This window comes from Streptococcus sp. 2018037, assembly GCF_019754195.1.
In the GTDB taxonomy this organism is placed as follows: Bacteria; Bacillota; Bacilli; order Lactobacillales; family Streptococcaceae; genus Streptococcus; species Streptococcus hashimotonensis.
In genome coordinates this window covers 1-104,270 of the sequence record NZ_JAIJZQ010000006.1, presented here as the reverse complement: position 1 = coordinate 104,270, position 104,270 = coordinate 1, and the positions used below count along the sequence as shown (strand labels likewise).

The window sequence follows — 104,270 nt, the reverse complement described above, 5'->3', positions numbered from 1 at the left end:
TAGCCTTGGCCACCTAGCCTAACAGCTTCAAACCTGTTATCAAATGAAATCATCAACTTACTCAAACATAGTGAAACATCTAATTCTTGACTAAGGTAAGGTGGCTAACTTCATTATAGAACTTTCAATATGAACTATATATTGTGTAAAAAAAAGAAAATCAACTTTTTGTATACTAGATATTGATTTTTATTTTGTGAAGTGCTACACTAATAGAAGTGAAGAATTTTGGAGGTTTGTCAGATGAATGTGCAAGAAAATGTCTTACCGAGTATAGAATTATTGGTTTTGAAACGTGATGGACGGACAGTATCCTTTGACCAGGATAAGATTTTTTCTGCTCTTCAGCGGGCGAACCAAGAATTAGAACATCCTGTTTCAGAGGCAGGGTTAAAAATTGTATTAGAAGCTGTTTTGGCTGAAATTGGTCGCCGATTTGAGAAAGATGTTCAAATTTACGAAATTCAAACGGTCGTTGAACAGGAATTGTTAAAGGCTCATTTATATGATTTGGCGGAGCTTTATATTCAATACCGAACACGCCGTGATTTTCGCCGTCATCAGGCTACCGATATTAATTTTGAGATTCATAAGCTGTTGAGCAAGGACCAGTCTGTGGTCAATGAAAATGCCAATAAGGACGCGGATGTGTTCAACACTCAACGGGACCTGACAGCAGGTATTGTCGGCAAGTCTATCGGTCTCAAATTATTGCCAGCTCATGTGGCCAATGCCCATCAAAAGGGGGACATCCATTATCACGACTTGGATTACAGCCCTTATACACCAATGACTAACTGTTGTTTGATTGATTTTAAAGGGATGTTGGCACAGGGCTTCAAGATAGGAAATGCGGATGTAGAAAGTCCAAAATCAATTCAAACAGCTACGGCTCAGATTTCACAAATCATTGCCAATGTGGCTTCTAGTCAATATGGTGGTTGCTCAGCTGACCGTATCGATGAAGTTTTGGCGCCCTATGCGGAACTCAATTACCAAAAGCATTTGAAAGATGCCAAGGATTGGGTGTTAGCAGACAAGCAAGAAGAATATGCGCGTGCTAAAACGCAAAAAGACATCTATGACGCTATGCAGTCTTTGGAGTATGAAATCAATACCCTTTTTACTTCCAATGGACAAACACCCTTTACCTCACTCGGTTTTGGGTTAGGGACATCGTGGTTTGAGAGAGAAATTCAAAAAGCGATTTTGAACATTCGTATCAAGGGTCTGGGGCGCGAAGGTCGGACAGCTATCTTTCCTAAGTTGATTTTCACAGTTAAGCGTGGATTGAACTTGGAGCCAGATTCTCCAAACTATGACATCAAGCAATTGGCGATTGAATGTGCAACCAAGCGTATGTATCCAGATATGCTTTCTTATGACAAGATTGTTGAGTTGACAGGTTCCTTCAAGGTGCCAATGGGCTGCCGCTCTTTCCTTCAAGGTTGGAAGGATGAAAATGGGCAGGATGTGACATCTGGTCGTATGAACCTAGGTGTCGTGACCGTCAATTTGCCACGGATTGCCATGGAGTCTGCAGGAGATATGGATAAGTTCTGGGAAATTTTTGCAGAACGCATGGCCATTGCCAAGGATGCTCTGGTCTACCGAGTGGAACGAGTGAAGGAAGCAATTCCAGCCAATGCTCCAATTCTCTATCAATACGGGGCATTCGGCAAACGCTTGGCTAAGACAGACGCAGTAGATGAAGTCTTTAAAAATCGTCGAGCAACCGTATCTTTGGGCTACATTGGTTTGTATGAAGTTGCGACAGTATTTTACGGTGGCGAATGGGAGACCAACCCAGAGGCAAAAGATTTCACGGTGGATATTATCAAGAAAATGAAAACCTTGGTTGAAGATTGGTCGGATGAATATGGTTATCATTTCTCAGTTTATTCGACACCATCTGAAAGCCTGACAGACCGCTTCTGCCGTATGGATATAGAGAAATTTGGCATTGTAAAGGACATTACGGATAAAGAATATTACACTAACAGTTTCCATTATGATGTACGTAAAAATCCAACACCATTTGAAAAACTGGATTTTGAGAAAATTTATCCTGCTGTAGGTGCCAGCGGTGGCTTTATCCACTACTGTGAATACCCTGTGCTGCAACAAAATCCAAAGGCCTTGGAAGCAGTTTGGGACTATGCCTATGACCGTGTAGGTTACTTGGGGACCAATACTCCGATTGACCATTGTTACGCTTGCGATTTTGAAGGTGATTTTGAGCCTACGGAGCGTGGTTTCAAGTGTCCAAGTTGCGGAAATAGTGATCCTAAATTGGTAGATGTTGTTAAACGAACTTGTGGGTATCTAGGCAATCCACAGGCACGTCCGATGGTAAAAGGTCGTCACAAGGAAATTTCGGCGCGTGTGAAACACATGAATGGGTCGAGCTTATAAGTAATAAACAGACTATGTAGAGCTTCCACAGTTCCAGTTAGCTGTGGAAGTTTATTATAAACGAACAAGAGATAAAAAGGAGGAGAAAACAATGGGAAAATATCAACTAGACGATAAGGGGAAGGCCCTGGTGACACGCTATCATGAGAAGAATTCTAATGTGAAGCAGGATAAAAAAGCGCGTGTGCAGGAATTGCTCAAACAAGCAAAAAACAAGAAAAAATAGTATGGACTATACAGATATTAGTATTCTCCATACCAATGATATGCATTCCTACATGGAGAATTTTCCAAAGAAGGCACAGCTGATTGCGAACATTCGGGATGGTAATGAGAAAAAGGGGATTCTGACCTACAGACCGGTCTCCACCCTCAGATGTGGGGCATTGTTCCAGGCGGTGAGGGTTTTATGGTCAATGGCAGAGCAGTCGAGCTAGACAAGGTCTATCAGATTGTGACCAACTCTTTTGTTTGGAGCGGCAAGGACAACTATGATGATTTCCACAAGGCAGAAATTGTGCAGGACTTGGGACTGGATATTGACATTATCAGCGAATTTTTCAAGAGACAATACGGAGGCTAGAATGGAACTAAGAAGACCAACTGTGGCGGATAAGGAAACGATTTTGGATATGTTGGCCGAGTTTGAAGCGGCAGACTCTGCTATGGACGGAGGTTTTATCTCTAGGGATGTCGACTTTGAAGACTGGATTTTGAGAAACCAAGATTATGAGGCAGGTCTCAATCTACCAGACGGTTTTGTTCCTTCCATTCAATATGTATCATTTGACCAAACAGGTCGAGCCCTTGGTTTTCTCAGTCTACGCCTACGGCTCAACGATTTCCTGCTCAATAAAGGCGGTCACATCGGATATTCCGTTCGCCCGACCGAGCGAGGAAAGGGCTATGCCAAGGAACAACTTCGACTTGGTTTGCAGAAGGCGGCTAGTAAAAATATCGCCAAGGTCCTCGTGACCTGCTCGGCAGACAATCAAGCCAGTCGCCGCACGATTGTGGCTTGTGGTGGGGTTTTGGAAGATGTTCGAGACGGGGTAGAAAGATACTGGATTGAGGATTAATGGGAGTGACAAACTACTGAATCAAAACAGGAAAGGAATTGAGATTGGTTCTGCACTAGGCTTGCTGGGATCAATCCGAGCTAAAGCATTGGAAGTACCATTTATGGATAAAAACAGTCTGTGTACTGGTAAAACGGAATTCATCCAAACGATCAGATTTCATTTGCTTATGCTCAGGTATTTGAAATGAATAATCCTAAACCACAAGAATGGAAGAGCGAGGAACTTAGTCAAGGGCGAATAATGGACTACAAAGCCTTTAACTTTGTGGATGGAGAAGGAGTCCGTTGCTCTCTATATGTTAGTGGCTGTCTGTTTCACTGTGAGGGCTGCTACAATGTTGCAACCTGGTCTTTTAAAGCTGGGATTCCCTATACCAAGGAGCTTGAAGACCGCATTTTAGCAGACTTGGGTCAGCCCTATGTGCAGGGCCTAACCCTCTTGGGTGGCGAGCCTTTTCTGAACACAGGCACGGTCCTCCCACTCGTAAAGCGAATTCGGAAAGAACTGCCAGAAAAGGATATTTGGTCTTGGACAGGCTACACATGGGAAGAAATGATGTTAGAAACTCCGGATAAGTTAGAGTTACTATCCTATTTAGATATTCTAGTTGACGGCCGCTATGACCGTACCAAGCGCAATCTCATGTTGCAATTTCGAGGCTCATCGAATCAACGCATCATCGATGTACAGAAATCATTACAGGAAAAACGAGTTGTCCTGTGGGATAAGTTAAAAAAATAGAGGTTAGCATAGACTTAAATTTCACCTCAAATATTGAGATAATCTGTATTATAAAACGCATAAAATCATATTGCTAAAAACATTGATTTTATGCGTCTTTCTATTTTTTGAGCTTTTATCTAGCCTCTATTTTTGAATAAATTTTGATTCTATAGCTTGTGTAGTGGGTAATCTCACAACAGAGATTATGGAGCTTTTTAGTGAATCAAAAAGTTTGTGAGTAGTCCTGCCATGGTTCCAGCAATAATATCTTTTATCATGCTGTTGTTTAGAAGACTCTGGTTTTTAGAAACAGTATCTTGAAATTTATCATTATTTTTTTCCTTGCTTGCCTCTAACAATTGAGTGAAAACGGAAAGAATTCCTTCAGACAGGATGTATTGATTTTCAGATATGATATTTTGTAAGCTTAAACTAATATCATCCCATGGAATATCATTGATATTTGTGTCTACATTTTTTGAGTTATTTATGATGTTTGAATTTGATATTGCATCTCCGTTATGGGCTGTTGTATTATTATTTCCTAAGACATTATTATCCCCTGAAACATTTGTTTGTGTACTTCCTGATTTAAAGACAGTTTGATTTTCGATTTTTTCATTTTTAATATCAATTAAAAAATTGTTCTGCAGTGAGCTATCAAATGATTTTGTAACAGCATTGAAAACCTGATTGCGAAACTGGCTATTTTTAAAAAAGAGGTAGTAGTTTTTACTGGAACCCAAGTTAAAAATAATGTAATATTTGTCTTTTAAATGCTTTTTATATTTGGAATAGACTATGAAACCGTACAACGTTAATAACAATACACCAATGAATGGTGGGATTAGGCTGATAAAGAATAGTACTATTAAGATAATGTAATCCATCAACGTAACTGGGGATTGCAATTCACTTTTGTAGAGCATGGAAATATTATTAATTTGTATGCAATTGTTTCTCGTTAAAATTGTGTTGTTTTTTATTGACAATTCATCGGTTTCGATTGTGTAGTTTTTATCGGAGTTTAGGCTTTTTAATTTTTCTAATAGTTCATTCATAATTATTCTCCTTCATATAAACTTATTATGTTAAATTAGACTAAATGTTGTGCTCGTTTGTTTTGCTTATTCATATTGATATTACATGCTTATCCAAGTCTGGTGCATCAGATAGCTTGCGCTAGATTAGTTTAGCGAATACCTACATAAAAAGAAAAACACATTTATTATACCTGTAAATGTTCAAAAAGTCAAACCGCAATAAACAAACGCGCAACGTTATTGTTAGGTAAAATGTAACAAATTCATCGCTATTCTAGAGTTTATGGCTTAAGCAGTCGGTACAATCCTTATACATATGACTGATGGCTTTGTCCTGATTATTCGTTATGAAGGAAATAGAAGTTGAGAATCATGATGAAATTCGTAGATTGGTGACTTTTAATGAAGAAAAGTTTAAAAAATGAAGCGTAGAACAAATCCACTCCAAAAATGAGAAAAAGCCTTGATAAATCAAGACTTTCCTCATATCAACCAATCCTCCCTGTAGGGATCGAACCTACGACCCACGGATTAAGAGTCCGCTGCTCTGCCAGCTGAGCTAAGGAAGGTAAAAAATAAAAATGCTGTATTGGTACCGGTTATCCATGGATTGTATTGATCCCGCACGCTAAAAGCAGGTGGGTGACGCGTTTCTAACTTAGTTGCTTCTGGGTGTGCCAGCTTGCATACTGTCAGAGGATCTTTGTCTCCCTAGTAATACAAAAATAGTCGGTCAACACATAGGTATGAATTCGTATACCACAGCAGTTCTTATTTATGATTTAATAATACCACTTTTTTTTGAAAAATCAAGAGAAAAATGGCAAAAATGTAAGCGGTGTCAAAGGATATGTGCCAAAAAACCAGTTCTATCAAGGATTTTGGCGTCTATTTTTTTTCAAATTTTTTATCTTTTCTTGGGTCATACCCAAGGCACGCTCGTATTTTCCGGTGTCGTTGGCGGTGAAGTAGTCCGCATTCAGTAACTTATCGGGCAGGTATTGCTGGTCCACCCATTTTTCAGGATAGGCATGCGGATACTGGTAGCCAATGGCATTTCCCAGCTCTTTACTACCAGCATAATGCCCGTCCCGCAGGTGATTTGGGATAGGTAGATGACCGTTTTTCCGCAAATCAGCCAGAGCTGCATCCATAGCCAGATAGGCAGAATTGGACTTGGGAGAAAGAGCCAAATCGACTACCACATTGGCAATCAAAATCCGTGCTTCTGGAAAGCCGATTTTCTGGGCAGCTTCAAGGGCCGTCACCGTATGAATCTGAGCCTCTGGATTGGCCAAGCCGATGTCTTCGTAGGCGATGACCGTCAAGCGACGAGCCAGGCTAGGCAGGTCTTCCGCCTCAATCAAACGAGCGGCGTAGTGGAGGCTGGCATTGACATCGCTACCCCGAATGGATTTTTGCAGAGCCGAGAGGATGTCGTAGTGGGCATCGCCGTTCTTGTCCATGCTGATGTAGGACTTTTGCAGGCTATTTTCCACGGCGTCCAGATCAATGTGGCGGCTACCGTCATCACTTTCCTTGGTCGAAAGCACAGCTAATTCTAGCGAATTGTAAGCAGCACGTAGGTCACCGTTGGTGGCGTTGGCTAGGAAATCCAGAGCCTCAGGCTCAATGGTAATGGGGAAGTCAAAACCACGTTCACTGTCTGTCAGAGCCAGTTCCAAGGCCTGTCGGATGTGGCTGGTTTGCAAAGGTTGTAATTCAAAAATCTGCACTCGACTGCGAATGGCAGGCAGAATTGAGAAGAAGGGATTTTCCGTCGTTGCCCCAATCATGATGATATTGCCATTTTCCAAGAGAGGAAGCAGAAAGTCCTGTTTGGTCTTGTTGAGGCGGTGGATTTCATCGAGCATGAGGACCAGGCCGCCAGAAAATTTAGCTTCTTCAGCGATTTCCTGCAGGCGTTTTTGGTTGTCCGTCGTGGCATTAAAGGTTCGAAAGGCATACTTGGTCGTACCAGCAATGGCGGATGCAATCGAGGTCTTGCCAATCCCTGGCGGACCGTAGAGAATCATGGACGACAGCATATTGGCATCAATCATGCGACGGATAATCTTTCCAGGACCGACCAGGTGTTCCTGACCGATGACTTCATCAATGGATTTTGGCCGCATACGAAGGGCGAGATTGGCTGGCATAGGCTTCCTTTCAGTGCATTTATGGTATAATCATTATACTACAATTTTAGGATTTGGAGAGAAACGAAGATGGCGGAGTTGACGGTGGGTGTTTTGGAAGAATACTTGCGTGACCACTATGGGACGACAGTTCCAGAGCAAAGTCTCTTTATGAAATTAGTGGAAGAAATTGGTGAAGTGGCAGAGCTACTGAATCAGCGTTCAGGCCGCAAGATGATGGATTGCGAAGACGACAACTCTGCTCGTCTGGCAGAAGAATTAGCTGATGTTATTCACTATGCTGTAGCCTTGGCAGCGGTGAATCAACTAGATTTAACCAAGTCCATTTTGAAGAAAGACAAGCAGGCTTCCGTCAAATACGGTCGAGAAATAAATTTATTGGAATTTATAGAAAAGAGGAAATAGAATGGCAAAACATGGCTTTTTAGATGTGCTGGAAGCGGCACTGGATAAACATTTTACCTACGATTATGAACTCAACTGGGACAAGAAAAACCACGCGGTTGAGTTGGCCTTCATCTTAGAAGCACAAAATGCGGATGGGATTGAAACGGTGGACGACGAAGGCAATGCCTCTGCAGAGGATATTTTCCTAGAGGAGTATGTCCTTTTCTACAACCAGGACAAGTCTCGCTTTGACGAGGAAGACTACCTGGTCGCTCTGCCATTTGATGCCAAGAAGGGCTTTTCAGCAGAGTTTCTGACCTACTTCGCAGATTTCCTCAAGGATACCGCCGACCAAGGTTTAGACGACCTCATGGACTTTTTGGCGGACCCAGAAGCCCAAGAATTCGCGATTGCTTGGGATAGCGAGGCCTTTGAAAAAGGCAGAGCAGACTTGGTGGAGGGGGAATTTTACCCATATCCGAGGTATTGAGATGGTTCATGAAATGTTACTGGCTCCAAAGCCTTTTGAAATGATGAAGTCTGGTCAGAAGACCATTGAGCTACGACTTTACGATGAGAAGCGCAAGCATATACAAATTGGAGATCGCATCCGTTTTTATTGTACAGAGAATCAGACGCAAACGATCGAGGTGCAAGTATTAGATCTTCACATATTTGATAATTTTGCTCAGTTATACAAAGAACTGGATTTATTGTCTTGTGGGTATACGCAAAGCAGCATCAGAGGGGCGAAACCAGAAGATATGGAAGTTTACTATTCGCGAGAACAGTTAGAACAATATGGTGCAGTAGGTATAGAATTGAGGGTAATAGATTCTATTTGACATTCCGTTTTCTCTCTTGCTTGACTGCAGGTGAAACTTTTGCTATTATAAAAATAGAAAAGGCGCTGAGTTCCAGCTCAACGCCCAGTAGGACCGCTAAACGGTGGTTCAGTTCGTTAGATTAAATAACCGTCAGAACTGTGTCAAAGTTTGCTGACGGTTATTTTTTATCTCGAATAGCTAAAATGATGACGATTATCAAGCTCAGCATTTCAACAAGTAGACTTGCGAATGTGAGCATGACAATCAGTCCATCAGCTACGGACAAAAGCATTCCTCCTTTCTAGCAGATTTGCTGTCCACTTTCATGGGCATCACCTCCGTTCAGAAACTTGGAACCACCGTCTCAAACTTTCCTACACATGTTTATTCGCAGTGCGATTAGAAAATTTCCGAAAAAGTATTATTAGGGCTCCATCGCGTAACATTAACTTGTAAAATAGGCTAGAAATCGGTACAATAATACAGTGATTGACGCATAGAAAAGAAAAGGAACAAGAAACATGAACTCATGGCAAGAATTAACGATTCACGTTCATCGTGATGCAGAAGAAGCAGTTTCAAATCTCATGATTGAAACGGGCAGTCAGGGGGTGGCCATTAGCGACTCGGCTGACTATGTGGGACAGGAGGACCGTTTCGGTGAACTTTATCCCGAGGTGGAGCAGTCAGATATGATTGCGATTACGGCTTATTATCCTGATACTGTAGATATTGAGGAAGTTAAGGCAGACTTAGCAACTCGCTTGGCGGATTTGACAGGCTTTGGCTTGGAAACGGGTCAGGTCAGCCTAGAAAGTCAGGAACTGACAGAGGAAGACTGGGCGGACAACTGGAAGAAATACTATGAGCCAGCCCGCATTACCCACGATTTGACCATTGTGCCATCTTGGACCGACTATGAGGCGACTGCTGGTGAGAAGATTATCCGTCTGGATCCAGGCATGGCTTTCGGTACGGGTACTCATCCAACCACCAAGATGAGCCTCTTTGCTCTTTCTCAGGTCTTGCGTGGTGGCGAAACGGTTATCGATGTTGGTACAGGCTCAGGCGTTCTCTCTATTGCTAGCTCTCTTCTTGGGGCTAAGGAAATCTTTGCTTACGATTTAGATGAAGTGGCGGTGCGTGTGGCTCAGGAAAACATTGACCTCAATGCCAATACTAGCAATATTCATGTCGCAGCAGGCGACCTGCTTCGTGGCGTTGATATTAAAGCGGAAGTTATCGTTGCCAACATCTTGGCGGATATTCTCATCCATCTGACCGAGGATGCCTACCGTCTGGTCAAGGACGAGGGCTACCTGATTATGAGCGGCATCATCGCGGACAAGTGGGACATGGTGCGAGCATCTGCGGAGGCGGCAGGCTTCTTCCTCGAAACCCACATGATTCAGGGCGAGTGGAATTGCTGTATCTTCAAGAAAACAGCTGACCGCTCAGGTGTGATTGGAGGCTAGGATGCAGCAGTATTTTGTCAATGGCAGAGCACCGCAGGGCCTTTTCCAGATTAAGGATAAGGACACTGCCAAGCATATGTTTTCTGTCATGCGCTTGCAGGCAGACGACCAGATTGTCCTGGTATTTGATGACGGGATCAAACGCTTGGCGCGTGTAGTGGACAGTCAGAGCCAATCTGTTGAGATTATCGAAGAACTGGCAGATAATGTTGAATTACCCGTTTCCGTGACCATTGCCATGGGCTTTCCAAAGGGAGATAAGCTCGAATTTGTCGCCCAAAAGGCAACGGAGTTAGGCATGGCAGCCCTCTGGGCCTTTCCAGCTGACTGGTCCGTGGTCAAATGGGACGGTAAAAAACTGGCAAAAAAAGCAGAAAAGTTGGAAAAAATTGCCCAAGGCGCAGCCGAGCAAAGCAAACGCAATCGCGTTCCAGCTGTTCGCTTGTTTGAGAAAAAATCGGATTTTCTAGCTCAACTAGCAGGATTTGACCAGATTATCCTAGCCTACGAAGAGGCTGCCAAAGAAGGTGAACAAGCTAATCTAGTAAAAATCTTGTCTGGCTTAGAACTCGGCCAATCAGTCCTTGTCATTGTCGGTCCAGAAGGTGGCGTGTCGCCTGAGGAAGTAGCCGCATTTGAAGGAGCAGGAGCGGTCAAGACAGGTCTGGGTCCTCGTATCTTACGAGCGGAGACGGCTCCACTCTACGCCCTTTCTGCCATTAGCTACGCGACGGAATTGATGAGGTAGTCCATGTTTGCTTTAGGTACGATTATCAATACGGTGGTCATTGCCCTGGCAGGTTTGCTAGAGTCTTGGTTTGGACATTTACTGAAAGAACGGCATCAGTCGGGGTTGACGATGGGGAATGTTTGAGTCTTTCTTGAACCTGTTAGAATCCTTTGATTATTGGGGTATAGATAGTTAAATGGTAATTGGTTTCAATAATGAAATTGATTCTGATAAAAAACCAGGCAAGTGGGAAAGACGACTATTCCTAGTAGAGTCCGTCTTCTTATCCTTGCCTAACTTCAGTTATGCCTGTGGCTCATTGCCTCATACTAAAAGTAAATTAAAAGACTATAAAATACGAATTGCTGTGATTTTCTTTACAAATCCTATATCCAACTTTTTTACCTCACTTTTGATTTCTAGGGTCAGGCTGAAACAGTTTCTTGGGCTGTCTCAGCACAAACTTTGTTTGTTCAATTTCTAACCTCAAGCAATTCTCTCAGATTGCTAGAGCAATCAACTACTGCACTGAGATATTGATACTAACTTAAAGAAGTGGCGTTGTACTTTTTACCTAGCTGGGCTATTATTTGTGCTAGATTACCTGTGAGTAATTTTTTATTCATGCATGTTAGGCTAAAAGGTGAAAAGTCCTTTTTAGGTAGTTCGGGAATTCTTTATCAAGAATTCAGGGAAGACTCATATATATTAGCTCGGAAATATGAGTTTTTTACAACTAAAATAGCGTCGCCGAAATATTTAAGCTACATCTTTTATTCAATCGAATCCGAAATTAGTCTCTTAATGATTTTGAGAAAAAGTATAATTTTATATATAAAAACGAACAAAATTAGTTTTAGGGTATCTAGAAACTAGTATTGTTCGTTTTTTGTTTTGTTTATCAATCTGCAGAATGACCAGATGAGGTATTTCAAAAAAACAACTCTTTTTGTCCTAGACTCATTAGAGAGTCAGTGTTTGAAATGTAATATGGTGTGATGCATATTTTTTGAAATATGGTTATTTTTATATTAAGGTGACTCTTGTCATTTCCAGATGTTCTTTTTCTATTTTTTCTGTGTTTCTCGCTAAATGTCGCTTGATTTTAGAGGGAAATCAAGTAAGATTGTATATGGAAAAAATCTGTATAAGTGTTATTGTAAAAAGTGAAAACTAGAGGAAGATTGCAGGGAACTTACGGCGATTTGCTATTTATATTATAGTAAATTGAAATAATGGTATTTGAACTATCAATTTCATGTAAGCTTAATAAGTATTAAAGTTGATTTTGTTTATATTTAGAACCGAAAAAGATAATGTCCCTGTATCTCAACTTTAGCAGATTTAGACACAAACCAAGGAGTACGAGATGATAGAATTTAGAAAGAAAGCAGTTCAATTAGCTAGTTTAATGTCAGTTTTTTTTCTATGCACGTATAGTTTTACAGATGCGATGTGTATCATGGCAGAAAGTTTGTCGACCGATGGTGCTTCAAGAATAAGACGCACCTATATCGAAGACAAAAAGGAGGACAAAGATAGATTAAATATTGAGTTAGTAGAATCGTTGTCTAGTCCAAAGACTATAGGTCAAAAAATTACAATAGATAAGCAGAGTTTAGCTACACAGAATTTTAACGAAAAAGGTATAGTAGTTATCACTCAAAAAGGGCTAGAGTTAAAGAAAGATGATTTAGAAAAAGGTTGGAAACTAGATGAGTCATATAACGAGAAGGACCTAGCTATAACAAAGAGTGAGACAGAAAAACGCTCTCTTTCAAATGAATTAGATGTATTGTCAAAAACTGTAGAAGAACTTCCAGTGTATGGAGAAAACTACCATTCCTATAGACTGCTGCCAACAACAGAATTGGATTATTCGGCAGATAATGTAAGTCTGACTTTAAGTTTTACCAAGGTTAGTGAGGTTATTAAGGGGGAGTTAGTAGCGGTAGTAGCTGCGGATCATATCGCATATTTTAAAGCTGAACCGAGTGTCTTTAAGGAGTATTCTCAAGTTAATGAAAAGCCTTCATCTACTGAGGATGTCAATGTAGTAAGTCCTTCTCAAGACCCACCCGTCTCTGAAACAAAAGAAAATGTACCTGACAATCCAGAATCACAAGGAAGTTCAACAGTTCCAGAGTCAGAGCAATCTGTGGATGCTTTGGTCGAACAACGAGGAGTTATCTGTATCAAATTAACAAAATCTAGTTCTGAACAAGAAGAGGGCATTGAGGATGCTGAAAATGAAGCCATCGAAGGTGCTACATTTGAGGTGCGTAATGTAGAAAGTGAAAATCTTGTTTATACTGGTCAGACAGATAAAGATGGTCTCCTAACGATTTCAAATCTTCCGTTGGGAAACTATGCGGTAATTCAAAAATCTACCATAGATGGTTATGAGATTTCTGCCACAAAAGAAGTAGTGGAGTTAACAGTAGCTCAATCAAGACAAAACGTCTCAATTAGCAACTTCCCTAAAAATCCTTTAGAAGGACTTATGCTGAACTCAATATTGGATTCATCTTTGATGCCGCGTTCAGCGAGAGTAGCACGTTCGCTACTTGATGTTTCATTATTTGATAATCCTACTGTGACAGGAAATGCAAATGCCACTACAACGACCACCGTATTCGGGAATAAAACAACAACCATCACGCGTGAAGAGTCAAATATAAAATACATTTTTAAACCTATTACAATTTCAATTCCAGGTATTTATCAAAGCTATTCACAAGATGGTGTCTTGAAGAAAAAAGAGGTAGTGGTTGACCCCACTACCAATACAACAAAAATCATTTGGGAATACACTACTACGGTAGGCGGTGCCAATAGCAATATCACCTCCATTAGAAATGCTTTCTCAACAACAACTGACTCTGGTTTGGGTGAACCTAAAATTATTTCTATTACGAAAAATGGCACTCCGATAACAACTAATACGACATACTTCGGTAGTTCAGATAATTTTAAGTCGGCTACTGATAATTTACCAGTTGGAAACGGGACGTATGTCTATACGATTGAGACTCCTGTGGTGATTCCAAGTGATAACTATAGTTTGGATTATCGGTCGGAAGTAACTGTTAATGCTCCAAAGGGTAGCAAGCTTACCTATAATGGCACATCGGTTACCCTAACTCAGACGGAAACACGTACCTTATCAACAGCAGACACCATTACGCTTCCAGCTAAAAATGATGGTGGTCCTCTAGGGGACTTAAAAGTAGATACGGTCAATACTTCCAATACCAATCGTACAATTGGTAAGTATCGTGATAATGACGATAAGGTCATCGAATGGACTAGTTCACAACTAAATGATACGTCGACACCCCAAAGTTTTACATTTGATGTTGCTCTAGATAGCTCACAAGCTGTCCATGAATATAAGGTTTATATATATGAACCAAGTAATGGAACCTATACTGAAACTAAAGCTGAAAAGGTCATTACGTCTGGGAACCAGATTACGGTTGACAATGTTCCGGCAGGTGCGGTCGCTTTGGTTAAGACAGTGACAAATGTGAAAGATGAAAAAGTTAACCACACCATTTCAGGAGCACAACTGGAGGCGCTGAAGGGTGATATAAAAATCCAGAAGAATTGGGTGAACGAAGCTACACCAGTGACTACTACCTTTAAAATAACTGGTGGGACAATCGATCAAACCCAAACACTGTCTGCAGATCAGTCAGCTATTACGGTAAATGATGTTCCTAAATTTTCAGGGACAGGTTCGACAGCGACGAAGAAGCGGATTCCCTACGAAGTAAATGAGGTTGTACCAGATGGTTACATCTTAACATCTGCTATATTTGATCTCGAAAGCCTGACTTATCTTTTTAATAACAAGAAAGACGAGTCTTCAACTATCCAGCCAGATTCCTCGGGGCTTCCTACCAATTATGGGATTACCTCTGTTGAGCCAATTGACATTAACTACATTAAGTACCAAAGTGGTAGTACTGTTTGGGGGGGATTTAGTGGATCGTTGAAACTTGGGTTTAAACTCCCACCGCATGCTCAGGAGGGGGATAGCTTTACCGTTCAGCTCCCAGAAGAACTGAAATTGGCACACCCAGCCAATCCAAATCAGGAGTGGACTCCAGTCTATGATAATAGCGGTCGAGAGATTGCAAAGGTCTATCATACGAAGGAAAGAGAACTTAAGTTTGTCTTGACGAAGAATGCTTACTCTGTTTCAGAATATAGCGGTTGGTATACCATTGGAGGCGAAACAGGTAATATCATTCAAAAGAACAATGATACTTCTTTCCGAGGTCCGTATCTTACAGGTGTTGACCCAGTTTTGCCAAAGTGGTATGAGGGTGAAAATGCCCGGTCAACACTCTTAACGAAAAAACTAATCTTTAAAGGGAGTTACTCGGGAGGAGCCTTCTCTTATAGTGATAAGACAGTCACGACGGCTGGTACTCTTAATGCTACAAATAATGGCTCTCGTCAAGGGGATCTTCATCAGTTTGATGGAGTGAACAAATACGAGTATGAGCAAGGGAAAGACTACATCACGTGGGACTTGATGTTTAATACTGGTGGAGGAAATGCTGATGCTGGTATTTTAGCAAGTAGACATAAATTCTGGGATTATATCCATGAAGGAATGGCACTCTATTCAGACGGTAATGTTGCATCGAGTATTCCGAAAGATATAGAGTTCTTTATCGCGGATGGAACTGCAGCAGCTTCTTATGTGAATCCAGTAAAGATGACTTTAAAAGGAACTTCTACTATCAGAGGAACTACCCAGTATCACTACCAAGTTCAGGGAACTGATATTGGTGTGGCTGTTTATATTAAGCCAGAGAGACACTCAAATTCAGCCTTTGATAATTTCACCTCTACTCATACGCTTGAGTTTTACTACGAAAACATTGGGAATAAGACAATCGTCGCTCGTATCAAAATGCGCAAAGTAAGAATAACAAATACTTACTACTATTACAATGGTGCGATAAGGGCCTACAATACTGGTGTGAAAGGTGCAACTTATATTTACCGCCGTGCGGCAGAAACTACGGCACGTGGTGGCGCCTATCCGACAGACTGGTACAGTTTAAAGCTGAAAAAAGTTGCGTATGAAAATGGTCAAAAGAAAGCCCTTGAAGGTGCAGTTTTCACCATATACGATGCTAATAAGAGACCTTACCAAACAGTTCGAAGTAGTGCCAATGGTGAGTTCACCTTCTCAGAACTCTTAGCTGGTACCTACACCTTTAAAGAAACTAGTGCACCACCTGGCTATATCTTAGATCCGACAGAGCACACTATTGTTGTAACCGATAATCAAAATATTACCATTGATGGGAAAAAATACGATGTCAATAAGCCAACAGAAGTTGTTAATACTAAATCAACTACACTTCAAATCAATAAATTTGAATTTGGTGAAAGTAAGCCATTGAAAGGAGCTGTCTTTAGACTGCAGAGTAAAAATGGTGGAAATTATGATGTCACAATAGGAGAAGTTCTTCCTGCAAGTCAGTTTATTTTCTCTAACCTCGCAAAAGGTATGTATACTTTGACGGAGACAAAAGCTCCTGCGGGTTATAAAACGATTCCTCCTCTTGATATTGAGGTTTATGAGGAAAACGGAGAGCTAAAAGTACGTAAATTAACAGACACTTCCAATACACAGACGGGAGCGGTAGAAGTTGTCAACGGAAACTTTAGTATAAATGTTGTTGACGAGGACTTTAGTACTGAGTTCACCAAGGTAAATGAGCAAGGTCAGCCACTCGCAGATGCAGTGTTTGAGCTTCGTCAGATAACCCAAACAGGCTACAAACGAGTTCTAACAGGCTTAACTTCAAATAGTCAAGGCAAGCTCCGTGTGGACCACTTGCAAGGTGGTACAACCTATGAACTTTGGGAAACTAGTGCGCCAGCAGGTTATAGTAAGTTAACAACAGCTGCGGCACGATTTACGGTATCTGAGACTGGAATTATCAGTTTTGAATCTGGTACTAGTGAGCGTATTATTAACCGCCCTCCAACTTATAAAGTTAAAGTTCAGAAAATTGATGCACTGACTGGACAGAAAGTAACTGTGCAGACACGTATTGGTATTACGGATAGCCAAGGAAATGCAATTGATGGGCAAATTTCAAGCTTTGACAATGGAGAGTTCAGCTTTTCTAAAAACTTTGCCCCAGGAACTTACTATATCAAAGAAGAAAAAATTCCATCGGGTTATATCGGCTTATCAGGTTTGGTACCATTCACTATTCGGGCAGATGGTATAGTAGAAGTGAATAGTGATTATCTTGAAGGTATTGATGTGACGACGAGCTCGCCAGATACGATTACGATAAAAGTCAAGAACTATCCACTCGGAAAATTCAAAGTTAGCAAGCGTGTTAAAGGGATTAGTGATTTGACCAACCTTATCACTGGACAAATGACTTTTACTTTGACAAAGAATGACGATCCGACCGTCACCATTGTCAAACAGCAAGCTGCAAACCAAGACTTTGTTTTTGAAAACCTCCAGCCTGGGGTCTATACTCTGACAGAAACACAAGCCCCATCTGGCTATATCAAATCGACAGAAAACTACACGATTTATGTTAATAGGGATGGCAGTGTCCGTTTCTACTCTGACTCGGATACAAGTAGTCACATAGCACGTGGTTTGCATGTGATAAAATCTGCAGAGATTGCTATGGCCTCTACCTATGGCTCTAGTACAGAAGATAAGGCGCTGGACGGTGATTTGACAACCGGTGCCTTGTACCAACTCTCAAGTTCGACTTTGAATGAGGGACAATGGTGGGGAGTGAACTTAGGTTCGCCTCAGCGCGTAACGCAAATTCGCTTTGCTCAAGGTAAAAATACCACAAACGGTAGTGACCATGACAAAATGGATAGCTATGCCCTTGAGTATTCACCGGATGGTATCACCTATCAATCAATTGGTAATTTCACCGAGACCGACCTTACTCAGACTGTAGATATCTATGCTCAATACATTCGTGTACGGAATCTACAGACGGGAACAAATAGATGGTTGGGAATCCGAGAATTGCAGGTAAGTGTTCGAGATGCTACCCAAACGATTGAAGCAGGTGGAAGTGATGTTGCCGCTAATGTTATTAAAATCGGTAACATCGAAAATCCAGAGTTCAAAATTGAGAAAGTAGATGCGAATAACAAGCAAATATCAAAACCTGTTACCTTTAAGCTCTATAAAGTTGACGATAGTACAACAGAGGCAACTGTATCAAGCGCCTCTCTTGACGATACCAATCTCGTACAAACCTTGACATTTACAGGTCAAAGCAGTTTGACACGATTAACTGCGACAGCGCTTGGCAAATATGTTCTTGTAGAGACACAAGCACCAGAAGGTTATGACGGTTTGAGTGCACCGGTATTGTTGGAGTTATACGAAACAACGCAAGCTTATGCGGTAACGCAACAGAAAGCTGTGACACGTTTTAGGGTTTTAAATCAAACTAATTCGGTTAGTGTAACAGATTTACCTGGTGTTAGTGGTACTCTTGCAAATGCGATCAGCATTAAAGTGAAAAATAACGAGCGTAGGTACAATCTTAAAATCAAAAAACGTGATTATCACCATCCGACTCTTGGTTTAAATGCGCACTTTGAACTTGTTACAGAGGCTGGTCATCCAGTTGTAATTGATGGTGTTAATATGAAGGGAAATACAGATAATGCTGACAACAGTATCACCTTCTCGAACTTGCCAGTTGGCGTCTATATTTTGAAAGAGACAGTTGTTCCTACGGGAGGCTATCGCCCTGTTAATCAATTACAAGATACCAAATTTGAAATCCGACCAGATGGTAGTTTACAAATTTTAGAGTCAGATCCGAATATGGTGACAGTTGATACGTCACAAGGTGCTACCCTTGAGATCACCATCAAGAACTTCAAGCAATTTAAGTTCAGACTCCAAAAAACAGATAATCGTGACGAGAATCACCTTCTAAATGGTGCAACATTTAAAATTTACAGTGATCCAAACAATGATGGTGTTGAGGATACCGAAGTTGTTAGTGGTGTGACGAAAAATGGTCTCTTTGAAACATCTTTGAGTTTTGGTTACTACATTTTGGAAGAAACTGTTGCGCCAACGGGATATCAATTAAATCCTAAGAAATACCGTTTCCAGATAAACCATGATGGAACGACCAGACTTCATAATGGAGATAATCAGGTTACCTTAGCTGAAAGGGTAGATGGCGATAATGTTATTCTCTTTAACATGAAGAATACAAAACAAACAACCCACATCAAACTTGCTAAACGGTCTTATAGCGATCCTACGCAACGTCTTGTAGCAACGTTTGAACTAAGAGAAAGTGACAATCCTCAAGCGACAGCAGTTGTAAAAACAACGACTACAACAGGGGATGAAGTCCTCTTTGACAATTTAGCAGTAGGGAAAACCTATATCTTGAAAGAGATAGTAGCCCCTGACGGCTATCAAAAGATTGAGAAAGAATTCCACATTAATATTGGCGCAGATGGGGCTATCTCTATCCAAGATGGAGAGGACCTCGTCGGTCTAGACAATATGGATAATCACCTGATTATCGTGAAAAACCTCCGCAAAGGAGAATATCCGAAAACAGGTGGTATGGGTATCATTCCATATATTGCATTAGGGGGGGTGATGATGTTCATTGCTTTTGCCGTTGAGCAACGTCGGAAATATACTAGATAGTTCCTAATGTAAACAAAATAAGAAATAAAAAATAGGAGTATACAATGAAAAAATTGACGAAATTATTTTCGGTGTTTACTGTGTTCCTAACGGTGCTCGGTTCACTGATAAATATTAAACACTTAGTCCATGCCGAAGATACGGCTAGCACAACCGTTATTGTTCACAAAATCGTAATGAATAATGACGATTTCAATAAATTTACTTATGAAGAAAATTTATCCAAATATAATGGTAATTCAATTACTAACTTGCAGGGCTATTTCGGTAACTCGGCGAAAGAAGTTGAGGGAGTAAACTTCAAAGTATGGCAAAAAGTCGAGACAAAAGCCGAAGGTACTAAGACAGGTGTTGAACTTGGTATTGCTGGTGATAATGATAACTACAAACTTGACCTAAACTATCCAAATGGTGTGCTTACAAAAATTAATGGTGCAACATTCACTTTAGCTAATGGGATTTATATCTTCACTGAAGATAAAGAAAAGTCACCATACTACAACCAAAATGGTAGTGAATTGACTGGTATGAAAGCTGTACCATTCAAGCTTGAATTGCCACAGGCTAAAACAGATGGTTCTGGATACTTTGATACCCAAACTCCTCTTCATGTGTATCCAAAGAACACTGAAAACAAACCTGAAATCACAAAAACTTTTGGTGACGGTTCTAAGGATACAAAAGGTGTGAATATTGGAGACGATATTGACTATAAAATCACGACAACTGTTCCAAAAGATGCAGCCTACAAGACATTTGCTTGGGAAGATACCATGCTTAAAGGTCTTGACTTCAAGCTAAACTCACTACAAATCGCAGATGATAAAGGTCTTAACCTTGTAGCAAATACAGATTACACATTGATACAAACTGTACGTGGATTCATGGTGAAATTGAATGATAACGGTCTTGCGAGATTGGAAACTGCTGCTAAGAATGGAGAAGTGAAATTCACTTTGACTTATAAGGCTACTTTAAATGACTCAGCGAAAGTAGAGACTGAGATCCCTAACCAAGTAAAATTGATTTACGGTAACCGTCCAAGTGAATTTTCTGAGCCAAAATCAACAACTCCACCAAATGGTGAAATTATTGTTAACAAAACATGGGATACTGGTGTAAACCAAACAGAAGTTGTATTCGGTGTATATGAAAAAGGAACTGGTGTACGTGTAGGTGAAATTAAACTTGCAGCAGGTGTTAATACTGGAAAATTAACTGGTCTTGATGGTGCTAAAGAATACATTGTAATCGAAGAAACTCGCGTTCCAGGGGCGCTTCCTAGCTACTCAAATGGTGATGCAGGTACAATCAAAGTAAAAAACAATAAGAACCCTAACCCAGGTCCGCTTGTACCAGAAGAACCAAAAGTTGTTACATACGGTAAACGATTTGTGAAGACAGATGATAAGGATTTGGACAGTAGCGAAAAACTTCTAGGTGCTGAATTCATCGTTCGTAAAGATGGTGAAGAGTCATATCTTGCTTTGAAAGATACAGTAACACAAGCAAAAGAAATCGCAGATTATAAAGCAGCGGAAGCTGATTATTTAGCTACTGTTAAATCAGCCACAACAGACAATCCTAAAACTGATGAAATTAAGCAGAAGAAAAATGCTCGCGACACTGCTTACGAAAAGATGAACATGCAATGGATTTGGGTAGGTACTAAGGAAGGTGCGTTTACATTTGTATCATCAACAGATGGTAAGTTTGAAGTGAAAGGTCTTAAAGAAGGTAAGTATGAACTTATTGAAACCAAGGCTCCAGAAGGATTCGCTCTCCCTACTTCGCCTGTGAAATTTACTGTAGGAGTAGGTTCGTGGGGTACAATAGATGCATTGACAGCAGATAACTTCCAACAAATCAAAAACAAAAAAGTAACCATTCCACAAACGGGTGGTATCGGTACACTTGTCTTCACAATTGTAGGTTTGAGTACTATGGTATTTGCCTTTATCGCGATGAAAAAGCGTCAATCTGAAGAAGCTTAATTATTACTAGAAAGGAGGGGCAGATGAAAACAGTAAGACAAATAATATGTTGCCTTGTCGCTATAATGTGTGTATTATCATTGCCCTCGCTTTCACTCCAAGCGCAAGATTCTTTTGATGTTCAGGTTCATATTCCTCTCCCTAATGGAATAGATGCCAGTCAAGTTTCGACGGGTTTGGAGGCTTGGTACATCGCTTCAGAAGAACCCGTTTCTTCTGAACAGTTGGCAGATTCTTTATATCAAAAAAGTCGGTCTGAGTTGACCAGTCTCTATGGTGAGCCAATTTCTTCTCAAGCTCTTTCTCCAGAAGGTCAAGCCACTTTTCGAGGATTGACTAAGGGATGGTATTATGTTCGGCAAGTAGGAAAGCCTACGAGTCTAGAAGTTATCCCATTCTTGATGAATGTAGGTAGAGGTGTTACAAAGATTGAGGCTAAGGTCAGGAGACCTAGCGAAGAAAAGGGTAGTAAGCCGTTTTTAAAGGTATCAACCAGCACCGCCCCTTTATCTGGGGCAGAGTTTGCGGTTCTTGAGGAAGTAGGCGGAGAATTGAAGGAAGTGATAGTCGACGGCAATTCTTATCACGTCACTTCAAGTTCGAATGGTCAGTTTGTGGTAGGTCCTCTTCCTTATGGTACTTACTACTTAAAAGAGGTCAAGGCCCCTACTGGCTACATTTTATCTCAAGATACGATTCCTTTTGAAATAACCTCGGATTCACATGTGTCCGAGATCATTAAGATTAAGAATAAACCTGTTACACCTCCTGGAATTGAAATTCCATATACAGGAAATGTGGTGGTAATTGCAGTTTTATCTACCGGTATTTTGCTCTTCTTGCTAGGTTATCGCTTGGTAACTTATACTAAGCGATAACGTTTGACAGACTAGAATAGAGGGAAAATCCCATTGTCAGGTTGAATCTGGGGCAATGGGATTTTTCGTTTTAAAGTTGGATTATGGTATAATAAAAGTAGAATGTAGGGGATTTTATACTCTTCAAAAATCAAAATTATCCGTTGTCAACTAGCCTTGATGAACTCCAGTTCTGTCTTCGGCTTTGTTTCCCAGGCTACTTTTGGTTTTCATTGAGTATTAGCTTTGCAATGCAGTAGAAAGACAATGGAAGAATAATAAAGTTCGGATTATGATACAGAAAAAATCGGGAAAAACTACAAAGAGAAAAAAGAAAAGCAATATCCCCTTTTACTTGGTATTTTTGATTGGATTTGGGATTTTACTTTATCCTCATGTTTCTAATTTTTATTATCGATATGAGTCGGATCAGCTGACTAATTCTTTCGACCAAGAAAAAAAGACCTTAGCTTCTGAGGAGGTTAAGGAACGAATGGATTTGGCTCAAGCTTTTAATGAGAGTCTGAATAATGTGGTTTCGGAGGATCCGTATACCAAATCACGACATGAAGCTGGACGGGTAGAGTATGCACGGATGCTGGAATTGCATGAAAAGATAGGTTATGTTGAAATTCCAAAAATTGAGGTCAAGCTTCCTGTTTATGCAGGAACTTCTGAGACCGTTCTTCAAAAAGGTGTAGGGCATTTGGAAGGAACATCCTTACCGATTGGCGGGAGCGATACCCATACTGTCTTAACGGCTCATACAGGCTTACCCAAAGCTCGGTTATTCACAGACTTAACGAAGGTAAAAATCGGTGATACTTTCTACATTCACAATATCGTAGAAACATTAGCGTATGAAGTAGATCAAATAGTGGTTGCTGAACCAACTCAATTTGAGGAATTGCTGGTCAAGCCTGGGCAGGACTATGCAACCTTGCTAACCTGTACGCCTTACATGGTGAATACGCACCGTTTATTGGTACGCGGCCATCGTATTCCTTATGTTGCAGAAGAGCATCTTAAAGCGTCTGAAAATGCAGAGAAGCGTATTCTTATTCGTTATCTTCTTTATGCGCTCGGAATGTTTGTCGGTATTTTACTGATTTTCTTATTAACAAAAAGGCGGAAAAATAAAAAGAAAGTGACGAGTAATGATGAAACGTTCACAACTTAGAAAGGGAATGTCTAAACAGTCCATACTCTTGAAGCTTTTATTTCTCTTTGGTTTAGTAGTGACGCTGTATCCGTGGATTTCTCAATATTATTATCGTTATGACTCTGATTATAAAATCCAATCATTTTATGAACAAGCACAACAGTTACCGAGTGAAGAAGTTCTGAAAAGGTTGGAGCATGCTAGGGCCTACAACCAGACCTTGGAACCTCACAAATTGCAAGATCCTTACACAGAAGAAGAGAAGGCTGGGGTAGTGGAATACGCTCGTATGCTTGAGGTGAAGGAGAAAATTGGTTTTGTAGAAATTCCGAAAATCAACGAGCGAATTCCTATATATGCTGGTACAACTGAGGAAGTATTACAAAAAGGAGCGGGGCATTTGGAAGGTTCCTCCTTGCCAGTTGGTGGAGAAAGTACTCATACTGTGATTACGGCGCATCGTGGTCTTCCTAATGCTTCGCTATTTACCAATCTCGATCATTTAAAAGTTGGGGATCAATTCTACATTCATAATATAGCTGAGGTCTTGGCTTATGAGGTGGACCAGATTTTAGTTGTTGAACCGAATAATTTTGATCCTGTTATAGTTCAAAACGGAAAAGACTATGCAACCTTGCTAACCTGTACTCCTTATATGATTAACAGTCATCGTTTGTTGGTACGTGGACATCGCGTTCCTTATGAGCCGAAAGTTGCCATCAAGCAAAAACCGGCATTCTTTTTGGATATGCTAACGCTATCCTACTTGGTAGCCCTATTAATCATAGTAGTGATTGTTATTATCCTCCATCTTCTCCGTAGGAAGAAGTGTCAAAAGGGGGAAATGAAATGATGAAAAGAATAGGATATATTTTCATGTTGGTTGGTTTGTTGCTTCCTTTAGTGTTACTGACAAATATGTCAGTGCAGGAGTTTCAAGTTTTCCAACAGTATCAGTCTTATCGTAGGAATTCTAAATTCTTTTCGACAGAGCAACTCGAAGAAATTAAGGCTTATGGGGAACAGGTTAGTGGTGGTGACTTACCCACAGTTGATCCCTTTGCAGAGAAAAATGATTCAAATAGTACCGATGTGTTATCTTCTGAATTAATGGAAGGGGCAATTGGTTATTTGAGTATTCCAAAAATTGAAATTCGACAACCTATTTATGTTGGGGCAACCAGTGAACATTTAAATGATGGAGTTGCTTCTGTTATAGGAACAGCTTTACCTATAGGTGGAATAGGTCGACGAAGTGTCATTGCCGGTCACCGTAGTTGGTACAATGATCTCAGATTTTTCCGACTGTCAGAGTTGAGAGAAGGTGATAAGATTTTTATTGAGGTTGGCGGGAGGACGCTGACGTATTTGGTAAAAAATACAGAAGTGATAAAAGCAACAGATTGGCAAAAGTTATTACCTGTTGAGAGTCAGGATATGGTAACCTTGTTGACATGTGATCCACTAATTCCTCCTTTTGATTATCGCTTGTTAGTCAATGCTTATCGCGAATCAGATGTAATAGAGGAAGCTGATGAAGTGAGCCAGACCAGTCAACGTGAAATAAAGCAGTTTCAGCAATATTCATTCAGTCTTGTATTTTACCTGACGATGTTTGGTTGGGTCTTGTTGCTTTATATCCTTTACCGTTTTATTAGAATCTGTATTTGGTAGGATGAAGGGCGTTTTTGGTCAAAAGAGGGTTGAAACAAAGATAGGCTTCCTCCTAGTGAGTATGAATTTATACTCTTCGAAAATCAAAAGCAGACGTTGTTAACTTGATTTGATGAACTTCAGTTCTATCTGCATCTGCGTCGCCTAGTCTGATTTTGATTTTCATTGAGTATTAACGAAAATTGGTTAAGAAATTAGTCCAAAATAATGGGAATAAAAGAAAAACACAGACAGCTTAGCTGGATTTCATCAAAATCAGCTTGAGTCTATCTGTGTTTTTTTATTGAGTGCAAAAGGGTATTGGTATAGTGACAAGTCGTACGAACGCCTCTTTATACTCTTCGAAAACCAAAATTATCCGTTGTCAAGAGCCTTGATGAGTGAAAAGCTCCAGTGGAGGTTTTCAGCCTGTTACCTTGAAATAGGATAGTAACAGAGTTCTATCTTCGACTTCGTTTCCTAGGCTGCTTTTGATTTTCATTGGGTATTAAGAGGTTCGTGACGAGTCAAAAGCAATGAGGCTTGAACAAGGGCTAGTTTTTGCTCAGTCTCGTCTATTTTAATGTTCTTTTTTCTTAGTCCATGCGCCGACAAAACCAATCAAAGTGAGGCCAAGCAGACTAAGCATAGAAGTAGCTTCTCCTGTTGCAGGGAGTGTCTTGGTGCTCGCTTGTGAATGTGGACTTGCCAATTTATGTTGTGGAGCAGGAGCAGGTGGATTTACCGCTGGAAGAGTAATTCGTTGACCAGATTCGAGTACAATATCTTGACCTGTGTTACCTTGATCTGACTGCTGTTCATCTGGAGTCACTACTTTAGGTTCAGTATAGACGAATTTGAATTCGCCGAACCCTTCGCTGGAAGTTGAAGCCTGTAGGTAGACAATACCTTCTTGGTCAGCAACTAGAGCTTTCGCACGATCTGCTGTCAAGAAGCGGAGGTCGAGTCCCTTGATACTATCTGTAAAGGTCCAGTTATTGTCTGCTGTAGGATTGATAACTTTCTCAGCGATAATATAATTGATGATGGCTTGGCGGTTTTCCAGGTTCAATAAGCGGTTGATAGAAGCTTCGCGAACCCCAGGGAAAGTACCGTTTGCACGGTAGTTGTTGGTCACAACGATGAATTCTTGATCAGCTGTCACATCTCGTCCATTATATTGCAAGTTCCGAACTCTGCTGGCAGTTTCGTTGACTACCTTACCATCACGATCGTATTTATTTGGTTGCGTAATATCGTACTGATAGGTTACTCCATCAATAACGTCAAAATTGTAAGTGCGGAAATCTGTGTTGACTAGATTTTGTGGCTCTGTTGAGCTTGGATCAACTTGGTTGAATTGCCCTGCGGACATTTCCAACCATTCTTTGAGTTGGGCACCGTTGACTTTCAAGATGGCTACAACGTTGTCGTAGAGGTAAAGGTCTGCTACGTTCTTGATGGCGATTGGGCCAGCAGGAATGTCTGTATAGGCTGAAGCGTCGCCTCGAGTACCAGCCTTAAATGGTGCAGCCGCAGATAGGATTGGTAGATTAGCTTCTGGAGTCCCCACCAACTGTTGTTTTGCATACCAAATCTGTGCATTGTTAACAATCTGTACAGAAGGATCATCTTGAACAAGGGCAAAGAAGCTGTTGATTGGAGCAGTTGTTTCACCGACTTGTTGGCGCACATAGTTGATGGTTTCGTTATGGGCTTCTTTAGCAAGGTCGATGATGCGACCATCTGCTACAGATGATTTTGTATCGATTTTACGAATAGCCGCTTTGCTAGAAGTAGCTGTCCATTTGCCATCTTTAAAGACTAGATTAAGGTCAATCACACCGAGGTGATCACCGTATTTTCCAGCCATGGTGACAGGAGTACCGTTGATTTTACCATTTGTATCATCCACGCCAGAATATTTAGCGTAGAAGCTTGGTTTTTCGGCAGTTCCTGGGAATTCTGCGTGGGAGTGACCTGTGATAACCGCATCAACTCCTTTTAGGCTGGCGATTTGGTAACCGACATTTTCCTCGCCGACTTCATATTGGTCATCGCCGATACCTGAGTGGGAAAGGACCAGAACGATGTCTGCGCCATTTTCTCGCATGGTTGGGATCATATCGCGAACGGCTTCAACTGCATCACGGACAATCACTTTTCCTTCTAGATAAGCTTTGTCCCAGTTGAGAATTTGAGGGGGAACAATTCCTGTAACACCGACATTTAGTGTAACCTTTTTACCCTCGGTGTCTGTGAATGTCTTTTTCACAATGGTATAAGGGGTGTAGAGAAAGTCTTTCGTAGTCGGATCGAGGACATTGGCATTGACTAGAGGCATGTTGGCTGTACGAATTACTTTTTCGAGGTAGGCAAGGCCGTAGTTAAATTCGTGGTTGCCAAGTGTACCGACGTCAAATCCCAGCGTCTCTAAGGCAGCGTACATAGGATGTTGTTCGCCTTCTTCAATAGGATCAACGATAGACTTGTAATTTCCAAGAGGAGTACCTTGAATGGTGTCTCCATTATCTACCAATACAACATTTGGATTTTCTTTTTTTGCCTCTTCGATAAGAATAGCTGTTTTTGCTAGACCAAGCGTTTCCACTGGTTTATCTTGGTAATAGTCATAGTTGACCAAGTTCGTATGGAGGTCAGTTGTTGCGAGAATGCGAACATCAACAGTTTGTCCTTCAACAGGCTGGCTAGTTTCAGTTGCAGCAGGAGTGACCGTGCGTGCTTCTGAAGCAGTTGTGTCAGTTGTCTCGCTCGTAGGATCACTAGTTTCAGCTGTCTCGGAAGAGCTTGGATTTTCAGCTTCGGTAGTGGCTGGAGCAGGAGATTCTGTACTATCAGCTTTCTCTGTGGTGTCAGTTTCAACTGGCACAGCCTGACTTGCTTCTGTTGAAGAAGCTGGAGTTGTGTTGAGAATCTCTTCGGCTTGAGCTAATTTTGGATTGCTTGCAGCCAAGAGAGCTAGTGTGAGTGCTACAGCACACTTACTGAAACGAAAATTCATAAGAATCCTCCATTTTCTTTTTGTAATAATCTTCTACAATCATTATACAGCTAAGAAATGCAAAATTCAAGACTAATTCTGAACGTTCGTTTGAAAAATGAGTGAAAACAACAAGAAAACGAAAGAAAACAAGAACGTTCGCTGAATCTGAACTTGGTTTAGATTATTTGTAATTAGTAGTCTTATGTTAGATTCCTTTTTCTTTTTTCGTGAAAATGGTAGAATAGTAGGAAATATAAGAGGAAGAGTAAAGATATGAAAGAAATTAACTACACTGGGGAGGAAGTGGTTGCCTTGACAGCCACCTATTTACCGGAAGAAGATGTTATATTTGTCAAGAAAGCTTTAGATTTTGCGACAGAGGCACACAAGTCCCAATTTCGTAAATCGGGCGAGCCCTATATTGTACACCCGATCCAGGTAGCAGGTATTTTAGCAGGACTCAAGCTGGATGCTGTGACGGTTGCCTGTGGTTTCTTACATGATGTGGTTGAAGATACGGATGTAACCTTGGATGATATGGAGGCTGAATTTGGTCCAGAGGTTCGCCATATTGTCGGTGGTGTGACCAAGCTGGGTAAGGTTGAGTATAAGTCTCATGAGGAGCAGTTGGCTGAAAACCACCGAAATATGCTGATTGCTATGTCTCAAGATATGCGGGTAATTCTGGTTAAATTAGCCGACCGTTTGCACAACATGCGGACTCTTAAGCACTTGCGCAAGGACAAGCAGGAACGCATTTCACGTGAAACAATGGAAATCTATGCACCGCTTGCCCACCGTCTAGGTATTTCTTCTATCAAGTGGGAATTGGAAGACATGTCTTTCCGCTATCTCAATGAGATTGAATTCTACAAGATTACTCGAATGATGAGCGAGAAGCGTCGTGAACGGGAAGAGTTGGTCAATGAAGTTGTTGATAAGCTAAGAGACTATACAGAAGAGCGCCATCTACATGGTCAGATTTACGGTAGACCCAAGCATATTTACTCTATCTATCGCAAAATGCACGATAAGAAAAAGCGGTTTGATCAACTCTATGACTTGATTGCCATTCGTTGTATCATGGATACTCCGAGCGATGTCTATGCTATGTTAGGGTATATTCATGAATTGTGGAAACCTATGCCAGGTCGCTTCAAGGACTACATTGCCAACCAAAAAGCTAACGGCTACCAGTCTATTCATACCACGGTTTACGGACCGAGAGGTCCAATCGAGTTCCAAATTCGGACCATGGAAATGCATCAGGTGGCGGAATACGGGGTGGCAGCTCACTGGGCTTACAAGCGTGGTGGCAAGGCAACTGCTAGTGAAAAAGAGTTGCGCTGGATTAACAACCTGATTGAACTCCAAGAAGGGGCTGGGGATGCGCAAACCTTTGTAAATTCTGTCAAGGACGATATTTTTACAGAACGTATTTACGTTTTCACGCCAGATGGTGCGGTGCGTGAATTGCCTAAGGACTCCGTACCGATTGACTTCGCCTATGAAATTCATACCAAGGTCGGCGAGCGGGCGACAGGTGCCAAGGTCAACGGTCGTATGGTGCCTCTGACGACCAAGCTTAAGACAGGCGATCAGGTGGAAATCATCACCTCAGCCAACTCTTTCGGTCCAAGTCGTGACTGGGTCAACCTGGTTAAAACCCACAAGGCTCGCAATAAAATCAAGCAGTTCTTCAAGAATCAGGACAAGGAATTGTCTGTTTCAAAAGGGCGTGAGATGCTTCAGAACCTACTCCAAGAAAATGGTTATGTTCCCAACCAATACCTGGACCGTCGCCACATGGATGAGGTCCTGCAAAAGACCAGCTATAAGACCGACGAATCCCTTTTTGCGGCAGTTGGTTTTGGAGAAGTTTCTGCCATATCAATCTTTAACCGTCTGACAGAAAAAGAGCGTCGCGAAGCTGAGCGGGCTAAGGCCAAAGCTGTCGCGGATGAATTGGTCAACGGTGGCGAAGTCAAACACGACAACAAAGATAGTCTGAAAATCCGTCACGAAGGTGGCGTGGTCATTGAGGGGGCATCAGGTTTGCTGATACGGATTGCCAAATGTTGTAATCCAGTACCTGGCGATGAAATTGTCGGCTATATTACCAAGGGGCGTGGGGTAGCTGTTCACCGTGTAGACTGTATGAATCTCAAGAGCCAAGAAAACTACGATGTCCGCCTGATTGATGTGGACTGGGAGGATGAAAATTCGACCAAGGAATATATGGCAAATATTGACATTTACGGTCTCAACCGCTCAGGTCTCCTCAATGATGTCCTCAAGGTTTTGACCAATGCCAGCAAGAACATTTCTTCGGTCAATGCCCAGCCAACCAAGGATATGAAGTTTGCAACCATCCACGTTTCCTTTGGTATTTCTAACCTAGCAACCCTGACCAGTCTGGTGGACAAGATCAAGTCGGTGCCAGAAGTTTACTCAGTGAAAAGGACCAACGGATAAGATGAAAATTGTATTACAACGTGTATCACAGGCCAGTGTGACCATCGACGGAAGTATCCATGGGCAAATTGAACAGGGACTTTTGCTCCTAGTCGGTGTGGGACCAGATGACAGCCAGGAAGACCTGGACTATGCTGTTCGAAAAATCGTCAATATGCGGATTTTTTCAGATGAGGCAGGCAAGATGAACAAGTCCGTTCAAGATGTGGCGGGAAAGATTTTATCTATTTCCCAATTTACCCTTTTTGCGGACACAAAAAAAGGCAATCGCCCTGCCTTTACAGGAGCAGCAGCTCCTGCCCTAGCCAGCCAACTCTATGATGTTTTTAACAAAGCCCTGTCAGCCTTTGTGCCTGTTGAAGTGGGCGTTTTTGGGGCGGATATGGCGGTTAGTCTGGTCAATGATGGGCCGGTGACCATTGTTTTGGATACGAAAAATAAGTAAAACTTTTGGCAATGGTATGTACTCTGGTTATGTATTTTGATATACTAATATTGAAAAAATAGGTATGGAGGCTGCTATGAAAAAATTGCTCAAAAATCATTTCTTTTATTTGACGACTGCGTTTCTTTTGATTTTAGTGATTTACTTTAGTGGAATAGATAAACGTTGGATTATTTTGGCAAGTTTTCTTTATTTCATTCCATCGCAGATTTTATACCGTCGTCGCCTAAAAGAGCGATTACAAGAAGACCAGCCAGAGTAGGCTGGTTTTTTGATGTATAATACTCAATAAAAATCAAAAATAGCAAGTCTAAGTTGCTTATAACATGTGAAACCTTAATTTATAAGTTTGAAATGAGGATTGTGGATTTCAAGTAGCTGTTTTCTTCTAAAAAAATAACAAAATCGAAACGCTCCATATCCACTTTAAGTCGTAGGTAGCTATTTTTGATTTTAAATGAGTATAAATTGGACTACAATTCTTTATTAACTGTGCTATAATAATTATTGAATGCTATAAAAAATAGGTGATGAAGCAACTATTTTCCGTAATTTGAAAAAGAGGTAACTATTTATTTTAGAAGAAAAAATCGCTCAGCTTGTTTAGGCTGGGCGATTGCTTTTTTCGATGAATAATTGTTGAGCGATGGCTGTTGGGACGGCGAGCTCTTTGTCCTTGTACTGGATGGTGATGGTTTGGGCAAAGTGGTCGAAGTCTGTGACGGTTAGTAAATCACCGACAGCTAATTCATGTTGTTCCAAGTACTGAAGGAGTTGATAGAAGTCATGGATGCGGACAAGCCGGTAGTTCCCTGTCTCAGTTAGCTGTGACAGCCGTGTCTGGTAGCGTTCGATGAGCGGTTGTCCTGCTTGAGGAATGCTTCCCCCGTGAGGACAAGTTTGGGGCTGTTCCAGTAGCAGGTCTAGGCGATTGATAAAGTGATCTGAAACGGTGTGTTCTAAAATTTCAGCCTCTTCATGTACTTCTTCTGGGGAGTAGCCAAGTTGCTCAACTAAGAATACTTCAATCAAGCGGTGTTTGCGATAGAGGCTAGCTACCATTTCGAGGGCGGTTTGGCTGAGGAGATAACCTGCCTTGGCATCCTTAAAAATGAGTTCTTCGGCTACCATTTTTTTGAGCATTTCAGAAACGGCTGGTGCGGAGAAGGCCATCTTCTCTGCAATGAGTTTATTGGTAATTTTTTGGTCTAATTGACCCAGTTCATAAATACATTTTAGGTAATCTTCTTTGTTTGGTGTCATGAGAACTCGCTTTCTACTGAGACTATTATATCAAAAAATTTAAAAATCAGTTGACAAAATGATTTTTTTAGATTAATCTAATTATAAAGTTAGGTATGCTTAATAAAAATAAAAGGAGAACCTATATGAAGAAAATATTGTTCAGTTTTGCTCTGCTATTGTCCCTAATAGGACTAGGAGCTTGTCGTCCATCGCAAACCACAGAAGGCTCTAGTAAGCCAAGGGTGGCTGTGACTACTTCCTTCCTCAATGACATGGTCTATCAGTTGGCGGGCGATGAGGTGGAACGTGATTTGCTGATTCCAGCAGGAGAAGACCCTCATTTGTACGTAGCCAAATCTAGTGATTTATCAAAATTACAAAAGGCTGACCTTGTTCTCTACCACGGTTTGCACTTTGAAGGTAAAATGGTTGAAGCTTTGGAGAAGACCGGAGTAGCTGTTTCTAAAAACTTTAATGCAAAAGACTTGAATACGATGGATGAGGATGGAGAAGAAATTGTCGATCCGCACTTCTGGTTTTCAATTCCCTTGTACAAGTCAGCTGTAGCTGTAGCTTCAGAGGAACTACAAAAACTCTTACCTGCTAAAGCTGAGATGATTCAGAAAAATGCAGAAAAATACCAAGCGCAGCTAGATGATTTGCATGCCTGGGTAGAAAAAGAATTAAGTGTGATTCCAAAAGAAAGTCGCTATTTGGTAACACCACATGATGCCTTTAATTACTTTGCTGCTAGTTATGACTTCACTCTCTATGCTCCTCAGGGCGTGAGCACCGACTCAGAAGTGGCTAATAGTGACATGATTGAGACAGTTAACCTAATCATCGACCACAATATCAAAGCTATCTTTACAGAGTCTACAACTAATCCAGAACGCATGAAGAAATTGCAAGAGGCAGTAAAAGCCAAAGGTGGTCAGGTTGAAGTTGTTACTGGCGAAGGTAAGGAGTTATTCTCAGATTCCTTGGCACCAGAAGGTGAGGAAGGGGATACCTTTATCGACATGTACAAACATAATATTAAACTGATGGTTAAATATCTGAAATAGTACAGATCCAACGGACTTGCTATTCAATGAAGACTAGAGAAATTGCCGAAGGTAGAGTTGACAGGTACCAATATGAGGGACAATCAATTATTTCGAGCACAAGTAGTATAGGACTCTTTCCATAGGAGGTAGCAACGCTTGGGGGAGGATAGGCGTTAGTAGCAAATCTGAGGTCCTTGATTAGAAATACTGTTTGTAGACCTCGGTGCTGTTGGTTCACAGCGGGACTTTATATATCAGTAGTCTGTGCGTGAATAGGGATTTCAAATGAGTAGTAAAAAGGACTCGGTCTAGGTCGAGTTCTTTCCGTTTTTGGACCATTTTTAACAGAATTATAAACATACAATTGAAAGAAGCATTGGTGCTTTGCGAAAATCAAATTCATGTACTGATGTGTTGAAATGAGAGGTGCATAGGACTCACCAGCAATTTGTTGGTACGGTATCTTAATCTTATCGACTTTCTCAGCTTGGTAGGTTGGTCTGATTTTGATTTTCATTGAGTATGAATGAGGTATATCGTTTTTTAAAATAGGAGGAAATATGTCAGCAATCATTGAATTAAAAGATGTCAATTTAGCATATACAGCCAGCCAGACCATGGCTTTAGAAGATGTCAATTTGGTGATTCCCAGAGGGAGTCGGACGGCTATTGTTGGACCAAATGGTGCTGGGAAGTCCAGTCTGTTCAAGGTCATTTTGGGGTTGGAAAAACCTGACACAGGACAGGTTCGCTTGCTTGGTCAGGAGGCAGGTCTAGAGAGGGTGATTGCTCAAAAAGTAGCCTATATTCCCCAATCCAGTCAAGTAAACTGGCAATTTCCTGCAACAGTCTTTGAAATTGTTCTGATGGGACGCTTTGCTCATAGTAAGGGAATGTTTAGAAGACCGACTAAGGCTGATAGACAGATTGTTGAGCAGGCTCTAGAACGGTTAAAAATTGCAGATTTACGCCATCGTCAGATTGATCAGCTTTCAGGTGGGCAGCGTCAGCGGGTATTTTTAGCGAGAGCCCTGGCACAGGAAGCAGAATTGTACCTTATGGATGAACCTCTGGCAGGGATTGATCAGGCAACAGAAATCATGATCATGGATATGCTCAAGGAGTTCCAATGTGAAGGGAAAACTTCCATTGTCATTCATCATGACTTAACGACGCTGGATGCCTACTTTGATCACCTTGTCTGGCTTCATAAGCATGTGATTGATTCTGGTCCGATGGATGAGACTTTGACAAGTGAGAATTATCAGGCGACCTACGGCATAGGAAATGGGCTGTTTCTAGGAAATACCAAAGGAGGCAGTCATGTTTGAGGTTTTCAAAGAGTATTCTTTCTGGACAGTCGCTTTAGGGACCGTTAGTCTAGCTGTAGCAGCCAGTACTATCGGAAGTATATCTGTTCTTACTAAACAGAGTTTGCTTGGGGATGCTCTTGGGCATGCTTCTTATCCTGGAGTGATTGTCTCTTTCATGATTTTTCAGTCGCGACATCCTCTCTACTTGCTGTTAGGAGCAGTGTTGTCAGGCTACCTTTCTTATGCACTTGTCCATTGGCTGCGTCGAAAAGGTGGTCACAGCCTAGTCAATGCCCTTTCATTGGTGTCTGCTTCTTTCTTTGGTTTGGGAATGGTCTTGAAAAATGCTATTCAGGGAAATGAAGCCTTTGCAGGGGCTTCCCAGGCTGGATTGCAAACCTATCTATTTGGACAGGCAGCCTTTATTCAGCTGGATGATGTGATACTCATCGGAATTATTTCTCTATTGGCTTTGGCATTGTTTACTTTCTTTTATCAAGACTATAAGCTGTATCTGTTTGATCAAACTTTTGCAAGGGTTATTGGTGTTCGTGTAAAGTACTTACAGCAGTTGACGATGTTTTTGATGATTTGCCTAATTGCAGTAGGATTAAAGTTGGTTGGAGCTATTTTGATGAGTAGTTTTTTGATTGCACCAGCTGTCTTTGGCTTGATGCTGGGAAAATCGTATCACAAGAGTCTGTTACTGGCAGGAATCGTTGCAATTGGGTCGGCTTTCGTAGGGACCTGGATTAGCTCTAGTGTATCTGGCTTGTCGACCGGACCGACTATCATCGTCTGTCTGACAGGTCTGACCCTGTCTGCATTTGTGTATGTTACCTATGTCAGAAAGGAGAATGGTCGTGTTTGAAGTATTACTCATTTTGATGGTTATTGCTAGTTCTTGTGGCTTGCTTGGCTCGATACTGGTTGTAAAAAATCAATCGATGCTGGCAGATGCTCTATCGCATTCTGTCTTGCTTGGGATTGTTCTGGGATTTTTTATTAGTCATAGTTTGGATTCGCCGTTGCTAATAGTTGGTGCCAGTCTGTTTGGGTTATTATCGGTTCTTGCCATTGACCGTCTGCATAGTCGAAAGATAGCGCATGATGCCGCAACAGGTCTAGTTTTTTCTTTCTTTTTTGCGGTGGCGGTTTTGCTTATTTCTCTTTTTGCTCGCAATGTTCACTTGGATGTGGATCTGGTTTTGCAGGGGGAAGTACTTTTTGCTCCGCTCCATCGTATGGATGTTCTAGCCTGGTCACTCCCTGTTAGTCTGGTCAAGTCGAGTTTGGCTTGGTTGGTTATTGTTCTATTTTTTGCTTGGGCTTACCATCGTTTACAAGTGTACCTATTTGACAGCAACCATGCTCGTTTGTCTGGCTTACGAACAAGGATGTTAGAAATGGTTATTTTGATTCTAGTTTCTTTAACTACTGTTCTGGCCTTTGAAGCGATTGGCTCGATGACTGTTATTGTTTTCTTGGTGGCACCAAGTATGGCTGCCCTACGTTGGGTCAAATCCTTTTGGCAATTGCTTCTTTTAGGGCAAGGTATCGCTATTCTAACGGTTGTGTTTGGTTTTTTAGTAGCCAATCAACTGGATTTAACCATGTCAGGGACCTGTGCCGTTGTCAGCCTTCTTGTGGTTTGCTCGAGTATTATTCTAAAAAATACTTGGTCACGGTCATCTGATAAGTGAAATTGTCAGAATTTTTTGTTATTATAGTCATTAAGAAAGATAAAGGAGAAAATCAATGACACGTTTACAAGATGATTTTTACGAATACGTCAATGGTGAATGGGCAAAAACAGCCGTGATTCCAGATGACAAGCCAAGAACAGGTGGTTTCTCAGACCTGGCGGACGAGATTGAAAAGCTCATGATTGACACGACCAATGCTTGGTTGGCGGGAGAAAACGTCCCAGAAGATAGCGTTTTGCAAAACTTTGTGGCCTTTCACAAACAAGTAGCCGACTATGAAACCCGTGACCGTTTGGGTGCAGAACCAGCACAAGCCTTGATTGCGGAGTACAAGGCTCTCAACTCTTTCGAAGAATTTACCAGCAAGCTGGCAGAATATGAGTTGGCAGGCAAGCCAAACCTCATGCCTTTTGGTGTGGCACCTGACTTTATGGATGCCCAAACCAACGTTCTGTGGGCTTATGGCATAGCGACCATCTTACCAGATACGACCTACTATGAAGAAGGTCATGAAAAAGGAGCAGAATTACTCAAGACTTGGCGGGAGTGTCAGGAGACTCTCTTGCCTAAGTTTGGCTTTAGCGATGAGGAAATTGCAGAGCTCTTGGACAAGGTCTTGGCCTTGGATGCAATTGTTGCTAAGTATGTTCTGTCCAGTGAAGAGGGGTCAGAGTATGCCAAACTCTATCATCCTTACCAATGGGAAGACTTTGCAGCCTTGGCACCAAACTTGCCACTGACTGCTTTCTTTGAGGAGATTTTAGGACAGGTGCCAGACAAGATTATCGTGCCTGAGGAGCGTTTCTGGCAGGCAGCCGATGAGATTTACAGTCCTGAAAACTGGGACTTGCTCAAGGCTGGCTTGATTTTTGCGGCGGCTCGTTCTTATACTTCTTTCTTATCGGACGAGATTCGGATTTTGGACGGGGCCTATGCTCGTGCTCTTTCTGGTACACCGCAGGCTCAGAATACGGAAAAGGCAGCCTACAACTTGGCTCAAGGTTTCTTCAGTCAGGCCTTGGGGCTTTGGTATGCAGGGGAGAAATTCTCACCAGAGGCTAAGGCAGATGTGGAAGCCAAGGTTGCTAAGATGATTGAGGTGTACAAGTCCCGCTTGGAAACGGCAGACTGGTTAGCTCAGGAAACGCGTGACAAGGCTATTACCAAGCTCAATGTCATCAAGCCTTACATTGGCTACCCAGAAGCCTTGCCAGAGCGTTATTATAAGAAGATTGTTGACCCAAGCAAGTCCTTGGTGGACAATGCTATCGAACTAAACAAGATTGACATTGCTCATGGTTGGAGTAAGTGGAACAAGCCTGTGGACATTAAGGAGTGGGGTATGCCAGCCCACATGGTCAACGCCTACTATAACCCACAGAAAAACTTGATTGTCTTTCCAGCGGCGATTTTGCAGGCACCATTCTACTCGCTAGAGCAGTCTTCATCAGCTAACTATGGCGGTATCGGTGCCGTCATTGCCCACGAGATTTCCCATGCCTTTGACTCCAACGGCGCCTCCTTTGATGAGCATGGTAGCCTTAATAACTGGTGGACAGAGGAAGACTATGCAGCCTTTGAAGCTCGTACTCAGCAGGTCATTGACCAGTTTGAGGGTCAGGATTCTTATGGTGCCAAAATCAATGGTAAGTTGACCGTGTCAGAAAACATTGCCGACCTTGGTGGGATTGCTGCAGCCTTAGAAGCAGCCAAGTCAGAGGAAGACTTCTCCGCAGAGGAATTCTTCACTAACTTTGCTCGCATCTGGCGAATGAAGGCTCGTCCTGAGTTCATGCAGATGTTGGCGAGTGTCGATGTCCACGCACCAGGTCATCTGCGTACTAACATTCAGTTGCCAAACTTCGATGAATTCCATGAAACATTTGGCGTTCAAGAAGGCGACGGCATGTGGCGTGCTAAAGAAGACCGTGTGATTATTTGGTAGAAATGGGAAATATAATCAAAGAAGAGAAATTATGCTTGTAGAAAAACTGATAGAATGGTATCAGAAGACTAATTTAGAAGAATATAACCCTTGGATTAACGACGGTAACGGGGCTCAAAAAATAAATGAATTTATCAGGACATATGATAATGAAGAGTTGGATTTTGCTTGGTTAAATCATGATAGGGCTGCTACGAAGTATAGTTTGCCACAGCCAGTTCAAGGAGATTATCTAAATGCAAACTTCTACTGCTGTTTATATAATCCAGGCGTTGCTGAAAATGTTTGGGCAAGTGAAGCAAGTTCTGTCATCAATTTCATAGATGAATTTACAAAGGAGACCTCTACTCCCTATATTCAAAGGATGTTTGATTTTTGTGATAAGCCCCTATTTAATGACGTTTATGACAAAATAGTCAACAGAGAAAATGTACTTCATCAAGAGATGCAAATCATAAAAAGACGTTTGGAAGAGATAGCAGGTGAAAGTCCGTCTAAGGATTGGGATACTATTGTTGATGAAAATATAGCAAATATTATCATTGGAGAAAAGAACCCAACAGGTCCTAAGCAGGAGGATAGTTGTTACTATATTAAAACGTATTATAAAGGATTGTTAGCGAGGAAAGATTCGGCTAATTACTTAGAGGATACGATTGACAATTTAAAACGGATTGTCAAAAAACAAACGGTAGATAGTTTTAACATCTTTAAAAACCTTCCAATTTGTAATCTAGATCTGGTTCCGTTTGCTTCTAAAAATAAAAGTGATATAAAAATTAATAAAAGCAATAAAGTTTACATAAATACCTACAAACGCTTTGTGGCTGCTATCATCTTAACTCGAATTGCTAAGTACTATAGTGATAAAGGGAAAGAAAAGCCTGTCTTTATTTTTAGGTCGAGAGCTGACTGGTTTGAGTGTATAGAAAACGTTATTAAAGAAGATATTTATAAAGAGGAAGCAGCATCTTTTAAAGGTATTTATCAGTCGGATTTAAAAGAATTTTTTTATGAATTTCAATCTCAAAGTGCCTCTATTAGTCCAAACAATTGCAGTCAGAATATTGTGTCAGATGATTTTGAAAAGAAGTTCCGCCAAGGTAGTGGTATTGCAACAATTTGCTATGAATAAGTGTCGGGATAAGACAGGCTCATATCTATGTTCAAACGGAGAATAGTCTGTAAGCGGATTGGTTTTCACATTACCATTTAAGCTGAGGGGAATTTAATAATGAGCGATAAAACCAGTTAAAATCTGTAGTAGGTTCATTTTAACTGGTTTTTATCATGCTTAACTCTAAAGGTTTGTTCTCCATATTTTTTCAGAAAAGGGCAAACAAAGCCTCTCATTTAAAAACGCTTTGGATTAAGTTCAGTTACAGTGGAAGTCAGTATGGGACGTTTAGTTTAAAAGTGAAGGAGATTGTTCATAGGTATAGCGTAAAAACTGGCTGTTTTTGTCTTTCCCAATTCCCCAAAAACGTGATATAATAGTAAAGATAATTTATTGACATGGAGAAATGATATGAGCTTCTACAATCACAAGGAAATCGAGCCCAAATGGCAGGAATTTTGGGCAAAAAATCACATATTTAAAACAGGAACAGATGCGGAAAAGCCAAACTTTTATGCCCTAGATATGTTCCCTTATCCGTCTGGTGCGGGCTTGCACGTTGGGCACCCAGAGGGTTATACGGCGACGGACATTCTCAGCCGTTACAAGCGTGCCCAAGGCTACAACGTTCTTCACCCAATGGGTTGGGATGCCTTCGGTCTGCCTGCGGAGCAATACGCTATGGATACGGGAAATGACCCAGCTGACTTTACAGCAGAAAATATTGCCAACTTCAAACGTCAGATTAACGCCCTTGGCTTTTCTTACGACTGGGACCGTGAGGTTAATACGACTGACCCCAACTACTACAAGTGGACCCAGTGGATTTTCACTAAGTTGTATGAAAAAGGCCTAGCCTACGAGGCAGAAGTGCCTGTCAACTGGGTAGAGGAATTGGGAACAGCCATCGCCAACGAAGAAGTGCTTCCTGATGGAACATCTGAGCGTGGTGGCTACCCAGTTGTTCGCAAGCCAATGCGTCAATGGATGTTGAAAATCACTGCATACGCAGAGCGTCTGCTCAATGACTTGGAAGAAGTTGATTGGCCAGAGTCGATCAAGGATATGCAACGCAACTGGATCGGCAAGTCAACAGGTGCCAACGTGACCTTCAAGATCAAGGACACAGACAAGGACTTCACTGTTTTCACAACTCGTCCAGATACCCTCTTTGGAGCTACCTATGCTGTCCTTGCCCCTGAGCATGACTTGGTGGATAGCATTACATCGCCTGAACAGGCAGAAGCTGTGGCAGAGTACAAACGCCAAGCTTCCCTCAAATCAGATCTTGCCCGTACAGACCTTGCCAAAGACAAGACAGGCGTCTGGACAGGTGCCTACGCAATCAATCCTGTCAACGGTCGTGAAATTCCAATCTGGATTGCTGATTATGTCCTTGCAAGCTACGGAACAGGTGCTATTATGGCCGTTCCTGCCCATGATGAGCGTGACTGGGAATTTGCCAAACAGTTTGGTTTGGACATTATTCCAGTTTTGGAAGGTGGCAATGTAGAAGAGGCACCTTACACAGAAGACGGTGCCCACATCAATTCAGATTTCCTAGATGGTCTGAATAAGGAAGAAGCTATTGCCCAAATGGTGGCTTGGTTGGAAGAAAATGGTGTCGGTCAGGAGAAAATTTCCTACCGCCTCCGTGACTGGCTCTTCAGCCGTCAACGTTATTGGGGTGAGCCAATTCCAATCATCCACTGGGAAGACGGTACTTCCACAGCAGTCCCAGAAAATGAGTTACCTCTGGTATTGCCAAAAACCTCAGACATCAAGCCTTCAGGTACAGGGGAGTCACCTCTTGCTAACTTGACAGACTGGTTGGAAGTGGTGCGTGAAGACGGTGTCAAAGGCCGCCGTGAAACCAACACCATGCCACAATGGGCGGGCTCTAGCTGGTACTACCTCCGCTATATCGACCCGCACAATGACGAGAAATTGGCAGATGAGGAGCTTCTCAAAGCTTGGTTGCCAGTGGACATCTACATCGGTGGTGCTGAGCACGCGGTCCTTCACTTGCTTTATGCTCGCTTCTGGCACAAGTTCCTCTATGACCTTGGCGTTGTGCCGACCAAAGAGCCATTCCAAAAACTCTTTAACCAGGGCATGATTTTGGGAACTAGCTACCGCGACAGCCGTGGGGCGCTTGTGGCGACCGACAAGGTGGAGAAACGTGATGGTTCTTTCTTCAACATCGAAACTGGTGAGGAGTTGGAGCAGGCACCTGCTAAGATGTCCAAGTCCCTTAAAAACGTGGTTAACCCAGATGATGTGGTCGAGCAATTCGGTGCGGATACCCTCCGCGTTTATGAAATGTTCATGGGCCCACTTGATGCGTCAATCGCCTGGTCAGAAGAAGGTCTCGAGGGCAGCCGTAAGTTCCTTGACCGTGTTTACCGCCTGATTACAACGAAGGAAATTTCTTCGGAAAATAGCGGAGCGCTTGATAAAGTTTACAATGAAACTGTGAAGACGGTGACAGAGCATATTGAAGACCTGAAATTCAACACGGCTATCGCCCAGCTCATGATTTTTGTCAACGCAGCCAACAAGGAAGACAAGCTTTATGTTGACTACGCCAAAGGCTTTGTCCAATTGATTGCCCCATTTGCACCACACTTGGCAGAAGAACTCTGGCAAGGTCTGGAAGCAACAGGCCAGTCAATCAGCTATGTCGCATGGCCAGTCTATGATGAAAGCAAGCTAGTAGAAAGCGAAGTAGAAATCGTTGTCCAAATCAAGGGTAAGGTAAAAGCCCGCTTGACCGTAGCCAAAGACCTAGCACCAGCAGAGCTTGAAAAAGTTGCCCTTGCAGACGAAAAAGTCCAAGCTGAAATCGCTGGTCAAACAGTGGTGAAGGTGATTAGTGTTCCGAACAAACTGGTTAATATTGTTGTGAAATAAATGTAAATAATAAGAAAACGACTTCCGTATTGGAGGTCGTTTTTTTGACGAAAAGTCCGAACACTGTGATTGTTAAGAGATTGCAAGTTATTTGTAATATTTGTTACATTTCTTTAAGCTCTCTGCAAGGATTATCCCTTAGGATAGATAGGGCAGAAAAACACGAAGGAATCAAATATTATGAGTTATCAAATGATAAAAAAACAATTCAAATTGGGACTGTTTACAGCCCTCATAGGAAATCTTTTATGGTTGGGAATGGTGAATGTCAGCGCAGATGACACAGTTATAAGCGATAGTCCGACAGTATCAGCGTTAACAAAAAAGGTTGAAGCTGCAAAAATAGCAGCCAAAGCTGCTGCAGAAAAAATTGTGGCTGAGAAAGCTGCTGCCGCTGCAAAGGCTGCTTTGGCTACCAATATGGTGTCAGAGGTTGCTGTGGAATATACGGCTAATACCTATCCAGCTGGTCAGTGTACTTGGGGTGCCAAAGAAATGGCTCCTTGGGTTGGAAACTATTGGGGTAATGGTGGAGATTGGGCAGCTAGTGCGGCAGCGCTTGGATATGAAGTGGGAACTACTCCAAAAGTTGGCGCTATTGCTGTATGGACAGATGGAGGCTACGGTCATGTTGCCTATGTAACAGATGTGGCAGCTAACGGGCACATTCAAGTTAAGGAATCAAACTATGATGGGGTATACTACCCAAGTAATGTCCGAGGTTTCTTTGATCCAACAACGACTAGCGAAGGAACAGTCAGCTATATTTACCCACCAGCTGGAGTATAATTAATATGAGATATAAAGACCGAGTAGGTCTCAGATTGAAGAAAAAGTCCATTTTGGATAATTTTCTTCAATCTTTTTTCTTTATGTTGAAAATAAAATAACTCTCAGAAACGCCGAAATATCAATGTTTCTAAGAGTTTAATGACTTGCTATCTTTCGCAAACCTCTTCAATTTTTAATATTTTTAGGAGTTTATCTATGTTCTGAGACCGAGTAGGTCTTTTTTCTACCATTTGTCAAGTCCATCAAGGTATTTGACGAAAAATATTTTGAGTCTCGTAATCCAAATAAAGAAATTATTTTATTTTGGACTAAAGTTTAGTGAAAAAAGTGTATACAAAAGCAACACCTTATGTTGAAATTTTTTGATAAGGTGTTACAATGATAGTGCATAAACAATTTTACTGATTTTGGGTTGAAGTATAATCGTAAAGTTTGTTATGCGTTATGAGGTAATACATTGTCCGAATGAGACGATGTATAGAGGCAATCGTGTGTGGCTTGGTTGAAGTCGTTTGCGATTGTCTTTTTCGTTTCTCATAAAAGTCTGCGATATGGCAAGGATTGGTGTGACTAGCTGAAGCGATATTGTGAATGCACTTGAACAGAATCTTTCTAGCGTAGGGATTGCCACGCTTGGTAATGTGTTCCTTAGCGATGAAGTTTCCAGATTCATAGTGTCTCAGGTCAATACCGATAAAGGCATTGATTTGATTGGCAGACTGAAAACGGCGAATATCTCCCAGTTCGCCAATAATACTTGTTGCAGTAGTCTCAGCGATACCAGGAATAGAAAGCAGAATGTTATACTCTGGTAAAGGTTGGGCTAGTTCCACCATTTCGTCTAAGACTGCTTGTCTCTGTTCAAAAAGTCTAAGCAATTCTTTTGCATAGTAACGCACCTCTTCTAGCATCGGAGAGGTTTTCTTGACGGCACAATAAGATTGATTGGCTAGTGCTATCAGCTTCTCGGCTAAGTAGGCCACACGCTTGTCCGAAATCCGTTTTGAAGTGGATTGACGAATGCTTTCTGAGAGTTTATCCTTGCTTAACTCAAGCACGAAGTCCTTACAAGGAAAAGCTATAACTAAGTTCCAGTATTGTTCACCAGTTGGTGTTGATAAGATATTTTCCAATTCAGGGAAAGTGACCTGTAAGACCTTGTGCAGGCGGTTTTTAGCTCGAACAATGTCCTCGGTCAGATTCTGATAGAAACGACTGAGATCCCGCAAGTTTTGGTAGACTTCTTCTTGGACATACGTCGATTTACGATTCAGTACAAACTGAGATTGAGCTAGTTTTTCGGCGTCAATTTGATCTGTTTTTCGCACACGCAAGCTATCCAGTTGCTTCTTAGCTTCCAAGGGATTGAGTCGCGTGTAAGCGTAGCCATGTTCATCCAGAAAAGCTTGAAGACGACGAGAATAGACGCCTGTTGCTTCAAAGACGATTTCTGGCTTGTGGACGGTTTTTAAATCGCCAAGTAGCCGAGAAAATCCAATGGCATCATTGGCCATGGTATAGCCATGAACCTTCTCGCCGTTGACTAGAATAGCCACTTCTGAACTTACCTTACTCACGTCAATTCCCAATACTACTCGCATGATATTACCTCTTTGTCTTGAATGATTCCTTGTTTTAGTGATGTCATTTTCAATACTCGATGTCTAGCGTCCCACATACTTTGATAACATTCTTTCTAAAACAGGTGCCTTGCCAGTTTTTGATGTGACGTCTAGCGTCAAAAGAGTTCTCGACTTAACAAGACACCTCTACTTTATCATAAAGAAAAAGTAGTGAGTACTTTCTCCCGTCGGAGATTTCTTCACTACTAATCTTAGTATGTTTTTATACTCCGATACTTGATTAAAATTTTTAATGTCCCTGATAGAAAAAATATATTGGCTGGAAATAGTTATTCATGATACTATTGTAAAATCTGAAAAAGAAAGTGTGTTTTAATTATGAAGAAAATAGCTATGTTTACAAGTTTATTGTTTGCGGGTATCGTGTTAGCAGCCTGCAATTCATCTGCAGGTACATTGAATAGTACAGACCAAACCCTCTTGGCACAAATTAAGGAAGAAGGCGTTATTCAAATCGGTACTGAAGGTGCCTATGCTCCTTACTCTTATCATGACGAGAGTGGAAAACTGGTCGGTTATGATGTAGAAGTAGCCGAAGCCGTTGCTGAGAAATTGGGTGTTAAGGTGGAATTTGTTGAAACAGAATGGGATTCCATGATTGCAGGTTTGGATGCAGCCCGTTTTGATACTATCGCTAACCAAGTCGGTATTACAGATGAGCGTAAGGCAAAATACGATTTTTCAACACCATATACATACATCTATGGAGCCTTGGTAACACAGAAGGATAATACTGACATTACAAGCTTTGCAGATTTATCTGGTAAAAAATCTGCCAACAGCTTGACAAGTAACTGGGCAGATTTGGCGCGTGAAAATGGTGCAGAAGTTGTCGGTGTGGATGGATTCTCTCAGGCAGTTGAATTATTGAACACAGGGCGTGTGGATGTTACCATCAATGACAACTTGGTGTACTTGGATTATGTGAAACAGCATGCTGATGCACCGATTAAGGTTGTAACCTTGACGGATGATGTGTCAACAACAGCCTTCCCAGTTGCAAAAGGAAATGAAGAACTTGTGAAAGAGATTGATGCAGCCTTGGCAGAATTGGCTAGTGAAGGAAAATTAGCTGAAATTTCAAACAAATACTTTGGTGAAGACGTATCAAAAGCTAAGTAATCAGGAGAAACAATGACAGAGAGAGTATGGCAACTATTGCTTGATTCATTTTCACAAATACTTGTTCCAGGATTGTTGGTGACTATCCCACTGACAATCCTGTCTTTTACCTTTGGCTTGTTAATTGCTATTGGGACGGCCTTGGTGCAAATTGCTCAGATTCCCATTCTCAAACAAGTGGCTCGTTTCTATATTTGGGTTGTTCGAGGGACACCACTCTTGGTTCAACTCTATGTGATATTCTTTGGGCTACCAAGTCTAGGAATTGTCTTGGATGCCTTTCCGTCGGCGGTTTTGGTTTTTTCTGTCAATACAGGTGCCTACGCTGCGGAAACCATACGGGCTTCTATCGAGTCCGTGCCTAAGGGGCAGTTGGAGGCTGGCTATTCTGTCGGGATGAGTTTTGCCCAGACCATGCGTCGGATTATTCTCCCACAGGCCTTTCGAGTGGCCTTCCCGCCCTTGTCGAATACTTTGATTGGATTGGTTAAGGACACATCGCTGGCGGCAAATATCACGGTTTTGGAGATGTTTATGGCAACTCAGCAGATTGCAGCAAGGACCTATGAACCGTTTGCCCTCTATTGTGAGGTGGCCCTTGTTTATCTACTATTTTCAACTATTTTGACCAAGCTTCAAGCCTATGGCGAGAAGAAGTTGGCAGTCTATTAGGAGGTTCAGATGATTCAAGCAAATGGGGTAAAGCTGGCCTTCGGTGGTCAGCAGGTGTTAAAAGGCATTGATGTAGAGGTCAATCCAGGTGAGGTGGTCGTCATTTTAGGTCCATCTGGATCAGGAAAAACGACTCTTCTTCGTTCTTTAAACTTTTTGGAAAAAGCTGACGCGGGTCACTTAGTCTTCGGTGAGGACAGCTATGACTTGGCTCAGATGACCAAGAAGGAAATTGCAGGCATTCGCAAGCGCACAGCCTTCGTTTTTCAAAACTACAATCTCTTTGCCAATAAAACTGCCTTACAAAATGTGACGGAAGGTCTGATTGTGGCTCGGAAAGTACCCAAACAAGAGGCTGAAAGAATCGGTAAGGCAGCCTTGGACAAGGTGGGATTATCTGATAAATATGATTTCTATCCAAGTCAGCTGTCCGGAGGTCAGCAGCAACGGGTCGGCATTGCCAGAGCCATTGCGACCAATCCCGAGGTCATCTATTTTGATGAACCAACCTCGGCCTTGGATCCTGAGTTAATTGGTGAAGTCCTGGCTGTCATGATGCAGTTGGCAAAAGAAGGTATGACCATGGTGGTTGTGACGCACGAGATGGGCTTTGCGCGTGCGGTAGCTGATCGAGTCATATTTATGGATGGTGGTCGGATTATCGAAGAAGGTCGACCAGAAGACATTTTTGACCAGCCAAAAGAAGAACGTACTAAGCAATTCTTAGCTCGCATTCAAAAGGTAGATGTTGAGTAAGCTAAGCAAATTAATTTATCTTATTCATTTCCATAATCGTACAGAAAATGGACAGAATTTAACAAAGATACTTCAATTGTTAGACATTGATTGGTCTAGCGGTTGGAGTATTTTTTGTTTAGAGGGAATGGATATTTTTATATAGTACTTTTAGCACGAGGCGATGAGCCGCAGGCATAGATGAAGTTAGGCAAGGTGGGCTAAGGAAGTAGTAGGAGGAAAACTAAATGACGATAAATGTATTCGAAAGGTCTTTACTTTTTAGTAATAAATAGTATATAATAACCTAAAGAAAACGTTTGCACGATTTTGACTGTTTGCTTGCTAAAAGATAAGCAACAGAAATAGAATTAGGGAGGAGTTCTATGACGACATTAGCCGATGTGGCTAGGTTAGCCAATGTATCAAAGATGACTGTTTCGCGTGTCATCAACCATCCAGAACAAGTTACACAAGAGCTGCGGACGCTCGTAACAGCTGCGATGGAAGAATTAAACTATAAGCCAAATGTGGCGGCCAAAGCCTTGGCTCAGCAACGGACACTGATTGTTCAGGCTGTCATTCTCGAAAAGATGGATGTGGTAGAGCCGTACTATATCGACCTTCTTGCAGGAATCGCTGATGAGCTCAATCATCGAAATTATACCTTGCAGTTGGTGACCAATCCAAGTCAGATTACTGATCAATGCGATGGTTACATTGTGACTGGCGCTCGAAAGGATGACTACCCCTGGCTGAAAGGTCTGCGGAAGCCATTGATTTTATTCGGGGAGAATCAAGAAGGCCTTCCTTTTGTAGATTCAGACAATCGTTTGGCGACTAGGTCCGCAACCCAGTTTGCTTTATCAAAAGGTTATGAGAGGATTGTTTTTGTAGGGATTGACTTGCCAGAAGCCTTTGAAAAAGGGAGAGAAGAAGGCTACAAAGATGCGATGCAGGGCCGAGAAACTCATCTCTATCGATTGGAAAATCGTTCTCGTGTTGCGGAAGAATTTGTGAAAAATCTTGATTATTTACCAGAAAATACCTGCTTTATCTGCGCATCGGATCGTCTCGCTCTTGGGGTTACAAGAGGTTTACAGGCTCTAGGAAAGTCTATTCCGAATGACGTTGGGGTAATTGGTTTTGACGGCTTCTTTTTAGATCGGATGTCCAGACCAGCCTTGACGACGATGAAGCAGCCGATTCGTCAAATGGGGGCTCTTAGCGTCAAACATTTAATGACGATATTAGATGGCAAGCCTCTGGCTAGACAGGGGCATTACTGCCAGGCAACCTTAATTGAAAGGGAGACTACACCTCAGTAGTCTCTTTTTTTGGTCAGTAGGCCGTCTAGGAGTACAAGAGGAGGGAGCTATTTATTCTATTTTAGTTAGATAGTAGACCAAAACTTGTTACCGTTAACATTTAAGAAAACGTTTGCAAAGACTCCTTGGAATTGTATATACTGGTAGTGTACAATTCAAACTTATTTATATGGAGGAGTCTATGAAAAAGAAATCCGTTCAGAATATGAAACGAACAGGGATGCTAGAGAAGAGACAGATTTTTGGCATTCGTAAACTAAATGTAGGTGTAGCCTCTGTTGGGATTGCGGCTGCTCTGTTTTTAAGTGGAGCTGGTCAACTAGTGCAGGCAGAGGAAGTCGTCCTCCCTGCGTCAACTAGTTCAACGACTCTTTCGGAACAGGATGGCGGCGCGGTAGAAGCGACCACAACTGCGATAGAAACTACAGATTCTATGGTAGCTGAAGCGACAGCGGTAACAGAAACAGCCGATGCAACTGCTTCAGAGGAAGCTCCTATCGAAGAAGGTAGCATTCGTCTGCACTTTGAAAATGTAGACGAAACAGCACCAGAAAGTCAAGGTTTGTGGACTTGGGGAGGAGTAGAAACACCATCTGATGGAAATAAATGGCCAACTGATACAGTGAATTTCTCAAGTAGCCAAGTGGATGACTACGGCCATTATGTTGATATTAAAAAATCTGAGACACCAGGCACAATTGGTTATTTGGTCCTTAAAGATGGGGAAAAAATAACAGAATCGGACCAAAAAGTGGAGCTACTGGTCCCTGAGCAGAATGAAGCCTGGATCTCTAGTGATTACAGCGTGTCTAGCTATGAGCCGCTCAAAGATGAAAATGTTCTCCGCATCAATTACACCCGTGAAGACAACAATTATGAAGGTTGGGGCGTTTGGACTTGGGGCGATACGACTGAAGCGAGTGATGGCTGGCCAACAGGTGCCGTGGACTTTAAACTTGGCAAATACGGTGCTTATGTTGACATTCCTCTTTCGAATGGTTTAGATTCTAAGCTTGGATTTCTACTAATCAATCAGAATAATCCAGATCTTGCTGGCAATAAATCGATTGATTTAGCTTTTGCAGATCGTAAACGGCATAGCCAAATTTTCCTTCGCAATGACGACGATAAAGTTTATACCAATCCATATTTTATCGAAGAGAAAGTAGAACTCGATACCAGCAAGGCGACTCCGGGTACAAAAAATGTGACTGTTGAGGCGAGTGTGAAAGCACCATTCAACTACAATGAAAGTGGCTTGGTATCTGTAACTGTCACTAACCCTGAAAATGCTGAGATTGTCAAAATGGAAGTCGATACAAGTGCCATCGGCGGAGGCCTTGTACCAATCTCTACTGAGCTCAATCGTGTGACCATTAAAGCGACGTCTAGCACAGCGCCAGGTACATATAGTCTTCCTGTAAAAGTCTATGACAAGGACAATGGTTACTACGAAACAAAATTGGATGTGACCATTACGGAGCGCATTAAGGCAGAAGGTGAAAAAGACTGGGATGAGCAAGTCATCTACTTCATGATGACCGACCGTTTCTACAATGGTGACGTTAGCAATGATCAGGTGGTTGACGGAGACGTGACCAATCCTCGCGGTCTTTACCAAGGCGGTGACTTCAAAGGAGTGACAGCCAAGCTGGATTACTTGAAAGAATTGGGTGTGGATTCTATCTGGTTGACTCCGATTGTAGAAAATATTCCGCAAAATGTTGGTAGCGCTACAGATGGAGATTATTATGCTTACCATGGTTATTGGGCATCCAATTTTGAGAAACTTAATCCACATTTGGGAAGTTTAGCTGATTTCCATGAATTGATTGATGCCGCAGCTGAAAAAGGCATCAATATTATTGTTGACGTAGTGCTTAACCATGCTGGCTATGGTACAGAAGAGACCTTTGCAGGTATGGTACGGACTAAGGAAGAAGATAAGCAGGGTGATGACCAATTAGGTTCATTATCTGGATTACCAGACTTCAAGACAGAAGAAGCTACAGTTCGCGATCAATTGGTTGCTTGGCAGGCATCTTGGTTGGAACGCTCAACAACTGCTAAGGGGAATTCAATCTATGGTTTCCGTGTCGATACGGTCAAACACGTTGATGATACCACATGGCAACATTTCAAAAATGAATTGGTGGATAGAGACCCTGACTTCCACTTGATTGGAGAATCTTGGGGAGCTAACTATAAAGATACCAAGGGTGACTTGGGAATCGGTACTATGGACAGCTTGTTGGACTTTGGCTTCAAGGATATCTCCAAGTATTTAGTCAATGGTCAACTGAAAGCAGCTGGAAAAGAGCTGGAAGAACGTAGCAAGGTTCTGACTAGTGCAGCTTCTCTGGGTCAATTCTTGGGCAGTCATGACGAAGATGGTTTCCTCTACAGTCTCGGTGGCGCAGAAAAAGAAGGAAATCTGGATAAACTGAAATTGGCTGCTAGTCTCTTGATTACTGCTAAAGGTCAGCCAGTCATCTACTACGGTGAAGAATTAGGTCAATCTGGACAAAACAACTGGCCAGTTTATGATAACCGGTACGATTTCGATTGGAGCAAGGTAGAGACAAGTGACATAGAGGACCATTACCAAAAATTGTTGGCTTTCCGCAATGCCAATTCAACATTGCTCTCACGTGGTGATACAAGCACCCTTGCTGGAAATGATAGCCAAGGTTGGCTTATCAGCAAACGCAGTTACCAAGATCAAGCTGCCTATCTTGTCTTCTCAACCAATACCGAGAGCAAGGAAATGGCGCTTGAAGTATCTGGCAAGGATGTGGTTGTAACAGATGCCTACACAGGAAAATCTTATCAAGCTATCGAGAAAGACGGTAAATGGGTTGTTCAAGTCGAACTTCCAACAATCGGTCAAGGTGGCACCATGCTCCTTCAGACTCAAGCAGGTGACATCGTCAATGCAAGTGTGCAAGGAGCGACTGAAGAACCCATTGAAGCAGGCTACTTCCGTGTTCACTTTAAAACTCTACCATCTGATAATCTATCTAGCTTAGGTTTATGGACATGGGATGATGTCGAAAAACCATCGTCAGATGTAGGTGCTTGGCCGACGGGTGCAACCAATTTCAGCACGGCTAAACAGGATGACTATGGCTATTATTTGGACATCAAGATGAAAGATGAAACGGCCAGCAAGATTAGTCTGTTGATTAATAACACTTCTGGCGATAACATCACAGGTGACAAGACCATTGAACGGATTAGCACCAAGATGAATGAAGCTTGGTTTGATGAAAATTACCAACTCAGCCTCTATCAACCGCTCAAAGAAGGCTACATCCGTATCAATTACTTCCGTACCGATGGCAATTATGACCAAAAAGGTCTCTGGATCTGGGGAGATGTGACTGATGTTGCCTTGGGTGACTGGCCAAATGGTATTGATTTTGAAAACCAAGGCAAGTATGGTGCCTATATTGATGTCAAATTGACAGATTTACCAAGTTCCATTGGCTTCCTGCTATTGGATGAAAGCAAGTCAGGAGATGATGTGAAGATTCAGCAGAAAGATTATAGCTTTAAAGATTTGAAAAATCAGACACAAATCTTCCTTAAGGATGATGATGCGACTATTTACACCAACCCTTATTTTGTCAATAATGTCCGTGTGACAGGTGTTTCTCACGTTAGTTTAACAGCTTTAGAAGCAGCCTTTACAACGCTGGAAGGTGCGGATAAGGATAGCATCTTAGAGAAATTGTCTGTAACAGATAAAAATGGTCAGACAGTTGCTGTGACGGACCTTGTCTTGGACCTTACTAGCAACAAGGTGCGAGTCCTCGGGGATTTCAACCAAGAAAATGCTGGCTATACCCTCAAATATGGCAATGATAGCTTCACAACGACTATGAGCTGGCAATTGAAGGATGAGCTCTATGCTTATGATGGGGAGCTTGGTGCGCGTGTGCGTCAGGCTGGTAGTGTCGTTGATATGACTCTCTGGTCTCCAAGCGCAGACAGTGTAGCAGTTGTTCTTTATGATAAGGATGACCAATCTAAGGTGGTCGGTAAATTGGCCATGACCAAGGGCGATAAGGGACAATGGGACCTCGAATTGAACAGTCAATCAGGTCTTGGTATCGCGGACTATCGTGGTTACTACTACCATTATGAAATCACTCGTGGGGATCAAGCTGTTCTTGTTTTAGATCCATATGCTAAGTCTTTAGCGGAGTGGAATAGTGATTTGGCAGATACAGATCCATCTTATCGGATTGCCAAGGCTGCGATTGTGGATCCATCAGAAGTTGGTCCAAGTGGTTTGGACTATGCCACAATTCCTAACTTCAATCAGCGTGAAGATGCCATTATCTATGAAGCCCATGTTCGTGACTTCACATCAGACCCTGCTATTTCCGATGAATTGACAGCTCAGTTCGGTACCTTTGCGGCCTTTGCAGAGCGTCTCAGCTACCTTAAAGACTTGGGTGTGACCCATATTCAGCTGCTCCCAGTTATGAGCTACTATTATGTCAATGAATTGAAAAATGCAGAGCGGATGAGCGAGTACGCATCAAGCAACAGCAACTATAACTGGGGCTATGATCCACAGAGCTACTTTGCCTTTACGGGTATGTATTCTACAGATCCGACCGATCCAATGAAACGCATCGAAGAGTTCAAAAACCTAGTCAATGAAATCCACAAACAAGGCATGGGTGTGATTTTGGATGTGGTCTATAACCACACTTCTAAGACCTTCTTGTTTGAAGATTTAGAGCCAAACTATTATCACTTCATGGAGGCAGATGGTACGGCTAAATCAAGCTTTGGTGGTGGTCGTCTGGGAACCACTCACTATATGAGCCGTCGTGTCTTAGTTGATTCCATCAAGTATCTTGTGGATGAGTTTAAGGTAGATGGCTTCCGCTTCGATATGATGGGTGACCATGATGCCGAAGCAATTGAGTTGGCCTTTACTGAGGCTCAAAAACTCAATCCAAACATTATTATGCTTGGTGAAGGATGGAGAACCTTTACAGGTGATGCCAATCAGCCTGTTCAGCCAGCGGACCAAGACTGGATGAGTTCAACAGATACGGTTGCGGTATTCTCAGATGAGATTCGTAACACACTTAAATCTGGTTATCCAAACGAAGGTCAGCCAGCCTTTATCACAGGCGGTGCTAAGAGTGTTGAGTCTGTCTTCAATAACATCAAGGCACAACCAGGCAACTTCTTGGCAGATGATCCAGGTGATGTGATCCAGTATATTGCTGCGCATGATAACTTGACCCTCTTTGATATTATCGCTCAGTCCATCAAGAAGGATCCGTCAGTTGCTGAAAACTATACTGAAATTCACCAACGTCAACGCTTGGGTAATTTGCTAGTCTTGACTGCTCAAGGGACACCGTTTATCCATTCTGGTCAGGAGTATGGACGGACCAAACAGTTCCGCCATCCTGATTACAAGGAGCCAGTTACAGAGGACAAGGTACCAAACAAGGCGCATTTGTTGACCAATGCAGATGGAACGCCATTTGACTATCCATACTACATTCATGATTCTTACGATTCATCGGATGCTGTCAACAAGTTTGACTGGACCAAAGCGACAGATGAGGCGCTCTATCCAGAGAATACCCGTACTCAGGCCTTTACAAAAGGATTGATTGCCTTGCGCAAATCTACAGATGCCTTCCGTTTGGGAACAAAAGAAGAAGTTGAACAGAAGGTTAGCTTGATTTCAATTCCAGGTCAAAATGGCATTGCCAAAAATGATGTGGTCATTGCCTATCAAACCATTGCAAGCAATGGGGACCGCTATGCTGTCTTTGTTAACGCAGACAGCAAGGAGCGAAGTTTTGTTCTTTCTGATATTTACAAAGAATTGCTTAAGGGTCAAGTGTTGGTCGATGGTAAGCGGGCTGGAATAGTAGCGCTGACTGATTTGGTAGGTGTGACATTGACAGATGATGCAGTTGTTCTTGCACCTTTGACTGCAACGGTGATTCGTTTGCCTTACATCACTACGGCAGTTCCAGATACAGCGCCTACTGCTGAAGAAAAACCAAGTCTAGACTTTACTACCAAGGAACGTACAGAAGAAAAAATTCTTCCTATCGTAGAGGAAATTTGCTATGATGCAAGTCTTTCTACCGATCAATCTTATGTCCATCAAGAAGGCAAAACTGGTAAGAAAGTTCTGGTTTATCAGGATGTCTTGATTGATGGCATGGTGGTCGCTACTAACTTGTTATCAGAAACAGTTGTTGATAGCGAAACACGTATTGTTGTGAAAGGCAGTATGGAGGCTAAGAAAGAGGCTGAAAAACCGAGTCTTTCTACTACTGCTCAAGCATCTAGACAAGCGACAAGTGCTGCAAGCAAGGCGAGTCTGCCGATTACGGGTAACCGACAAAGCGATTTGGCACTTCTAGGTCTCGGACTTGTTGGACTTGGATTGACAGTTGCTGCGCAAGGAAGAAATAAAAAATCGGAAGAATAATAATATTTGGCTCTCCAGTGGAGCACTACTCAAAACCTTGTGAATCTTTTATAAATACAAGGATTGAGAGTATCACTTCCCTCTAGAAGAGGTTGGTTTTAAACCAACCTCTTCTTTTATGTTTTTTGAGGTTCTTCTAATTTTTTAGGTAAAATAACGTCTATTTATTGATTATTAGAATAAATGGGCTGGTGAACGATAGGGAGGAATTCTGATTAAATCAGCCATTAAAGTTCGGAAATAGTCCAATAGTGAACACAAGCCTGTGCTTTATTTGGTCTTTTTGTTTCCGCTTACATAACTTATAATAAAACCATAAAAATCATTTCAAAAAAGGAGAATGAAAAATGGATTTCCTTCAAACCCCATTAAACTGGTTCTCACAGAATATCCTGCAGAATCCAGCCTTCTTCGTAGGTCTTTTAGTATTGGTGGGCTATGCCCTTCTAAAGAAAAAGCCTCATGATGTTTTTGCAGGGTTTATCAAAGCGACAGTCGGCTATATGATTTTGAACGTAGCAGCCGGTGGTTTGGTAACAACCTTCCGTCCGATTTTGGCGGCTTTGAACTATAAGTTCCAAATTGATGCAGCAGTTATTGACCCTTACTTCGGTCTTGCAGCAGCAAATGGGAAAATTGCTGAGGAGTTCCCTGATTTCGTATCAGCAGCCACTACAGCACTCTTGATTGGTTTCGGTGTCAACATCCTCTTGGTGGCACTACGTAAGGTTACCAAAGTACGTACTCTGTTCATCACTGGACACATCATGGTACAACAAGCGGCAACTATCTCTTTGATGGTACTCTTCCTCATCCCAGCTCTTCGTAACCAATTCGGTACAGCAGCGATCGGTATCATCTGTGGTATTTACTGGGCAGTCAGCTCAAATATGACAGTTGAAGCAACGCAACGATTAACAGGCGGCGGTGGATTTGCTATCGGTCACCAACAACAATTCGCTATCTGGTTTGTCGATAAGATCGCACCAAAACTTGGTAAAAAAGAAGAAAACCTAGATAACTTGAAGTTGCCTAGCTTCCTCAACATCTTCCACGATACAGTTGTTGCTTCAGCAACCTTGATGCTTGTGTTCTTCGGTGTGATTTTGTTCATCTTGGGTCCAGAAATCATGGCAAATCCAGAAGTTATCACTTCAGGTGCTCCATATAACCCAGCTAAACAAGATTTCTTCATGTATGTTTTACAAACAGCCTTCACCTTCTCAGTATATCTTTTCATTTTGATGCAAGGTGTCCGCATGTTCGTAGCAGAATTGACAAATGCCTTCCAAGGTATCTCAAGTAAATTGCTTCCAGGTTCATTCCCAGCGGTGGACGTTGCAGCTTCTTACGGCTTTGGTTCATCTAACGCAGTTCTTTCAGGTTTTGCTTTCGGTTTAATCGGTCAGTTGATTACAATCGTTCTCTTGATTGTCTTCAAGAGTCCAATCCTCATCATCACTGGTTTCGTACCTGTATTCTTCGATAACGCAGCGATTGCAGTGTACGCTGACAAGCGTGGTGGTTGGAAAGCCGCAGCTATCCTTTCCTTCATCTCAGGTGTCCTTCAAGTTGCTCTTGGTGCAGTCTGCGTTGGCTTGCTTGAATTGAGTGGTGGTTACCACGGAAACATTGACTTTGAAGTGCCATGGTTACCATTTGGACTTGCATTTAAGTACCTCGGTATTGCTGGTTATGTTCTTGTCTGCCTATTCTTATTGGCTATTCCGCAACTTCAATTTGCGAAAGCAAAAGATAAGGAAGCATACTATCGTGGCGAGGCACAAGCAGAATAGTATCCTTGGTCTGTAAAATCAGAACATAATGTATTAAAAATAAAATAGGAGTGAAATTATGGTTAAAGTTTTAACAGCCTGCGGAAATGGCATGGGCTCATCTATGGTTATCAAGATGAAGGTAGAAAACGCCCTTCGTCAACTCGGCGTAACAGATTTTCAATCAGCTTCCTGCTCAGTTGGTGAAGCAAAAGGTTTGGCGGCAGGATATGATATTGTCGTAGCCTCTAACCACTTGATTTCTGAGTTGGAAGGTCGCACGAAAGGTCACTTGGTTGGTCTTGACAACCTCATGGACGACAACGAAATCAAAACAAAATTACAAGCAGTGCTATAAATAGCCGTTAGGGAGTGGGAAAGAACTCGACCAGTCTAAAAAGAGTTCGTCTTCCCACCCCCGCACAGTTGATTAGGTCAGATTTGGAGTGTGAAACACGAACAAATCTGCCAATCAACCACTGCGCTGAGATGTTGACACGAACTCTGAGAAGCGAGGTTGGACTTTCTGCCCAGCCTCTTTCATATAGCGTGTAGAAGGGAAAAACTATGAATTTACAAAAATCATTTACAGAAAATAATTCCATTCGTTTGGGATTGACAGCGGAAACCTGGCAGGAGGCTGTTCACAAGGCTGTTGAACCGCTGATTGACAGTGGTGCTGCGACAGAAGAATACTATGATGCCATCATTGCCTCGACAGAAGAATATGGTCCCTACTATGTGCTCATGCCTGGTATGGCTATGCCTCACGCCCAAGCAGGTGTTGGCGTCTTGAAGGATTCCTTTGCTTTGATTACCTTGACAAAACCAGTCGTTTTCTCAGATGGGAAAGAAGTGTCTGTTCTGCTCACTCTTGCAGCTACCGATCCAAAGATTCATACATCCGTAGCTATTCCACAAATTATTGCCCTCTTTGAATTGGAAAATTCCATTGAGCGTTTGATTGCTTGTCAAACTCCTGAGGAAGTCTTGGCAATGGTAGAAGAGTCCAAAAACAGTCCTTACCTAGAAGGTTTAGATTTAGAAAGTTAGGAGAAAAAACATGAAACATATTCCAAATTTACAAGTTGCCCTAGACCACTCAGACTTGCAGGGAGCGATTAAAGCAGCTGTCTCCGTTGGTCATGAAGTGGACGTTATTGAAGCAGGTACCGTTTGTTTACTCCAAGTTGGTAGCGAGTTGGTAGAAGTGCTGCGCAGCCTCTTCCCAGACAAGATTATTGTTGCAGATACCAAGTGTGCGGATGCGGGTGGTACGGTTGCCAAAAACAATGCCGTTCGTGGTGCGGACTGGATGACCTGTATCTGTTCTGCAACTATTCCAACTATGGAAGCGGCTTTGAAGGCCATCAAGGAAATACGTGGTGACAAGGGTGAAATCCAAATCGAGCTCTATGGTGATTGGACTTATGAACAGGCTCAACTCTGGTTGGACGCAGGTATTTCCCAAGCGATCTACCACCAATCTCGTGACGCCCTCCTTGCTGGCGAAACTTGGGGCGAAAAAGACCTCAATAAAGTGAAAAAATTGGTTGATATGGGCTTCCGTGTTTCTGTAACAGGTGGTTTGGATGTTGATACCCTTAAACTCTTTGAGGGAGTAGATGTCTTCACCTTTATCGCAGGTCGCGGTATCACAGAAGCGGCAGATCCAGCAGCTGCGGCGCGTGAATTTAAAGACGAAATCCGTCGTATCTGGGAGTAAGGCCTATGGCACGACCAATCGGAATATATGAAAAGGCGACGCCCAAACACTTCACATGGAAGGAACGTTTGGAGTTTGCCAAAGAATTAGGTTTCGACTTTGTGGAAATGTCGGTGGATGAGAGCGATGCACGTTTGGCTCGTTTGGAGTGGACCAAGGAAGAGCGTTTGGAGCTGGTCAAAGCCATCTATGAAACAGGTGTCCGCATTCCGACTATTTGCTTCTCTGGTCACCGTCGCTACCCGCTTGGCTCCAATGACCCTGCTCTTGAAGCCAAGTCCTTGGAAACCATGAAACAGTGTATCGAACTGGCTCGGGATTTGGGCGTTCGTGTCATCCAGTTGGCTGGCTACGATGTTTACTATGAGGAAAAATCGTCTGAAACTAGAGAGCGTTTCATCAAGAATCTTCGTAAGGCTTGCGACTGGGCAGAACAGGCTCAGGTCATGTTGGCTATTGAGATTATGGATGATCCATTTATCAACTCCATTGAAAAATACTTAGCCGTTGAAAAAGAAATCGATTCGCCTTATCTCTTTGTCTATCCAGATACTGGAAACGTGTCTGCTTGGCACAATGATATTTACAGCGAATTTTATCTGGGACATCGTTCCATCGCAGCTCTTCACTTGAAAGACACTTATGCGGTAACCGAAAACTCCAAAGGTCAATTCCGTGATGTCCCATTCGGTCAGGGCTGTGTGGACTGGGAGCATATGTTTGCAGTATTGAAAAAGACCAATTACCAAGGTCCATTCTTGATTGAGATGTGGTCTGAAAACTGCGAAACAGTTGAGGAAACACGAGCAGCTATCAAGGAGGCACAAGATTTCCTCTATCCATTGATTGAGAAAGCGGGGTTGAACTAATGCCAAAAGATTTACAGGAAATGCGTCAACGGGTCTATGAAGCCAACGTCGCCCTACCTGCTCATGGGCTCGTCAAATTTACCTGGGGCAACGTATCAGAAGTCTGCCGTGAACTTGGTCGCATCGTCATCAAGCCCTCTGGTGTGGACTATGAAAAATTGTCCCCAGAAAACATGGTGGTGACCGACTTGGACGGAAATGTAGTGGAAGGAGACCTGAATCCTTCGTCTGATTTGGCGACCCACGTTGCCCTCTACAAGGCTTGGCCCAATGTCCATGCCGTTGTACATACCCATTCGACAGAGGCAGTGGGCTGGGCTCAGGCTGGTCGTGACATTCCATTCTATGGGACAACTCATGCGGACTATTTCTACGGTCCGGTACCATGTGCCCGTTCCTTGACAGCTGAGGAAGTAAACTCGGCCTATGAAAAAGAAACAGGTGCAGTTATCATCGAGGAATTCGAGCGTCGTGGTATCGACCCAGTTGCCGTTCCAGGCATTGTTGTCCGTAACCATGGACCATTTACCTGGGGCAAGGATCCTGCTCAGGCAGTTTACCATAGCGTTGTCCTTGAGGAAGTGGCTCGGATGAACCGCTACACCGAACAAATCAATCCACGGGTGGAGCCAGCGCCAAGCTATATCATGGACAAGCATTACCTCCGTAAACATGGTCCTAATGCCTACTATGGACAAAAGGGTGATGAACATTAAGTTCTTGTGTGAAAAAAACAGTAGGGAAAAGTAGCAGACTCCCCAAAAGGGAGAACTGCTTTTTCCCTTTTGATGAGGAGAAAGATGAGGAAATTTTTACAGGATAGTCTGACAGAAACAGCCTACTATTTAGAATTGATTTTATCTGCCATACTTGGCTTAGCCCTTTTAGCCTTGTCAGCGCTTCTTTTTGCAGACCTGCTTAGCTCATTAGCTGGTGATATTCAAGCGGATACGTTTATTCAAAATTTTCTGAGTCGTGCAATGACCTTGGCGGTTGGAGTCGAATTTATCAAAATGCTCTGCAAACAGTCACCTAGCACCGTGATTGAGGTGCTCCTGGTTGCCATTGCTCGCCAACTGATTGTAGAGCATGGTTCTAGTAGTGATTACTTGATTGGAATTATTTCGGTCGCCATCCTATTTGCAGTTAGAAAATACCTTTTCACTCAGTTTGATGATTCCAATAATATTATCATGCGTGCCAGCCAGAAAGTAAAAGTGGCTAATATCATCGCACGAGTAAAAATTCCAAGTGAAGGTAGCGAGACTTTGAGAGATTTTGTGACACGAAAACTCAATGAAGAGGAGAAAACCATTGCTATTGGCGCCTGTGTATATTTGAAAAATGTTGCCCTTCGGATAGATAACATGCACGGAGAACTGATTACCCGAGTAGAAATTATTAAAAGCATCTATTAATTCTAACTAAAGATATTTATGCAACATAAAACAAGTAATAATCAGATGAATTTTAATAATTATCAGAATATCTAAGGTAATTATGTTAAGATAGTAACGGGACGGGGGAAAGAGGAGGAGAATCTTGTTATTAGATAAGAGTAGTTGCGCTCTACTGAGGTACCTGATTGGTCTGCAGGAACCTGAGACAATCATGGCTATTTCCAAGGGCTTGCAACAATCACGTCGAAAAATCTATTACCATCTAGAAAAAATCAATGATGCCCTACCAACAACTGTAGAGAGTATTGAAAGCTTACCTCGCATTGGTATTCGACTTACCGAAGCGCAAAAACTAGCCTGTCGAGATCTTCTCGATTCCATTGATTCGTACACCTACGTCATGAGCATGCCAGAGCGCATTCAGCTGATGTTGGTATATATCTGTATCACACCAGAAAGAGTGACCATTGAACGGCTAATGGAGTTGACAGAAGTCTCTCGTAATACGGTCTTAAATGATTTGAATGAAATTCGAACCCAGTTGGCTCAAGAACAATACAAGATGACCCTCTATGTATCTAAGAGTCAGGGCTATAGTCTGGTTTGTCACCCTTTAAATAAAATCCAATATGTCCACTCGCTTCTCTATACCATCTTCTTGGACGCCAATAAAGGTTTTTTGCAGGTTCTAGAAGATAAGTTATTTGAGTTGGTAGGGTGTCAGTTGCTCTTCTCCGAAGAAATGGCACAATTTTTACAGGGACAAGTATCGCAATTAGAAAAGAAACTGGGCAAGAAAATCAATCGTTACGAGATCGAGTTTATGCTCAAAGTATTGCCTTTTTTGCTCCTTAGCTATCGCAATATGGAGCTGGATGACTTGGAAGAACGAGCCATTCTCAAGGAATTTGAACAAGTTCGAGAGCGTATAGAGTACCGAGTTGCTCAGGAATTGAAAGATGCCTTGTTGCAAACCTTTGATTTGAAATTGGATGAAATAGAAATCTCCCTGATTGCCATTCTACTTCTATCCTATCGAAAGGATAGCGATGTTCATGTATTCAGCCAAGATTTCATTGACTTGAAGCGTGTGGTAGAGCGATTTATTCATCATTTTGAGATACATTCACCATTTGAATTGGAAAATCCAGATGAATTAGCCAAACATCTCTTGGCACATTGCAAGGCTCTGTTGTTCAGAAAAACCTACGGCATCCTATCTAAAAATCCAATGGTCCAACAAATCCAAGATAAATACGGCACCCTGTTTGCTATGACACGGGTTTCTGGAAAGATTTTGGAGGAGGAGTGGCAGATTGAGTTATCCGATGGAGATATTGCCTATTTGACGATTCATCTAGGAGGTGCTATTCGACGTAGTGGGACGCGCAAGGCACAGACACAGATTGTCTATTTAATCTGTGATGAAGGGGTGTCAGTCCAACGCTTACTTTATAAACAATGCCAGCATCATTTGCCAGATAAGAAGATTGGCGCCGTCTTTACCACTGAACAATTCAAGAGTGTCGAAGACTTACTAGAGGTTGATTTCTTGATTACAACCAGCGATGGGTTGGAAACGGATTTCCCTTTGGTTCAGGTTCACCCCATTTTAGATTTTGATGATGTGCTAAACATGACTCATTTTGCAAAATATCGTAGTTTGGCAGATGAAAAACAAGTTTTTGCAGTAGAACTAGACAAGCTTTTGTCGGGATATATCGCAGACGGAAGGACCGCTCGAGAACTCAAACAACGGCTACAAAAACTGATTACCAATGAATTATTAACCAATTTATCCAGTCAAGATATTGAAACAGATCTGTATTAGGGTAAAGTCCAAGTGTGAACACAAGCCTGTGTTTTATTTGGTCTTTTTTTTGTTGCCTTTGGAGCATATACTAGAAGCATAGAAACGTACCTTATAGGAGGAATGGAAAATGGCTAAAGTTCAAGATATTACAAGAGAATCCTGGATTCTTTCAACCTTCCCAGAATGGGGAACTTGGCTCAATGAAGAAATTGAAGAAGAAGTAGTGCCAGAAGGCAACTTTGCTATGTGGTGGCTTGGAAACTGCGGTGTCTGGATTAAAACACCAGGTGGTGCGAACGTGGTCATGGACCTCTGGTCATCACGTGGAAAATCCACTAAAAAAGTGAAAGATATGGTTTGGGGACACCAAATGGCTAACATGGCAGGTGTGCGCAAATTGCAACCAAACTTGCGTGTGCAGCCAATGGTTATCGACCCATTTGCCATCAATGAATTGGACTACTACCTAGTATCGCATGTCCACAGTGACCACATGGACATCAGCACAGCTGCTGCCATCATCAACAATCCTAAATTGGACCACGTCAAATTTGTCGGTCCAGTTGAAAGTGGCGACATCTGGGAAAAATGGGGCGTTCCAGCAGACCGCATTATTCGTATCGCACCAGGTGACAGCTTTGAGTTCAAAGACATCAAGGTCCACGCTGTAGAATCCTTCGACCGTACTTGCTTGGTGACCTTGCCAATCGAAGGTTATGACGAAAATGGTGGTAAATTAGCAGGACTTCCTGTGACAGATGAACTCATGGCTCGCAAGGCAGTCAACTATGTCTTTGAAACACCTGGCGGAACCATCTACCACGGTGCAGACTCCCACTTCTCAAACTACTTTGCAAAACACGGTCGCGACTTCAACATCGACGTTGCTATCAACAACTACGGTGACAACCCAATCGGTATCCAAGACAAGATGACCTCAATCGACCTTCTCCGTATGGCAGAAAACTTGCGTGCTAAGGTAATCATCCCTGTTCACTATGACATCTGGTCTAACTTCATGGCGTCAACAGATGAAATCTTGCAGCTCTGGAAAATGCGTAAGGAACGCTTGCAATATGATTTCCATCCATTCATCTGGGAAGTTGGTGGCAAGTATACTTATCCGATGGACAAGGACCGTATTGAATATCACCACCCACGTGGCTTTGATGATTGCTTCTTAGAAGACTCAAATATTCAATTTAAGGCTTTGTTATAAGATTGAGAACTCTCTTGCTCCATAGAGACGAGGAGAGGTACTATAAACTCTGATAAAGTATGAAATGTGCAAATTACTACTGTTCACTCCAAGGGCGGGACGAAAGTCCTGCCTCTTTTCTACGGACAATTTATTTCTCGCTTCATTTCAAACAGACATAGAAAACGCTTTATGGTATAATAAATTCATGACTTTAAAAAAGGAGAAAAACATGTCAAATCTTTCAGTCAATGCGATTCGTTTCCTTGGTATTGATGCCATCGAAAAATCAAAATCAGGTCACCCAGGTGTCGTCATGGGTGCGGCTCCAATGGCCTACAGCCTTTTTACTAAAGAACTTCGTATCAACCCAGCTCAGCCAAACTGGATCAACCGCGACCGCTTTATTTTGTCTGCTGGTCACGGCTCAATGCTCCTTTATGGATTACTTCACCTTTCGGGTTTTGAAGAAGTGAGCATGGACGAAATCAAGAACTTCCGCCAGTGGGGTTCAAAAACACCAGGTCACCCAGAATTTGGTCACACAGCAGGTGTAGATGCAACAACAGGTCCTCTTGGACAAGGTATCTCAACTGCGACAGGTTTTGCGCAAGCAGAGCGTTTCCTTGCAGCTAAGTACAACCGTGATGGTTTCCCAATTTTTGACCACTATACTTACGTAATCTGTGGTGATGGCGACTTGATGGAAGGTGTTTCTGCAGAAGCGGCTTCTTACGCAGGTCTTCAAAAATTAGAAAAACTTATCGTTCTTTACGATTCAAATGACATCAACTTGGATGGCGAAACAAAAGACTCCTTCACAGAAGATGTACGTGCCCGTTACAATGCTTATGGCTGGCATACAGACCTCGTAACAGACGGTACAGATGTAGATGCCATCTTTACTGCTATTGAAAAGGCAAAAGCAGCTGGTAAGCCATCTCTTATCGAAATCAAGACTGTTATCGGTCATGGTTCACCAAACAAACAAGGTACAAATGCCGTTCACGGTGCTCCACTTGGTGCAGAAGAAACAGAAGCAACTCGTAAGGCGCTTGATTGGAACTATGGTCCATTTGAAATTCCAGCTGAAGTCTATGCGGACTTTAAAGCTAATGTAGCTGATCGCGGTGCAGCAGCCTACGATGCTTGGGTGAAATTAGTTGAAGACTACAAAGTAGCTCATCCAGAATTAGCAGCTGAAGTAACAGCTATCTTGGAAGGTCGTGACGTAGTTGAAATCAAGCCAGAAGACTTCCCAGTTTACGAAAATGGCTTCTCACAAGCAACTCGTAACTCATCACAAGATGCCCTCAACGCAGCGGCTAAAGTTTTGCCAACCTTCCTTGGAGGTTCAGCTGACTTGGCTCACTCAAACATGACCTATATCAAGGAAGATGGTTTGCAAGATTCAGTAAATCCACTCAACCGCAATATCCAGTTTGGTGTGCGTGAATTTGCTATGGGTACTATCCTGAACGGTATGGCAGCCCACGGTGGACTTCGTGTTTATGGTGGTACCTTCTTCGTCTTCTCAGACTATGTCAAAGCAGCAGTTCGTTTGTCAGCTCTTCAAGGACTTCCAGTGACTTATGTCTTCACTCATGACTCAATTGCAGTCGGTGAAGATGGTCCAACTCACGAGCCAATCGAGCACTTGGCAGGACTTCGTGCTATGCCAAACCTCAACGTTTTCCGTCCAGCAGATGCGCGTGAAACACAGGCAGCTTGGTACTTGTCATTGACCAGCAAGTCTACACCATCAGCCCTTGTTCTCACTCGTCAAAACTTGACAGTTGAAGAAGGAACAGACTTTGACAAGGTTGCAAAAGGGGCTTATGTTGTATATGAAGCAGCAGGCTTTGATACTATCCTTCTTGCATCTGGTTCAGAAGTGAACTTGGCTGTTAAAGCTGCCAAAGAACTAGAAGCAGCAGGCACTAAGGTTCGTGTGGTTTCTGTGCCATCAACTGAACTCTTCGATGCCCAAGATGCTGCCTACAAGGAAGAAATCCTCCCAAATGCTATCCGTCGTCGCTTGGCAATTGAAATGGGTGCAACTCAAAGTTGGTACAAGTATGTCGGTCTTGACGGTAAAGTCCTTGGTATCGACACATTCGGTGCCTCAGCTCCAGCTCAAACAGTTATTGACAACTACGGCTTCACAGTAGAAAATGTTGTGAAATTAGTTGGTGAATTGTAATAGAAAATGTCAGAGACAGCCTTTCGAGGCTGTTTTTGAATTTTTTTAAAAATTTTCTTGACAACATAGACAATAAATGATATATTAACATTTGTAAATATCAATATTGCTCCCCCTACCTTCTCGAATGAGGAGGTATTTTTATATTTTTAAGTTAATAGAGGGGCAGAGTTTTGAAAGAAATGTGTGACAAGGAAGAAGTAGAGTTAGATTAATTTTGATAGCAGAGAAATAAAGAAGTGATTTTGAACTGTTATCAGGGCTGTGCTATAATAGATCTATGAACTATACACATGAAGAAAAAGAGTATTTTATGACTCAAGCATTGCAGGAAGCTAGAAAATCGCTAGAAAAGGATGAAATTCCAATTGGTTGTGTGATTGTCAAGGATGGCCAGATTATTGGCAGAGGGCATAATGCGCGTGAGGAACTCAATCAGGCAATCATGCATGCTGAGATTATGGCAATCCAAGAGGCTAACAATGTTGAGGGGAATTGGCGCTTGCTTGATTCGACCCTTTTTGTGACGATTGAACCTTGTGTGATGTGTAGCGGAGCTATTGGCCTAGCACGCATTCCGCAGGTCATCTATGGAGCAACCAACAAAAAGTTTGGAGCTGCAGGGAGCCTCTATGACATTCTGACAGATGAGCGGCTCAACCATCGTGTCAAGGTAGAAACAGGTATTTTAGAAGCGGAATGTGCCAATATCATGCAAGATTTTTTTAGACAACGCAGAGAAAGTCAGAAGGCTGCTAAACTTATCATGAAAGCCCAAGAGGACCATGCAGACAATCCATCTTGTTAGGTCCCCACTTGCACTCTGGCCAAATTGTGTTATAATAATAAACGGAGCAACATTCGTGCGTGAAGCGGGTCAGGGGAGGAATCCAGCAGCCCTAAGCGAGGTCGAGTGTGTGCTCTTTTTGCGTATAATCTAAAACTCCTTTGAAATCAGGCTTTCAGAGGGTTTTTCTTATCTTATTTTTAGAAATGAGGGGCAAGATAGAGGTGGCTTAAGAAAACTTTTTGGATGCTCTGCTATTCTACTGAGGAATAAGGAGGAAAGCTTATGTTTTTATTTGCCTTTCCAGGTATGGGAAAAACGACACTTGCTAAGAAATATACAGATGTTGTGGACTTAGAAATGTCCGACATTAAGTACGATAATAGTAGTGTTCGTCATTTAACGAAAGAGGAGCGAAAATCCACCAGACGTCCACTGAAGGATAAACGCTATAAAACAATCTATGTCAATAAGGCCTATACTCTTCATAGACAAGGAAAGACAGTCCTAGTAGCGCTGAATTTTCTGATGAGAATGTTGCTGGTCATGTCTATACGCGGTGGTGTGCCATTTCATATCTATATTCCCCATCCTTTTCTCAAAGAAGAATACCGCCAACGTTACATTTCAAGAGGCAACAACAATCGGTTTATATTTGAAGTCATGTTCATTTGGTATCCTGCCCTCATTCCGCTTTACCTACTATCTAAGATTCTCCCGAAATGGATTACAGTAACCCAGTCGGGAGAGACTTTGGAGGATTATTACAAACGCGAAAATTTCGTTAGATTTTCACAAAAATTAAGATTTATACAACATATTTCATGAAAATAAATGAAAATTGATAAATTTCTTGAAAAAAATATGATAAAGCGTTATCATATTATGGTACATAAATGGAGGAAAAACATGACACATATTACATTTGATTATTCAAAAGTCTTGGGCCAATTCGTTGGAGCTCAAGAAGTAGAATACATGCAACCACAAGTTACCCTTGCAGACCAAATGCTCCGTCAAGGAACAGGTCCTGGTAACGACTTTATTGGCTGGTTGGATTTGCCAGAAAACTACGACAAAGAAGAGTTTGCTCGTATCAAGGAAGCTGCAGCTAAAATCCAAAATGAAAGTGAAGTTTTGGTAGTTATCGGTATCGGTGGTTCTTACCTTGGTGCTAAAGCGGCTATTGATTTCTTGAGCAATGCCTTTGTAAACTTGCAAACACGTGAAGAGCGCAAAGCTCCGCAAATCCTTTACGCTGGAAACTCTATCTCATCAAGCTACCTTGCTGACCTGGTAGACTACGTGGCAGACAAGGATTTCTCAGTTAACGTGATTTCAAAATCAGGTACAACAACTGAGCCTGCGATTGCTTTCCGCGTCTTCAAAGAATTGCTTGTGAAGAAATACGGTCAAGAAGAAGCTAACAAGCGTATCTATGCGACAACTGACAAGGCAAAAGGTGCTGTTAAGGTTGAAGCGGACGCAAATGGTTGGGAAACCTTTGTTGTTCCAGATGATGTCGGCGGCCGTTTCTCAGTCTTGACTGCAGTTGGTCTTTTGCCAATCGCGGCAGCTGGTGCAGACATTGATGCCCTTATGGAAGGTGCAAACGCAGCCCGCACGACATTTACATCTGATAAAATTGCTGAAAACCAAGCATACCAATATGCAGCTGTTCGTAACATCCTTTACAGAAAAGGCTATGTAACAGAAATCTTGGCTAACTACGAACCATCGCTTCAATACTTCAGCGAGTGGTGGAAACAATTGGCAGGCGAGTCAGAAGGTAAGGACCAAAAAGGGATTAACCCTACATCTGCTAACTTCTCAACAGACTTGCACTCTCTTGGACAATTTATCCAAGAAGGAAACCGCAACATCTTTGAGACAGTGGTTCGTGTTGACAAACCAAGAAAAAATATCTTGATTCCTGAAATGGCAGAAGACCTTGATGGCCTTGGCTACTTGCAAGGTAAGGATGTTGACTTTGTAAACAAAAAAGCAACGGACGGCGTACTTCTTGCCCACACAGATGGTGGCGTACCAAACATGTTTGTGACCCTTCCACAACAAGATGAGTTCACACTTGGTTACACCTTCTACTTCTTCGAGTTGGCAATTGCTATCTCTGGTTACCTCAATGCGATTAACCCATTTGACCAACCAGGTGTAGAAGCCTACAAGAAAAATATGTTCGCTCTTCTTGGTAAGCCAGGATTTGAAGAACTCGGTGCAGAATTGAACGCACGTTTGTAAGAAAACCAAACTGATCGGAAACGGTCAGTTTTTCTTTCCTTTGGAAATGTGGTAGAATAGACACTATGAAAAATGAATTTTTTGTAGTAGGAGATGTTCATGGTAAATTTGAACTGCTACTTGATATTTTGAAGAAATGGGATGAAGAGCGGCAACAGCTGATTTTTCTTGGGGATTTAATTGACCGTGGAGAAAATTCAAAGGCTTGTCTAGAGTTGGTTTGGCAATTAGTCCGAGAAAAAGGTGCTATCTGCCTGACTGGGAATCATGAACGAATGTTTTTGGCTTGGCTGCGTGACCCCTTAGACCGCTACGATCACTATCGGAGAAATGGTGGAGATGCGACTATCAATTCCTTACTGGGGCGTCCCTTGGATGCACCGGTAGATGGCCTGGTGGATGCCAATACAGTGATGGAACAATATGAGGACCTGATTGATTTTGTCAAATCTTGCCCCTATCATATGGAGACTGAGCGCTATATCTTCGTCCATGCAGGAGTTGATTTGACCTTACCAGATTGGCGTGAAACCAATAATCATGATAAGGTTTGGTTACGCACCCCTTTCCATGAGGCTGAAAATACCACAGGAAAAATAATTGTTTTTGGACATACACCTGTGTATAACCTCTTTCAAACTCAATTTCGCATTAGTCAAATCTGGACCAGTCCAGATGGGAAAATGGGAATTGACGGAGGAGCTGTTTACGGCGGAGTTCTTCATGGGATTGTACTAGATGATATGGGTCTGGTGCAGGACTACATCGTCGGAGCAGTCAATCCGAGAAAAGAAATTGAAGATTAGATCATGCTTAAAAATTAGGAGGTAAAACTTCTAATTTTTTTATTTTTATACTTGACAACGCATATATATATATATATATATATAATGGTAGTGTAAACAGTTTCTTGGAGGATTTTATGGCGAAGAAAATTAGAGATGAACATGGGAATGTCTATGTGCAAAAGAAACCATTTTACAAGCGAATTTGGTTCATTGTATTGGTTGGATTGTTTGCGATTGGTCTGATTAAGAATCTTACGAGCTCTAGCGGTGGCCAATCTTCGACAGAACAGGTAAGTACAAGCTCTATAAGATACAAAACTTACCAATTGTCAGAAGTGACTATCAGCATAAATGAATCATGGAAGAGTAAAGAAGGGGATACGAGTGATACCTTATATTTCTATCCAGATGATTCATCATTGGCAATGGCATATTGGTTGCCTTTAGAGGAATCAGTTAAAGATGCAACTGTTCGCTCCCAATATCTGAAGGGGATGGAACAGTCAGGAAAAGTGATACCAGCTAACGAAAGCTCGGTTAAGATTGATGGGATGGACGGCTTCCTTTATGATGCGACAGGTACGATAGATGGCGAAGCATATACAGGTCAGCTCTTTTTAGTTGACACTCCAACAGGAATTTTAAATGTAATTTATATGGCAAAGGATGACTACTCTTCCACTAGAAAACAAGAGTTTGAACAGATCTTAAATAGCGTAGATATTAGTGATGAGGTAGTAGAATCTCCCTCTAAAACTACGGAAACCCCAACAAGTTCAGAAAGTACAGCTACAGTTTCAGAATTTAATCCGACAGATAGCTTAGATGCGACAATTGAAAGTATAAAAACTTATAGTGACTACATGAAAATGTATGAATTTATTGTAAATGAATACGTGACGAACTATGAAAATATGGTCAGCCAGTATGGATTGGGTGATGACACTATGTACCAGTCTATGCGTGATACGGTATCACAATCTGTTGAGCAACAGAAAAAACAATATGGTCCATTAGGGGATGCTGCAATTGTTGGAAGAACTGAGATCATTACATTCTTGAAAGAGTATAGAGATGGTTTGCAACAGCAGTTAGAGCAAATGTCAGCTGCTTTAGGAGGATAGAGAGTTCAATAGTATTCGGGAGGCTAACTTAGCCTCTTTTTCATTTTTTTGCATTTCTTCCCAAATTTTCAGAAAATTTTGATATAATAGAAAAAATATGATTTATAGATTGGAAATACTATGACTGCACAAAAAATGACTGCCCAAGAAATCATTGCCTTTATTGGTAATGCTGTGAAAAAAACGACTGTTAAGGTGACCTTTGAAGGTGAATTGGCTGGGCCTGTTCCTGCTGAGGTAACAAAGCTTGGCAATGTCCTCTTCGGTGACTGGAAGGATGTCGAGCCACTTTTGGCAAATTTGACTGAAAATGTGGACTATGTGGTCGAGCAAGACGGTCGCAATTCGGCTGTGCCTTTGCTGGACAAACGTAATATCAATGCCCGTATCGAGCCAGGTGCCATTATCCGTGACCAAGTGACAATCGGTGATAATGCCGTTATCATGATGGGTGCTGTGATCAACATCGGTGCGGAAATCGGCCCAGGTACCATGATTGACATGGGCGCTATCCTTGGTGGTCGTGCGACGGTTGGTAAAAACAGCCACATCGGTGCAGGTGCGGTCCTTGCAGGTGTCATCGAGCCAGCTTCGGCTGAGCCAGTGCGTGTTGGCGACAATGTCTTGGTTGGTGCCAATGCCGTTGTCATCGAAGGAGTGCAAATCGGTAGCGGCTCTGTTGTCGCAGCGGGCGCTATTGTGACCCAAGACGTCCCTGAAAATGTTGTGGTGGCAGGTGTGCCAGCCCGCATCATCAAGGAAATCGACGCTCAAACCCAACAAAAAACAGCCTTGGAAGAGGCTTTGCGGACACTCTAAGAGGTAGCTATGCTAGATTTAATCGCGACACACCGGGCCCTCCACCAGATTCCAGAGCTGGGCATGGAGGAGTTCAAGACCCACGCCTTTCTCATGGAAACCATTGAGAACTTGCTGGAAGATTGCTCTTTTGCCCAAGTCCGTACATGGAAGACAGGTATCCTGGTCTATCTGACAGGTTCTGCTCCTGAAAAGACCATTGGCTGGCGGGCAGATATTGACGGCCTGCCTATCGTGGAAGAAACGGACCTGGACTTCAAGTCCCTCCACCCAGACCGGATGCACGCTTGCGGACATGATTTCCACATGACCATTGCCCTGGGGCTTTTGGAGAAAATGGCAGAGCAGCAACCGAAAAATAATCTACTTTTCTTGTTTCAGCCTGCTGAGGAAAATCTAGCAGGTGGTATGCTCATGTATGAAGCGGGGGCTTTTGGGGATTGGTTGCCAGATGAATTTTATGGGCTCCATGTCCGACCAGACCTCAAAGTCGGTCAAATGGCCACCAACCGTGCGACCCTCTTTGCTGGGACCTGTGAAGTCAAGATACGGTTTACAGGAAAGGGTGGCCACGCAGCATTTCCCCATACCGCCAATGACGCCTTGGTGGCAGCCAGCTACTTTGTGACCCAGGTCCAGTCAGTGGTCAGCCGTAACGTTGATCCGATCGAGGGAGCGGTGGTAACCTTCGGCTCCATGCACGCGGGCACGACCAACAATGTCATTGCTGAAACAGCCTTTCTGCACGGGACCATTCGGGCCTTGACTCAGAACATGAGCCTCTTGGTGCAAAAACGGGTGCGGGAAGTGGCAGAAGGGATTGCACTGTCCTTTGGAGTAGACTTGGAAATCGAGCTCAATCCAAGCGGTTATCTGCCTGTGGAGAACAATCCCCAGCTGGCGGATGAACTGATGACCTACTTTGATGGTGTTGACGGAGTGGAGATGATTGATTGTCCACCTGCCATGACGGGAGAGGACTTCGGCTACCTGCTCAACAAGGTTCCAGGTGTTATGTTCTGGTTGGGTGTGGATACGCCTTATCCCCTTCACAATCCACGTCTCAGTCCCAAAGAGGAAGTGCTTCCCTTTGCTGTGGATAAGTTGAGCGATTTTTTGAAAATGAAAGCAAACTAGACTATTTTTTCCAGTCTTTTTCTGAAAAGAAAGGAGTTTCTGTGGATAAAAAGAGCATTCGGCAAGAGGTCTTGCAGAGTTTGAAAGACCTAACTAGTAGTCAGCGAGCAAGATGGAGCCAGCGGCTAACGGAACGCCTCCTTGCTTCTGATACTTATCAGGGCGCAAAGTCGCTTGGGACCTACCTTTCCATACCCCATGAGTTCGACACTTCTTACCTGATTGAGCAGGCTCAAAAGGATGGCAAGCAGATTTTCATTCCTAAGACCTATTCACAAGGGCGTATGGATTTTGTAGAATATAATCCTGATGATTTGGTGAAATCTAGGTTTGGAGTTTGGGAACCTGGAATTTATTCACAACCTGTGGATAAGTCTGTGGTTAAGTTGATTCATGTCCCTGGTTTAGCTTGGAATCAAGCGGGTTTTCGAGTGGGCTATGGAGGTGGTTTTTACGATCGCTACCTAGCAGATTATCAGTGGGAGACAGTATCGACCTTGGCAGACTTTCAAGTCTATGATTTCGAACCAGATGTATTTGATATTCCAGTAAAGGAGTTGTTGATTTTTGAAGAACTTTTTTGATAAGCGCTATCCTGTGACCAATGGCTTGTTGGCAGTCACGGCTCTTGTTTTTCTTTTGATACAAATATTTCGATTTGGGCAGACCACTACAGCCTATACGATTTTTGAATTCGGTGGTATGTACGGTCAAGTGGTGCGGTATGATCCGACTCAGTTGTGGCGCTTGATTTCTCCTATCTTTGTCCACATTGGTTGGGAACATTTTATCTTTAACAGCATTACCTTGCTTGGTTTGGGTTATCAATTAGAAGGGCTTTTTGGGTCCCGGAGGTTCTTTCTTCTCTATCTATTATCTGGTATTATGGGGAACCTTTTTGTTCTCTTTTTTACACCAGATGTAGTTGGCGCAGGTGCGTCGACCTCGCTCTTTGGCCTATTTGCAGCCATGGCTCTTTTGAGAAAATTTAGTCGTAGCCCTTATCTACAGGTTCTTGGTCAACGCTACATGGTCCTTTTGGGATTGAACTTGGTCTTGGGACTTTTTAATCCAACCATTAGCATGGCAGGACATATTGGAGGAGCTATTGGAGGATGCTTGGTCGTGATTTTCCTTCCACCTCTTGTGGAAAAGAATCTCTTTACAGGAAAACAGATTTTTTTCAGTTTCATTGGCTATATTGGCTTGATTGTTTTTCTACTAGGGATATTCTATTTGATATAAGAAAAAAACTAGCGATTGCTAGTTTTTCTTTTTATCTAATTTTTTACCAAGATCGATTAAGTATTGTTTCAAATCATCTTTTACTTGAGGGTGTTGGAGGGCGTAGTCGATAGAAGTTTTCATGAAACCGAACTTATCCCCAACATCGTAACGGTTGCCTTTGAATTCACGAGCGAAAACACGTTGCGTTTTGTTCAGAGTATCAATGGCATCTGTCAACTGGATTTCATTGCCGGCACCTGGTTCTTGATTTTCCAAGATATTGAAGATTTCAGGCGTTAACAAGTATCGACCGATGATGGCAAGGTCAGATGGTGCATCTTCTGGTTTTGGTTTTTCCACAAAGGTTTCCACACTATAGAGACCGTTGACACCTTCACCTTGTGGAGCGATAACACCGTATGCAGAAACTTCTTCATGAGGAACAGGCATAACAGCAATGGTTGAAGCATGTGTTTTTTCATAGTCGTTCATGAGTTGCTTGGTCAATGGGACAGCTTTTGTATCTGTGATGTCCATCAAGTCATCGCCGAGCATGACAACAAATGGCTCATTTCCGACAAAGGCTTTTGCTTGAAGAACAGCATCACCAAGTCCACGTGGATGGCTTTGACGAATGAAGTGTAGTCGAATGCCTGTTGTCTCATCAACAAGTTTCAACAAATCATTTTTGCCTTTTTCTTTGAGGTTATATTCTAATTCAAAGTTTGAATCAAAGTGATCTTCGATAGAACGTTTTGACTTACCAGTGACCACCAAAATATCTTCAATACCTGAACGGAGGGCTTCTTCAACGATAAATTGGATGGTTGGCTTGTCAACGATTGGCAACATTTCTTTGGCAAGAGCCTTAGTAGCAGGCAAGAAACGTGTTCCCAAACCTGCAGCTGGGATAACGGCTTTTCTAACTTTTTTCATAAGTATGTAATCCTTTATAATTTATTTTTTGTGTTTAATAAGAATCAATGCCATTCATTTTCATGGCGGAATTCACCCGTCATGATTTCTTTGATGGCATCTTCAATACCTGCACCTTGGTAGATGACCTTGTAGATTGCTTGGGTAATAGGCATGTAAACATCTAATTCTTGAGCCAACTCATAGGCTGCCTTAGTTGTCGAAATACCTTCAATCACCATTCCCATGTTGCGTTCTACATCTTCGAGTTTTTCACCGCGACCGAGCTGATCTCCAGCTCTCCAGTTGCGGGAGTGGACAGATGTACCGGTAACAATCAAATCACCAACACCAGAAAGACCGCTGTAAGTCAGAGGATTTGCGCCCATAGCAACGCCTAGACGTGTGATTTCTGTCAAACCGCGAGCGATAATAGCTGCCTTGGCATTATCACCATAACCAAGTCCGTGTAAAGCGCCAGCGCCGACAGCAATAATATTTTTAAGGGCACCTGCTGTTTCTACACCGATGACATCATTATTTGTATAAAGTCGGAAGTAGTGGTTGCTGAAAAGATTTTGGACGTAGCTGGCTGTTTCCAAGTCTTTTGAAGCTGCAGAAATCAAGGTCAAATCACGGACGATAGTCTCTTCTGCATGACTTGGCCCTGAAACCACGACGATTTCAGAACGGAGTTCAGCAGGAATTTCTTCCTCCAGTACCTCAGACAAGCGCTTGTGACTATCAGGCTCTAAGCCTTTTGAAGCGTGCATGACAACTACCTTGTGTTTGAGAGCTTGTGCGACTTGCTTGGCAACTAGGCGTGTTACCTTGGTTGGCACAACGAAAAGAACCGCGTCAACACCGTCCAAGGCTTCAGTCAAATCCTTATATCCTTTGATGTTTTCATCTAGGATAACACCCTTGAAATAGCGCTTATTTGTATGTTCTTTATTGATTTCGTCGATTTGTTCGGGGACATTGCCCCAAATACGGACAGTATGACCGTTGTCGTTGAGAACTTGTCCTAGGGCGGTGCCCCATGAACCGGGTCCCAAGATGGCAATGGTTTGTTTGGTCATAAAAAATCCTTTCTAGTTGGTGTAATTTAGATATATTATACCATAATTGATACATAAAATCTTATATAAGTTATACAGTATATATATTATGGTTTTTGAGTAAGTAATGGTGCTGAAACAACAAAATATTTTCAGAAAAGAGCAAACGAAATAATTGACAATAGTTCCTAAGAGAACTATAATAGTTCTCATGGTAATTATTTTCGTAGAAAGGAGCTATTATGGGACACACTATTGCAGATTTTCGGAATCTATTAAATCAGATTGAACAAATCAGTGAAACCATTGCAAAGGAATATGATGTGGAACACCTAGCTGGACCACAGGGATGGGCTCTGCGTTTCATAGCAGAACGGTCTGAAGTTGAAACCTTTGTCAAAGACATTGAAGCGGAGTTGAAGATTTCCAAATCCGTTGCCAGCAATCTAGTTAAGCGAATGGAGAAAAATGACTTTATTCAGGTTTTACCTTCTCAGTTTGACAGACGCTACAAGCAGTTGGTCTTGACAGAGAAAGGTCGGAGCAAGATTTGTCACCTAAAATCCTTCCATGAGGAGATGCACCATTCTCTCTTTCGAGGTATTCAAAAGGAAGAATTTGATTTGATCAGACAGGTAGCCAATCAATTAAAAGAAAATATTCAACACTATAAGGAGAAGAATCATGTTTAAAGAAGCCATTTTACGTTACAAATGGTATGCCTTGGCATCGGTCTTGTTGACGTCTATTGTCGTAGCAACGACCTTGATGCAACCTAGTTATTTACAGGATGTATTGACTGCTGTCTTGGCCAATGATAAGGATGAGATTGTCCGTGTCGGTAAGTTCCTCTTGCTGATTGCGGGAATTGGTCTCTTGGCTGGTCTGACCAATACAATCATGGCAGCTAAGATTTCTCAGGGAGTGTCTGCGGATATTCGTGAGAAGACCTTTCGGAAAATTCAGAGCTTTTCTTATGCCAATGTAGAGGAATTTAATGCAGGGAATTTGGTGGTTCGTATGACCAACGACGTCAACCAAATTCAGAACCTTGTCATGATGCTCTTTACGATCTTGATGCGGGTACCTCTGCTCTTTGTTGGTGCCTTTATCATGGCAGTGCGCACTTTGCCAGAACTTTGGTGGATTATCGTGCTCATGATCATCATCATCATGGGAATCATGGCAGTCGTGATGGGCTTGATGGGACCGCGCTTTGGTAAATTCCAGTCCCTGATGGACAGGATGAACAGCATTGCAAAGGAAAACCTCCGTGGGATTCGTGTGGTTAAGTCCTTTGTACAGGAGAAGAATCAATACGCTAAATTTAAAGAAGTATCCAATGAGCTTTTGGATCTCAACCTCTTTATTGGTTATGGTTTTTCTATCTTGCAACCTTTGATGATGTTTATCTCCTACATGGCGATTTTTGTGTCGCTTTATCTCGTTTCAGGGATGTTAGACACTAATATCGAAGCAGTTGGGGGCTTTACTTCCTTTATGAGTTACCTCATGCAAATCATGTTTGCGATTATCATGACTAGCTTTATGGGGATGCAGGCTTCACGTGCTGCTATTTCCATTAAACGTTTGAGTGAGGTTTTAGATACAGAGCCAGCGATGACCTTTAAAGATGGTGCAAAAGAGGACTTGGATGGACGGATTGTCTTTGACAATGTTAGCTTCACCTATCCGCATGACACCGAGCCAACCTTGAAAAATATCTCCTTTGAGATTGAGTCTGGTCAGATGGTCGGTGTGGTTGGTGCAACGGGTGCGGGTAAATCAACACTAGCTCAGCTCATTCCGCGTTTGTTTGATCCACAGGAAGGGACTGTGTCAATTGGCGGTCGTGATTTGAAAGACATCAGTCAGGAAACCTTGAGAGATACAGTGTCTATCGTTTTGCAAAAAGCTATTCTCTTCTCAGGGACCATTGCGGACAATTTGCGTCAAGGTGCACCTGGTGCAGATTTGGAACGTTTGGAGCGGGCCGCAGGTATTGCCCAAGCCAAAGAATTTATCGACCGCTTGGATGATACCTATGAGAGCCAAGTAGAAGAACGTGGAAATAACTTCTCAGGTGGTCAGAAACAGCGGATGTCCATTGCGCGTGGGGTGATTAGTGATCCTAAAGTCTTGGTACTAGATGATTCGACCTCAGCCCTGGATGCCAAGTCTGAGAAACTGGTCCAAGAAGCCCTCAACTATGATTTGAAGGGGACAACAACGGTCATCGTTGCTCAGAAGATTTCTTCTGTTGTCAAAGCTGATAAGATTTTGGTTCTTGATGAAGGTCGCTTGATTGGTCAAGGAACACACGCAGAATTGGTAGCGACAAATGACGTCTACCGAGAAATTTACGAAACACAGAAAGGGAAGGAGGCTTAAAAGGTCCGGGGGACCTTTTAAGGTGGGAGTTTTAGAAAGCGAAAAGCTTTCCAACGGAGGAGCAAGTGCAGTCTATATAGTACGATTGTATTTGAACTCGGTCGGAAAGCTTCGAAAAAAGATAAACCGCCTAGCGTTTCGGGACGCGGCGTTGGTTTCCTATTTTTCGGTCGCTTTCTGGACGACCTTAGTATCATGTTATGAAAACACTTAGATTTTTCTGGTTTTATTTTAAACGCTATAAGCTGTCCTTTGCTGTGATTTTTCTAGCCATTGTGACGGCGACTTATTTGCAGGTTCAGACGCCTGTTTTCCTGGGTAATGCGATTGCAGAGATGGGGAAAATTGGTCAGGCTTATTTTGCTTCGGTGCAAATGGGTCAGTCAGATTTCAAGCCTGACCTAGCTGATTTTAATGGGGTTATGCTCAATCTCTTGTTGGCCTATGTGGCGACGGTGGTGTCGACCCTGGTTTATACCCTGCTCTTTACACGCATCGTTGCTCATTCAACCAACCGTATGCGAAAAGGTCTGTTTGGTAAGTTGGAACGCTTGACAGTTGCCTTCTTTGACAGCCACAAGGATGGAGATATTCTTTCTCGTTTTACCAGTGATTTGGACAATATCCAAAATGCTTTTAACCAGTCCTTGACTCAGGTAGTGACCAATATCGCTCTTTACATCGGTATGGTTATCATGATGTTCCGTCAGGATACTCGCTTGGCTTTGGTAACTATCGCATCTACGCCAGTTGCTTTGATTGCCCTAGTGATTATCATTCGCCTGTCACGGAAATATACTGATAAGCAACAGGCTGCGGTGTCTAAACTCAATGCCTACATGGATGAGAAGATTTCAGGACAAAAAGCGATTATTGTACAGGGTGTGCAGGAAGAGACTATTGATGGTTTCTTGGAGCTCAATGAAGAAGTTCGTCGCACAACTTTCAAGGGACGTTTGTTTGGTGGGATTCTCTTTCCATTTATGAACGGTATGAGCTTGGTTAATACTGCCATTGTTATCTTTGCAGGTTCCAGCATTGTTCTCAATGATAGCTCGCTGGAAACAGCTGCCGCACTTGGTCTGGTCGTGACTTTTGTTCAATATTCGCAACAGTATTACCAGCCAATCATGCAGATTGCATCTAGCTGGGCAGAATTGCAGTTGGCTTTCACAGGTGCTCACCGTATTCAGGAAATGTTTGATGAGCCTGAGGAAGTTCGTCCTCAAAACGCTCCGCTATTTACCGAATTAAAAGAAGGTGTTGAAATCAAGGACATCGACTTTGGCTACCTGCCAGGTCAGAAGGTCTTGGACAAGGTGTCTATTTCAGCTCCTAAGGGCAAAATGGTGGCGGTCGTTGGTCCAACGGGATCTGGTAAGACTACTATTATGAACTTGATTAACCGCTTCTACGATGTCAATGGTGGTAGCGTGACCTTTGACGGTCGCGATATTCGGGAATATGATTTGGATAGTTTGCGGGATAAGGTCGGTATTGTCTTGCAGGAGTCGGTACTCTTCTCGGGTACTATTGCGGACAATATCCGCTTTGGTGATGAGAGTATTTCGCAAGAAATGGTGGAAACCGCAGCTCGTGCCACCCATATCCACGACTTTATCATGAGCTTGCCAGAGGGCTATGAAACCTTTGTGACCGATGATGAGAATGTCTTCTCGACAGGTCAGAAACAGCTGATTTCCATTGCCCGTACGCTCTTGACAGATCCACAGGTCTTGATTTTGGACGAAGCAACGTCTAACGTTGATACCGTAACGGAAGCCAAAATCCAAAAGGCCATGGAGGCCATTATCGCAGGACGGACCAGCTTCGTCATTGCCCACCGCCTCAAAACCATTCTCAATGCGGATGAAATCATCGTCCTCAAAGACGGAAAAGTCATCGAGCAAGGCAATCACAGCCAGCTTCTCAAGCTTAATGGCTTCTACGCTGAACTCTACCACAACCAGTTTGTGTTTGAATAGGGAAGATAGAAAAGGTCTGAAAACCAGATGAGCTGGTTTTCAGACCTTTTCTTGTTGTATCTAAATTGTTCTTGAATATGATAACCTCGGCAGAGTCAATGCCGTATTCGGGTCAGGCCATAGACGACCTGCTTCTGGGTGTGGAAGTACCTCACTTGTGAATGTAGGTTCTTAGCGGAAAGCTTATTCGCAAAGGGTGTAGAAACTATCTAAATCATAAACGAACAATCCGCTGACACTTATCGGCAATATATGGATCGTGTGTGACGATAATTACTGTTTTTCCACTATTATTCATTTCTATGAGAAATTGCAGGATTAAGTCCCTATTTTCCTGATCTAATGATCCCGTTGGCTCATCTGCCAAGATAAGATTGCTTGGTTTGAGTAGAGCACGAGCGATAGCAATTCGCTGTTGTTCTCCTCCAGACAGCTCGGAAATTTTTTGTTTTAGCGTGTTTGCTAGTCCGATTTTTTCTAGTATATTTTTTATGGACTCTTCCTTTTCCTTTTTTGATAATCTGGTATATTTTAATGCCATCAGGAGATTATACTCGACGCTTTCGTTCTCAATTAGAGCAAAATTTTGGAATAGATAGGAAATTTGTTCCCGAATTATTTTTTGAGATGTCCTAGTGTTTACAGGTACGTTTGAATGACCAAATAGGAGGTAATTTCCTTCGTATTCACCGTCAAGCAAGCCAATGATGTTTAGTAATGTTGTTTTTCCGCTACCACTTTTTCCAACAATTGCGACTAGTTCACCTTGTTCAATGTTGAGGGAAAAATCATGTAGGATATGTTTTTGACCAATCTTTTTAAAGATATGTTCTAAATGAATCATAGGTTCTCTCCTTTCAAGTATTGTACAAGATTTTTTTGCTCCATGCGCAGTGATGTAAATAGGAAAATACCCCCATCAGCAATGGCAAATAGTAAAAAAAGTGCAAGAGGAAATAGTGACTTACCAGCTATCAAAATAACTGGAAGAGGTAGCAAATATAGTAGAGTTAGTCCGATTAGAATAGGTTTGTAGCGGTCAAAAAGTGACCATCCTAAAAATTTCATAGTGATGATATGAGATTTTCTCCAAAGAAACATACTTTTTACAATAAAATAGGAAACAACAATGCTCAGTAAGCAGATAATCGCAAACAGGGTGACGAAGTTACGACTAGCGTCTCGGAAACTATCTACACGTCCTTGTTGAATAGATTTTATTGACGAGAACTTGAAATAGCTATCATCAGGTAATTTCTGAAGAATTTGTTCGATTTTTTGTTGATGTTGAGGGGAATTTGCAATTTTGATTGGGCTACTTAGTCCAGTATTTGATAGATGTGCTTTATCTTCCCACGACATATCATTGTCATTGACCAGGCTAATCATTGGATTAGTGAAATTGTTGGATAAGGTTTCATTGTATGGGAAGAATGTCCAGTCGCCGTCATAATAAATGTATTCAACATCTACCTCGCTGACTGTTTTTGCCACTTGTTCTTCATATTTCAGTGACAGAAAACCAATCAATTTTGCTAGATTTTTGTTAGACTCTTCATTCTCTTTCATTGATGCTGGAAAGAGTACAGTCAATTGTTTACTTGTATGTGGAATCGGAAATCCTATACTTTCTAGATAGGTTTTGTTGGCGTATAGAACAGGGATGTCATTAGCCAATGTTGAATGTTCAAATTCTTTAAGATGTGAGAAATTGCCAGGGTTTATGATACTAGAACGAATATAGTAAGTTGGAAGATTTTCTGTCAAATTCTTATATAAGGAGTAATAATATTGATGAGCTTTGTCGGAACCAGACAGGCTATCTTGCCAGAGTTGATTTCCTGATTTTACGGTTTCGAGTGTTAGGAAATCTCCCTGTTTTTCCCATTGTTCTTGATAGTTCAATTCTTGGTGTTCCTCATAAATGCTATTTCCGACACCAATCATCAATATAGTGATAAGAAGTGTGAGACAGCATTTGAAGAAATTATTGATATAGAATCCTGTTTTGAAGGAAACAAATCCTTTTATGATAGATGCGGCATTAATGCGTTGGATAATTGTGATGACTAAAATGTTGATGAGTAGATAGACTTGAAGGAGGATAAAATGCGCTAACAGCATCATAGTTGTAAAACCTTGAGGCATGTAGTCAAAAAACAGAAACGATAAACTATTTAGAATGATACTACCGATTCCTATGATTAGTATATTTTGTTTTACATAGCGATAGAAAATCTCTAAGTTACTGTATCCAAGTATTTTTTCAACGCCGATATGTTTGATATCTAAAATTGGTTGGTAAACAGAAGTTAATGAAAGGAGTAAAAATGCGATACAGCAGATGAGTGCTACTAGTAGCAAGTCTCTGTTTATTAATTCTACTGCTGTTTCAAAGGTTGGAGTCAATAGTGTAGAAGAATCAATATTGAAAAAATGACTTAATTCCTGTACGATTTCAGTGTCGTTTATGGATTTTGTTGATGTGACGGTATACTGACCATTTAGTGTATGGGATGTATCTTGAAAATAGTTTTTTAAAGTGATGAGCCGTATCGTCTTGGCCTGCAAAAATGTTGGGATATGCCCTAGTTTGTCGGAGGATTGTATATTTGTATAAGATCCACTTCCGTCTTCGTTAAAAGTAAGTTGCTGGATTCCAAAATCTTTATAAGGAAAGGTCTCATGAGAAAAAACACCTGCTTTTATTACCTCGGTGTTGCTATCTGTTTTGACAATTGAAACGTCGTATTTATCAGCAATTTTTTCAAAAAAATGCAGTAAATCCTGTGAAGGAACGGCACTATCGCGTAAATAAAATTGAAATGAATAGTCAGTCGTTCCTAATTCACGTATACGATTGATTTCCTTTGTATAGTGTAGATTTACAACGATAAAACTGACACAACACAGAAGTAGAATCATACAGAAATGGTTTAGCCTTTTCATCTGAACACCTCCTTATAAACGCTTTCCGACCAGCACACCAATAGAGCTGGTCGGAAACTAACTATCTTTTTGAATTTGACTATCAGTCATTTAGCAATTGATGAGTAACAGTTGTTCCCGATTACCCTACTATCAAACATTTCTGAGCATGGTAATCGTTTTTCTCTTAATTTCATGGTCTGTGGAAAACTAATTTCAGTGCATATCAAAAACCATAGAAATATTCCATGCCAGTTGGTGGGATTTTGGTAATAAAAGATAATAATCCTAAAAGCAGTATATACTCAGCGGATTATTATCTTTTACATAGATGATTGTTTAATCAACCACCTAACTCTTTTACCAATAACAAAATACTTACAACTAAACTTCCTCCAAACATCAAATATCCTAGATAAATTAAATATTTAGGGCGCTCATTTCTTAAAGAATATATAAGATATAAGGAAGTTAGGTTTAAAATAAGTAGTAATAGATTCAATTTTACGCTCTCTTATAATTATAAAGCGCCCTATCATATATCGGAGGTAATTGATTAGCAATACCGACAACTGAAGCTATCGAAGTTATGGCGCCAATAGCACCAACTCCTCCTGATATCAAAGCGCCGATTACCGTTGCTCCTAGCTCCCATCCAGCAGTTTTAAGTAAATCCATTTCTACATTTCTTATATTATCAACATCTCTCATAAAATTATCTATATATCCAGCATTACTACTGGTTCTAGTAACAGTTTTAGATACAGGATTTCCACCATAAGAAATGTGAGAAACTTTTAAAGTATATCGATTACCTGAAGAAGAATACGACCACGGACTAAACATACTACTATTAGCCGCTCTTAAAACATTAGCACTTAATGCTTCTGCTCCAATCGCATATATATCATACGATGAAATATCTCCTCCTCTATCAATATCCAAAATTTTGGTATCTTTATGATAGGTATAAATTACGTATTCATTAAGTTCGGGAGAAAACGTTCTAATTGTTTTATGCATATTATCTTCACTAATTACCTCAGTTTGTAAATTGACTGATATTTCATTAGCAAATGTTGTAATAATACTGATTGGTGAACAACTTACACCAATCACCAAAGTCGCCAGTAAAATAGAAGCACATTTTTTTATTTTCATACATTCTACCTCCTCGTAAAATACGGTTTGAATTAAACTTAGGAAACTAATCATTTATTTCTTTTGATAAGTCCGACACTGCATACCAAGTTAAAATGTGTCTAATGACAAAGTATATAGCTAAAATATATTATAAGATTTAGATTTTTACGCATTATTTAGCAAGATGTATCACAAATGCTTAACCATCTTTTTTATATCAACATAAAGTGTATATGTACCTACTCCCCTCTCCACCCAACATATAGTTTCCAGTCTTTTTCCTCCTTTCCAGAGTGGTGAGATGGTGGTATCTTATTTATTTGTTGATAATTGGTATAATCAGATTCCATCCACCCCCTAAAAGTTGAGGTGCTAGTAAGATGGCTGAGTAAGTTAAAAGTAAAAGATAGTTTTTCCAAGTTTTCATAAGAAGACCTCCTATCATTTTGTTTGTTTTTATTTACTATTATGGTATCATAGAATAAGTGCAATTGTTGAAAACGTAAACATTTCTCACGTTTTGGGAGGTTATGATGAAGTGGGATTTTGGAACAGTCTTAAAAGAGATTCGCAAATCAAAAGGGCTTAGCCAGCAGGAAGTTTGTGGAGATGCCTTGTCACGGACGACCCTATCAAAAATTGAAAACAACAAAGAGTACCCGACCATTGCTCACTTTTCCCATATTCTTCGTCAGCTGGATATGACCTTTGCAGAGTTTGACTATATCTGTCATGCCTATCAGCCTTCGGAGCGTTCTTCTATCATCCATCGCTTTGAAAATCTGAGAGGACAATTTTTTTCTGAATCAAGCTGTCAAGATTTTTTGTACCAAGTAGAGCAGTATTTGAAGAAGCAAGAAGATATACGGGTTCAACGAATTGAGCAACAATTACGCTTAATTTTATCCATTTATCAAACAGGAGATGGGGAGCGGACCAGACAGTTGGGGCAAGCACTTTGGAAGGAATTGGAGAAGTCAGACACTTGGTATTTAGCTGACTTTCGTAAGTTGGGGTTGGTGCTTCCTATCATTCCTATATCCCATTTGAAAGGCTTTGTAGATAAAATCTTGCTTTCCTTGGACAAGTATAAGGACTTCAGAGATGTACAGGTTAGCCAGTTTGCTTTTCTCTATAATCTATCGACTGTTTTACTGAAAAATGGGGAGTATCAACTTTGTGTTTCAGTAATGGAGAGAGTTTACACTATGGCTCAGGAAAGTATGCGGATTGACTATGTAGGCATGGCTAATGTCCGTATGGGCATCTTTCAGCAAGATAGAGGGATGGTGGACCAGGGGCTTGCTATTCTTCGAGCCGCAGACTTGCTAGAGATGGTTGAACAGTTGGAGCAAGAAGTCGAGAAGTATTGGGAGATTTTTGGCTCGGAAGAGGTTTGAACTGCTTGAGCTAGTTTATATTTGTAGCACCTGTAGGTCAGGTGTTTTTTTGCTGAAAATCGCAGGCTTTGATGAATTAGTGTATAATAGACCTATGAAAAAACAGAGCGTTCGGGTTGAATTATTTCCCCTGAAAAAGGAAGAAATCCTTGCCTACTTAGATGACAAGGGGATTTTGGTAAATGCCTATTTCAAGACCTACTTAGCTCATCCAACTTATCAAGAAGTGGTGGAGAAACAGAAGTGTTTAGTTGAGATTGTCAGCCTAGCTGATATGGGATTTGATCGGGAAGCAACTGCTCCTCAGATAGAGGAGAGAGCCGTGGAGATTGGTTATCAATTACCACCAGCTCATCTGGGAGTTTATCTTCGCCTGGCCTTGTTGGAACAGGAAGTCAGTCAAGATGCCATACTCTCCCAAGGGAAATCACCAGACGGAGCTATTTGCCTGCTGTCGCCTCAGTTGGAAGAAGAATTCACCTTCCCTCGTAGTGTCTATCTTCGCAAGGTTGACCAAGACTTGTGGCTACGTGCAGCTCGCTTTGATGACGAGTATGCCTTTCCCTTAACAACACTTTTTGCATTTGTGACGAAAAATGCGAATGAATAAAAAGAAGAAAACGATGTAAGGAGTTCTTATGAAAATCCGTGGATTCGAACTGGTCAGCCAGTTTACTGATGAAAATTTATTGCCAAAACGTGAGACAGCCCACGCAGCAGGTTACGACCTGAAAGCTGCGGAGACGGTCAGCTTGGAGCCAGGTGAGATTAAGCTGGTGCCAACGGGTGTCAAGGCCTATATGCAGGCCAACGAGGTCCTCTATCTCTACGACCGTTCGTCTAACCCTCGCAAGAAGGGCTTGGTCCTAATTAACTCGGTCGGGGTTATCGACGGCGACTACTACGGCAATCCAGCCAATGAAGGTCATATCTTTGCTCAGATGCGAAACATCACAGAGGAAACCGTCGTGGTGGAAGCTGGCGAGCGTATTGTGCAGGCTGTTTTTGCCCCCTTCCTCTTGGCTGACGGCGACCAGGCCGATGGCGTTCGGACGGGCGGATTTGGCTCGACAGGGAAATAGACTACTATGCAGATTCTCTTTGTGCGGCATTCCGAGCCTGACTATAGTATGTTTGACCAGCATGAAAATCCTCGGCTGTACGCAGGTTTTGGACGGGATCTGGCTCCCCTGACTGAAAAGGGAAGGGCTTTGGCCCAGGAAGCTGCCAGCAATCCTGTTTTTGCTCAGGCTCAGGCGGTTATCGCTTCAAGCGTCACGCGGGCCTTGGAGATTGCAACGTACATTGCTCATGCCCAGCAACTACCTCTTCTGGTTGAGCCCTTTTTTCATGAGTGGCGACCAGACCTGACGGGGCAAAATGCCAGTCAAGATGAGGCTGTCTTAGCTCATCGATTATTTTTGGAAAATAGCGGAGCGGTGCCCGAGTCTTCTCCTGTTCGTTATGAGACTGCTGCGGAGATGAAAGAGCGATTTTTACAGGCCCTTGAAAAATACAAAGCCTATGACCGAATCGTTATCGTCTGTCACGGTATGCTGATACGCCAGTTTGTTCCCAAAGAAACCATAGCCTACTGCGAAATCCTAGAATACACTCTATAGGAGGAAATCATCATCGCTAAGAAAAAAACAACCTTTGTCTGTCAATCCTGCGAGTACCACTCGCCCAAGTATCTGGGTCGTTGCCCCAACTGTGGCTCCTGGTCTAGCTTTGTCGAGGAAGTGGAAGTTGCAGAAGTCAAGAATGAGCGGGTTAGCCTGACAGGTGAGAAAACCCGCCCCGTGAAACTCAATGAAGTTTCCTCCATTCAAGTGGCCCGCACCAAGACCAACATGGAGGAGTTCAACCGCGTCCTCGGTGGCGGTGTGGTGCCGGGCAGTCTGGTCCTGATCGGAGGCGATCCAGGGATTGGCAAATCCACCCTGCTCTTGCAGGTTTCTACCCAGCTTTCGACCATTGGCACCGTCCTCTATGTGTCGGGGGAAGAGTCTGCCCAACAGATTAAGTTGCGGGCGGAACGTTTGGGCGACATCGACAGCGAGTTCTATCTTTATGCGGAAACCAATATGCAGAGCATTCGGACCGAGATTGAGAAGATTCAGCCAGATTTCTTGATTATCGACTCTATCCAGACCATTATGAGCCCTGACATCTCCAGCGTGCAAGGCTCTGTCAGTCAGGTCCGTGAAGTGACCAATGAACTCATGCAGATTGCCAAGACCAACAACATCGCAACCTTCATCGTCGGCCACATGACCAAGGAAGGAACCCTGGCTGGACCGCGGACCTTGGAGCACATGGTGGATACCGTTCTCTATTTTGAGGGCGAGCGACAGCACACCTTCCGTATCTTGCGGGCGGTCAAAAACCGCTTTGGCTCCACCAACGAAATCGGCATTTTTGAAATGCAGTCGCAGGGTTTGGTCGAAGTCCTCAATCCTAGTGAAGTCTTTCTGGAAGAGCGTCTGGACGGGGCGACTGGCTCTGCCATTGTCGTGACCATGGAGGGCACCCGCCCAATCCTTGCAGAAGTGCAGGCCCTGGTGACCCCGACAATGTTTGGCAATGCCAAGCGGACCACGACAGGCTTGGATTTCAACCGTGCCAGCTTGATTATGGCGGTTTTGGAAAAACGGGCAGGCCTGCTCCTCCAAAACCAAGATGCCTACCTTAAGTCAGCAGGCGGTGTCAAACTGGATGAGCCAGCTATTGACCTGGCGGTCGCAGTTGCCCTTGCCTCCAGTTACAAGGATAAGCCTACTAACCCCCAAGAGTGCTTTATAGGCGAAATCGGTCTGACAGGCGAAATCCGCCGCGTCAATCGGATTGAACAACGGATTAACGAAGCCGCTAAATTAGGCTTTACTAAGGTTTATGCCCCTAAAAACTCTCTGACAGGTATCAAGGTGCCCAAGGAAATCACGGTTATCGGCGTGACTACCATTGGCGAAGTCTTGCAGAAAGTCTTTCAGTAACACAGTATCGGAGGTGACAATTATGCATCTCCTTTTCTGTCTTTTTTGGAGGGAATATGATAAACTAGAAGCAATTTATTTTCAGAAAATTTCAGAAATTCTTATCAGACAAGGAGGTCCTATGTCTTATTTTCAAAACTTTATGAAGGCCAACAAGGCCTACGTTGACCTGCACGGCACCTATCACTTACCGCTCAAGCCTAAGACCAAGGTGGCTATCGTGACCTGTATGGACTCACGGCTTCACGTGGCGCAGGCCTTGGGCTTGGCCCTGGGTGATGCCCACATTTTGCGGAACGCAGGTGGTCGAGTGACAGAAGACATGATTCGTTCGCTGGTCATTTCCCAGCAGCAGCTCGGCACAAGGGAAATTGTTGTCCTTCACCATACAGATTGCGGTGCCCAGACCTTTACCAATGAGGACTTTGCGGTCCAACTCAAGCGGGATTTGCAGGTTGATGTCAGCGGTCAGGACTTCCTTCCCTTTACTGATGTTGAGGAAAGTGTGCGGGAGGATATTGCTCTCTTGAAACAATCTCCGCTTATCCCCGACGACGTTGAAATTTTCGGTGCGGTTTATGATGTGGATACGGGTCGTATGACAGAAGTTATATAGGAATGCTCAGGAAATTCGGTTTTTCCTGTAAATTTTATCTGAATGGCCGAGAAATCCTTGACAAGTTTTTTTGAATGAGATAAAATTGTATTATCACAACAGAACAAACAAAGAGATAAATGATACTTAGTTTATTTTAGCTTGTTCTAGGTTTATTATGGCTATCCTGTGGTTAACAGGACCTTTCGTAAAAAATAGGAGTCAACTATGTCAGACAATCGGATGAAATATACTATCGATAGCAATATGCAGTTTCCTTTGGTGGAAATCGCCTTGGAAGCTGGTGAATCAGCTTATATTCAACAAGGGAGCATGGTCTACCATACGCCGAGTGTGACCTTGAATACCAAGCTCAATGCGCGTGGTGGTTCAGGTTTTGGTAAATTGATGGGGGCCATCGGTCGGTCAATGGTATCAGGCGAATCTATGTTTATCACGCAAGCCATTTCCAATAGCGATGACGGAAAAATTGCACTTGCGCCTTCAACGCCAGGTCAGGTTATTGCCTTGGAACTTGGTGCAGAGCAATATCGACTAAATGATGGTGCCTTCCTTGCCCTTGATGGTTCTGCTCAATATAAAATGGAACGCCAGAGTGTTGGAAAAGCTTTCTTTGGTGGTCAGGGTGGACTCTTTGTGATGACGACAGAGGGGCGCGGAACACTTTTGGCGAATGCATTTGGTTCTATTAAGAAGCTAACTTTGGATGGTGGAAGTATCACCATTGACAATGCTCATGTGGTTGCTTGGAGTCGTGATTTGGACTACAATATCCATATGGAAAATGGTTTCCTCCAATCTATCGGTACAGGTGAAGGAATCGTTAATACCTTTACAGGTTATGGAGAAATCTATGTACAGAGCTTGAACATTGAGACCTTTGCTCAGGTCATTGGCAATCATATTGTCGGTGCAGGTGGTGACGGTGGTGGTGGAAGCACATCATTGCTGGATGCGATTTTTTAAGAAAAAAACTCTGCAATTTTCAAAATCATATAATAAAAATTAGGTCCCTCGCGTAATGCAAGGGACTTTTCTTAGTTTATTTCTACCACTTACCTGTCTAATTTTGCCACTTACTGAAATGCCCTTGTAATTGGATGTCGAACTGGTATAATAGAGCTATCAAAAAGGAGGGAGCTATGAAAGTTAGGATTGAATTTGATGACAGCTTAGATCAGGTTGAAGTTGTTATCCGAACCAGTCAGCTGGGACCAGAGATTGAACAGATTCAGCAAGCTTTGCAACAAGTTAGTCGTCCCTCGCTTGTTTTTTACAAGGGGAGCAGCGAGTATTTTCTTTCATTGGGTGACATACTTTTCTTTGAAACGGACGGAACCAAGATTTTTGCTCATACAGGCGATGATGCCTACGAGGTTAAGATGAAACTCTATGAACTTGAGGAGTATTTGCCTATCTACTTTTGTCGGGTAGCTAAGTCAACCATTGTCAATAGCAAGGTAGTCTATTCGCTAGATAAGTCCTTCTCGGGCACCAGTCGGATTTCCTTCTATAAGACTCACAAGGAAGTTCACGTGTCGCGGCATTATTATCATTTGTTAAAAGAAAAATTACAAGAAGTGAGGTAGGAAGATGAAAAGAAATGGTTTGGGAATAGCTTTACTGATCTTGGCAGGCTTGGTCTTGTTTCAAGACTACTTGCCGGTTGTGGAATTTCCTCTTTGGAAATTGGCGCTGGTAGTCGGTTGGAGTTATCTCTTTTTTAAAGCAATGATAAAAAAACAGCTAGTTACAAGCTTTGTCTGGGGAACCTTGGTCTTTATTGTGCTAAACAGTCACTTTGATTGGTTGGAAATTGATACCTGGACCTTGATATTAGGTGCGATACTGGCTTGCACAGGGGTGAAGTTGTTAATAAAACCTAGAAGGAGCAAGAATATGGTCGATACAAAAAGTTTTGTCACAGGAGTGATTGGCGATAAGGGACGCGATACAGCTTTTGGCTCCTCTACTCGTTACATTCATGAGGAAAATTTTATCCATGATAGTGTTGATGTAGCCTTTGGATCTAGTACGGTCTATTTTGATCAGGCAGTGATTCTGGGTGATCAGGCAGATTTTCATATCGATGCTGCCTTCTCAAATATCACACTCTACCTGCCTGCTGACTGGCAAGCAGTAGTAGAGTTGGATAGCGCCATGTCAACAACTAACAACTATGCATCTGAGCCAAAAGAAAAGGTTCTCTTGGTGACGGGTGATATGGCATTTTCTACATTAAATATTTACTCTATGTAAAAGAATAATCACAGAGGAAAGTCTATCCAGGCTCCTCTGTAAGATAAAATATCTGAATATTCTGAAAATTACACAAAAGAAAGGGATTATCATGAAAAAGATTTTGAAAAATGCTACATACCTATGGGTACTGACGGCGGATATGCTGTCCAATTTTGGTGATGTTGTCTATTATCTGGCCCTGATGAACTATGTCTTGCTGGTGCCCAACAGCCGTCTGGCGCTGGCGATTGTGACCTTCTCAGAAATCTTTCCTAGCTTTATGGGCCTCTTCACAGGCTATCTGGCAGACAAGACGGCCAACAAAATCAGTACTATCAAGCTAACCCTCCTATTCCGTGTCCTTCTCTACCTCACTCTCGGATTTTGCATGGGCTTTGAGCCAGCCCTCTGGATTGTCGTGGTGGCTGCAACTTTCAATGTCTTTGCAGACTTCGCTGGCTTCTATGAAAACGGCCTCTATACACCTCTGGGATTACGCGTAGCGCCCAAAGAAGAGCGGGAGCAGTATTCAGCCTTTCGTCAGACCGTGACCAGCCTCCTAAACATCGCCTTTCAGGCCCTCTCTGCCCTCTTGGTCGGCCTCCTCTCCTATCAAAACCTTGCCTTTCTCAACGCCGGCACCTTTTTAGCCTCCCTCCTCATCATGCAGCTGCTGACGCCAGCCTTTCGTAAACTCCTGACGGAGCAGCCTTTGAAAATAGCAGAGCAACCGAGTCAGACCGAGCAGGCAACCAAGGGTCCGAGCATTCTAGCTTCTTTCAAGCAAGCCATCGTGGAGCTGCGCAAGATCCCCGAGTTTCGCCTGGTCCTGATTACCAGCCCCATAATCAACGCCTGCGGAGCGATTCTCTATCCTATTCTGGTCCTGCTGATTAGCGAAGACTCAAGCCTTGTTTTTCTCAATGTTGAGACCACCCTTGCCCTGACAATTCTGATCTTCTTTGTCGGCAACATCTTGGGTTCGACCTTGGTCTTTACCCTTTTCAAAAAGACCAGCATGGTGACGCTGGAAGTGGCAGCCACTTTCTCTCTTCTTGGCGTTTTTGTCGGAATGTTGCTGCATCAACTGCCAATTATTTTCTTCTTCCTTACTACAATGGGAATTAGTTCTGGAGCTAGTGGACCTAAGTTTAACGCTAAGTTTGTCAATTCTATGCCAGAGGAGCAGTTGGCGACCATTGGCGGAGCGGTGTCAACCTATTTTATGCTAGGTCAAGCCTTTACTCGACTGCTGGTATCAGGTTTGGTCTTGGTATTAGCCGTCGATCAGATTAGTGGACTTTTCCTAGCAGCAACTGGCTTGGTGGTCCTCTATGTCCTCTACTGGTTGGCTCGTAACCAAAAAACACCTCAAAATCAGTCTATCTAGGCTGATTTTTCTGTTTTCTTATGCATATCTATGCTATAATGTTCTTGATTGAAATTTTACAGGAGAGAAACATGACTAAACCAATTCGTGTGCGTTACGCACCAAGTCCAACAGGACTTTTGCATATCGGAAATGCTCGTACAGCATTGTTCAACTATCTTTTTGCCCGTCATCACGGCGGTACTTTCCTTATTCGTATCGAAGACACAGACCGCAAACGCCATGTGGAAGACGGCGAGCGTTCTCAGCTTGAAAACCTGCGTTGGTTGGGTATTGACTGGGATGAGAGTCCAGAAACTCATGAGCAATACCGTCAATCAGAGCGTTTGGATATTTACCAAAAGTATGTTAATCAGCTTTTGGCAGAAGGTAAGGCCTACAAGTCTTACGTGACAGAAGAGGAATTGGCGGCGGAGCGTGAGCGTCAGGAAGCTGCGGGCGAAACACCTCGCTACATCAACGAATACCTGGGTATGTCTGAAGAAGAAAAAGCAGCCTACATGGCAGAGCGTGAGGCGGCTGGCATTGTCCCAACTGTTCGCTTGGCTGTCAACGAAGCTGGAATTTACAAGTGGAATGATATGGTTAAGGGCGAAATCGAGTTCGAAGGTGGTAATATAGGTGGTGACTGGGTTATCCAGAAACGCGACGGTTACCCAACCTATAACTTTGCCGTGGTGATTGACGATCACCTTATGGAAATCTCGCACGTTATCCGCGGAGATGACCACATTGCCAATACACCGAAGCAACTCATGGTCTATGAAGCACTTGGTTGGGAAGCTCCAGAATTTGGTCACATGACTTTGATTATCAATTCAGAAACTGGTAAAAAGCTATCTAAACGTGATACCAACACCCTTCAGTTCATCGAAGATTACCGTCGTAAAGGGTACATGCCTGAAGCTGTTTTCAACTTTATCGGTCTCTTGGGTTGGAACCCTGGTGGTGAAGAGGAAATTTTCTCCCGTGAGCAATTTATCCAACTCTTTGATGAAAATCGTCTCAGCAAGTCACCAGCAGCATTTGACCAGAAGAAAATGGACTGGATGAGCAATGAGTATATCAAAAATGCTGATTTGGAAACTATTTTCAACCTTGCTAAGCCATTCTTGGAAGAAGCGGGTCGCTTGACAGACAAGGCAGAAAAATTGGTGGAACTTTACAAGCCACAAATGTCATCTGCGGATGAAATCGTTCCGTTGACAGACCTTTTCTTCTCTGATTTCCCAGAATTGACTGATGAGGAAAAAGAAGTTATGGCAGGCGAAACCGTCCCAACTGTCCTCAATGCCTTCAAGGAGAAATTGGAAGCTATGACGGACGAAGATTTCCAACCAGATAACATCTTCCCACAAATCAAGGCTGTTCAAAAAGAAACAGGCATCAAGGGCAAAAACCTCTTCATGCCAATCCGTATCGCCGTTTCAGGCGAAATGCACGGACCAGAGTTGCCAAATACCATTTACCTACTCGGTCGTGAAAAATCTATCCAGCATATTGATAATATGTTGAAGAGTTTGTAAGATAAAAAATCCCCGCTGTCCTGTGACGGCGGGGATTTTGCTAGAAACTGTGTAGTTTTTCTTCTATTTGTTGGAGTAGATTTTCTAGATTTTCCTTCTGTTCTTGGAGCAGGAGGATTTGTTTTTCACGGTCGACAATTTCATCTAGTATGACCTGTTTATTTTCTTTTAGCTGTTCGAGACTGCCGCATTTGGTGTCGTGAAGTTCTTTGATACGGATAATAGCTTTCACAGATAGGCCTAACTGGCGAAGTCCTAGTATATTTTCTAGGTTGTTGATTTCTTCTTCGTTCCAGTAGTAGTTACCGTTAACCAGCTGAGGTTGTAGCAAGCCTTGTTCTGTATAAAAACGAAGTGTATCGCGTTTGATACCAAATTGTTGCATGACTTGTCCTGTTTTCATAATTTCCTCTTGACAGTGCCTTACCCCCTCATGATACATTGATGGGGAAAGGAGTTCTATATGCTTATTGTTAAATGTTTGATTGTGCTTTATTTGGGGCTGTTGCCTGTGTCTGCTTGGGTTTATCGCAAGCAGATGCCCAAGTGGTTACTAGCTTTGTATGCCTGCCCAGTGTTGCTCAGTTTGTTGGGCTGGCAGACAGTTTGGGGATTTATTCTCGGTTTATTTTTGGCTTGCGGTGTGCGTGTCTTAGGTGGTCGCATTCTTTTTGGGAGAAATCGTCTCAGTCACTTTTTATCTCATGTTGTACTGAGTTTCATTCTCGCTTTTGCCCTGTTTTTGTTATAAAAACAACCTCTCCACATAGTCCTTCTGCCTTGGAATGACTAGCTCTGTTTCCAGGAAATCTTTCAGTTTTTCCTGTGGGACCCAGATGTAGTTGCTGGTTTCGTTGGTTTGGAGTTGGATAGCAGATTTGTCCCAGTCGGTTTCTGCCCAGTAGCAGTGGAAGATACACTGGTCATCATGGGCAACAAAGTGTGTATGGTGGCGGAGTTGGGTCGCTGTCAGTTCAATGCCTGTCTCTTCGCGGACTTCGCGTAAAATGGCCTGCTCTGCTATTTCCCCAAACAAGGCCGAGCCTCCTGCTGTCGCTTCATAATAGTCAGGGTAGGAGGGCTTGGTGCTGTCGCGTTTCATAAAGAGGGTGCTACCGTCACGGTGGCGGATGATGCACTCGACGACTAGGTGGTAGAGACCATCGGGAATGGCTTGACCGCGTGTGAGGGTGTGGTCGGTCAAGTGACCGTCGGCTGTGTAGGCGTTCCAAGTTTCCATTTCATTCTCCTGTCAATTTTGTAGTTATTCAGTATAGCACATCTATAAGTGCAAAGCAACATGTTTTATTTTTGTACGGACAATTGTTATACTGGGGCTACTAACTCAAAGGAGAAATCAATGCAAACCATAATCCCACATCTCTGGTACGATACAGAGGCAAAAGAGGCTGTAGAGTTCTATGTGGACCTTTTCGGAGGCAAGATTGACTGGACCTATACCATTACGGATACGCCATCAGGTAATGCGGATTTGGTTCAGTTCCAACTGGGGGACATGACCCTGGCAGCTATTAGTGCAGGGCCGTATTTTAAGCTCAACGAGTCTATGTCGCTCATGGTAAATGTAACTAGTAAGGACGACGTAAGCCGTCTTTATGAGGCGCTATCAGACGGTGGTCGTGTGCTTATGCCATTGGCAGAATATCCCTTCAGCCCTTATTATGTCTGGCTGGAAGACCGCTTTGGTCTGTCTTGGCAGCTTTCGTATGAACCCGATTTGGATGTGCCCTATAGCTTCGACATCTGCCTGCTCTTCTCGCAGGACCAGGTCGGTTTAGCCCAACCTATGCTAGATTATTACAAGGATAAGCTGCCTCAAGCTCGTCTTGGTCGCTTGTCTTACTATGGCGAAGGTGAGGCTACGGTCGCTGCTGCCAAGTTGAATTATGCGGAGCTTTTTATCGGAGACCAAAAAATGATTGCTATGGACCACGGCTACGGTGGCGTGGCCTCTTTCAACGAAGCCTTCTCCTTCATGGTTTATGTAGATAGTCAGGAAGAAGCAGAGAGCTGGTATGAAAAAGTGTCGGCAGATCCAGAAGCGGAGATTTGCGGTTGGGCCAAGGATCAGTTTGGGATTTCCTGGCAAATTGTGCCGCGTATTTTGATGGAGGCATACGATGCAGTAAGTCCAGAAAAGGTCAAGGCAGTCAATGCGGCGGTGATGACCATGAAGCGTTTGGACATTGCGGCTATTCAAGCATTGCTAAACTAGCAGATGATAACGGAGACTGTTCTGCAGTTTCCGTTTTTTGGTTGAGGAAAGGTTGATTTACAGGAATTTTGATATAATGGAAAAAAGTGTACGAAAGGAATGTGTATGAAAGCAACAGAACGACGTAAGAAAATCCTATCCCTTTTACGAGAAAGCCTCGATCCCCTTGCAGCTAATTATCTGGCGAAAGAATTTGGAGTGAGTCGGCAAGTAATTGTTGGAGATGTAGCCTTGCTTCGTGCGGAGGGAGAAGCTGTCTTGGCAACTCCGAGAGGGTACTTGCTCCAATCTTCTTTGCCATCTACTGAAGGAGCCTACATTCGAAAGATAGCTTGTCAACATGGTCCAGAAGAGGTAGAAAAAGAATTGACAATCTTGCTAGAGGGTGGAGCTCAAATATTAGATGTTGAAATTGAGCATCCCATTTACGGCTTATTATCAGGCAAGCTGAATATTGCAAGTTTAGAAGATAGGGATCATTTTTTGGATGCCTTGGGTCAATACCAAGGTGTGTTACTGAGTAATTTAACAGAAGGAGTTCATACACATACAGTCTCTTTCCCATCTGTGCAAGCCTATAATGAACTTTCAGCAGCTTTAAAACATGCAGGTATTTTACTAGAAAATCAATAAACCTTACAGGTGTCTTGACACCTGTAAGGTTTTGTTTTATAATCAAACCAATAGAAAGAGAGGTGCCTAATGTCCCAATTAACACGATCATCTAAAAATTCAGTTAAGCAGCTATCAATTAGTGCAATTTTAACCGCATTTGCCATTTTAATACCTTTAATGATGCCGATTAAAATCATTATTGGCCCAGCATCCTATACACTTGCTAGTCACATTCCTTTGTTTATAGCCATGTTTATTTCACCAGCTACTGCTATTTTTGTTGCTTTAGGTTCCAGTTTAGGCTTTTTCCTCGCAGGTTTTCCAATCGTTATTGTATTTCGGGCGCTTACGCATCTGTTCTTCCTTACCTTAGGTGCGGTCTTGGTCAAGCGTTTTCCGATTCTTATGGACTCTAAGCGCTTTTTACTATTAGGGATTGGGCTTAATCTCCTGCATGGTCTAGGAGAATATATTGTGGTGATGGTACTTACGTCGGGGGAACAAACTTCTGCTACCTACTGGATAACGATGCTTGGCTTGGTGGGTGTTGGTTCGGCTATTCATGGATTGCTTGATTTTAGTTTAGCTTATTATTTCTGGAAAATGTTAAAAGAACGGAAAATTTATCAACCATAATCAGTTATGATGAGGAATATATTTTAGAAGAGGCTGGGCAGGCTGAGCTGATTCGGGGGAAAACAGGTAGAGTTTATGGGAACTTAGTTGGCCTACTGACAGTCATGAAATCCCTGCCTCTAACCTATAATAAGGACTTGCAGGAAGACAAGGAAGGCATGTTTGATACGGCAGAAACGATTTTGATTTCGATTGATATTTTGGCAGGGATGTTGCAATCGATGACGGTCCATAAGGAAAGGATGGCTCAATCGACAGAGAAGGACTTTTCCAATGCGACTGAATTGGCAGACTGTCTAGCAAACAAGGACAAGGGTATGCCCTTCCGCCAAGCGCATGAGATTGTTGGAAAACTGGTCTTGGAGTGTAGCAAGGCAGGACGCTATCTCCAGGATGTATCGTTTGAGACCTACCAGGCTATTTCGCCTCTTATTCAAGCAGATATTTATGATGCCTTGTCCTCCAAAGTTGCTGTCAGTCGTAGAAATTCCCTTGGTGGGACAGGTTTTGAATCGATTGCAGACCAGTTGAAAAGTGCCAAAGAGGAAATTCAGAACGCAAAAAGCCTATAAACGGTATGTTTATTGGCTTTTTTGAATTTTGTGGTATAATAGAAGTAATTTTGAAAGATGGAGTGGCAGTTTGAAAAAAAGCTATCGTGTCAAGCGTGAACGAGATTTTAATGACATTTTTACAAAAGGAAACAATGTCGCCAATCGGAGGTTTGTTGTCTACCGATTAACTAAAGAGCAAAAGCATTTCCGAGTAGGTTTATCTGTCAGCAAAAAATTGGGAAACGCTGTCATGCGAAATAAGATTAAGCGCAGGATTCGTCACATCTTAATTGAATGCCAACATCAACTGGTAGCAGATGACTTTGTTATCATTGCTCGAAAAGGTGTAGAGGAATTGTCCTATCAAGAAATGAAGCAAAACCTCATCCATGTTTTGAAACTAGCTAAACTATACCAGGAAGGTGTTGTGATTGAAAAAGAAAGTTAAATGGGCAGGTCTACTGGTAGTATCTCTAATTGTTTTAACAGCCTGCGGAACAGGGCCAGTGACCAGTCAATCTACAGATGCGTGGGATAGATTAATTTACTGGTTTGCCAGCATTATTCAGTTCCTCTCTATCAACGGTCAAATTGGAATCGGTATTATACTTTTTACCATTTTAATTCGAACCCTTCTGTTGCCTTTGTTCCAAATACAGATGAATTCCTCACGGAAGATGCAGGAGCTTCAACCTCAGCTTAAAAAGTTGCAAGCGGAGTATCCAGGAACGGATATGGAAAGTCGCCAGCAGCTCTATGAAGCAACGCAAGCTCTCTACAAAGAGAATGGCGTCAGCATGAGAGCGTCCATGATTCCGCTCTTTATTCAAATGCCAATCCTTTTGGCCCTCTTTCAAGCTCTGACACGTGTTGAAGCCTTGAAAGTAGGTCACTTCCTTTGGTTAAATCTTGGGGAGCCGGATCCGTTCTTTATTTTGCCGATTCTGGCTGCAGTGTTTACATTCCTCAGCTCATGGTTGACCAATAAATCAGCAATTGAGAAGAATATGGCTATGACAATTATGACCTATGTCATGCCCGTGATAATCTTTTTCTTTGCTGTGGCAGCTGCTAGTGGGGTGGCTTTGTATTGGACAGTGTCAAATGCCTATCAGGTTGCTCAAACCTTGGTGTTCAATAATCCGTTTAAAATAATAGCAGAGCGTCAAGCGAAAATTGATGCGGAAAAAGAGCGTCGGGCAAAAATCCGACGGGCACAGAAAAAAGCACAGAAAAAGAAATAGGAAAACTAGGAGAGAGAGAAGATGAAATTTACAGGAGCAAGTGTTGAAGAGGCCATCCAGAATGGCTTGGTAGAGCTAAATATTCCTCGAAAAAAAGCACATATTACTGTGGTTGCGCGTGAGAAAAAAGGTTTCCTTGGTTTCGGTAAAAAGCCAGCGATTGTGGATATTGATGTCATCAATGAAACAACGGTTGTTAAGGCTAATCAGAAAGCAGTTCGTGGCGTTCCAAGTGAAATTAACGACCTCAATGAACCAGTAAAAAGCGTTTCAGAGGCTACGATTGACCTAGGAAAAGTTGTTGCAGCGGTAAAAGAATTTGAAAAGTCTGGTCAAACGCTTGATGATGATATTAAAGCGCAGATCTTGAAAAATGAAAAAGAAGCGACAACGATTTTGGAAGAAACAGGTCGGATTGAAATTCTTTCAGAAGATTTACTAACTACTACAGATGCAACAACATCTGCTAAGGAAGACGTAAATCAAGAAGTCGTCTCAGAAAATCAAGCAGATAATTTTGCTGATTTAGATATTAAGATTGAGCCCCAGTATGATATTGAACAAGTTGTTTCAGAAGTGACAGCTTATGTACAAGAAATTCTGGATGATATGGATGTTGAGGCGCGTATTGATACAAGTCATAATCGCCGTACAATCAATATTCAAGTGGATACCAATGAACCAGGTCGTGTTATCGGTTATCACGGAAAAGTCTTAAAGGCTTTGCAACTTTTGGCTCAGAACTTCTTATACAACCGTTATGAGCGTAATTTCTATATTACAATCAATGTGAATGATTATGTAGAACACCGCGCAGAGGTTCTTCAAGGCTATGCACAAAAATTGGCAGAACGTGTTTTGGCAGAGCAGGAAGCCTACCATACAGATCCGATGTCAAGTAGCGAACGTAAAATTATCCACCGCATTATCTCTAAAATGGATGGTTTGACAAGCTATTCAGAAGGTAGCGAGCCGAACCGATATGTCGTTGTAGATATTGAAGGGAATCATGATTAAAAAGAGGCTAGTCCTCTTTTTTCAATGATTTTCTGATTCTTTCCTAAAAGTATGGCAGAATAGCTTGACAAACGAACAGAATTTATATAAAATAGTTTGGTATGTTTAGTAACTGATCAAAACTAGCCGGCTAAACGAATACGAAAATCTAGAGGAGGTATTCATCGTGAAACGTACTTTTCAACCAAGTAAAATCCGTCGCGCACGTAAACACGGTTTCCGTAACCGTATGGCAACAAAAAATGGCCGTCGTGTGTTAGCAGCTCGTCGCCGTAAGGGACGTAAAGTGCTTACTGTAGCGTAATTGATGAACAAGAAACCAGCAGAAACTCGAGTCTGCTGGTTTTTTTCTCCTCATAAGAATCTTCTGAAATATGTTACAATAGTAGGAAAGAAAGTGATGGAACGATGATACAAATATTTGACACCCACACCCACCTCAACGTAGAGCAGTTTGACGGTCGGGTCCAAGAAGAATTAGACTTTGCCAAGGAAATGGGGGTGACCCTCCACAACGTCGTCGGTTTTGACCGAGCAACCATTGACAAGGCTATGGAGCTAGCTGACCAGCACCCTGAAATTTATCTGACATTGGGCTGGCATCCGACAGAAGCTGGCACCTATGACGAGGAAGTAGAAAGCTACTTGCTTGAGGCACTCAAACACCCCAAGGTCATTGCTCTGGGAGAAATAGGTCTGGACTACTACTGGATGACGGCAGATAAGGAAACCCAGGCTCGTGTTTTCAAGCGACAGATGGAGTTGGCCAAGCAGTTGGATTTGCCCTTTGTAGTTCATACTCGCGATGCCTTGGAAGATACTTACCAGATCATCAAGGAAGTCGGCGTCGGTCCGCGCGGAGGCATCATGCATTCCTTCTCTGGCACGCTGGAGGAGGCTCAGGCCTTCATGGACCTGGGTATGCACATCTCCTTCTCGGGAGTGGTAACCTTCAAGAAAGCCGTCGAACTTCAGGAAGCGGCGCAAGCATTGCCCCTAGAAAAAATCCTGGTCGAAACAGATGCACCCTATCTGGCTCCAGTTCCCAAGCGTGGTCGGGAAAATCGCACCGGCTACACCAGATACGTGGTGGATATGCTGGCCCAGCTTCGCAACCAGTCGGTCGAAGAAGTGGCGAAAGCGACCTACGAGAATGCAAGGAGCTTGTTCAGAATTGACACAGAAGATTAAGATACAAGAAGTCCTCGTTGTTGAAGGCAAGGACGACACGGCAAACCTCAAGCGGTTTTACGAGGTGGATACCTACGAAACCAGAGGCTCTGCTATATCAGACGATGACTTGGAACGCATTGAGAAACTCCATGACCTGCGTGGCGTTATTGTCTTTACTGACCCAGACTACAATGGAGAGCGGATTCGGAAGATGATTATGCAGGCTATTCCAACGGTCAAACATGCCTTTTTACAGCGGGACGAGGCTCGGCCCCAGTCCAAAACAAAAGGGCGGTCCTTGGGCATTGAGCACGCCAGCTTTGAGGACTTGGAAAAAGCCCTCGCAGGCGTGCGTGGTTACTATGATGATGAACATAACTTTGACATCACCAAGTCAGACCTAATGCGCCTAGGCTTGCTTATGGGCGGAGACAGTCGCAAGCGGAGGGAGCATCTGGGAGAACGCTTGCGCATCGGCTATTGCAACGGCAAGCAACTGCTTAAACGCTTAGAACTGTTTGGGATAAGTCTGGCGGAAGTTGAGGAGGCTATGGAGACTTTCGTTGAAGGGAGTAAGAAATGAAGCGGTTGAAAAAAGAGCGGGGTCAACATCGTAAGCTTCAGAATCTATTGAAAGCTATGAGTTATATTTCTTGGTCGATGTGCTCGGAAGATGCTCTATACGATCATTTCCATGTGCCAAGTAGCCCATTCATACAATCAACGAAAACTAGACCAGCAATCAAAAGACAGTTTTGTCAGGGGTGGGAGATTTTGACGGAGCGGTTTATAGCTGGCAAACCAGAAGAGCTCCGCTTTTGTAAGGTCGTATCAATTTTGTGCCTACCAGAGTTGTGGAGTTCGCAGTTGATTGTGTTTTATGACCAAGATTACTATGAACGATTTTTTAAGAATCCAAGATGGCATCGAAATCTGGATCAGTCTATTCTTATAAATACAAGAAATCGGTGGCTGACATCGGTAGATAAATGCATCGTTGCAGATGAATTGCAGGCTGATGATGGAACGTTCCTCCAAGGAGAAGCAATTTTTTTAGGAGAGTTTCCTAGTTGGATAGGTGAAAGGTATAACGAATAAATTATTGAAGTGAGCTAGTATGAGCAGGACAGAACACGTCATCCTAACCAATATGTGCATGATTACAGACGGTCAGCAGGTATTGGTCCAGGATAGGAAGTCAAAGAAATGGCCTGGAGTGACTTTTCCTGGTGGCCATGTCGAACCAAATGAATCAATTATTTCCTCCGTCATTCGTGAGGTCAAAGAAGAAACAGGTTTGACAGTATCTAATCTCGAACTCTGTGGCATTCAAAACTGGACGGACCCTACTGACCACTATCGTTATCTAGTATTTTGCTACAAAACCAGTCATTTTTCAGGTTCTATTCAATCTTCAGATGAGGGCAAGGTCTTCTGGATTGACCGTGAGGATTTGAAGAATGTTCCGTTGGCAGACGGTTTTGAAACCATGTTGGAAATCTTTGAACAGCCACAGCTGACGGAGAATTTTTATTGGTTTGAAGACGGCGAGTGGAAGATTGATAACAAGTAGGATGTAGAAGCAAACTGCCGATAGACTTGACAATTTTACTTAAAAATCCTAGAATATAAATAGAAAGAGGCTGGGCAAAAACTAGCCGCTCACATATAAAAAAACGAGCAATTCCAATTAGGAGTTGCTCGTTTTCCATTTCATGCTTTATAATTATAATAACGACAAAACAACTAGAAAGGCATGAAAATGTATAAACAGTATAACACAAATCAGTTAAGTTTGGAATTAAATATTGCTTGGGACTTACCTGCAACGCATGAGGCTCGTCTGATTAGTCAGTTTGTGGAT

General features: G+C 42.5%; 92 protein-coding genes, 1 tRNA gene, 2 other RNA genes and 2 pseudogenes. 81 read left to right on the top strand and 16 right to left on the bottom strand.

The window, feature by feature from the left end:
- Positions 1-243 precede the first annotated feature (243 nt).
- From nrdD to nrdG, 5 genes are all read left to right on the top strand, one after another.
- On the top strand, positions 244-2,415 hold the full coding sequence (gene nrdD / locus K5Q29_RS03990; protein ID WP_205032574.1) for an anaerobic ribonucleoside-triphosphate reductase: 2,172 nt from the start codon (positions 244-246) through the stop codon (positions 2,413-2,415).
- A gap of 91 nt (positions 2,416-2,506) precedes the next feature.
- Positions 2,507-2,641 (top strand): hypothetical protein, encoded by a 135-nt coding sequence (locus K5Q29_RS10680; RefSeq protein ID WP_002939130.1) that lies wholly within the window; start codon positions 2,507-2,509, stop codon positions 2,639-2,641.
- A 150-nt stretch (positions 2,642-2,791) separates the two neighbouring features.
- The gene (locus tag K5Q29_RS03985; RefSeq protein WP_105138864.1) at positions 2,792-2,998 is read left to right on the top strand and encodes a metallophosphoesterase; all 207 of its coding nucleotides are present in this window, start codon (positions 2,792-2,794) and stop codon (positions 2,996-2,998) included.
- Position 2,999: 1 nt separating this feature from the next.
- Positions 3,000-3,494 carry a GNAT family N-acetyltransferase gene (locus K5Q29_RS03980; protein WP_105138863.1) on the top strand — a complete coding sequence of 165 codons (495 nt, stop codon included), beginning with the start codon at positions 3,000-3,002 and terminating at the stop codon, positions 3,492-3,494.
- Positions 3,495-3,680: 186 nt separating this feature from the next.
- Entirely contained in the window at positions 3,681-4,238 is a 558-nt protein-coding gene (gene nrdG, locus K5Q29_RS03975; RefSeq protein ID WP_002939123.1) for an anaerobic ribonucleoside-triphosphate reductase activating protein, read from the top strand.
- A 197-nt stretch (positions 4,239-4,435) separates the two neighbouring features.
- Here nrdG and K5Q29_RS03970 read toward each other — a convergent pair whose 3' ends face one another.
- The 4 genes from K5Q29_RS03970 to K5Q29_RS03955 all read right to left on the bottom strand — a co-directional run bounded on the left by K5Q29_RS03970 (position 4,436) and on the right by K5Q29_RS03955 (position 7,422).
- Entirely contained in the window at positions 4,436-5,281 is an 846-nt protein-coding gene (locus K5Q29_RS03970; protein WP_105138862.1) for a hypothetical protein, read from the bottom strand.
- Between the two features lie 478 nt (positions 5,282-5,759).
- Positions 5,760-5,832 (bottom strand) — tRNA-Lys (locus tag K5Q29_RS03965).
- Between the two features lie 8 nt (positions 5,833-5,840).
- A non-coding RNA gene (gene ssrS / locus K5Q29_RS03960) (6S RNA) lies at positions 5,841-6,034 on the bottom strand.
- 101 nt (positions 6,035-6,135) lie between these two features.
- Positions 6,136-7,422 carry a replication-associated recombination protein A gene (locus tag K5Q29_RS03955; protein WP_105138861.1) on the bottom strand — a complete coding sequence of 429 codons (1,287 nt, stop codon included), beginning with the start codon at positions 7,420-7,422 and terminating at the stop codon, positions 6,136-6,138.
- 69 nt (positions 7,423-7,491) lie between these two features.
- Between K5Q29_RS03955 and K5Q29_RS03950 the strand changes: the two genes are divergently transcribed.
- Genes K5Q29_RS03950 through K5Q29_RS03940 form a run of 3 tightly spaced genes read left to right on the top strand, consistent with a single transcriptional unit; the run spans position 7,492 to position 8,654 of the window.
- Positions 7,492-7,827, top strand: coding sequence for a MazG nucleotide pyrophosphohydrolase domain-containing protein (locus tag K5Q29_RS03950; RefSeq protein WP_105138860.1), 336 nt, complete (start codon positions 7,492-7,494; stop codon positions 7,825-7,827).
- Between the two features lies 1 nt (position 7,828).
- On the top strand, positions 7,829-8,299 hold the full coding sequence (locus K5Q29_RS03945; protein WP_105138859.1) for a DUF3013 family protein: 471 nt from the start codon (positions 7,829-7,831) through the stop codon (positions 8,297-8,299).
- Position 8,300: 1 nt separating this feature from the next.
- Entirely contained in the window at positions 8,301-8,654 is a 354-nt protein-coding gene (locus K5Q29_RS03940) for an ASCH domain-containing protein (protein ID WP_029173673.1), read from the top strand.
- 160 nt (positions 8,655-8,814) lie between these two features.
- Here K5Q29_RS03940 and K5Q29_RS03935 read toward each other — a convergent pair whose 3' ends face one another.
- Positions 8,815-8,928, bottom strand: a complete 114-nt coding sequence (locus K5Q29_RS03935) for a putative holin-like toxin (RefSeq protein WP_015647538.1) — start codon at positions 8,926-8,928, stop codon at positions 8,815-8,817.
- 229 nt (positions 8,929-9,157) lie between these two features.
- Here K5Q29_RS03935 and prmA point away from each other — a divergent pair, with 229 nt between their 5' ends.
- The 9 genes from prmA to K5Q29_RS03890 all read left to right on the top strand — a co-directional run bounded on the left by prmA (position 9,158) and on the right by K5Q29_RS03890 (position 25,244).
- Positions 9,158-10,111, top strand: a complete 954-nt coding sequence (gene prmA, locus K5Q29_RS03930; RefSeq protein WP_105138858.1) for a 50S ribosomal protein L11 methyltransferase — start codon at positions 9,158-9,160, stop codon at positions 10,109-10,111.
- A 1-nt stretch (position 10,112) separates the two neighbouring features.
- Positions 10,113-10,859 (top strand): 16S rRNA (uracil(1498)-N(3))-methyltransferase, encoded by a 747-nt coding sequence (locus K5Q29_RS03925; RefSeq protein ID WP_105138857.1) that lies wholly within the window; start codon positions 10,113-10,115, stop codon positions 10,857-10,859.
- A 3-nt stretch (positions 10,860-10,862) separates the two neighbouring features.
- Positions 10,863-10,985 (top strand): hypothetical protein, encoded by a 123-nt coding sequence (locus K5Q29_RS10675; RefSeq protein ID WP_044763406.1) that lies wholly within the window; start codon positions 10,863-10,865, stop codon positions 10,983-10,985.
- Positions 10,986-12,210: 1,225 nt separating this feature from the next.
- Positions 12,211-19,557: a SpaA isopeptide-forming pilin-related protein gene (locus tag K5Q29_RS10670; protein WP_239515172.1), complete on the top strand. Its 7,347-nt coding sequence runs from the start codon at positions 12,211-12,213 to the stop codon at positions 19,555-19,557.
- A 44-nt stretch (positions 19,558-19,601) separates the two neighbouring features.
- Positions 19,602-21,551, top strand: coding sequence for an isopeptide-forming domain-containing fimbrial protein (locus tag K5Q29_RS03910; RefSeq protein ID WP_172699576.1), 1,950 nt, complete (start codon positions 19,602-19,604; stop codon positions 21,549-21,551).
- A 23-nt stretch (positions 21,552-21,574) separates the two neighbouring features.
- Complete coding sequence (locus K5Q29_RS03905) at positions 21,575-22,429, top strand: prealbumin-like fold domain-containing protein (RefSeq protein ID WP_044768084.1); 855 nt, start codon at positions 21,575-21,577, stop codon at positions 22,427-22,429.
- Positions 22,430-22,700: 271 nt separating this feature from the next.
- Positions 22,701-23,588: a class C sortase gene (locus K5Q29_RS03900; RefSeq protein WP_044768085.1), complete on the top strand. Its 888-nt coding sequence runs from the start codon at positions 22,701-22,703 to the stop codon at positions 23,586-23,588.
- Positions 23,566-24,423, top strand: coding sequence for a class C sortase (locus K5Q29_RS03895; protein WP_105138856.1), 858 nt, complete (start codon positions 23,566-23,568; stop codon positions 24,421-24,423). Before K5Q29_RS03900 ends, K5Q29_RS03895 begins: the two co-directional genes overlap by 23 nt.
- Positions 24,420-25,244, top strand: coding sequence for a class C sortase (locus K5Q29_RS03890; protein ID WP_172699575.1), 825 nt, complete (start codon positions 24,420-24,422; stop codon positions 25,242-25,244). Before K5Q29_RS03895 ends, K5Q29_RS03890 begins: the two co-directional genes overlap by 4 nt.
- Before the next feature lie 559 nt (positions 25,245-25,803).
- Here the strand turns inward: K5Q29_RS03890 and sntA are convergent.
- Positions 25,804-28,245, bottom strand: coding sequence for a heme-binding protein SntA (sntA, locus tag K5Q29_RS03885; RefSeq protein WP_105138855.1), 2,442 nt, complete (start codon positions 28,243-28,245; stop codon positions 25,804-25,806).
- A gap of 255 nt (positions 28,246-28,500) precedes the next feature.
- On the opposite strand from sntA, the gene K5Q29_RS03880 reads away from it, so the two are divergent.
- From K5Q29_RS03880 to K5Q29_RS03870, 3 genes are all read left to right on the top strand, one after another.
- A complete protein-coding gene (locus tag K5Q29_RS03880) occupies positions 28,501-30,702 on the top strand; it encodes a bifunctional (p)ppGpp synthetase/guanosine-3',5'-bis(diphosphate) 3'-pyrophosphohydrolase (protein WP_014636726.1) in 2,202 nt (733 codons plus the stop codon).
- A gap of 1 nt (position 30,703) precedes the next feature.
- Positions 30,704-31,147 (top strand): D-aminoacyl-tRNA deacylase, encoded by a 444-nt coding sequence (gene dtd / locus K5Q29_RS03875; protein WP_105095511.1) that lies wholly within the window; start codon positions 30,704-30,706, stop codon positions 31,145-31,147.
- Between the two features lie 76 nt (positions 31,148-31,223).
- Positions 31,224-31,409: a hypothetical protein gene (locus K5Q29_RS03870; protein WP_172699574.1), complete on the top strand. Its 186-nt coding sequence runs from the start codon at positions 31,224-31,226 to the stop codon at positions 31,407-31,409.
- Positions 31,410-31,750: 341 nt separating this feature from the next.
- Here the strand turns inward: K5Q29_RS03870 and K5Q29_RS03865 are convergent, their stop codons facing one another.
- On the bottom strand, positions 31,751-32,410 hold the full coding sequence (locus K5Q29_RS03865) for a metal-dependent transcriptional regulator (protein ID WP_105105628.1): 660 nt from the start codon (positions 32,408-32,410) through the stop codon (positions 31,751-31,753).
- A 125-nt stretch (positions 32,411-32,535) separates the two neighbouring features.
- Here K5Q29_RS03865 and K5Q29_RS03860 point away from each other — a divergent pair, with 125 nt between their 5' ends.
- Positions 32,536-33,459 carry a metal ABC transporter solute-binding protein, Zn/Mn family gene (locus tag K5Q29_RS03860; protein WP_105138853.1) on the top strand — a complete coding sequence of 308 codons (924 nt, stop codon included), beginning with the start codon at positions 32,536-32,538 and terminating at the stop codon, positions 33,457-33,459.
- 229 nt (positions 33,460-33,688) lie between these two features.
- Here K5Q29_RS03860 and K5Q29_RS03855 read toward each other — a convergent pair whose 3' ends face one another.
- Positions 33,689-33,958, bottom strand: coding sequence for a hypothetical protein (locus K5Q29_RS03855; RefSeq protein ID WP_228477862.1), 270 nt, complete (start codon positions 33,956-33,958; stop codon positions 33,689-33,691).
- Between the two features lie 43 nt (positions 33,959-34,001).
- Between K5Q29_RS03855 and K5Q29_RS03850 the strand changes: the two genes are divergently transcribed.
- From K5Q29_RS03850 to K5Q29_RS03820, 7 genes are all read left to right on the top strand, one after another.
- A complete protein-coding gene (locus K5Q29_RS03850; protein ID WP_105138851.1) occupies positions 34,002-34,772 on the top strand; it encodes a metal ABC transporter ATP-binding protein in 771 nt (256 codons plus the stop codon).
- Complete coding sequence (locus K5Q29_RS03845) at positions 34,765-35,625, top strand: metal ABC transporter permease (RefSeq protein WP_044693436.1); 861 nt, start codon at positions 34,765-34,767, stop codon at positions 35,623-35,625. The genes K5Q29_RS03850 and K5Q29_RS03845 overlap by 8 nt, the downstream gene beginning before the upstream one ends.
- On the top strand, positions 35,618-36,457 hold the full coding sequence (locus tag K5Q29_RS03840) for a metal ABC transporter permease (RefSeq protein ID WP_105138850.1): 840 nt from the start codon (positions 35,618-35,620) through the stop codon (positions 36,455-36,457). Before K5Q29_RS03845 ends, K5Q29_RS03840 begins: the two co-directional genes overlap by 8 nt.
- 55 nt (positions 36,458-36,512) lie before the next feature.
- The gene (locus tag K5Q29_RS03835) at positions 36,513-38,405 is read left to right on the top strand and encodes a M13 family metallopeptidase (RefSeq protein ID WP_105138849.1); all 1,893 of its coding nucleotides are present in this window, start codon (positions 36,513-36,515) and stop codon (positions 38,403-38,405) included.
- A gap of 31 nt (positions 38,406-38,436) precedes the next feature.
- Complete coding sequence (locus K5Q29_RS03830; protein ID WP_105138848.1) at positions 38,437-39,540, top strand: hypothetical protein; 1,104 nt, start codon at positions 38,437-38,439, stop codon at positions 39,538-39,540.
- A 393-nt stretch (positions 39,541-39,933) separates the two neighbouring features.
- On the top strand, positions 39,934-42,435 hold the full coding sequence (leuS, locus tag K5Q29_RS03825; RefSeq protein ID WP_136647396.1) for a leucine--tRNA ligase: 2,502 nt from the start codon (positions 39,934-39,936) through the stop codon (positions 42,433-42,435).
- 180 nt (positions 42,436-42,615) lie between these two features.
- Positions 42,616-43,224, top strand: coding sequence for a CHAP domain-containing protein (locus K5Q29_RS03820; protein WP_172699573.1), 609 nt, complete (start codon positions 42,616-42,618; stop codon positions 43,222-43,224).
- Between the two features lie 401 nt (positions 43,225-43,625).
- On the opposite strand, the gene K5Q29_RS03815 is transcribed toward K5Q29_RS03820, so the two are convergent.
- Positions 43,626-44,828 (bottom strand): IS110 family transposase, encoded by a 1,203-nt coding sequence (locus tag K5Q29_RS03815; RefSeq protein ID WP_105138846.1) that lies wholly within the window; start codon positions 44,826-44,828, stop codon positions 43,626-43,628.
- Positions 44,829-45,203: 375 nt separating this feature from the next.
- On the opposite strand from K5Q29_RS03815, the gene K5Q29_RS03810 reads away from it, so the two are divergent.
- The 26 genes and pseudogenes from K5Q29_RS03810 (at position 45,204) to K5Q29_RS03685 (ending at position 74,357) form a co-directional block, all read left to right on the top strand.
- On the top strand, positions 45,204-45,992 hold the full coding sequence (locus K5Q29_RS03810) for an amino acid ABC transporter substrate-binding protein (protein WP_239515170.1): 789 nt from the start codon (positions 45,204-45,206) through the stop codon (positions 45,990-45,992).
- A gap of 12 nt (positions 45,993-46,004) precedes the next feature.
- Positions 46,005-46,664: an amino acid ABC transporter permease gene (locus K5Q29_RS03805; RefSeq protein ID WP_002938543.1), complete on the top strand. Its 660-nt coding sequence runs from the start codon at positions 46,005-46,007 to the stop codon at positions 46,662-46,664.
- A gap of 9 nt (positions 46,665-46,673) precedes the next feature.
- Entirely contained in the window at positions 46,674-47,420 is a 747-nt protein-coding gene (locus K5Q29_RS03800; RefSeq protein WP_105138844.1) for an amino acid ABC transporter ATP-binding protein, read from the top strand.
- Between the two features lie 365 nt (positions 47,421-47,785).
- Positions 47,786-48,727 (top strand): LacI family DNA-binding transcriptional regulator, encoded by a 942-nt coding sequence (locus K5Q29_RS03795; RefSeq protein WP_002939863.1) that lies wholly within the window; start codon positions 47,786-47,788, stop codon positions 48,725-48,727.
- A 181-nt stretch (positions 48,728-48,908) separates the two neighbouring features.
- Positions 48,909-55,214: a pullulanase gene (locus tag K5Q29_RS03790; protein ID WP_172699572.1), complete on the top strand. Its 6,306-nt coding sequence runs from the start codon at positions 48,909-48,911 to the stop codon at positions 55,212-55,214.
- 347 nt (positions 55,215-55,561) lie between these two features.
- The gene (locus K5Q29_RS03785; RefSeq protein ID WP_105138843.1) at positions 55,562-57,010 is read left to right on the top strand and encodes a PTS sugar transporter subunit IIC; all 1,449 of its coding nucleotides are present in this window, start codon (positions 55,562-55,564) and stop codon (positions 57,008-57,010) included.
- A gap of 58 nt (positions 57,011-57,068) precedes the next feature.
- Complete coding sequence (locus K5Q29_RS03780; protein WP_009910950.1) at positions 57,069-57,347, top strand: PTS sugar transporter subunit IIB; 279 nt, start codon at positions 57,069-57,071, stop codon at positions 57,345-57,347.
- Between the two features lie 209 nt (positions 57,348-57,556).
- Positions 57,557-58,042 carry a PTS sugar transporter subunit IIA gene (locus K5Q29_RS03775; protein WP_014736516.1) on the top strand — a complete coding sequence of 162 codons (486 nt, stop codon included), beginning with the start codon at positions 57,557-57,559 and terminating at the stop codon, positions 58,040-58,042.
- 10 nt (positions 58,043-58,052) lie between these two features.
- Positions 58,053-58,715, top strand: coding sequence for a 3-keto-L-gulonate-6-phosphate decarboxylase UlaD (locus tag K5Q29_RS03770; protein WP_105249385.1), 663 nt, complete (start codon positions 58,053-58,055; stop codon positions 58,713-58,715).
- 5 nt (positions 58,716-58,720) lie between these two features.
- Positions 58,721-59,584, top strand: a complete 864-nt coding sequence (locus K5Q29_RS03765; RefSeq protein ID WP_205032573.1) for an L-ribulose-5-phosphate 3-epimerase — start codon at positions 58,721-58,723, stop codon at positions 59,582-59,584.
- The gene (locus K5Q29_RS03760) at positions 59,584-60,300 is read left to right on the top strand and encodes an L-ribulose-5-phosphate 4-epimerase (protein WP_024381206.1); all 717 of its coding nucleotides are present in this window, start codon (positions 59,584-59,586) and stop codon (positions 60,298-60,300) included. The genes K5Q29_RS03765 and K5Q29_RS03760 overlap by 1 nt, the downstream gene beginning before the upstream one ends.
- A gap of 84 nt (positions 60,301-60,384) precedes the next feature.
- Positions 60,385-61,002: a hypothetical protein gene (locus K5Q29_RS03755; RefSeq protein WP_014638762.1), complete on the top strand. Its 618-nt coding sequence runs from the start codon at positions 60,385-60,387 to the stop codon at positions 61,000-61,002.
- Positions 61,003-61,126: 124 nt separating this feature from the next.
- Positions 61,127-62,815, top strand: coding sequence for a transcription antiterminator (locus tag K5Q29_RS03750; RefSeq protein WP_029170952.1), 1,689 nt, complete (start codon positions 61,127-61,129; stop codon positions 62,813-62,815).
- 109 nt (positions 62,816-62,924) lie between these two features.
- Positions 62,925-64,016, top strand: coding sequence for an L-ascorbate 6-phosphate lactonase (ulaG, locus tag K5Q29_RS03745; protein WP_002938500.1), 1,092 nt, complete (start codon positions 62,925-62,927; stop codon positions 64,014-64,016).
- Positions 64,017-64,227: 211 nt separating this feature from the next.
- Complete coding sequence (tkt, locus tag K5Q29_RS03740) at positions 64,228-66,198, top strand: transketolase (protein ID WP_105138841.1); 1,971 nt, start codon at positions 64,228-64,230, stop codon at positions 66,196-66,198.
- A 280-nt stretch (positions 66,199-66,478) separates the two neighbouring features.
- Positions 66,479-67,006: a tRNA adenosine(34) deaminase TadA gene (gene tadA, locus K5Q29_RS03735; RefSeq protein ID WP_015647505.1), complete on the top strand. Its 528-nt coding sequence runs from the start codon at positions 66,479-66,481 to the stop codon at positions 67,004-67,006.
- A gap of 36 nt (positions 67,007-67,042) precedes the next feature.
- Positions 67,043-67,132, top strand: an RNA gene (ffs, locus tag K5Q29_RS03730) — signal recognition particle sRNA small type.
- 138 nt (positions 67,133-67,270) lie between these two features.
- Positions 67,271-67,813, top strand: coding sequence for a hypothetical protein (locus tag K5Q29_RS03725; RefSeq protein ID WP_105138840.1), 543 nt, complete (start codon positions 67,271-67,273; stop codon positions 67,811-67,813).
- 81 nt (positions 67,814-67,894) lie between these two features.
- A complete protein-coding gene (locus tag K5Q29_RS03720; RefSeq protein ID WP_024413466.1) occupies positions 67,895-69,244 on the top strand; it encodes a glucose-6-phosphate isomerase in 1,350 nt (449 codons plus the stop codon).
- Between the two features lie 65 nt (positions 69,245-69,309).
- Complete coding sequence (locus tag K5Q29_RS03715; protein WP_105138839.1) at positions 69,310-70,050, top strand: metallophosphoesterase family protein; 741 nt, start codon at positions 69,310-69,312, stop codon at positions 70,048-70,050.
- 116 nt (positions 70,051-70,166) lie between these two features.
- Positions 70,167-70,702: pseudogene (locus K5Q29_RS10865) on the top strand (hypothetical protein).
- Entirely contained in the window at positions 70,689-71,156 is a 468-nt protein-coding gene (locus K5Q29_RS10860; protein ID WP_172699571.1) for a hypothetical protein, read from the top strand. The pseudogene K5Q29_RS10865 and the gene K5Q29_RS10860 overlap by 14 nt, the downstream one beginning before the upstream one ends.
- 120 nt (positions 71,157-71,276) lie before the next feature.
- Positions 71,277-71,975, top strand: a complete 699-nt coding sequence (dapD, locus tag K5Q29_RS03700) for a 2,3,4,5-tetrahydropyridine-2,6-dicarboxylate N-acetyltransferase (protein WP_024376132.1) — start codon at positions 71,277-71,279, stop codon at positions 71,973-71,975.
- Positions 71,976-71,984: 9 nt separating this feature from the next.
- Positions 71,985-73,112 carry an N-acetyldiaminopimelate deacetylase gene (locus K5Q29_RS03695; protein ID WP_105153088.1) on the top strand — a complete coding sequence of 376 codons (1,128 nt, stop codon included), beginning with the start codon at positions 71,985-71,987 and terminating at the stop codon, positions 73,110-73,112.
- A 41-nt stretch (positions 73,113-73,153) separates the two neighbouring features.
- Positions 73,154-73,696, top strand: coding sequence for a 5-formyltetrahydrofolate cyclo-ligase (locus tag K5Q29_RS03690; protein WP_221877009.1), 543 nt, complete (start codon positions 73,154-73,156; stop codon positions 73,694-73,696).
- On the top strand, positions 73,680-74,357 hold the full coding sequence (locus K5Q29_RS03685) for a rhomboid family intramembrane serine protease (protein WP_105153086.1): 678 nt from the start codon (positions 73,680-73,682) through the stop codon (positions 74,355-74,357). The genes K5Q29_RS03690 and K5Q29_RS03685 overlap by 17 nt, the downstream gene beginning before the upstream one ends.
- Positions 74,358-74,375: 18 nt before the next feature.
- Here K5Q29_RS03685 and galU read toward each other — a convergent pair whose 3' ends face one another.
- Entirely contained in the window at positions 74,376-75,275 is a 900-nt protein-coding gene (gene galU, locus K5Q29_RS03680) for a UTP--glucose-1-phosphate uridylyltransferase GalU (RefSeq protein WP_105153085.1), read from the bottom strand.
- 44 nt (positions 75,276-75,319) lie between these two features.
- Positions 75,320-76,336, bottom strand: a complete 1,017-nt coding sequence (locus K5Q29_RS03675; RefSeq protein ID WP_105095017.1) for an NAD(P)H-dependent glycerol-3-phosphate dehydrogenase — start codon at positions 76,334-76,336, stop codon at positions 75,320-75,322.
- A 221-nt stretch (positions 76,337-76,557) separates the two neighbouring features.
- Between K5Q29_RS03675 and K5Q29_RS03670 the strand changes: the two genes are divergently transcribed.
- From K5Q29_RS03670 to K5Q29_RS03660, 3 genes are all read left to right on the top strand, one after another.
- The gene (locus K5Q29_RS03670; RefSeq protein ID WP_105153084.1) at positions 76,558-77,007 is read left to right on the top strand and encodes a MarR family winged helix-turn-helix transcriptional regulator; all 450 of its coding nucleotides are present in this window, start codon (positions 76,558-76,560) and stop codon (positions 77,005-77,007) included.
- Positions 77,000-78,706 (top strand): ABC transporter ATP-binding protein, encoded by a 1,707-nt coding sequence (locus K5Q29_RS03665; RefSeq protein ID WP_105153083.1) that lies wholly within the window; start codon positions 77,000-77,002, stop codon positions 78,704-78,706. Before K5Q29_RS03670 ends, K5Q29_RS03665 begins: the two co-directional genes overlap by 8 nt.
- Before the next feature lie 200 nt (positions 78,707-78,906).
- Positions 78,907-80,691, top strand: a complete 1,785-nt coding sequence (locus K5Q29_RS03660) for an ABC transporter ATP-binding protein (RefSeq protein ID WP_105121275.1) — start codon at positions 78,907-78,909, stop codon at positions 80,689-80,691.
- 214 nt (positions 80,692-80,905) lie between these two features.
- Here the strand turns inward: K5Q29_RS03660 and K5Q29_RS03655 are convergent, their stop codons facing one another.
- The 3 genes from K5Q29_RS03655 to K5Q29_RS03645 all read right to left on the bottom strand — a co-directional run bounded on the left by K5Q29_RS03655 (position 80,906) and on the right by K5Q29_RS03645 (position 84,780).
- Positions 80,906-81,535 carry an ABC transporter ATP-binding protein gene (locus K5Q29_RS03655; protein WP_014638747.1) on the bottom strand — a complete coding sequence of 210 codons (630 nt, stop codon included), beginning with the start codon at positions 81,533-81,535 and terminating at the stop codon, positions 80,906-80,908.
- A complete protein-coding gene (locus K5Q29_RS03650) occupies positions 81,532-83,640 on the bottom strand; it encodes an amino acid ABC transporter permease (RefSeq protein ID WP_105138831.1) in 2,109 nt (702 codons plus the stop codon). The genes K5Q29_RS03655 and K5Q29_RS03650 overlap by 4 nt, the downstream gene beginning before the upstream one ends.
- A 483-nt stretch (positions 83,641-84,123) precedes the next feature.
- Complete coding sequence (locus tag K5Q29_RS03645) at positions 84,124-84,780, bottom strand: geobacillin-26 family protein (RefSeq protein ID WP_105138830.1); 657 nt, start codon at positions 84,778-84,780, stop codon at positions 84,124-84,126.
- Between the two features lie 515 nt (positions 84,781-85,295).
- Here K5Q29_RS03645 and K5Q29_RS03640 point away from each other — a divergent pair.
- The 11 genes from K5Q29_RS03640 to gltX all read left to right on the top strand — a co-directional run bounded on the left by K5Q29_RS03640 (position 85,296) and on the right by gltX (position 94,931).
- Complete coding sequence (locus tag K5Q29_RS03640; protein ID WP_105138829.1) at positions 85,296-86,162, top strand: helix-turn-helix domain-containing protein; 867 nt, start codon at positions 85,296-85,298, stop codon at positions 86,160-86,162.
- Positions 86,163-86,256: 94 nt separating this feature from the next.
- Positions 86,257-86,772: a hypothetical protein gene (locus K5Q29_RS03635; protein WP_172699570.1), complete on the top strand. Its 516-nt coding sequence runs from the start codon at positions 86,257-86,259 to the stop codon at positions 86,770-86,772.
- Positions 86,773-86,800: 28 nt separating this feature from the next.
- Entirely contained in the window at positions 86,801-87,244 is a 444-nt protein-coding gene (locus K5Q29_RS03630; protein WP_002939955.1) for a dUTP diphosphatase, read from the top strand.
- A gap of 6 nt (positions 87,245-87,250) precedes the next feature.
- The gene (locus tag K5Q29_RS03625; protein ID WP_105138827.1) at positions 87,251-87,784 is read left to right on the top strand and encodes a histidine phosphatase family protein; all 534 of its coding nucleotides are present in this window, start codon (positions 87,251-87,253) and stop codon (positions 87,782-87,784) included.
- 6 nt (positions 87,785-87,790) lie between these two features.
- Complete coding sequence (gene radA, locus K5Q29_RS03620; protein ID WP_105138826.1) at positions 87,791-89,158, top strand: DNA repair protein RadA; 1,368 nt, start codon at positions 87,791-87,793, stop codon at positions 89,156-89,158.
- A gap of 121 nt (positions 89,159-89,279) precedes the next feature.
- The gene (locus K5Q29_RS03615) at positions 89,280-89,774 is read left to right on the top strand and encodes a carbonic anhydrase (protein WP_105138825.1); all 495 of its coding nucleotides are present in this window, start codon (positions 89,280-89,282) and stop codon (positions 89,772-89,774) included.
- Between the two features lie 207 nt (positions 89,775-89,981).
- Positions 89,982-90,740, top strand: coding sequence for a TIGR00266 family protein (locus K5Q29_RS03610; protein ID WP_013730631.1), 759 nt, complete (start codon positions 89,982-89,984; stop codon positions 90,738-90,740).
- Positions 90,741-90,916: 176 nt separating this feature from the next.
- A complete protein-coding gene (locus tag K5Q29_RS03605; RefSeq protein WP_105138824.1) occupies positions 90,917-91,363 on the top strand; it encodes a LytTR family DNA-binding domain-containing protein in 447 nt (148 codons plus the stop codon).
- A 4-nt stretch (positions 91,364-91,367) separates the two neighbouring features.
- Positions 91,368-92,033 (top strand): hypothetical protein, encoded by a 666-nt coding sequence (locus tag K5Q29_RS03600; protein WP_105139663.1) that lies wholly within the window; start codon positions 91,368-91,370, stop codon positions 92,031-92,033.
- A 91-nt stretch (positions 92,034-92,124) separates the two neighbouring features.
- Positions 92,125-93,405 carry an MFS transporter gene (locus K5Q29_RS03595; RefSeq protein ID WP_105139662.1) on the top strand — a complete coding sequence of 427 codons (1,281 nt, stop codon included), beginning with the start codon at positions 92,125-92,127 and terminating at the stop codon, positions 93,403-93,405.
- 71 nt (positions 93,406-93,476) lie between these two features.
- Entirely contained in the window at positions 93,477-94,931 is a 1,455-nt protein-coding gene (gene gltX, locus K5Q29_RS03590) for a glutamate--tRNA ligase (protein ID WP_105139661.1), read from the top strand.
- Positions 94,932-94,971: 40 nt separating this feature from the next.
- On the opposite strand, the gene K5Q29_RS03585 is transcribed toward gltX, so the two are convergent.
- Entirely contained in the window at positions 94,972-95,334 is a 363-nt protein-coding gene (locus K5Q29_RS03585; RefSeq protein WP_053867398.1) for a MerR family transcriptional regulator, read from the bottom strand.
- A gap of 60 nt (positions 95,335-95,394) precedes the next feature.
- Between K5Q29_RS03585 and K5Q29_RS03580 the strand changes: the two genes are divergently transcribed.
- A complete protein-coding gene (locus K5Q29_RS03580) occupies positions 95,395-95,682 on the top strand; it encodes a hypothetical protein (RefSeq protein WP_024399864.1) in 288 nt (95 codons plus the stop codon).
- Here the strand turns inward: K5Q29_RS03580 and K5Q29_RS03575 are convergent.
- The gene (locus tag K5Q29_RS03575; protein ID WP_105139660.1) at positions 95,677-96,171 is read right to left on the bottom strand and encodes an NUDIX domain-containing protein; all 495 of its coding nucleotides are present in this window, start codon (positions 96,169-96,171) and stop codon (positions 95,677-95,679) included. The two genes, K5Q29_RS03580 and K5Q29_RS03575, sit on opposite strands and share 6 nt — an antisense overlap.
- Positions 96,172-96,291: 120 nt before the next feature.
- On the opposite strand from K5Q29_RS03575, the gene K5Q29_RS03570 reads away from it, so the two are divergent.
- The 12 genes and pseudogenes from K5Q29_RS03570 to K5Q29_RS03515 all read left to right on the top strand — a co-directional run bounded on the left by K5Q29_RS03570 (position 96,292) and on the right by K5Q29_RS03515 (position 103,979).
- Entirely contained in the window at positions 96,292-97,167 is an 876-nt protein-coding gene (locus K5Q29_RS03570) for a VOC family protein (RefSeq protein ID WP_105139659.1), read from the top strand.
- Between the two features lie 105 nt (positions 97,168-97,272).
- Positions 97,273-97,800 carry a transcription repressor NadR gene (locus K5Q29_RS03565; protein ID WP_014638731.1) on the top strand — a complete coding sequence of 176 codons (528 nt, stop codon included), beginning with the start codon at positions 97,273-97,275 and terminating at the stop codon, positions 97,798-97,800.
- A 69-nt stretch (positions 97,801-97,869) separates the two neighbouring features.
- Positions 97,870-98,418, top strand: coding sequence for a hypothetical protein (locus K5Q29_RS03560; protein WP_105139658.1), 549 nt, complete (start codon positions 97,870-97,872; stop codon positions 98,416-98,418).
- Between the two features lie 41 nt (positions 98,419-98,459).
- Positions 98,460-98,990 (top strand): annotated as a pseudogene (locus K5Q29_RS03555) (argininosuccinate lyase); the annotation flags it as partial.
- A 70-nt stretch (positions 98,991-99,060) separates the two neighbouring features.
- Entirely contained in the window at positions 99,061-99,420 is a 360-nt protein-coding gene (gene rnpA / locus K5Q29_RS03550; protein ID WP_105139657.1) for a ribonuclease P protein component, read from the top strand.
- Positions 99,404-100,216: a YidC/Oxa1 family membrane protein insertase gene (locus K5Q29_RS03545; protein WP_044761410.1), complete on the top strand. Its 813-nt coding sequence runs from the start codon at positions 99,404-99,406 to the stop codon at positions 100,214-100,216. Before rnpA ends, K5Q29_RS03545 begins: the two co-directional genes overlap by 17 nt.
- Positions 100,217-100,237: 21 nt before the next feature.
- On the top strand, positions 100,238-101,233 hold the full coding sequence (gene jag, locus K5Q29_RS03540; protein ID WP_013730624.1) for an RNA-binding cell elongation regulator Jag/EloR: 996 nt from the start codon (positions 100,238-100,240) through the stop codon (positions 101,231-101,233).
- Between the two features lie 166 nt (positions 101,234-101,399).
- Positions 101,400-101,537 carry a 50S ribosomal protein L34 gene (gene rpmH / locus K5Q29_RS03535; protein ID WP_024391604.1) on the top strand — a complete coding sequence of 46 codons (138 nt, stop codon included), beginning with the start codon at positions 101,400-101,402 and terminating at the stop codon, positions 101,535-101,537.
- Between the two features lie 104 nt (positions 101,538-101,641).
- Positions 101,642-102,424 (top strand): TatD family hydrolase, encoded by a 783-nt coding sequence (locus K5Q29_RS03530; protein WP_105139656.1) that lies wholly within the window; start codon positions 101,642-101,644, stop codon positions 102,422-102,424.
- The gene (rnmV, locus tag K5Q29_RS03525; protein ID WP_205032571.1) at positions 102,408-102,989 is read left to right on the top strand and encodes a ribonuclease M5; all 582 of its coding nucleotides are present in this window, start codon (positions 102,408-102,410) and stop codon (positions 102,987-102,989) included. The genes K5Q29_RS03530 and rnmV overlap by 17 nt, the downstream gene beginning before the upstream one ends.
- Entirely contained in the window at positions 102,986-103,504 is a 519-nt protein-coding gene (locus K5Q29_RS03520) for a DUF3916 domain-containing protein (protein WP_105139654.1), read from the top strand. The genes rnmV and K5Q29_RS03520 overlap by 4 nt, the downstream gene beginning before the upstream one ends.
- Positions 103,505-103,523: 19 nt before the next feature.
- Positions 103,524-103,979, top strand: coding sequence for an 8-oxo-dGTP diphosphatase (locus K5Q29_RS03515; RefSeq protein ID WP_105139653.1), 456 nt, complete (start codon positions 103,524-103,526; stop codon positions 103,977-103,979).
- The last annotated feature ends 291 nt before the right edge of the window (positions 103,980-104,270 follow it).

Excerpts from the sequence above, each read along its gene's own strand:
- nrdD (WP_205032574.1), top strand. The coding sequence starts at position 244 with ATGAATGTGCAAGAAAATGTCTTACCGAGTATAGAATTATTGGTTTTG.
- K5Q29_RS10680 (WP_002939130.1), top strand. The coding sequence starts at position 2,507 with ATGGGAAAATATCAACTAGACGATAAGGGGAAGGCCCTGGTGACACGC.
- K5Q29_RS03985 (WP_105138864.1), top strand. The coding sequence starts at position 2,792 with ATGTGGGGCATTGTTCCAGGCGGTGAGGGTTTTATGGTCAATGGCAGA.
- K5Q29_RS03980 (WP_105138863.1), top strand. The coding sequence starts at position 3,000 with ATGGAACTAAGAAGACCAACTGTGGCGGATAAGGAAACGATTTTGGAT.
- nrdG (WP_002939123.1), top strand. The coding sequence starts at position 3,681 with ATGAATAATCCTAAACCACAAGAATGGAAGAGCGAGGAACTTAGTCAA.
- K5Q29_RS03970 (WP_105138862.1), bottom strand. The coding sequence starts at position 5,281 with ATGAATGAACTATTAGAAAAATTAAAAAGCCTAAACTCCGATAAAAAC.
- K5Q29_RS03955 (WP_105138861.1), bottom strand. The coding sequence starts at position 7,422 with ATGCCAGCCAATCTCGCCCTTCGTATGCGGCCAAAATCCATTGATGAA.
- K5Q29_RS03950 (WP_105138860.1), top strand. The coding sequence starts at position 7,492 with ATGGCGGAGTTGACGGTGGGTGTTTTGGAAGAATACTTGCGTGACCAC.
- K5Q29_RS03945 (WP_105138859.1), top strand. The coding sequence starts at position 7,829 with ATGGCAAAACATGGCTTTTTAGATGTGCTGGAAGCGGCACTGGATAAA.
- K5Q29_RS03940 (WP_029173673.1), top strand. The coding sequence starts at position 8,301 with ATGGTTCATGAAATGTTACTGGCTCCAAAGCCTTTTGAAATGATGAAG.
- K5Q29_RS03935 (WP_015647538.1), bottom strand. The coding sequence starts at position 8,928 with ATGCTTTTGTCCGTAGCTGATGGACTGATTGTCATGCTCACATTCGCA.
- prmA (WP_105138858.1), top strand. The coding sequence starts at position 9,158 with ATGAACTCATGGCAAGAATTAACGATTCACGTTCATCGTGATGCAGAA.
- K5Q29_RS03925 (WP_105138857.1), top strand. The coding sequence starts at position 10,113 with ATGCAGCAGTATTTTGTCAATGGCAGAGCACCGCAGGGCCTTTTCCAG.
- K5Q29_RS10675 (WP_044763406.1), top strand. The coding sequence starts at position 10,863 with ATGTTTGCTTTAGGTACGATTATCAATACGGTGGTCATTGCCCTGGCA.
- K5Q29_RS10670 (WP_239515172.1), top strand. The coding sequence starts at position 12,211 with ATGATAGAATTTAGAAAGAAAGCAGTTCAATTAGCTAGTTTAATGTCA.
- K5Q29_RS03910 (WP_172699576.1), top strand. The coding sequence starts at position 19,602 with ATGAAAAAATTGACGAAATTATTTTCGGTGTTTACTGTGTTCCTAACG.
- K5Q29_RS03905 (WP_044768084.1), top strand. The coding sequence starts at position 21,575 with ATGAAAACAGTAAGACAAATAATATGTTGCCTTGTCGCTATAATGTGT.
- K5Q29_RS03900 (WP_044768085.1), top strand. The coding sequence starts at position 22,701 with ATGATACAGAAAAAATCGGGAAAAACTACAAAGAGAAAAAAGAAAAGC.
- K5Q29_RS03895 (WP_105138856.1), top strand. The coding sequence starts at position 23,566 with ATGATGAAACGTTCACAACTTAGAAAGGGAATGTCTAAACAGTCCATA.
- K5Q29_RS03890 (WP_172699575.1), top strand. The coding sequence starts at position 24,420 with ATGATGAAAAGAATAGGATATATTTTCATGTTGGTTGGTTTGTTGCTT.
- sntA (WP_105138855.1), bottom strand. The coding sequence starts at position 28,245 with ATGAATTTTCGTTTCAGTAAGTGTGCTGTAGCACTCACACTAGCTCTC.
- K5Q29_RS03880 (WP_014636726.1), top strand. The coding sequence starts at position 28,501 with ATGAAAGAAATTAACTACACTGGGGAGGAAGTGGTTGCCTTGACAGCC.
- dtd (WP_105095511.1), top strand. The coding sequence starts at position 30,704 with ATGAAAATTGTATTACAACGTGTATCACAGGCCAGTGTGACCATCGAC.
- K5Q29_RS03870 (WP_172699574.1), top strand. The coding sequence starts at position 31,224 with ATGAAAAAATTGCTCAAAAATCATTTCTTTTATTTGACGACTGCGTTT.
- K5Q29_RS03865 (WP_105105628.1), bottom strand. The coding sequence starts at position 32,410 with ATGACACCAAACAAAGAAGATTACCTAAAATGTATTTATGAACTGGGT.
- K5Q29_RS03860 (WP_105138853.1), top strand. The coding sequence starts at position 32,536 with ATGAAGAAAATATTGTTCAGTTTTGCTCTGCTATTGTCCCTAATAGGA.
- K5Q29_RS03855 (WP_228477862.1), bottom strand. The coding sequence starts at position 33,958 with ATGAAAATCAAAATCAGACCAACCTACCAAGCTGAGAAAGTCGATAAG.
- K5Q29_RS03850 (WP_105138851.1), top strand. The coding sequence starts at position 34,002 with ATGTCAGCAATCATTGAATTAAAAGATGTCAATTTAGCATATACAGCC.
- K5Q29_RS03845 (WP_044693436.1), top strand. The coding sequence starts at position 34,765 with ATGTTTGAGGTTTTCAAAGAGTATTCTTTCTGGACAGTCGCTTTAGGG.
- K5Q29_RS03835 (WP_105138849.1), top strand. The coding sequence starts at position 36,513 with ATGACACGTTTACAAGATGATTTTTACGAATACGTCAATGGTGAATGG.
- K5Q29_RS03830 (WP_105138848.1), top strand. The coding sequence starts at position 38,437 with ATGCTTGTAGAAAAACTGATAGAATGGTATCAGAAGACTAATTTAGAA.
- leuS (WP_136647396.1), top strand. The coding sequence starts at position 39,934 with ATGAGCTTCTACAATCACAAGGAAATCGAGCCCAAATGGCAGGAATTT.
- K5Q29_RS03820 (WP_172699573.1), top strand. The coding sequence starts at position 42,616 with ATGAGTTATCAAATGATAAAAAAACAATTCAAATTGGGACTGTTTACA.
- K5Q29_RS03815 (WP_105138846.1), bottom strand. The coding sequence starts at position 44,828 with ATGCGAGTAGTATTGGGAATTGACGTGAGTAAGGTAAGTTCAGAAGTG.
- K5Q29_RS03810 (WP_239515170.1), top strand. The coding sequence starts at position 45,204 with ATGTTTACAAGTTTATTGTTTGCGGGTATCGTGTTAGCAGCCTGCAAT.
- K5Q29_RS03805 (WP_002938543.1), top strand. The coding sequence starts at position 46,005 with ATGACAGAGAGAGTATGGCAACTATTGCTTGATTCATTTTCACAAATA.
- K5Q29_RS03800 (WP_105138844.1), top strand. The coding sequence starts at position 46,674 with ATGATTCAAGCAAATGGGGTAAAGCTGGCCTTCGGTGGTCAGCAGGTG.
- K5Q29_RS03795 (WP_002939863.1), top strand. The coding sequence starts at position 47,786 with ATGACGACATTAGCCGATGTGGCTAGGTTAGCCAATGTATCAAAGATG.
- K5Q29_RS03790 (WP_172699572.1), top strand. The coding sequence starts at position 48,909 with ATGAAAAAGAAATCCGTTCAGAATATGAAACGAACAGGGATGCTAGAG.
- K5Q29_RS03785 (WP_105138843.1), top strand. The coding sequence starts at position 55,562 with ATGGATTTCCTTCAAACCCCATTAAACTGGTTCTCACAGAATATCCTG.
- K5Q29_RS03780 (WP_009910950.1), top strand. The coding sequence starts at position 57,069 with ATGGTTAAAGTTTTAACAGCCTGCGGAAATGGCATGGGCTCATCTATG.
- K5Q29_RS03775 (WP_014736516.1), top strand. The coding sequence starts at position 57,557 with ATGAATTTACAAAAATCATTTACAGAAAATAATTCCATTCGTTTGGGA.
- K5Q29_RS03770 (WP_105249385.1), top strand. The coding sequence starts at position 58,053 with ATGAAACATATTCCAAATTTACAAGTTGCCCTAGACCACTCAGACTTG.
- K5Q29_RS03765 (WP_205032573.1), top strand. The coding sequence starts at position 58,721 with ATGGCACGACCAATCGGAATATATGAAAAGGCGACGCCCAAACACTTC.
- K5Q29_RS03760 (WP_024381206.1), top strand. The coding sequence starts at position 59,584 with ATGCCAAAAGATTTACAGGAAATGCGTCAACGGGTCTATGAAGCCAAC.
- K5Q29_RS03755 (WP_014638762.1), top strand. The coding sequence starts at position 60,385 with ATGAGGAAATTTTTACAGGATAGTCTGACAGAAACAGCCTACTATTTA.
- ulaG (WP_002938500.1), top strand. The coding sequence starts at position 62,925 with ATGGCTAAAGTTCAAGATATTACAAGAGAATCCTGGATTCTTTCAACC.
- tkt (WP_105138841.1), top strand. The coding sequence starts at position 64,228 with ATGTCAAATCTTTCAGTCAATGCGATTCGTTTCCTTGGTATTGATGCC.
- tadA (WP_015647505.1), top strand. The coding sequence starts at position 66,479 with ATGAACTATACACATGAAGAAAAAGAGTATTTTATGACTCAAGCATTG.
- K5Q29_RS03725 (WP_105138840.1), top strand. The coding sequence starts at position 67,271 with ATGTTTTTATTTGCCTTTCCAGGTATGGGAAAAACGACACTTGCTAAG.
- K5Q29_RS03720 (WP_024413466.1), top strand. The coding sequence starts at position 67,895 with ATGACACATATTACATTTGATTATTCAAAAGTCTTGGGCCAATTCGTT.
- K5Q29_RS03715 (WP_105138839.1), top strand. The coding sequence starts at position 69,310 with ATGAAAAATGAATTTTTTGTAGTAGGAGATGTTCATGGTAAATTTGAA.
- K5Q29_RS10860 (WP_172699571.1), top strand. The coding sequence starts at position 70,689 with ATGGCAAAGGATGACTACTCTTCCACTAGAAAACAAGAGTTTGAACAG.
- dapD (WP_024376132.1), top strand. The coding sequence starts at position 71,277 with ATGACTGCACAAAAAATGACTGCCCAAGAAATCATTGCCTTTATTGGT.
- K5Q29_RS03695 (WP_105153088.1), top strand. The coding sequence starts at position 71,985 with ATGCTAGATTTAATCGCGACACACCGGGCCCTCCACCAGATTCCAGAG.
- galU (WP_105153085.1), bottom strand. The coding sequence starts at position 75,275 with ATGAAAAAAGTTAGAAAAGCCGTTATCCCAGCTGCAGGTTTGGGAACA.
- K5Q29_RS03675 (WP_105095017.1), bottom strand. The coding sequence starts at position 76,336 with ATGACCAAACAAACCATTGCCATCTTGGGACCCGGTTCATGGGGCACC.
- K5Q29_RS03670 (WP_105153084.1), top strand. The coding sequence starts at position 76,558 with ATGGGACACACTATTGCAGATTTTCGGAATCTATTAAATCAGATTGAA.
- K5Q29_RS03665 (WP_105153083.1), top strand. The coding sequence starts at position 77,000 with ATGTTTAAAGAAGCCATTTTACGTTACAAATGGTATGCCTTGGCATCG.
- K5Q29_RS03660 (WP_105121275.1), top strand. The coding sequence starts at position 78,907 with ATGAAAACACTTAGATTTTTCTGGTTTTATTTTAAACGCTATAAGCTG.
- K5Q29_RS03655 (WP_014638747.1), bottom strand. The coding sequence starts at position 81,535 with ATGATTCATTTAGAACATATCTTTAAAAAGATTGGTCAAAAACATATC.
- K5Q29_RS03650 (WP_105138831.1), bottom strand. The coding sequence starts at position 83,640 with ATGAAAAGGCTAAACCATTTCTGTATGATTCTACTTCTGTGTTGTGTC.
- K5Q29_RS03645 (WP_105138830.1), bottom strand. The coding sequence starts at position 84,780 with ATGAAAATAAAAAAATGTGCTTCTATTTTACTGGCGACTTTGGTGATT.
- K5Q29_RS03640 (WP_105138829.1), top strand. The coding sequence starts at position 85,296 with ATGAAGTGGGATTTTGGAACAGTCTTAAAAGAGATTCGCAAATCAAAA.
- K5Q29_RS03635 (WP_172699570.1), top strand. The coding sequence starts at position 86,257 with ATGAAAAAACAGAGCGTTCGGGTTGAATTATTTCCCCTGAAAAAGGAA.
- K5Q29_RS03630 (WP_002939955.1), top strand. The coding sequence starts at position 86,801 with ATGAAAATCCGTGGATTCGAACTGGTCAGCCAGTTTACTGATGAAAAT.
- K5Q29_RS03625 (WP_105138827.1), top strand. The coding sequence starts at position 87,251 with ATGCAGATTCTCTTTGTGCGGCATTCCGAGCCTGACTATAGTATGTTT.
- K5Q29_RS03615 (WP_105138825.1), top strand. The coding sequence starts at position 89,280 with ATGTCTTATTTTCAAAACTTTATGAAGGCCAACAAGGCCTACGTTGAC.
- K5Q29_RS03610 (WP_013730631.1), top strand. The coding sequence starts at position 89,982 with ATGTCAGACAATCGGATGAAATATACTATCGATAGCAATATGCAGTTT.
- K5Q29_RS03605 (WP_105138824.1), top strand. The coding sequence starts at position 90,917 with ATGAAAGTTAGGATTGAATTTGATGACAGCTTAGATCAGGTTGAAGTT.
- K5Q29_RS03600 (WP_105139663.1), top strand. The coding sequence starts at position 91,368 with ATGAAAAGAAATGGTTTGGGAATAGCTTTACTGATCTTGGCAGGCTTG.
- K5Q29_RS03595 (WP_105139662.1), top strand. The coding sequence starts at position 92,125 with ATGAAAAAGATTTTGAAAAATGCTACATACCTATGGGTACTGACGGCG.
- gltX (WP_105139661.1), top strand. The coding sequence starts at position 93,477 with ATGACTAAACCAATTCGTGTGCGTTACGCACCAAGTCCAACAGGACTT.
- K5Q29_RS03585 (WP_053867398.1), bottom strand. The coding sequence starts at position 95,334 with ATGAAAACAGGACAAGTCATGCAACAATTTGGTATCAAACGCGATACA.
- K5Q29_RS03580 (WP_024399864.1), top strand. The coding sequence starts at position 95,395 with ATGCTTATTGTTAAATGTTTGATTGTGCTTTATTTGGGGCTGTTGCCT.
- K5Q29_RS03575 (WP_105139660.1), bottom strand. The coding sequence starts at position 96,171 with ATGGAAACTTGGAACGCCTACACAGCCGACGGTCACTTGACCGACCAC.
- K5Q29_RS03570 (WP_105139659.1), top strand. The coding sequence starts at position 96,292 with ATGCAAACCATAATCCCACATCTCTGGTACGATACAGAGGCAAAAGAG.
- K5Q29_RS03565 (WP_014638731.1), top strand. The coding sequence starts at position 97,273 with ATGAAAGCAACAGAACGACGTAAGAAAATCCTATCCCTTTTACGAGAA.
- K5Q29_RS03560 (WP_105139658.1), top strand. The coding sequence starts at position 97,870 with ATGTCCCAATTAACACGATCATCTAAAAATTCAGTTAAGCAGCTATCA.
- jag (WP_013730624.1), top strand. The coding sequence starts at position 100,238 with ATGAAATTTACAGGAGCAAGTGTTGAAGAGGCCATCCAGAATGGCTTG.
- K5Q29_RS03530 (WP_105139656.1), top strand. The coding sequence starts at position 101,642 with ATGATACAAATATTTGACACCCACACCCACCTCAACGTAGAGCAGTTT.
- K5Q29_RS03520 (WP_105139654.1), top strand. The coding sequence starts at position 102,986 with ATGAAGCGGTTGAAAAAAGAGCGGGGTCAACATCGTAAGCTTCAGAAT.
- K5Q29_RS03515 (WP_105139653.1), top strand. The coding sequence starts at position 103,524 with ATGAGCAGGACAGAACACGTCATCCTAACCAATATGTGCATGATTACA.